This window comes from Enterococcus sp. AZ101, assembly GCF_050499005.1.
GTDB lineage: Bacteria > Bacillota > Bacilli > Lactobacillales > Enterococcaceae > Enterococcus_L > Enterococcus_L ureilyticus.
In genome coordinates this window covers 115,343-230,685 of the sequence record NZ_JBMHEZ010000003.1, presented here as the reverse complement: position 1 = coordinate 230,685, position 115,343 = coordinate 115,343, and the positions used below count along the sequence as shown (strand labels likewise).

105 protein-coding genes (1 of these 105 cut by a window edge) are annotated in these 115,343 nt (G+C 35.4%); 78 read left to right on the top strand and 27 right to left on the bottom strand.

Annotated elements, in window-relative coordinates; all coding sequences use genetic code 11:
- Positions 1-264, top strand: partial view of a GyrI-like domain-containing protein gene (locus tag IGJ50_RS14985; protein ID WP_429951170.1) — the 3' portion only. It extends 159 nt beyond the left edge of the window; only the last 264 of its 423 coding nucleotides appear in the window; its start codon lies beyond the left edge, outside the window; it ends in the stop codon at positions 262-264.
- A gap of 24 nt (positions 265-288) precedes the next feature.
- Positions 289-687 carry a DUF1801 domain-containing protein gene (locus IGJ50_RS14980; RefSeq protein ID WP_069639212.1) on the top strand — a complete coding sequence of 133 codons (399 nt, stop codon included), beginning with the start codon at positions 289-291 and terminating at the stop codon, positions 685-687.
- A 37-nt stretch (positions 688-724) separates the two neighbouring features.
- Here the strand turns inward: IGJ50_RS14980 and IGJ50_RS14975 are convergent, their stop codons facing one another.
- The 3 genes from IGJ50_RS14975 to IGJ50_RS14965 form a co-directional block, all read right to left on the bottom strand.
- Positions 725-1,672: a LacI family DNA-binding transcriptional regulator gene (locus IGJ50_RS14975; protein WP_429951168.1), complete on the bottom strand. Its 948-nt coding sequence runs from the start codon at positions 1,670-1,672 to the stop codon at positions 725-727.
- 18 nt (positions 1,673-1,690) lie between these two features.
- Positions 1,691-1,981, bottom strand: coding sequence for a hypothetical protein (locus IGJ50_RS14970; RefSeq protein ID WP_069639214.1), 291 nt, complete (start codon positions 1,979-1,981; stop codon positions 1,691-1,693).
- 81 nt (positions 1,982-2,062) lie between these two features.
- Positions 2,063-3,001 carry a 1-phosphofructokinase family hexose kinase gene (locus tag IGJ50_RS14965; protein ID WP_069639215.1) on the bottom strand — a complete coding sequence of 313 codons (939 nt, stop codon included), beginning with the start codon at positions 2,999-3,001 and terminating at the stop codon, positions 2,063-2,065.
- 191 nt (positions 3,002-3,192) lie between these two features.
- On the opposite strand from IGJ50_RS14965, the gene IGJ50_RS14960 reads away from it, so the two are divergent.
- The 25 genes from IGJ50_RS14960 (at position 3,193) to IGJ50_RS14840 (ending at position 31,873) form a co-directional block, all read left to right on the top strand.
- Positions 3,193-3,960 carry a DeoR/GlpR family DNA-binding transcription regulator gene (locus IGJ50_RS14960; protein WP_069639234.1) on the top strand — a complete coding sequence of 256 codons (768 nt, stop codon included), beginning with the start codon at positions 3,193-3,195 and terminating at the stop codon, positions 3,958-3,960.
- A gap of 16 nt (positions 3,961-3,976) precedes the next feature.
- Positions 3,977-4,420: a PTS sugar transporter subunit IIA gene (locus IGJ50_RS14955; protein WP_429951165.1), complete on the top strand. Its 444-nt coding sequence runs from the start codon at positions 3,977-3,979 to the stop codon at positions 4,418-4,420.
- A gap of 18 nt (positions 4,421-4,438) precedes the next feature.
- Positions 4,439-4,717, top strand: a complete 279-nt coding sequence (gene gatB / locus IGJ50_RS14950; RefSeq protein WP_069639217.1) for a PTS galactitol transporter subunit IIB — start codon at positions 4,439-4,441, stop codon at positions 4,715-4,717.
- A gap of 15 nt (positions 4,718-4,732) precedes the next feature.
- Positions 4,733-6,088 carry a PTS galactitol transporter subunit IIC gene (locus tag IGJ50_RS14945; protein ID WP_429951163.1) on the top strand — a complete coding sequence of 452 codons (1,356 nt, stop codon included), beginning with the start codon at positions 4,733-4,735 and terminating at the stop codon, positions 6,086-6,088.
- Position 6,089: 1 nt separating this feature from the next.
- Positions 6,090-7,130, top strand: a complete 1,041-nt coding sequence (locus IGJ50_RS14940) for a galactitol-1-phosphate 5-dehydrogenase (RefSeq protein ID WP_429951161.1) — start codon at positions 6,090-6,092, stop codon at positions 7,128-7,130.
- Positions 7,131-7,140: 10 nt separating this feature from the next.
- Entirely contained in the window at positions 7,141-8,136 is a 996-nt protein-coding gene (gene lacD / locus IGJ50_RS14935; protein ID WP_069639220.1) for a tagatose-bisphosphate aldolase, read from the top strand.
- Positions 8,137-8,646: 510 nt separating this feature from the next.
- On the top strand, positions 8,647-9,759 hold the full coding sequence (gene ald, locus IGJ50_RS14930; protein ID WP_069639221.1) for an alanine dehydrogenase: 1,113 nt from the start codon (positions 8,647-8,649) through the stop codon (positions 9,757-9,759).
- A 28-nt stretch (positions 9,760-9,787) separates the two neighbouring features.
- On the top strand, positions 9,788-10,864 hold the full coding sequence (locus tag IGJ50_RS14925; RefSeq protein ID WP_207120353.1) for a M42 family metallopeptidase: 1,077 nt from the start codon (positions 9,788-9,790) through the stop codon (positions 10,862-10,864).
- Between the two features lie 31 nt (positions 10,865-10,895).
- A complete protein-coding gene (locus tag IGJ50_RS14920) occupies positions 10,896-12,527 on the top strand; it encodes a peptide ABC transporter substrate-binding protein (RefSeq protein WP_429951159.1) in 1,632 nt (543 codons plus the stop codon).
- 200 nt (positions 12,528-12,727) lie between these two features.
- Positions 12,728-13,222 (top strand): DUF1456 family protein, encoded by a 495-nt coding sequence (locus IGJ50_RS14915; protein ID WP_069639223.1) that lies wholly within the window; start codon positions 12,728-12,730, stop codon positions 13,220-13,222.
- A 115-nt stretch (positions 13,223-13,337) separates the two neighbouring features.
- A complete protein-coding gene (locus IGJ50_RS14910) occupies positions 13,338-14,255 on the top strand; it encodes a helix-turn-helix transcriptional regulator (RefSeq protein WP_069639224.1) in 918 nt (305 codons plus the stop codon).
- A 528-nt stretch (positions 14,256-14,783) separates the two neighbouring features.
- Positions 14,784-15,884 carry a tyrosine-type recombinase/integrase gene (locus IGJ50_RS14905; RefSeq protein WP_429951156.1) on the top strand — a complete coding sequence of 367 codons (1,101 nt, stop codon included), beginning with the start codon at positions 14,784-14,786 and terminating at the stop codon, positions 15,882-15,884.
- A 359-nt stretch (positions 15,885-16,243) separates the two neighbouring features.
- On the top strand, positions 16,244-16,960 hold the full coding sequence (locus IGJ50_RS14900) for a winged helix-turn-helix transcriptional regulator (protein WP_069641077.1): 717 nt from the start codon (positions 16,244-16,246) through the stop codon (positions 16,958-16,960).
- Positions 16,961-17,114: 154 nt separating this feature from the next.
- Complete coding sequence (locus tag IGJ50_RS14895; protein WP_429951154.1) at positions 17,115-20,657, top strand: pectate lyase-like adhesive domain-containing protein; 3,543 nt, start codon at positions 17,115-17,117, stop codon at positions 20,655-20,657.
- A 15-nt stretch (positions 20,658-20,672) separates the two neighbouring features.
- Entirely contained in the window at positions 20,673-21,023 is a 351-nt protein-coding gene (locus IGJ50_RS14890) for an LPXTG cell wall anchor domain-containing protein (RefSeq protein WP_069641079.1), read from the top strand.
- Positions 21,020-21,826: a WxL domain-containing protein gene (locus tag IGJ50_RS14885; RefSeq protein ID WP_429951152.1), complete on the top strand. Its 807-nt coding sequence runs from the start codon at positions 21,020-21,022 to the stop codon at positions 21,824-21,826. Before IGJ50_RS14890 ends, IGJ50_RS14885 begins: the two co-directional genes overlap by 4 nt.
- A 30-nt stretch (positions 21,827-21,856) precedes the next feature.
- The gene (locus tag IGJ50_RS14880) at positions 21,857-22,621 is read left to right on the top strand and encodes a WxL domain-containing protein (protein ID WP_429951150.1); all 765 of its coding nucleotides are present in this window, start codon (positions 21,857-21,859) and stop codon (positions 22,619-22,621) included.
- A gap of 88 nt (positions 22,622-22,709) precedes the next feature.
- Positions 22,710-23,813, top strand: a complete 1,104-nt coding sequence (locus tag IGJ50_RS14875) for a DUF916 and DUF3324 domain-containing protein (RefSeq protein WP_429951147.1) — start codon at positions 22,710-22,712, stop codon at positions 23,811-23,813.
- Positions 23,814-23,951: 138 nt separating this feature from the next.
- Positions 23,952-24,506: a hypothetical protein gene (locus IGJ50_RS14870; protein WP_083244416.1), complete on the top strand. Its 555-nt coding sequence runs from the start codon at positions 23,952-23,954 to the stop codon at positions 24,504-24,506.
- Between the two features lie 24 nt (positions 24,507-24,530).
- On the top strand, positions 24,531-25,262 hold the full coding sequence (lepB, locus tag IGJ50_RS14865; RefSeq protein ID WP_429951145.1) for a signal peptidase I: 732 nt from the start codon (positions 24,531-24,533) through the stop codon (positions 25,260-25,262).
- Positions 25,263-25,282: 20 nt separating this feature from the next.
- Complete coding sequence (gene lepB / locus IGJ50_RS14860) at positions 25,283-25,990, top strand: signal peptidase I (protein WP_429951143.1); 708 nt, start codon at positions 25,283-25,285, stop codon at positions 25,988-25,990.
- A gap of 27 nt (positions 25,991-26,017) precedes the next feature.
- Positions 26,018-28,609 carry a YfhO family protein gene (locus tag IGJ50_RS14855; protein ID WP_429951141.1) on the top strand — a complete coding sequence of 864 codons (2,592 nt, stop codon included), beginning with the start codon at positions 26,018-26,020 and terminating at the stop codon, positions 28,607-28,609.
- Entirely contained in the window at positions 28,606-29,550 is a 945-nt protein-coding gene (locus IGJ50_RS14850) for a DUF5067 domain-containing protein (protein ID WP_207120362.1), read from the top strand. Before IGJ50_RS14855 ends, IGJ50_RS14850 begins: the two co-directional genes overlap by 4 nt.
- A 10-nt stretch (positions 29,551-29,560) precedes the next feature.
- Positions 29,561-30,301, top strand: coding sequence for a hypothetical protein (locus IGJ50_RS14845; protein ID WP_069641087.1), 741 nt, complete (start codon positions 29,561-29,563; stop codon positions 30,299-30,301).
- Between the two features lie 261 nt (positions 30,302-30,562).
- Positions 30,563-31,873 (top strand): carbohydrate-binding domain-containing protein, encoded by a 1,311-nt coding sequence (locus tag IGJ50_RS14840; RefSeq protein WP_207120363.1) that lies wholly within the window; start codon positions 30,563-30,565, stop codon positions 31,871-31,873.
- Between the two features lie 125 nt (positions 31,874-31,998).
- Here IGJ50_RS14840 and IGJ50_RS14835 read toward each other — a convergent pair whose 3' ends face one another.
- Positions 31,999-35,460, bottom strand: a complete 3,462-nt coding sequence (locus IGJ50_RS14835) for a M60 family metallopeptidase (RefSeq protein ID WP_429951138.1) — start codon at positions 35,458-35,460, stop codon at positions 31,999-32,001.
- A gap of 633 nt (positions 35,461-36,093) precedes the next feature.
- Here IGJ50_RS14835 and IGJ50_RS14830 point away from each other — a divergent pair.
- The gene (locus tag IGJ50_RS14830) at positions 36,094-37,614 is read left to right on the top strand and encodes a helix-turn-helix domain-containing protein (protein ID WP_429951136.1); all 1,521 of its coding nucleotides are present in this window, start codon (positions 36,094-36,096) and stop codon (positions 37,612-37,614) included.
- Between the two features lies 1 nt (position 37,615).
- On the opposite strand, the gene IGJ50_RS14825 is transcribed toward IGJ50_RS14830, so the two are convergent.
- On the bottom strand, positions 37,616-39,121 hold the full coding sequence (locus IGJ50_RS14825; protein ID WP_429951134.1) for a helix-turn-helix domain-containing protein: 1,506 nt from the start codon (positions 39,119-39,121) through the stop codon (positions 37,616-37,618).
- 237 nt (positions 39,122-39,358) lie between these two features.
- On the opposite strand from IGJ50_RS14825, the gene IGJ50_RS14820 reads away from it, so the two are divergent.
- The 15 genes from IGJ50_RS14820 to IGJ50_RS14750 all read left to right on the top strand — a co-directional run bounded on the left by IGJ50_RS14820 (position 39,359) and on the right by IGJ50_RS14750 (position 56,476).
- The gene (locus IGJ50_RS14820) at positions 39,359-40,048 is read left to right on the top strand and encodes a DNA-binding response regulator (RefSeq protein WP_069641091.1); all 690 of its coding nucleotides are present in this window, start codon (positions 39,359-39,361) and stop codon (positions 40,046-40,048) included.
- A 620-nt stretch (positions 40,049-40,668) separates the two neighbouring features.
- Positions 40,669-43,923, top strand: coding sequence for a hypothetical protein (locus IGJ50_RS14815; RefSeq protein ID WP_429951132.1), 3,255 nt, complete (start codon positions 40,669-40,671; stop codon positions 43,921-43,923).
- A 23-nt stretch (positions 43,924-43,946) separates the two neighbouring features.
- Entirely contained in the window at positions 43,947-44,294 is a 348-nt protein-coding gene (locus tag IGJ50_RS14810) for an LPXTG cell wall anchor domain-containing protein (protein WP_207120367.1), read from the top strand.
- Between the two features lie 4 nt (positions 44,295-44,298).
- Positions 44,299-45,111, top strand: a complete 813-nt coding sequence (locus tag IGJ50_RS14805) for a WxL domain-containing protein (RefSeq protein WP_340689682.1) — start codon at positions 44,299-44,301, stop codon at positions 45,109-45,111.
- Between the two features lie 29 nt (positions 45,112-45,140).
- Entirely contained in the window at positions 45,141-45,935 is a 795-nt protein-coding gene (locus IGJ50_RS14800) for a WxL domain-containing protein (protein WP_207120368.1), read from the top strand.
- A 102-nt stretch (positions 45,936-46,037) separates the two neighbouring features.
- Entirely contained in the window at positions 46,038-47,099 is a 1,062-nt protein-coding gene (locus IGJ50_RS14795; protein WP_429951130.1) for a DUF916 and DUF3324 domain-containing protein, read from the top strand.
- A 24-nt stretch (positions 47,100-47,123) separates the two neighbouring features.
- Positions 47,124-47,789 carry a hypothetical protein gene (locus IGJ50_RS14790; protein WP_207120370.1) on the top strand — a complete coding sequence of 222 codons (666 nt, stop codon included), beginning with the start codon at positions 47,124-47,126 and terminating at the stop codon, positions 47,787-47,789.
- Between the two features lie 21 nt (positions 47,790-47,810).
- A complete protein-coding gene (gene lepB / locus IGJ50_RS14785; RefSeq protein WP_429951129.1) occupies positions 47,811-48,533 on the top strand; it encodes a signal peptidase I in 723 nt (240 codons plus the stop codon).
- Between the two features lie 17 nt (positions 48,534-48,550).
- A complete protein-coding gene (lepB, locus tag IGJ50_RS14780; protein WP_429951127.1) occupies positions 48,551-49,090 on the top strand; it encodes a signal peptidase I in 540 nt (179 codons plus the stop codon).
- Between the two features lie 35 nt (positions 49,091-49,125).
- Positions 49,126-51,738 (top strand): YfhO family protein, encoded by a 2,613-nt coding sequence (locus IGJ50_RS14775; protein ID WP_429951125.1) that lies wholly within the window; start codon positions 49,126-49,128, stop codon positions 51,736-51,738.
- The gene (locus tag IGJ50_RS14770) at positions 51,735-52,703 is read left to right on the top strand and encodes a DUF5067 domain-containing protein (protein ID WP_429951124.1); all 969 of its coding nucleotides are present in this window, start codon (positions 51,735-51,737) and stop codon (positions 52,701-52,703) included. The genes IGJ50_RS14775 and IGJ50_RS14770 overlap by 4 nt, the downstream gene beginning before the upstream one ends.
- Positions 52,704-52,746: 43 nt before the next feature.
- Positions 52,747-53,475, top strand: coding sequence for a hypothetical protein (locus IGJ50_RS14765; protein WP_429951123.1), 729 nt, complete (start codon positions 52,747-52,749; stop codon positions 53,473-53,475).
- Positions 53,476-53,541: 66 nt separating this feature from the next.
- Entirely contained in the window at positions 53,542-55,248 is a 1,707-nt protein-coding gene (locus IGJ50_RS14760) for a YfhO family protein (RefSeq protein ID WP_429951121.1), read from the top strand.
- Positions 55,249-55,461: 213 nt separating this feature from the next.
- The gene (locus IGJ50_RS14755) at positions 55,462-56,043 is read left to right on the top strand and encodes a histidine phosphatase family protein (RefSeq protein WP_429951119.1); all 582 of its coding nucleotides are present in this window, start codon (positions 55,462-55,464) and stop codon (positions 56,041-56,043) included.
- A gap of 19 nt (positions 56,044-56,062) precedes the next feature.
- Complete coding sequence (locus IGJ50_RS14750; RefSeq protein WP_207120377.1) at positions 56,063-56,476, top strand: MerR family transcriptional regulator; 414 nt, start codon at positions 56,063-56,065, stop codon at positions 56,474-56,476.
- A gap of 223 nt (positions 56,477-56,699) precedes the next feature.
- On the opposite strand, the gene IGJ50_RS14745 is transcribed toward IGJ50_RS14750, so the two are convergent.
- Positions 56,700-57,698: a linear amide C-N hydrolase gene (locus tag IGJ50_RS14745; RefSeq protein WP_429951117.1), complete on the bottom strand. Its 999-nt coding sequence runs from the start codon at positions 57,696-57,698 to the stop codon at positions 56,700-56,702.
- Between the two features lie 468 nt (positions 57,699-58,166).
- Between IGJ50_RS14745 and IGJ50_RS14740 the strand changes: the two genes are divergently transcribed.
- Both IGJ50_RS14740 and IGJ50_RS14735 read left to right on the top strand, forming a co-directional pair.
- Entirely contained in the window at positions 58,167-59,819 is a 1,653-nt protein-coding gene (locus IGJ50_RS14740; protein WP_429951115.1) for a collagen binding domain-containing protein, read from the top strand.
- 312 nt (positions 59,820-60,131) lie between these two features.
- Positions 60,132-63,293 carry a hypothetical protein gene (locus IGJ50_RS14735; protein WP_429951113.1) on the top strand — a complete coding sequence of 1,054 codons (3,162 nt, stop codon included), beginning with the start codon at positions 60,132-60,134 and terminating at the stop codon, positions 63,291-63,293.
- Between the two features lie 146 nt (positions 63,294-63,439).
- Here IGJ50_RS14735 and IGJ50_RS14730 read toward each other — a convergent pair whose 3' ends face one another.
- From IGJ50_RS14730 to IGJ50_RS14710, 5 genes are all read right to left on the bottom strand, one after another.
- Complete coding sequence (locus IGJ50_RS14730; protein ID WP_429951111.1) at positions 63,440-64,864, bottom strand: glycoside hydrolase family 1 protein; 1,425 nt, start codon at positions 64,862-64,864, stop codon at positions 63,440-63,442.
- A gap of 44 nt (positions 64,865-64,908) precedes the next feature.
- Positions 64,909-66,807, bottom strand: coding sequence for a beta-glucoside-specific PTS transporter subunit IIABC (locus IGJ50_RS14725; protein ID WP_207120382.1), 1,899 nt, complete (start codon positions 66,805-66,807; stop codon positions 64,909-64,911).
- A 141-nt stretch (positions 66,808-66,948) separates the two neighbouring features.
- Positions 66,949-67,797 carry a BglG family transcription antiterminator LicT gene (gene licT / locus IGJ50_RS14720; RefSeq protein WP_069641110.1) on the bottom strand — a complete coding sequence of 283 codons (849 nt, stop codon included), beginning with the start codon at positions 67,795-67,797 and terminating at the stop codon, positions 66,949-66,951.
- 469 nt (positions 67,798-68,266) lie between these two features.
- Positions 68,267-68,875 carry a hypothetical protein gene (locus IGJ50_RS14715; protein ID WP_429951109.1) on the bottom strand — a complete coding sequence of 203 codons (609 nt, stop codon included), beginning with the start codon at positions 68,873-68,875 and terminating at the stop codon, positions 68,267-68,269.
- 90 nt (positions 68,876-68,965) lie between these two features.
- The gene (locus tag IGJ50_RS14710) at positions 68,966-69,292 is read right to left on the bottom strand and encodes a winged helix-turn-helix transcriptional regulator (protein ID WP_069641112.1); all 327 of its coding nucleotides are present in this window, start codon (positions 69,290-69,292) and stop codon (positions 68,966-68,968) included.
- Between the two features lie 392 nt (positions 69,293-69,684).
- On the opposite strand from IGJ50_RS14710, the gene IGJ50_RS14705 reads away from it, so the two are divergent.
- Together IGJ50_RS14705 and IGJ50_RS14700 are read left to right on the top strand one after the other, a co-directional pair.
- Positions 69,685-70,959 carry a RidA family protein gene (locus IGJ50_RS14705; protein ID WP_429951107.1) on the top strand — a complete coding sequence of 425 codons (1,275 nt, stop codon included), beginning with the start codon at positions 69,685-69,687 and terminating at the stop codon, positions 70,957-70,959.
- Between the two features lie 436 nt (positions 70,960-71,395).
- A complete protein-coding gene (locus tag IGJ50_RS14700) occupies positions 71,396-72,904 on the top strand; it encodes a DUF1846 domain-containing protein (RefSeq protein ID WP_429951105.1) in 1,509 nt (502 codons plus the stop codon).
- Between the two features lie 127 nt (positions 72,905-73,031).
- On the opposite strand, the gene IGJ50_RS14695 is transcribed toward IGJ50_RS14700, so the two are convergent.
- From IGJ50_RS14695 to IGJ50_RS14685, 3 genes are all read right to left on the bottom strand, one after another.
- Positions 73,032-73,613, bottom strand: coding sequence for a helix-turn-helix transcriptional regulator (locus IGJ50_RS14695; RefSeq protein WP_069641115.1), 582 nt, complete (start codon positions 73,611-73,613; stop codon positions 73,032-73,034).
- Positions 73,614-74,071: 458 nt separating this feature from the next.
- Positions 74,072-74,428: a VOC family protein gene (locus tag IGJ50_RS14690; RefSeq protein WP_429951104.1), complete on the bottom strand. Its 357-nt coding sequence runs from the start codon at positions 74,426-74,428 to the stop codon at positions 74,072-74,074.
- A gap of 65 nt (positions 74,429-74,493) precedes the next feature.
- Positions 74,494-75,267, bottom strand: a complete 774-nt coding sequence (locus IGJ50_RS14685; protein ID WP_429951103.1) for a helix-turn-helix domain-containing protein — start codon at positions 75,265-75,267, stop codon at positions 74,494-74,496.
- A gap of 295 nt (positions 75,268-75,562) precedes the next feature.
- Here IGJ50_RS14685 and IGJ50_RS14680 point away from each other — a divergent pair, with 295 nt between their 5' ends.
- The 6 genes from IGJ50_RS14680 to IGJ50_RS14655 all read left to right on the top strand — a co-directional run bounded on the left by IGJ50_RS14680 (position 75,563) and on the right by IGJ50_RS14655 (position 79,151).
- The gene (locus tag IGJ50_RS14680) at positions 75,563-75,829 is read left to right on the top strand and encodes a DUF3130 family protein (protein WP_069641118.1); all 267 of its coding nucleotides are present in this window, start codon (positions 75,563-75,565) and stop codon (positions 75,827-75,829) included.
- 7 nt (positions 75,830-75,836) lie between these two features.
- Positions 75,837-76,199, top strand: coding sequence for a hypothetical protein (locus IGJ50_RS14675; protein WP_069641119.1), 363 nt, complete (start codon positions 75,837-75,839; stop codon positions 76,197-76,199).
- Positions 76,192-77,727, top strand: a complete 1,536-nt coding sequence (locus IGJ50_RS14670) for an EndoU domain-containing protein (RefSeq protein ID WP_429951101.1) — start codon at positions 76,192-76,194, stop codon at positions 77,725-77,727. The genes IGJ50_RS14675 and IGJ50_RS14670 overlap by 8 nt, the downstream gene beginning before the upstream one ends.
- Positions 77,728-77,738: 11 nt before the next feature.
- Positions 77,739-78,125, top strand: a complete 387-nt coding sequence (locus IGJ50_RS14665) for a hypothetical protein (RefSeq protein WP_429951100.1) — start codon at positions 77,739-77,741, stop codon at positions 78,123-78,125.
- Positions 78,126-78,236: 111 nt separating this feature from the next.
- On the top strand, positions 78,237-78,482 hold the full coding sequence (locus tag IGJ50_RS14660) for a DUF1871 family protein (protein ID WP_429951099.1): 246 nt from the start codon (positions 78,237-78,239) through the stop codon (positions 78,480-78,482).
- 450 nt (positions 78,483-78,932) lie between these two features.
- Entirely contained in the window at positions 78,933-79,151 is a 219-nt protein-coding gene (locus IGJ50_RS14655; protein WP_429951098.1) for a hypothetical protein, read from the top strand.
- A gap of 536 nt (positions 79,152-79,687) precedes the next feature.
- Here IGJ50_RS14655 and IGJ50_RS14650 read toward each other — a convergent pair.
- Positions 79,688-79,915 carry a hypothetical protein gene (locus tag IGJ50_RS14650; protein ID WP_429951096.1) on the bottom strand — a complete coding sequence of 76 codons (228 nt, stop codon included), beginning with the start codon at positions 79,913-79,915 and terminating at the stop codon, positions 79,688-79,690.
- 125 nt (positions 79,916-80,040) lie between these two features.
- On the opposite strand from IGJ50_RS14650, the gene IGJ50_RS14645 reads away from it, so the two are divergent.
- The 8 genes from IGJ50_RS14645 to IGJ50_RS14610 all read left to right on the top strand — a co-directional run bounded on the left by IGJ50_RS14645 (position 80,041) and on the right by IGJ50_RS14610 (position 85,729).
- Positions 80,041-80,265, top strand: a complete 225-nt coding sequence (locus tag IGJ50_RS14645; protein ID WP_429951094.1) for a helix-turn-helix domain-containing protein — start codon at positions 80,041-80,043, stop codon at positions 80,263-80,265.
- A 104-nt stretch (positions 80,266-80,369) separates the two neighbouring features.
- Positions 80,370-80,603 carry a helix-turn-helix domain-containing protein gene (locus IGJ50_RS14640; protein WP_429951092.1) on the top strand — a complete coding sequence of 78 codons (234 nt, stop codon included), beginning with the start codon at positions 80,370-80,372 and terminating at the stop codon, positions 80,601-80,603.
- 477 nt (positions 80,604-81,080) lie between these two features.
- On the top strand, positions 81,081-81,650 hold the full coding sequence (locus tag IGJ50_RS14635; RefSeq protein WP_429951090.1) for an antirestriction protein ArdA: 570 nt from the start codon (positions 81,081-81,083) through the stop codon (positions 81,648-81,650).
- 185 nt (positions 81,651-81,835) lie between these two features.
- Positions 81,836-82,693: a DNA adenine methylase gene (locus tag IGJ50_RS14630; protein WP_429951089.1), complete on the top strand. Its 858-nt coding sequence runs from the start codon at positions 81,836-81,838 to the stop codon at positions 82,691-82,693.
- A gap of 1 nt (position 82,694) precedes the next feature.
- Positions 82,695-84,218, top strand: a complete 1,524-nt coding sequence (locus IGJ50_RS14625; RefSeq protein WP_429951087.1) for a hypothetical protein — start codon at positions 82,695-82,697, stop codon at positions 84,216-84,218.
- 251 nt (positions 84,219-84,469) lie between these two features.
- Positions 84,470-84,859, top strand: a complete 390-nt coding sequence (locus IGJ50_RS14620) for a hypothetical protein (RefSeq protein WP_429951085.1) — start codon at positions 84,470-84,472, stop codon at positions 84,857-84,859.
- 215 nt (positions 84,860-85,074) lie between these two features.
- Complete coding sequence (locus tag IGJ50_RS14615; RefSeq protein ID WP_429951084.1) at positions 85,075-85,563, top strand: helix-turn-helix domain-containing protein; 489 nt, start codon at positions 85,075-85,077, stop codon at positions 85,561-85,563.
- On the top strand, positions 85,553-85,729 hold the full coding sequence (locus IGJ50_RS14610; protein ID WP_429951082.1) for a hypothetical protein: 177 nt from the start codon (positions 85,553-85,555) through the stop codon (positions 85,727-85,729). The genes IGJ50_RS14615 and IGJ50_RS14610 overlap by 11 nt, the downstream gene beginning before the upstream one ends.
- Before the next feature lie 222 nt (positions 85,730-85,951).
- On the opposite strand, the gene IGJ50_RS14605 is transcribed toward IGJ50_RS14610, so the two are convergent.
- The 8 genes from IGJ50_RS14605 to IGJ50_RS14570 all read right to left on the bottom strand — a co-directional run bounded on the left by IGJ50_RS14605 (position 85,952) and on the right by IGJ50_RS14570 (position 91,268).
- The gene (locus tag IGJ50_RS14605; RefSeq protein WP_010716724.1) at positions 85,952-87,250 is read right to left on the bottom strand and encodes a tyrosine-type recombinase/integrase; all 1,299 of its coding nucleotides are present in this window, start codon (positions 87,248-87,250) and stop codon (positions 85,952-85,954) included.
- Entirely contained in the window at positions 87,243-87,455 is a 213-nt protein-coding gene (locus IGJ50_RS14600; RefSeq protein ID WP_010716725.1) for a DUF3173 domain-containing protein, read from the bottom strand. Before IGJ50_RS14600 ends, IGJ50_RS14605 begins: the two co-directional genes overlap by 8 nt.
- Positions 87,456-87,641: 186 nt before the next feature.
- Positions 87,642-88,238: a hypothetical protein gene (locus tag IGJ50_RS14595; RefSeq protein ID WP_010716726.1), complete on the bottom strand. Its 597-nt coding sequence runs from the start codon at positions 88,236-88,238 to the stop codon at positions 87,642-87,644.
- Between the two features lie 14 nt (positions 88,239-88,252).
- Complete coding sequence (locus IGJ50_RS14590) at positions 88,253-89,110, bottom strand: rolling circle replication-associated protein (RefSeq protein WP_429951078.1); 858 nt, start codon at positions 89,108-89,110, stop codon at positions 88,253-88,255.
- A gap of 283 nt (positions 89,111-89,393) precedes the next feature.
- On the bottom strand, positions 89,394-89,600 hold the full coding sequence (locus IGJ50_RS14585) for a hypothetical protein (protein ID WP_429951077.1): 207 nt from the start codon (positions 89,598-89,600) through the stop codon (positions 89,394-89,396).
- Complete coding sequence (locus IGJ50_RS14580; RefSeq protein ID WP_429951075.1) at positions 89,584-90,357, bottom strand: cell division protein FtsK; 774 nt, start codon at positions 90,355-90,357, stop codon at positions 89,584-89,586. Before IGJ50_RS14580 ends, IGJ50_RS14585 begins: the two co-directional genes overlap by 17 nt.
- Positions 90,344-90,877, bottom strand: coding sequence for a hypothetical protein (locus IGJ50_RS14575; protein ID WP_010716730.1), 534 nt, complete (start codon positions 90,875-90,877; stop codon positions 90,344-90,346). Before IGJ50_RS14575 ends, IGJ50_RS14580 begins: the two co-directional genes overlap by 14 nt.
- Position 90,878: 1 nt before the next feature.
- A complete protein-coding gene (locus IGJ50_RS14570; protein WP_010716731.1) occupies positions 90,879-91,268 on the bottom strand; it encodes a hypothetical protein in 390 nt (129 codons plus the stop codon).
- 224 nt (positions 91,269-91,492) lie between these two features.
- Here IGJ50_RS14570 and IGJ50_RS14565 point away from each other — a divergent pair, with 224 nt between their 5' ends.
- The 4 genes from IGJ50_RS14565 (at position 91,493) to IGJ50_RS14550 (ending at position 97,054) form a co-directional block, all read left to right on the top strand.
- Positions 91,493-92,113, top strand: coding sequence for a hypothetical protein (locus IGJ50_RS14565; protein WP_429951073.1), 621 nt, complete (start codon positions 91,493-91,495; stop codon positions 92,111-92,113).
- Between the two features lie 72 nt (positions 92,114-92,185).
- Positions 92,186-94,078 (top strand): DNA methyltransferase, encoded by a 1,893-nt coding sequence (locus IGJ50_RS14560; protein ID WP_429951072.1) that lies wholly within the window; start codon positions 92,186-92,188, stop codon positions 94,076-94,078.
- Between the two features lie 3 nt (positions 94,079-94,081).
- Positions 94,082-96,787, top strand: coding sequence for a DEAD/DEAH box helicase family protein (locus IGJ50_RS14555; protein ID WP_429951070.1), 2,706 nt, complete (start codon positions 94,082-94,084; stop codon positions 96,785-96,787).
- 24 nt (positions 96,788-96,811) lie between these two features.
- On the top strand, positions 96,812-97,054 hold the full coding sequence (locus IGJ50_RS14550; protein WP_010716735.1) for a hypothetical protein: 243 nt from the start codon (positions 96,812-96,814) through the stop codon (positions 97,052-97,054).
- 265 nt (positions 97,055-97,319) lie between these two features.
- Here the strand turns inward: IGJ50_RS14550 and IGJ50_RS14545 are convergent, their stop codons facing one another.
- Positions 97,320-97,673, bottom strand: coding sequence for a hypothetical protein (locus IGJ50_RS14545; protein ID WP_429951069.1), 354 nt, complete (start codon positions 97,671-97,673; stop codon positions 97,320-97,322).
- Positions 97,674-97,682: 9 nt separating this feature from the next.
- Entirely contained in the window at positions 97,683-98,129 is a 447-nt protein-coding gene (locus tag IGJ50_RS14540; protein ID WP_429951067.1) for a hypothetical protein, read from the bottom strand.
- 144 nt (positions 98,130-98,273) lie between these two features.
- On the opposite strand from IGJ50_RS14540, the gene IGJ50_RS14535 reads away from it, so the two are divergent.
- Positions 98,274-98,585: a helix-turn-helix domain-containing protein gene (locus tag IGJ50_RS14535; protein WP_010716738.1), complete on the top strand. Its 312-nt coding sequence runs from the start codon at positions 98,274-98,276 to the stop codon at positions 98,583-98,585.
- Between the two features lie 184 nt (positions 98,586-98,769).
- On the opposite strand, the gene guaA is transcribed toward IGJ50_RS14535, so the two are convergent.
- Positions 98,770-100,326 (bottom strand): glutamine-hydrolyzing GMP synthase, encoded by a 1,557-nt coding sequence (gene guaA / locus IGJ50_RS14530; RefSeq protein ID WP_348921641.1) that lies wholly within the window; start codon positions 100,324-100,326, stop codon positions 98,770-98,772.
- A gap of 95 nt (positions 100,327-100,421) precedes the next feature.
- Entirely contained in the window at positions 100,422-101,345 is a 924-nt protein-coding gene (gene coaA / locus IGJ50_RS14525; RefSeq protein ID WP_069641246.1) for a type I pantothenate kinase, read from the bottom strand.
- Positions 101,346-101,503: 158 nt separating this feature from the next.
- Here coaA and IGJ50_RS14520 point away from each other — a divergent pair, with 158 nt between their 5' ends.
- From IGJ50_RS14520 to IGJ50_RS14465, 12 genes are all read left to right on the top strand, one after another.
- A complete protein-coding gene (locus IGJ50_RS14520; protein ID WP_429951064.1) occupies positions 101,504-102,094 on the top strand; it encodes a GDSL-type esterase/lipase family protein in 591 nt (196 codons plus the stop codon).
- A 10-nt stretch (positions 102,095-102,104) separates the two neighbouring features.
- Positions 102,105-102,707 (top strand): class I SAM-dependent methyltransferase, encoded by a 603-nt coding sequence (locus IGJ50_RS14515; RefSeq protein WP_069641144.1) that lies wholly within the window; start codon positions 102,105-102,107, stop codon positions 102,705-102,707.
- A 275-nt stretch (positions 102,708-102,982) separates the two neighbouring features.
- On the top strand, positions 102,983-105,667 hold the full coding sequence (locus tag IGJ50_RS14510; RefSeq protein WP_429951063.1) for an Ig-like domain-containing protein: 2,685 nt from the start codon (positions 102,983-102,985) through the stop codon (positions 105,665-105,667).
- Positions 105,668-105,790: 123 nt separating this feature from the next.
- Positions 105,791-106,750 carry a LacI family DNA-binding transcriptional regulator gene (locus IGJ50_RS14505; protein ID WP_069641146.1) on the top strand — a complete coding sequence of 320 codons (960 nt, stop codon included), beginning with the start codon at positions 105,791-105,793 and terminating at the stop codon, positions 106,748-106,750.
- 79 nt (positions 106,751-106,829) lie between these two features.
- Positions 106,830-107,711 (top strand): ribokinase, encoded by an 882-nt coding sequence (gene rbsK, locus IGJ50_RS14500; RefSeq protein ID WP_429951061.1) that lies wholly within the window; start codon positions 106,830-106,832, stop codon positions 107,709-107,711.
- Positions 107,708-108,097, top strand: coding sequence for a D-ribose pyranase (gene rbsD, locus IGJ50_RS14495; RefSeq protein ID WP_069641148.1), 390 nt, complete (start codon positions 107,708-107,710; stop codon positions 108,095-108,097). The genes rbsK and rbsD overlap by 4 nt, the downstream gene beginning before the upstream one ends.
- Before the next feature lie 20 nt (positions 108,098-108,117).
- Positions 108,118-109,599, top strand: a complete 1,482-nt coding sequence (locus tag IGJ50_RS14490) for a sugar ABC transporter ATP-binding protein (protein ID WP_429951058.1) — start codon at positions 108,118-108,120, stop codon at positions 109,597-109,599.
- A gap of 2 nt (positions 109,600-109,601) precedes the next feature.
- Positions 109,602-110,546, top strand: a complete 945-nt coding sequence (locus IGJ50_RS14485; protein WP_069641150.1) for an ABC transporter permease — start codon at positions 109,602-109,604, stop codon at positions 110,544-110,546.
- Between the two features lie 22 nt (positions 110,547-110,568).
- Positions 110,569-111,504, top strand: a complete 936-nt coding sequence (locus IGJ50_RS14480) for a D-ribose ABC transporter substrate-binding protein (RefSeq protein WP_429951055.1) — start codon at positions 110,569-110,571, stop codon at positions 111,502-111,504.
- 319 nt (positions 111,505-111,823) lie between these two features.
- Positions 111,824-112,771, top strand: coding sequence for an ABC transporter permease (locus tag IGJ50_RS14475; RefSeq protein WP_069641152.1), 948 nt, complete (start codon positions 111,824-111,826; stop codon positions 112,769-112,771).
- Between the two features lie 14 nt (positions 112,772-112,785).
- A complete protein-coding gene (locus tag IGJ50_RS14470; protein WP_069641153.1) occupies positions 112,786-113,706 on the top strand; it encodes a carbohydrate ABC transporter permease in 921 nt (306 codons plus the stop codon).
- Positions 113,707-113,827: 121 nt separating this feature from the next.
- The gene (locus IGJ50_RS14465; protein WP_429951053.1) at positions 113,828-115,294 is read left to right on the top strand and encodes an ABC transporter substrate-binding protein; all 1,467 of its coding nucleotides are present in this window, start codon (positions 113,828-113,830) and stop codon (positions 115,292-115,294) included.
- Positions 115,295-115,343: the final 49 nt, after the last annotated feature.

Here is a 115,343-nt window from a genome sequence, read left to right as displayed (position 1 = left end):
CTTATCCAAATTCCTAAATCTGACTGGGCAATAGTTGAATGTGTTGGTGTAATTTCAGCGGGTGTTACTGCTCTGGATGACAAACAATCTGTTAAGCCTAATGCGTTGATGCAATTAAAAGTCAAAACAAGTGTGCCTTGGGAAATGGGTGGGAGCATTGAGAACACTCAGATGCCAAGAATAGAGTTTTATCCATTGGGGGATATGACGGCTGAGGAATACAAGTCTGAATTATGGATTCCTATCAAGACAGAGAAAAGATAAGTCATTCAAAAAAAGAGGGATGAAATGAAAACAATAATAGATAGCAATGTGGCAAATGTTTTTGAAGGATATCCTGAACGCTACCGTCAACCGTTATTACAAATCAGAGAATTGATTTTCAGCACAGCAGCAAGTCTGAACGCTGTCGGTGAGGTTGAAGAAAGCTTAAAATGGAATCAACCTTCATATGCAACAACAATAACGAAATCTGGGAGCCCAATTCGTATCGATCGTTTTGGTGCTGAAAAAATTGCTTTATTCTTTCATTGTCAAACAACCTTGGTGGAAGAATTCCGTGCTTTGTTTGGAGAAGGATTAGAATTCTCCAAAAATAGAGCGATTGTTCTTGATCCTGATAAAGAACTTCCAATCAATGAATTGGCTTTTTGTATTGAACAGGCGCTAATGTATCATAAAAGGTAAATGAAACGAAAAAAATAACCCGAAAGAAAACTGATTTTTAGTTTTGTCTCGGGCTTTTTTTATGTCGTTTAATAAATGTATAAGGAATAGAGACCGTTCTGATTTTTCCTTCTAGTAAAAGCTGAAAAGCTGCTTCTCCGCATTTATCAATATGGTGGTCAATCGTAGAAAAATTTAATAATTGGCTAGAGAGTAAGTTTTCTTCACCGATTACTATTACTTTTTCTTGAGAAAGCTGTTGTAAAATCCCAGCGGCTACATCATCCCCATTTGTAACGATCACTTCAAGATCTTTTAACTTTGCAAAATGAATCCCAGCTTGGATCCCATCTTCAAAGGAACGACAGTTTCTAACAAGCATAGTTTCTTCTAAGCTGCCGATAACCTCTTTATAAGAGCGTAAAATTAAACCTGTGCTGGCACTTTCCTTTTCTGTTCGTCCAACCGTTAAGCCAATAGTGCGGTAACCTTGTTTTTTCAAGTTGGTGAACAGATCAATATAAGACTCTTCACGTTTGATTGACACACAGGCAATTGGAAAATCAGCTGTATCTTCACAACAAACGATCGGTGCATGTTTAAGATAGCTTGCAATTTGTTCAAAGGAGCTTTTTTTTGATGTGATGATCATCCCATCCCACGCTTTTGCGGCTAAATCATCTAAATAACGCTTCTCCACCTCAAGATCATAATTTGTAGGTAAAAGTGTTACTTTATAGCCATCACGAAAAGCGGCGTTCAAAATGCCACTGACGATTTTCTCAGAATAAGGATGATTGGAATACGGAATCATGACAGCAATGTGTTTTGACTTTCCACTACTTAAATCTCGCGCTTTGCTATTCGGGATATAGTCAAGTTCATGCATAATCTTTAAAATTTTTGCTCGTTTTTCTTCAGAGACATACGGATGCTCATTTAAAACACGTGAAACTGTCGCAACAGAATAGCCAGATAGCTTGGCAATATCACGAATATTTGCCATAAACGACTCCTTTCCAAACTAGTAATTAGCACTTAAAGGTCGTAGGATGTACTTTAAAAAAGGCATCAGATGATTGCCATAATCAAGAAAGTGATAATGTTCTTTTTTATAATCAAAACAGACAAAATCAAGCTCGCCTTCTTTACCAAAGGTCAGTCCTTCTATTTCAGCCAATTTTACTGCTTTATCGATTGGTTTGCAATAGTTATTCAGACTTCGAATAACCAGTACGTCATCCCAACTTGTTAAAGAAACAAAGTAGTAATCAAGTCCTAAATGATCTGTCAACTCAAGCATACCATTCATCATAATGTGACTCCTCCTGTCTTTGTTTCAACTATAAAGTATGAAACGCGTATCAGGTCAAGAGGTATTGTCTAATTTAGTTTGTTACAAATTATTTATAACAATTTCTTGTTCAAACCGATCAATATCAATTTGCTTCATTTCTGGAAACCAATTTAACACATTTGCTGTTGAATAGCTAATGGCTTTTTTTAAGACATCAAGGTCATCTAGTTGCTCTAATGTGAGATATTTCACCAATCCACCTAGAAAAAAATCTCCGCAGGCAATTGGATTTTTAGCTTTTACAGGCGGTAGTGAAAGATGATAGATTTTTTGATTTAGCTTTGCAATAACACCTTTGGCGCCAAGTGTGATAATAAAATATGGAATAGCAGCTGCTGTTTTTGACTTCAGAAAATCAGCATAATCTTCTAATTCAGTAAAAGTATGATCCGGGACTAAATCAACTAATTCTTCATCATTGATTTTGATAACATCAGGATTTTTGTGAAATGCTTCAACTAAAGCGGATCCACTAGTATCAATAAAAAAACGAACGTCTTGACCCTTTAACTGTTCTTGAATTTGGGCAATATAATCATCAGGCATTCCTTTCATCAGAGAACCAGAAAAAACAACAGTATCTTTAGGCTGGATAGCCTTCAGTAGTTGTTGGGTAAATTTATTCAATAAAAGCGCATCTAACACGAAGCTATTTTCGTAAATAGGATAAATTTTATTGGCTGTTGTATCTACAATAATAGAGCAACATCGTGTATTGCGATCTACCTCGATTGTCTCTAACTGGATGTCTCTTGTTGAGGCGAGTTCTTTTAAATAATTCCCATTTCGCCCACCTAAAATTGTATGGATACAATAAGGAACCATTCCTTCTTCAAAGTCCAAAGCATAAGCAACGTTAAAACTCTTACCACCTGCAAATTCTTTGACTTTGTAGGGGCGGTTGGGCGTCTCAGCAGTGAAATTCTCTATCAATAATGTACGATCGATCGCTGGATTTGGGCAAATCAAATGAATCATTATCATCATCTCCTTTAATTTACTGAAATAATAGCATCAAAAGCAAAAATAATCAACAAAACTTTTGCTTTATGTTAGATAAAGCAAAGTTTGTGAAGTTAAAGCAAAATAAAAGCAAAAAAAGTGTTGCATTTTTATTTGCAGATGCTATTATTATGTTAACGATTACAAAGAGTTTAGGAGGCCAAAAGATGAATGCACAAGAAAGAAAAGACTACATCTTAGACATTTTAAAAAAGAATCATTCTGTTAAAATTTTGAAGTTAAGTAAAGAATTACGTGTGACAAGAGAAACCATTCGCAAAGATCTATATGAATTAGAAAAAGAAGGCTTAATCAAGAAAATCCATGGTGGGGCCGTTCTGGATAGCTCTAACCAAGAAACAGATTATGAACGCCGTAAAGGAGAGTATCAAGAAGAAAAAACAGCGATTGCAAAGCAAGCAGCGAAACATATCGAAGAGGGCGACACAATTTATTTAGACTATGGAACGACTACTTTAGCACTAGCTAAAGAAATCATGAATTTTAAAAATATTACAGTCATCACAAATACAATTCCGATTATCAACCTACTGTTACATAGTGAAGATATCAACCTTTTGATACCAGGAGGAATGTTACGTAAAAATGAGGACTCACTATATGGACCATTTGCTTCAAATAACTTGCAAAATATTTTTGTAGATATTGGGTTTTTTGGTTGTGGCGGTATTGATGATGAGGTGGGTATTACGAATCATCATATGGGAGAAACAATGATTTCTAAAGAAATGATCCACCACAGTCAAACTTCGATTATTTTAGCGGATCACAGCAAATTTGGCAGTATTGCGTTTAATCGCACTGCTATGTTTGATGAGATAGATATTATTATTACAGATGAAGACTTATCTTCAGAAACGTATGAAAAAATCAGTCAGAAAGGAGTCGAAATTTATTGTGCAGACGATGAATAGAAAGGAGGGAAGCAAAGTGCAGGAGCCATTGTTATATCATCAGTTGTCTGTTAGGACCCAGCAAGAGTTATTTGAAAAACTAAGTACAGAATTAGAAACACAAGGAATCGTTCAACACTCTTTTTTAGAAGCATTGATTGAAAGAGAGGCTGAATTTCCAACAGGATTGCCATTAAAAATCGGGGTGGCGATTCCACATACAGATGGTACTTACGTCAATGAAGATCGTTTAGTGTTTGCTACGTTGGAACGTCCGATTCCATTTAACGAAATGGGTGGAGATGAAGAAGATGTAATTGACGTATCAGTTGTTATCATGCTAGCGATCAAAGAAGGGAAAAAACACTTATCGATCCTGCAAAAACTGATTGAATCAATCCAAAAAGAAGGATTTGTTGAAAAATTAGCACAAGCAGAAGATACGAATAAAATGAAAACAATTATTTCTGCGTATTTATAAATGAAAGGTGGATTTATTATGAAAAAAGTCATTGTTGCTTGTGGTGGTGCAATCGCAACATCAACCGTTGCGGCAAACAAGATCAGAGAATTAGCTAAAAAAGAGAACATCCCAGTAGAAGTTGTTCAATGTCGTGTGAGTGAGTTGGATAGTAAAAAAGAAGGCGTGGATCTAATCGTAACGACAGCCAAGGTTAGAAAAGATTATGGTGTCCCAGTTGTACATGGTGTAGCGTTTGTTTCTGGTATAAATATTGAAGGCACAGAAAATAAAATACTAGACATATTAAAACAATAAGAAAGGAGTACTAATATGGCGATTATTCAATATATTGTCGATCTTGGCGCAAGTGTGATGCTTCCGATCGTGATTATGATATTGGGGTTGTTATTGGGTCAAGGAATCGGTAAATCACTGCGCTCAGGCATTACGATTGGCATTGGCTTTGTCGGAATCGGTTTAGTGATTTCATTGCTAACAGATAATCTGGGTGCCGCGGCTGAAGCGATGGCCAAAAATTTTAATTTGGGATTAAATGTTGTCGATTTAGGTTGGCCAGGCACATCACCCATGGCTTGGGGCTCTGATTTAGGTTTGATTGCGATCCCTATAGCAATTGTAGTCAACATAATTATGTTGGTTTTCAAAATGACAAAAGTTGTAAACGTTGACATTTGGAATATTTGGCATATGGCTTTTACAGGAGCAATCGTTCAAGTTGCGACAGGTAATTTTTATCTAGGCATTTTAGGTGTGGTCGTTCATGCGGTGATCGCTTACAAATTAGGAGATATGTTTGGTCAAGTAACGGATGATTATTTTGGATTAGAAGGAATCTCGATTCCTCATGGTTCATCCGCTTACATGGGCGTTTTTGCAGCACCGATCGATGATTTAATTGAAAAAATTCCTGGAGTCAACAAAATCAATATTACTTCTGAGAAAATCGAAGAAAAACTCGGTGTGCTTGGACAACCAACGATCGTCGGAGCCGTTCTTGGTTTTATCATTGGATTATTAGCAAAATATTCAGTGGCTGATTCATTACAATTAGCAATACAAATGGCAGCGGTCATGGTGTTGATGCCGATGGTCGTAAAACTAATTATGGAAGGTCTTATTCCTATTTCAGAAGCGGCTCGCAAATTATTAGATAAACATTTTAAAGGTAGTGAGTTAAAAATCGGTTTAGATCCAGCTTTATTGTTAGGTGATTCTCAAGTTATTGCCGCAAGCCTGCTTTTTGTACCATTAACGATCTTGATAGCTGTGATCGTACCAGGTAATCAAGTATTACCATTTGGAGACTTAGCAACAATGGGCTTTTTCATTGCAATAGCTGTTGGTGTGCATAAAGGAAATCTCTTTAGAACATTGATTTCTGGTTCGGTGATCATGTATGTCACAATTTGGATTTCAAATCAAATGATCAATCTGCAAACACAGCTTGGACAAAACGTTGGTTTGGTTGCTCAAGGAGAACGTGTTTCTTCTTTAGATCAGGCAGGTAGCCCGATTACTTATCTGTTAGCAAAAGGAATCACCTTAGAAACTGGGTTTGGATTCTTTATCATTTTCTTTGTTTATATCACTTGTTTTGTTTATACATTCATCAAATACAAAAGACAAACGCTCTATATTGAAATAGATGGAGAAGGAGTGGAGTAATTTGAGAGCATTAGCAGTTGTTGGACAGGCTCAGATGATTCTACGTGAATTAGAAAAGCCTCAACTTAAAACAGATAAAGTCTTGATAAAGGTTGCTTATTGCGGTATTTGTGGTTCGGATTTACCGAGGTATTTTGAAGGTGGTGTACATGCATTTCCACAAGTTTTAGGACATGAATTTTCAGGTGTTATTGAAGCAGTAGGGTCAGAGGTGACTGATTTTGTTAAAGGGGACCGAGTGGCTGTTGCACCGCTTATTCCTTGTGGTACATGTGAAGACTGTCAAAAAGGTGAGCCGGCAATGTGTACGCACTATAGCTTTATAGGGTCTAGAGAACAAGGAGCGATGGCTGATTATATTTCAGTGCCAGCAAGAAACTGTATAAAAGTACCCGCTAGTTTGTCTTTAAAAGAAGCCGCATTATTAGAACCATTAACAGTAGCAATTCATGGAATTGAGCGAGTAACACTTCATGCTGGAGTAAGTGTGATGGTTTTAGGAGCTGGAACGATAGGCTTATTAACACTGTTGGCCTTACGCGCAAAAGGTGTAGGCAATATAATAGTTGTTGATCTGAATGAAAAAAAATTAACAATAGCTAAAACAATCGGCGCAGATCATTTAGTTAATCCTAATGATTGTTCGCTAGAAGAATATTTTGAAACCCATGAATTACCGGAAGTGGTGATTGAAACAGCAGGTAGTGCAATTACTCAAGTTCAAGCAGTTCGCTTTGTTCAAAAAAAGGGGAAAGTTAGCTATGTTGGAACTAGTACAAAGGAAGTGGTCTTTACCCCAAATGATTTTGAGAAGATCTTACGTGGTGAATTAGAAATAACAGGTTCTTGGATGTCGTATTCAGCACCATTTCCAGGTTATGAGTGGACAGCAGGTCTACGTTACATGGAGAAAAAAGAAATCGACGTGAATCCTTTAATTACAGGTGTCTATTCTTTAGAGGATCAAGCAATACCATTTGAAGAAATGAGAAAAAAGGAATCGGAACAAGTAAAAGTATTATACGAAATCCATCCAGAATGAGAGGATATATATGAAGAAAATCAGTCAGAAAAAATATGAAGCATTACAACGAGTATCAAACGAATTTGGTATTATTAGTGCTTTGGCAATTGATCAACGAGGCGCATTAAAGAAAATGATCGAGAAATATCAGCAAGAGACTGCAAACGCAGAACAAATCAGTCAGTTCAAAACACTTGTTTCAAAAGAATTGACCCCATATGCTTCTTCTATTCTTTTAGATCCAGAATATGGCTTACCTGCTGCAAAAGAACGAGCGGAAACAGCAGGTCTATTATTAGCTTATGAAAAAACAGGTTACGATACTGCTAAGCCTGGTCGGTTACCAGATATTTTAAAGGAATGGTCAGTAAAACGCTTGAAAGAAGCGGGAGCAGATGCGTGTAAGTTTTTACTCTATTATGATGTTGATGAGGAGAAGGCAATCAACGAAGAAAAACACATTTTTATCGAAAGAATTGGTTCAGAATGTTTAGCAGAAGAGTTACCATTTTTCTTAGAAGTGATTTCTTATGACGCAGGTGGGCTTGATCCAAATTCAATAGAGTATGCAAAAATCAAACCGCATAAGGTCAATAAAATGATGAAGGAATTTTCAAAAGATCGTTATAATGTAGATGTTTTAAAAGTAGAAGTGCCAGTGAATATGAATTATGTTGAAGGCTATGGGCTAAAAACTTGTTATACACAAGAAGCAGCAATGGCTCACTTTAAAGAGCAAAGTCAAGCAACTGCATTACCCTTTATTTTTCTCAGCGCTGGAGTAAGCGCGAACTTATTCCAAGAAACGCTACAATTTGCGGCTAACGCAAAATCCACTTTTAACGGTGTTTTATGCGGAAGAGCAACTTGGGCAAATGGTGTAGAACCATTTATCAATAATGGTGAAGCTGTAGCAAAAGACTGGCTGAATGCTGATGGACGTCAGAATATCAGTCAACTAAATAAAGTGTTACAATCCACAGCCACTTCTTGGCATAACAAAATCGAAAAAAACGAGGTATAAGATAGACAGTAGTCCAAACTCTCACACCTGAACGATGTTTATCTCAACCTCAGCTTTGTCTTTACTATACAATAAAAAAAGATAATTATAAAGAAAATAAAAAGCAAGGTGGATTTTTTACCTCGCTTTTTATTTATCAGTCAATAAGTCCTAGCGAGTATATTCAAAAAACAAGAGAGACCTTCTTTCAAAAAAAAGAATAAGCGAAATAACCGATTTATCATTGCTTTCCTTAGTACTTAAGGCCCAATAAGTAGTTTAAAAAAACTATAGAGCTTATAACACAAGGAGCAAAGAAGAGGGCAAAGTTGAGGTTGGCTAATAAAAAATGTCTAAAATAAACCGAATCATGGTTTATTTTAGACATTTTTTATAAAGAAAAGATTAAAAAAGTAAGAGGAAATAAAATTTTTTTCTATGTATTGCAGATAAACTTTCATTAAACTATAATCTAGATAAGTAGCTTATAGAATAAAAAGATAAGCAATGAGTTAGAAAGGGTCCTGAACAATGAAAATTGGCATTCCAAAAGAAATAAAAAATGGCGAAAATCGTGTAGCATTACCAGCTTCAGGGGTTTTAGATTTGATTAGAAACGGACATGAAGTATTTGTTGAAACCAATGCTGGTTTAGGTGCATCTATCCGTGATGAAGAATATCAAGCAGTTGGTGCTAGAATTGTAAGCTCGGCCAAAGAGGCTTGGGCACAAGAATTAGTTTTAAAAGTAAAAGAACCATTAAAAGAAGAGTATGAATACTTAAGAGAAGATTTGACTTTATTCACTTACCTTCATTTAGCTGCGAATAAGCCACTAGCGGAAGAGCTGATGAAGCGTAAAACGAAAACGCTTGCTTATGAAAGTGTTCAATTATCTAACGGTGAATTACCATTATTGGCGCCAATGAGTGAAATAGCTGGCCGTTTAGCAGCGCAGATTGGTGCCCAATTTTTAGAAAAAGTTCCTACAGGAAAAGGGATCTTGCTCGGTGGTGTGCCAGGTGTAAAAAAAGGCAAAGTAACAATCATCGGTGGTGGGATTTCTGGTTGTAATGCAGCGAAAATCGCTTTAGGTCTTGGTGCTGACGTTACGATTTTAGATGTAAATATCAAGAAATTACAAGAAATCGATAATCAATTCAATGGCGCAATCAAGACACTAGTTTCGAATCATTTCAATATCCAAGAAGCAGTGAAAGAAGCGGACCTTGTAATCGGAGCAGTCCTGATTCCTGGTCGTAAGGCACCGGTTTTGGTCACAGAAGAAATGGTTGTCTCAATGCCGGAACATTCAGTGATTATTGATATTGCAATCGATCAAGGTGGTATTTTTGAAACGATCGACGAAGTAACAACGCATCAATATCCGACCTATGTTAAACATGATGTAATCCATTATGCTGTGGCGAACATGCCGGGCGCGGTTCCTCAAACAGCAACGTTTGCTTTAGCGAATGCGACCTTACAATATATAGTAGAGCTAGCCAATCACGGATTTGAACAAGCTGCGGAACAAAACCCCGCTTTACGTTCAGGTATAAATACACTAAACGGAGCACTGACAAATCAGGCAGTTGCGATAGATTTAGACTTACCATATTCATCTATTCAAACTGTTTTATAATGAACTATTCAAGGAGGATGTCCTACAAATGATAAAGAAAGAGTCACTACATTTAATTGAACGCTTATCAAATGCTTCTGGTGTTTCGGGATTTGAAGATGATGTTGTCGCTATAGCCAAAGAATTTTCAGACTCGTTTGCACAAGTGACAGAGGACCATATTCGCAATGTTTATATGAAAGTTGGTGAGCAAAAAGCAGATAAGCCAACGATTGTTTTCGATGCTCATAGTGATGAAGTTGGCTTCATCGTTCAAGCAATCAAACCAAATGGAACCTTGCGCTTTTTACCTTTAGGTGGTTGGGTACCTAATACTGTGCCTGCTCATCGCGTACGAATCAAGACCGCACAGGGCAAAGAAATCCCTGGAATTATTGCCAGCAAACCACCGCATTTTATGACAGATGCTGAACGAAAAGAAGTTCAAACAATTGATGACATGGTGATCGATGTGGGTTGTACAAGTGCTCAAGAAGTTGTCGATAAGTTGAATATTGCAATCGGAGATCCAGTTATTCCGGATGTAACGTTTGAATATTTGGAAGCGACAGATGTGATGTTAGGAAAAGCGTTTGACTGCCGAATTGGTTGTGCTTGTTTACTAGAAACCCTAAGCGAGCTCTCTAAAAAAGAATCCGCATTCAATTTGATTGGAACCATGACCGCTCAAGAAGAGGTCGGTGAGCGAGGCGCAACTGTTGCAATGAATAATGTGAAACCAGATCTGGCCATCGTTTTTGAAGGCTGTCCAGCAGATGACACATTTTCAGAAGAATACATGATTCAATCTGGGTTAAAACGTGGTCCAATGCTCAGAAATTTTGATGTCTCGATGATTACAAATCCACGCTTTCAGCGTTTTGCCAAAGAGGTAGCTGACAAGTACGATTTGCCAATGCAAAGCTCCGTTAGAAAAGGCGGCGGAACAAATGGTGCAATAATTAATTTAACCAATAAAGGAGTACCAGCTATCGTAATTGGTGTTCCTGTCCGTTATGCACATACCCATTATGGCTATGTGGCTTATGAAGATTATCAAACAGCACAGCAATTAGCAGTCGCTATCGTGAATGAATTAACAGCAGACATGATCGACAGCTTTTAATAATAGAAAAGAAATTAGGGGGAATCGTAAAATGAACATGAAAAAATGGGCATTCACAACGGTTGCTGTAGGTGCATTAGTTTTCGCACTTGCTGCATGTAATTCAGGGAGTAAGAAAGAAGAGTCGACTGGAGAGACAAAACAAGTATTAAAAGTAATTGAAAGTGCTGAATTGCCTACGATGGATATTTCACAAGCGACAGACGTTGTTAGTTTTTCTGCAATCAGTCAAGTGATGGAAGGGTTGTATGAATTTGCAGATGACAGTACTTCGGCACCCGCAATCGCTACAGAAGTTGTGTCTCCAACCAATGATGGAAAAACTTATACATTCAAATTACGTGAGGACGCAAAATGGAGTAATGGCGATCCAGTAACAGCGAATGACTTTGTTTATTCATGGAAACGGACGGTCGATCCAAAAACTGGTTCAGAATATGCCTATTTATTTGATGGCTTTGAAAACTATCAAGCAATCTCTAAAGGCGAAAAACCAGCTGCTGATCTAGGCGTTAAAGCAGTTGATGATTATACATTAGAAATCAATTTAGAATACCCGATTCCATATTTATCTTCTCTTTTAGCAAAACCAACATTTTATCCATTGAATGAAAAATTTGTCGAAGAAAAAGGCAAAGATTATGGGACAAATAGCGACAACATGATCTATAATGGTGCATTTACACTTGCTGATTGGGATGGCACAAGCATTACTTGGAATTATGTAAAAAATGACAAGTATAGAGATGCCGACAACGTTAAATTAGACGAAGTCAATGTTCAAGTAAGTAAAGAAATTGGTACAAATGTTAACTTGTTTAAAGCAGGTGAAACAGATGTTGCGCCAATTAAAGGGGAATATGTCGACCAAGAAAAAGAAAACCCAGAATTGGTTACGCGTATTTATCCATCAACATCCTACTTACAATACAATACTGAAAACAAAGTATTCGCGAATAAAAATGCGCGAAATGCCATCACTAAATTAATCAACTCAGATCAAATCGCTAAAAATATTCTAAAAGATGGTTCAATGGCTATTGAAGCATTTGTGCCTAAAGGAATTAACAACCAAGAAACCGGGAAAGATTTTGCTGAAGAAGCAGGCGCTTTAATGAAGACAGATATCGAAGGCGGCAAAAAACTTTGGGAAGAGGCTAAGAAAGAATTAGGCGTTGACTCAGCTGCGATTACACTATTGACATCAGATACAGATTCAGCGAAAAAATTATCTGAATACGTTCAAGGCTTATTGACAGAAAACCTAAGTGGTCTAAAAGTAACGATTTCAAGTGTACCATTTAAAAACCGTTTAGATCAAATGAGCAAAGGGGATTTCGATGTTGTTTTAGCCGGTTGGGCAGCAACATATGCTGATCCATATGACTTCTTACAATTGTTTAGAACAGGCGGAGAACAAAACTATGGTAAATTCAGCAACGAAGAGTTTGATAAATTATTAAAAGAATCAGCAACAACCTATGCCACTGAAAATGAAAAACGTTGGGATACATTATTAGATGCACAAAAAGTATTGATGGATAATTCACCAGTTACACCATTATACCAAGCATCAGAGGCATTCTTAGTGAATGATCGTGTAGAAGGATTAGTGTATCGTGCCATTGGCGCACCTTACTATAAAAATGTGTCCGTTAAGTAATTAGAGACAAAAGGAACAGCTTGAAAAGTCAATTTTCAAGCTGTTTTTTGTCTCTAATTAAATGAGGTGATCGATTATGGATCAATCTAAACTATCTATAACAAGTGAAAATGACCACTCAAATAAAAAATAAATAGATGCATTCTTTCAAAGAAAGCTTTATACTAAAGAAATGATGATATAGGTTCTGGAGGAGAAAAATGAATAATAACGATATACTCATTCGCTTGCGCTATGCATTGGATATTAAAGACACGGATATGATCAAGATTTTCAAACTAGGTGATCTTGACATCACTAGGGATGAACTGAGAACATTATTAACGAAACAAAATGAAGAAGAGGAACTTCCCCGAGATGCTGTGTGTAGTAATCGAACATTAGAGTCATTTCTAAATGGCTTGATTACCTTCAAAAGAGGCAAACCGCCTGTTAAAAATGGGGTAGCACCTAAACCAACTTTCCTAATCAATAGTCAAAGCAATGTTAACAATGTATTGTTGAAAAAAGTCAAAATTGCCTTAACTTTAACAAGTGACGACATGCTGGATGTATTAAGACTTGCGGGCGTCTATGCTTCTGATAGTGAATTAAGTGCCATTCTTAGAAAAGAAGGTCATCGGAATTATAAAGAATGTGGTGACCGTTACGCAAGAAACTTTCTAAAAGGGTTAGCGATCAGATATCGAGAATAAGCGATCCAACTAAAGCAAAATAATAATTATTGGGATAAATCTAGGGGAATTAACGCTAGCTTTGTCCCTTTTTTAATAGCTAAGCAGTAGATAAAAATTTACAGGAGAAAATCATATGAAAAAAATTGAACGAATACTCGCAATAATCGTCTTACTTTTAGATCACGACCTCATTTCGACTGCTCAATTAGCAGACCGCTTTAAGGTAACTAAAAGAACGATTTTTAGAGATATTGAAACCATTGAATTAGCAGGATTTCCGATTATTTCCCATCCAGGTCGTAATGGTGGTTTTGCTTTAATGAACTCATTTAAACTACGAACATATACTTATAGTACAACAGAAAAGCAGGATATTCTTAATGCGTTAGAAGTCAAAGAAGGCTTGTTTGGCACTTTTGATCAACAGAATATGATCAAAGAAAAAATTACGCTGTTACAAGCTGATTCGAATCAGGGCAATCACTGGAGGTCGCATTTTTCATTTGATTCACCAACGATGCATCGTCCGGAAATTGAGGTCCAAACGAAAGAAAAAATCAATACCATCAATCGTGCCTTGCAGCAAAATAAAAAGCTAGTGATTGATTATATAGATAATAAAGGTGAGTGGACAGAAAGGGTGATTCATCCTTATGAACTGATGTTGCTGAATGGAAGCTGGTATATCTACTCGTATTGTGAGGAGCGCGAAGCGTTTAGATATTTTAAAGTGACTAGAATCCGGTGCTTAAGGATACAAGAAGCCACGTTTACAAGCATCACGCCTCCGAATAAAAGACGCCTTGAAGTGAACGAAGAGCTGATTCATTTACGTTTTAGAAAAAAAGATTTAGGAAAGCTTTATGATTACTATACTGAAAATGAAATAGAAGTGACAGATAGTCACGTTGATGTGAGGATCTATGCTAACCAGCAAAAAACAATTCTGCCATTTTTACTGATGTTTGGTAATGGTGTTAAAGTGATTGCACCTGCTGAATTACAGGAAATACACCAGCAAGAAATAGTTAAATTGAGCAAAACGTATTAAAGATTGCTTAGATGAGTGAATTAAATAATAATCAAACCTTAGTATTGTTCGTTTTTATCTCAAATAATGCAAGGTTTTTTTTAGTTGTTAAAATTAAGGAAAAAATTGCGTTTAACATAGTCAGTCAGTTAAAATATTTTTTTGAAACGGAAAAAGATAATTATTATTTTTTTTTGAATCATTTCGTATAAAAAAGTTGATAAAAAAAGGAAAATGAAAAAGGTATAAATGTAGTATTATCACAAAAAAACACTTCTTGTTTTTCGATAAAACAAGAAGTGTTTTTTATAAATTCCAATTTTTTTCTCTATCTAAATCTATTCTATTGGTTTGTAAATGATAAATCAATAGTCAAATGGATAAAAAAACGATATAAACTTTCAATTTTTTGTAGAAAAAATGAAAAAAATGAGAATTCTAAAGAAATAGTTTACTTTTATGGGGCAGAATAAAGAATTGAGCGAATAATCGGTTATTTTTTACCGCCGTCAGATTCGCCGTCAATAATATAGGAAGGATTTGATTTTTTTGGCCAAAGGAGAGAATATTTATAAACGAAAAGATGGACGATGGGAGGGGAGATACCCTAAAGCAAGAAAAATAGATGGAACGATTCACTATGGCTATATTTATGCTCGTTCTTATCGTTCAGTAAAAGAACAGTTATTTGATAAAAAAGTACAGAAAACAAGCAGTTACACTGGGGCAAATAAAGAATTTTATGGAACATTTGGGGAGTGGGCCAATCTTTGGTTAACGGAGATCATGGCACCAACAATAAAAGAAAGTACGTATGCTAGTTACACTAATAAGCTTCAACTATATGTTTTACCTAGCTTAGAACACTACACCTTAAAAAAAATCACAGCAGCTGATATGGATAAGCTAGTTAAAAAGTTAACCGAATCATTAGCTGCAAGTTCGATTCATATTGTATTTCGTATTGTAAAAAGCTGTCTAGAAGCGGCGAAAGAGCGAGGATACATTTACTTAAATCCCTGTGAACGGATCATCTTGCCTAAAATTGATAAACCCAAAGTTCGTGCATTAAATCGTGTGCAACAAAAGGCGGTAGAAGTTGAGTCTATGAAGTCGATCAAAGGATTACCCATCCTATTAGCCTTAGAAACAGGAATGCGTATTGGCGAAATTTGTGCTTTGAAGTGGGAAGATATTGATTTTGAATCCTCAGTACTAAAAGTTCAGCGAACAAAACAACGAATTGCTCTCCCAACTATTTCGGGTCAAAAGACGAAAATTATTGAAACAAAACCTAAAACGACCAATGCAAATCGAATTATACCACTTTCTGAAAAGGTGAAAAAAGCCTTGAAACAATTGAAAAATCAAACAGTTTCGGATTATGTTGTGACGAATCAAGGTCAGCCGATTGAACCTAGGACGGTAAGTTATCGTTTTGAAAAGATCAAGAAAATAATTGGGTTAGATAATGTGTCTTTTCATGCGCTCCGCCATACTTTTGCTACTCGTTGTGTAGAATTAGGCGTCAATATCGCTGCAATTAGTTCATTATTAGGACATTCATCAATAAAGCTAACGCTAGATACCTATACAAACTCATTCTTAGAAGAACAAAGAGCAGCAATCGCGAAGTTAGGGTCTCTATGACCTTTTTCATTTTTTTAAAATCTACCTAGATATAAGATGCCCTTTTTTTATTTCATAACAGATGTTACATAATATTGTTTTTTTAAATGTTTTTCTCATATGCTGAATTTCATTTTTTTGAGATCGTTTCTTTTTTTTATTTTTATCCGCCGTCAAATTAGCCGTCAGAATAAAGATTTAAATAGTGATATTAAAGCATGAAAATCACTATTTCTTGTTTTATCGAAAAACAAGAAATATTTACGAGCATAAAATCTCCATTTTAAATAGTATAAAAACTATTTTATAATACTGCAAATATAATATTGGTTGTGATCAGGAAAAATGAATAAACATAGAATATGAAGGAGAGAAAGGACATGTACAATATTGGCGTTGTTTCGTCTAATCCCGAAATAGAGAACACTACATACATAAAGGCGTTGAAAGAGTCAGAATACAATGTTCACTACTTGAAAAAAAAACACAAATGGGAAAGGCAAACTTGCGAGTTAGATGCACTTATCATTGAAGAAGAGGAATCAGACAATCAAATGAGTCTAATTTGTGAATCTATAATAAAGATTCGTGAACAAACTTCTGCTTTAGTATGGGTTTTATCTCAAAATACAGATAAATCTACAAGAATCGTCTACCTGAAATTGGGAGCAGATGCAATTATCGATACTTCGATTGATTCAGAAGAGCTGGTTTTATTAATTCAAGGTCATTTGAAGCGTTACTCTGAAAAAAAACAAAGAGAACTTAAAGTTTATGAAGAGACTCCGCTTCAAGAATCCGATGTACCTAAGAAGATCGAACTTGTTCACTCTAATTTTAGCGTGTTATTAAACGGCAGCCAAGAAGTAAATTTGACGAAACTTGAATTTCGAACGATTGAACTATTAAGTAATCATGTTGGGCAGGCTCTGACCTATGAGGAGATTTATAAAAATGTTTGGGATGGTGGAGATGAAGACAAACAATACCGAGTGGCGAACATCATTTATCATCTACGTAGGAAAATCGAAAATGAAGATCATGCGAATGGATACATTAAAACAATTCGCTCAAAAGGGTATATGTTGATGAATTGATCGCAGCATAAACCGTAAAAATATTATGAACTTGTTTTCTCTTCTTTCAAAGCTGGTTCATTTATCAATTAGACAAATGAGATAAGCGTGGAAAGAATTGAAATAAACGTGTCGGAATTTAGGACACACTCATTTTTGAGGAAAGGAGGAGAAAATGTTGAAAGTGAATAAAAAAATTCTGTTAATCAGCCTCATGAGTATCTTGGTTGGGCTTGTTCTATTTGGTTCTATTCGGAGTACTTCTGTAATAAAAGCAAATGACACAGACTCTAGTAGTCAAACAAATGAAACGAGCGCTGCAAGTAATCAATTAGCAAATGCAGAAGAGCCTGTTGATTTAAACGCGCAAAATGCAAGTGTCAAAAATCATGTTGTTCCCTTTTCGGCATTACCAACACCTACAAAAGAGGCAGATGTGCCAACATGGGCAGCCTTAATTACAGCTTTAAGTGATACAACGATCGATCGCATAAATATTACTGCAGATTTCACCTCTGGAGCAGCATTGCCTGCAGTCAACAGAGAACTAGTCATTAATGGCAATAATCATGTGATTGGTTTTGGTGCCCGCTATTTTAATATCGGAGCGACTGGAAAAATAACAATTTCAGATCTTGAATATACTGGGACAAACTATTTAGCTTCTGGAAGCGGGACGCTTGTTCTAACAAATAAAATCAGCTCATCAGCAGGAAATGCCTCTGTGCTTGCTAATATGAATGGAGCAACCGTGATTTTTGACAATGTTGATCTATACTTTGATTCAACTTCTAGCACTGGTGCTGTAGCGGCCAAGAATTTTTCCATTACAAATCAATCGAAAGTTGACAGTAATTCTGAACGTTTCTATCAAATCACCGCGGCGTCTAATGCAGGAGCGACTTTTACCGTAGATAAACAATCCAAAGTATTGCTTTCTAGTATGAAAGGGACTGGTACTGGAAACCATGGTCAACCGATCCAATCAACTAGACAATTAGATATGACGGTTGAAGGTGCAGGGACTGAATTGAAAATCAGAGGAAATGGAAAACAAAATGTTGATTACACTGGTTTGATCAATATTGATGCAAATGCTTCAAACGTTAATGTAATCAATGAGGCACTTCTAGATATTTATACAGAAAATACCTCTGGCATAAATATGCAAAGCTTAGGTGGAACCTTTAATGTTAAGAACAAATCATTACTAAATATACATCAAACTGGAGACAACAATTATGCTCGAGCTGCAATGGTTCGTTTTAGAGCTGTAGGTAACACACAATTTAACATTGAAGGACAGTCAGAAATCAAAATGACGAAAGACAGCGGTTCTGCTCCAGGGATTCGTATGTATGGAGGCGGAAATTCTATCAATGTATCAGGAGGATCTGATTTTACTCTAGTAAATAAGGGCTCTGGTACGCCAATTGATCCTGGTGGAAACGGTGGAAATCAAGGTATTTTGTATACGAATAGTGGTGCAAACCCAGATTCATTTGTAGTAAAAGATGAAGATTCATCTGTTGATATTCAAGCAGCAAATGGTGCTGCAATCGATGCTAAAGGGCTCGATATGACAATGACAGCAAGTTCAGGAACGTATTTTGTTGCTCGTGGACAAACGAGAACGGCTACTTCTGGTATTTTTAATGCCGGTGTTTTAACTTCGAATTTTGAGTCATTGAAATATTTTGACTTTGTGAATACAAGACCAGGTGGAGGTTTAGTTTTTGACACAAGCGCAGGCTCGACTTTTAAAAGCTTGAATTCTGATCTTTCTGTTTGGGTAGCTGGTGTAAATGATGCGACTGGAAATCCAATGCGTTCATTTGTACTTGCTAATGTTGCATTAGCTGGAGCTAACTTTGGAACAATTGATACTGGAACAGATTCAGAAGTGATTGCAGGATTTAATCAAGACGGCGGGATGCCGAAATATACTCGTTTGAATGGGAATAATCAAAATGCAATTGTGGATGAATTGCGTGTGCCGACAGATGCAGATAAATATATTTGGGGACATGTGGGTATTCCAGAAGGAAAACATGATAATAACCGTAATGCATTTACTGGAGAGGTCTCCGTAATTGTCGGTGTGTATGATGTGAATGATACATTGCTGTACAAAACTACAGGAACAATCGTGGAAGATGCTGCTGGATCAAGTAAAGCTTCTGTTTATGGCGATGATGCTCGCGGCGGTTTATTTAAATTAGACACACAGCCTAAAGGCAATTTACTAGAAAAAGGACAAAAGTTAAAAGTTCTTGAAGCATGGCGAGGAGATAAAACATCGGGAAAGGCACATATCAGTGAAGCAAATGATTTGATTGCACCTGAACGAACTGTTCTAGATGTAACGCCACCGCTACCGACAAAATTAACAGATACCAAACTGGATAATGCAACAAAAGTTCTTTCAGGAACAGGAGCAGAAGCTGGTGCTTCCGTTCGAGTTTACTATGATTCTGGTGATAAGGAAACAGGCACATTACTTGGAAGTACAACCGTCGGTGCTGATGGGGCTTGGTCATTCAATTTGCCAAAATATGTAGAAAAAACAAAAGAATTAAGTGTTTATTTGGAAGATCATGCAGGACAACATACAGCTGCACAATTGATTCCAAGTGATCCAACAGATCCAAATAGCGAAAAAGTTTATGATCAAATAGGACTGATCAAGCCGCCAGTGACAAATGTTGCTGCTGGAAATATCAATCCATATAATGATTTAGCATATCACGATGCAATCTTTAAGGGTGTTGCAAAATATGTTGTTGCAGATGTGATCCCCACAGCAACATTGAAAAAAGAAGCCGCTACATACCGAAATGGTGTGATAGTGGATAATACTCAAGTTGGTGATACTGTCTTATATACACTGACAGCAATGAACTCAAAAGAAGCAACGTATACAACGAATTGGAAAAATATTATCATTTCAGATGTTTTACCTGCTGAATTAGTTTTTGATGCAACGAAAGCGGAAGTGACGATTGCTGGTGTTTTAGCTCAACCTTCTCAATATTCTTATGAAAATGGCGTGCTATCCTTCAATGCTGGTGATTTGAAAACACAAGAATCAGTAAAGGTTACCTTTAAAGTAACGGTAGGCGACTCAGCTGTCGATAAAGAAATATTCAATGAAGGAACGGTAACAGGTGATTCACCAAGAGAAGCACCTTTTGTTGCAGGGCCGAATGAGCCAAATGCAACGTTCGAACAAATAACAGCTAAATCCGAAAAAGTTGGATTAGCAGGCGGCAAAGTATTTGGTGTCTTATCACTATCTTCTGCGCCAACCACTATTGATTTTGGATTGAAAAAAACTGGTAGTTATGGTCAATTTTCAGCTGAGAAACCAGTCTATGATCAGGCCCTTGTCGTTAGTGATAGTCGAGCAAGCATAACGGACTGGGAACTGACTGCCAAAGTGACCAAAGTGATGGAATCGGCAGATGATCCTTCTTATAAACTACCCGAAGCAATTGTCTATAAAAAAGGTTCGACAGAATCTGTTTTACGATTAGATGAGCCAAATGTTATAGCAGATTCAGCAGATTTATCAGCTGGACGAGGTAGTTATGACGTAAGCGAAGAAGAATGGCAGAAAAAAGGGAATGGCTTTAAGATGGAACTTGCCCCAACCCAATACAGAAAACTTGGTGAATACACGGCAACAATTGAATTTACTTTAAGTGCTGTACGATAACAATGGAGGGATAGAATGAAAACAAAAAGAGTAACTTATTTGCTTGTATCTTCCATTGTTTGGTTTGGACTATTGCTAACCCCATTTCAAGCAGTTATAGCCCAAGAAGGAGCAGCAGGCGGTGGAGCCGTTCAGACGAATGGTGAAATTGGATTTTATGAAGGTGAGTCCACTACGGAGCCGCCAACATCAAGTTCAACGACAAACGTTAGTGAGTCAACTATTGCAACAACTAAGCCGAAAGGTCGTTTTCCTTCAACGGGAGAACTTGTAAAAAAAAGTCTGTCTATCAGCGGTGTCGCACTTGTAGTGATTGTTTGTTTACTACTGTTGTTTAAACGCAAAAAGAAGGAGGGGGAAGAATGAAACGTACGATCATAGCCTCTATGCTACTAGTTCTACTAGGTACAATAGCCATTCTTCCGAGTCCTCAACAAACATACGCTCAAAGCAACAGCAAAAGCAATGGTCATATTACTTTTACAGGTGATTACGATGAGGTAGGGATTCGTGATCCTGAAAAACCAGATCAACTTGTTGATCCTGGAGCTAGCCCCAGCACTTCTGGCAACCTTAGGATTGACTTTGTCCCGCAATTAAACTTTACAAGTGCCAACAAAATATCAGACAAAGACACTGTTTATCCAGTGAATGCACAACTGTTTCATGGTGATACAGCTGCTCGTGGAAACTTTGTACAAATTTCTGATTATCGTGGAGCTGCTTTAGGCTGGACCTTACAGTTGAGACAGGAAAACCAATTTCAAAATACTCAGACAGCGAATAGCCAATTAGATGGTGCCTATTTATCGCTAGACAAATCTTGGGTCAATTCTACAATGGAACAAACAATGGCACCAAACGTATCTAAAGAAGTTATACGTTTGGATAACATTGGTGCAACATATAATCTAGCAGAAGCCAAATCTGGGACGGGGGCTGGAACTTGGTCAATTTCTTTCGGAGCATCAAGTGACAATCCAGCAGGAATGTCAACTACATTATCCAAAAAGAAGGATCAAACTGATAAACCCATGCTAGATGCAGCGTATGAGAACAAACAAATGCATGAAAATAGTGCACTCACATTATCTGTACCGGGAGCAACAAAAAAAGATCCGGTCACTTACTCAACGGTGTTAACTTGGATATTAGCCGAGTTGCCATAAATATTACACAAAACTTAGGAGGAAATACAAATGAAATTAACACACAAATTATGCGGCGCTGCTTTAGTAGCGGCAGCAGGAGTAGCTTTAGCTTTACCGAATACAACAAAAGCGGTAGACAACACAAAAACAGGTACAGGTCATATCGAATTTACATTTGATACTGGTACATCAGGTGTTATCCCAACAGATCCAGGGGTTACGGATGGAACAACAATCACTAACTTACCAAGCGTAACAAACCCAGGTGTATTTGGGATCATCGCTGTAACACCACTTGAGTTTGAATCTCACGATGTTTTAACTGCAACAAACAAACGTGACTATAATGCCTCAATGTTCCACGCTAACACTGTAGATCCAGCGGAAGGAACAGAAAAATTCGACGTACAAAACTTTGTTAAATATCAAGATTTACGTACACAAGAAGCACATCCTTATAAATTATCAGCAACATTATCACAAAACTTCAAAACAGCTGGTGAAAAGGGTGTAGAACTTAAAGGTGCTAACATTACGTATAAAAACGTAGCAATTACTCAAACAGGTGCACCTGAATTAAATCCAAATGGCGTGAACACTGCTGGTGGAAATATTGATTCTGCTTCATCTAACACAGTTGACTTCATTAAAAACACTGGTGTTGATGGTGTTGGTTATGGCCAATTTGAATTGAACTTTGGTGACAAAACGACTGGAGCGGAATCAGTAACATTAAACATTCCAAAAACTTCTGCAGTCGGTGCTGGTGACTACAATGCTGTTGTTACTTGGACTTTATCAGAAACAATCTAAAACATAAATAAGAATCAATCAGGAGGGTTCGCCGGTTCACCGAGCCGGGAACCTTCTTTTATAATTAGAAAGAAGGGACAACAATAGGATGAAAAAAAGAATCGCACTCATTTTCACTATTATTTTATACATAGCAGGCATTAGTTATTTTACAGCAACACCAACATATGCAGAGGAAACCTCTGAAAAGCAAGGAGCAGGAGGAAGTCCGTTAGGCTTTACCTATAAAGTTGTTCAACCGGAAAATCAGATCAATAAAGAAGTCGGTTATTTTGATTTGAAGATGAACCCAGGACAAAAGCAAACAGTCCAAATCCAGCTTTCAAATGAATCAGAAGAACCTGTAGAGGTAGTTATTACATTAAATGGAGCAAAAACCAACGGAAATGGCGTCATCGAATATGGTCCAAGTAAAATCGATAATGATAAATCGCTAAAATATGACTTTGTTGACATTGTTAAAGCGCCTGAAACTGTAACCATACCAGGGAAAAGTACTATACCTGTAGAATTTGCGATAACGATGCCAGAAGCAAGTTTTGACGGTGTTATTTCTGGCGGTATCCAGTTGAAAAAAAAGGTGGACGAGAAAGCTAGAAAAGAACAAAAAGGTGTAATCAATGAATATGCATTTATGGTCGGAATGGTATTGGCTGAAACAGATAAAGTAGTAGAGCCTAATTTAGAACTAAATGATGTGTATGCTGGAATGAATAATTATCGTAACAGTATTTTCATTAATTTTTCAAATGTAGAAGCAGCTTACCTCGAAGAGTTGACTCTAGAAGCACAAATCATGAAAAAAGATGCAGATACTGTATTGTATGATACGAAAAAAGCGAATATGCGTGTCGCGCCTAATAGCCTAGTTGATTTTCCAATTTCAATGAATGGGGAAAAAATGGTTGCGGGTGACTATCGAGCGAAAATAGTAGCTACGGCAGGTGAGCGTAAATGGAACTGGGAACAAGCGTTTACGATCACAGATGAAGAGGCAGATAAATACAATAAGCAGGATGTAGAACTAGTCCAAGAAGAAGGAATCAATTGGAAGCTGGTAGCAATCGCTGTGGGAAGTGCATTTGTTCTTATTTTAGTGATCTTTTTCATGGTGCGTATGGTACGTAAAAAGCAAGAAGCAAAGAAAAGAGCGGAACGTAAAAAGAAAAAAAATAAGGCTCAAAGAAATTAACAGAGCAGAAAGGAAAAAAGAAGTATGAGTATATTAGACTGGTCATTTGTTGTTCTGCTTTCCAGCGCGCTTCTTTTGTTCCTGTTCGCATTTATTTTTGTGCTCAATTTCTTTCGAACGAGCCGGAAGTACAAAAAAATGAAAATGAAGCGTCCTCCAAAGAACAAAAAAAAGCGGCGAGTATTTTTACGACAACGGAAACAATTAGCAAAAAAACAGAAAAATCAGCGTACATGGAGCGTAATTCTGTTTCTTTTAGCAGGAGTGAGCTTAGGTGGCGGATTTTATTCGCGGAATTATCAACAAAATCATTTGCAAGGAGAAGATTCCGAAGCATTGGTGCAAAGCTATTATTTACTAGAGGATGCGAAAATTCAAATAAGCAATATACAAGCAGGTGAAAATCCACAAAAATCTATCAAAAATATTCAAGAAATCACGTCTCGTCTGGCAAGCTATGGCGCACGTAAATCTTCCCCTAATTTGAAAGAAGATGGGCAAACGCTATTGAATAGGCACTACACGCTTTTAAGAGAAGTGGGCGTCAATTTAAATAGTCAAACCGTAGAAAGTTTGCAAAAAGAAGAAACGGCTGCTTCTTATTTAAAAGATCTTGAGAAGGCGCATGACAGTCAAAATAAAGTTTTTAAACGTTTTGGTGTCAATGAAGGAGCGCTAAAAAAGAAAAAATAAGGATGACGATCAGAGGTGCTGAACGTGGGTGCAAAGAAACAAGGATTGTCTAATGAGAACAAGCGAAAAGTTGCTCTAAATAAGAAAAAAAAACCTCGAAAAGCCAACACAGAACAGACCCGAAATCAGAAAAAACAACAAATCGCGAGAAAAAATGATCGATCGAAGAAAAAGCCGAGGGGTCAAAAAAGTAAACGAAGAAAACAGCAACGAAGAAAACCTAAGCAAATGTTTTTTTTGAAAGAATTTTCTATAACGCTACTGATTTCTGTGTTGTTGATTAGTCTCGTACTTTGGTTCACCGTTCAATTACCAAAGGTTGAGGGCTATTCAATGACCCCGACGATCAATGATCAAGATCGATTGTTTGTTTCAAAGAAAAGTGACATTCGTCGATTTAGTCTAGTTTCATTTAAAAGCCCTAAAGAAGAGGACGGAATGATTCGGCGAGTAATCGGTCTCCCTGGTGAGAAACTATATTATCAACAAGGTAGCTTGTTTATTAATGGCGAAGAAATTCCAGAACGATTTTTGTCTACGACATTATCAGAATTTTCAGAAGAGCCCCAAACAGCTGATTTCACCTTAAAAGAAGTTTTAAAAGTGGATCGGGTACCAGAAGATAGTTACTTTGTGTTAGGTGATAATCGTTTATACGCAACAGATAGTCGCTATTTCGGGTTTGTTAAGAAAAAAAATATCACTGGAGTAGTCAAAGCAAGGATTTTCCCAATCCATGCGATGCGTCAGTTTTGATAAGAGTTGAGGAAACAGAAATGAATGAACAAAAACAACCCAAGAGGAAAAAACAAAGAGTTAAAAAGAAGCAGAACATGCAACCAACGTATGCTGAAAATAGACCTAGAAAGAAACGACCTGTATCTTCCAGCCGCAAAAAGAAATCATTAAAGAAGACTTTGAAAAAAATAGGCGGAAAAGTTTTACGATCTCTCAAACAAAAAGAAACAATTTGGCTACTGGTATTATTGACAGTTATTGTCCTTTTTTTCTTGAGATTTTCAACACATCGAGTAGATGGACAATCAATGGAACCAACCTTTCAAACGAATGATCGGATCTTGATTTCTCCTAGTAATACGCTTAGTCGCTATGCTGTTGTTACGTTTGAACCTAAAAATATCAAAAATGAGTCTTATGTAAAAAGAATTATTGGGATGCCTGGAGATCGGATTCAGCTGATGGGCAATGCATTATTTTTATTACCAAAAGAAAATGAAAAGAAAGAGAAGGTTGATTTAACTACTGAGGTACCAGATGGAACAATCAAGATCATGGTATCTGAAGCGGTGATGAACCAACTTCATCAATATGAACGGATTCCTAAAGATCGTTATTTTGTTCAAGGGGATAATCGTCTTCATTCAGATGATAGTCGTGTTTTTGGTTTGATCGACAAAGCGCAAATTGAAGGTGTTGTTCTTTATCGCTATTATCCATTTTCAAAAATGGGCATTGTGCACTAAGAAGATTGAAAGAAAGAGAGAAACCAAATGAAAACTATTCGAGCTTTTATGAGACAACACTATCCAGCGATGATTTTGAGTTTTAGCATACCTGTCGTACTGATGATCGTTGCTTATTATTCTATCGGCATCTATCCAGGGAGTGAACGAAGTATCCTAGCCACAGATTCATTTGCACAATATGCCAATTTTCATGCTAGTTTTAAAAATGTCCTTCAAGGCAAACAAAGCATTTTTTATACTTGGTCAGGCTCACTAGGACTAAATTATTGGGCCTTAGCAGCTTATTATCTGAATGGATTATTTACTCCTCTTGTGGGGTTGTTTGATAATGCAACGATGCCTGATACGATTTATTATCTAACATTATTGAAGTTTGGCGCTAGCGGACTTTCATTTTGGTTTTTTGCCCAACATACCTTCAAACTTGATCGCTGGTTAACTGTAGGATTAAGTATTTCTTATGCCTTGATGTCGTATGCAGTTGGTTATTCTGTCGTTATTATGTGGCTAGATACATTTGTTTACTTGCCTTTGATTGTTTGGGGGATTCATCGCCTGTTTGAACAGAAAAAACCAGTGCTTTTATTTAGCAGTTACCTTTTATTATTTATTTCAAATTTTTATATGGGATTTATGGTCGGCGTATTCACTTTTCTCTATGCGATAATCCGTACGTTATGCAATTGGTCAGAGTATAAAGGACAATTTTTATCCTATCTAGGTACGTCCTTATTGGCAGGTGGTGCGTCAATGATCACCGTATTGCCAGCCGTGATCGATTTGCGGACGAATGGTGAAAGCTTGAGTCCGATGTATACTTTTTTTACACCAGATACGGGACCGTGGGACTTTATTGCTAAGAATATGGTAGGTGTTTACGATACGTCTAAATATGAAAGTATGCCTTTTATTTATATTGGATTAATTCCGTTGGTTTTTTGTGTTTATTACTTTTTGAGTAAGGAAGTGGCTTGGAAAGAAAAAATAGGCTATGGTAGTTTGTTTTTATTATTGATTGCGAGTGTTTATGTATATCCTCTGAACCTATTTTGGCATGGATTACATGTACCGAATATGTTTTTATTCCGTTTTAGTTTCTTAGTTTCCTTTTTAGTGATTTTACTTGCAGGGTATGGACTTGAACGCTTTAAAAAAGAAGACAGTGATCGCTTGGTGAACGGTGTGCTGGGAATCATTGGGATTTTTCTGCTGTTTGTTTTTTTCTCTAATAAGAAACGCTACGATGTAATCACCATGGAGTCATTGATCTTAACAATAGGACTGTTGCTGATTTATTTAAGCATTTGGTTATTATGGGTGTCAAAATATAAAGTCAAAAAATGGATTCCAGTCGTTTTGCTGATCCTGATGATCGGTGAGGCTGGCTACAATGCTCGTTCGATGGTTGTCGGTATTTTATCCGATTGGGGCTATCCCTCGCGGATATTGTACACAAAAAATTATGAGGAAACAAAGCAATTAATTGAACAAACCAATCAAAAAGAAGAGTCATTTTTCCGATTAGAAAATTTAGATGTTGAGTCATTGAATACTAGCTTTAATTTTGGTTCCCATGGCGTGTCAATGTTTTCGTCGATTCGTAATCGCCACTCTTCGCAATATTTAAATGCACTGGGGTTCCGTTCTTTAGGGACCAATTTGACGATTGAATATGTAAATAATACCTTGTTGGCAGATACACTTGTTGGTATGAAATACAACTTGGCTAAAGATGACTTGATGAAATTTGGGTACAAAAAAGTCAGTAGTGCAGGGGAGTATACGCTGTATGAAAACGAGTATGCATTACCTTTAGGAATTTTAACAGATGACAAAATTTATGAGCCGACGGCCGTTCAAAACCAAACAGAATTATTTAATCATCTTTCCGGCATGGAAGGCGAACTTTTTAGCTTTGGTGAAGCAGCTTTGATTGAAACTGAAAATGCAATTGTAACAGAAGGCAAAACGCTCACGATTGCAGAGGAAGAACCCGCGTTGCCAAAACAAGTTACCTGGTTAGTCACCGTTCCAGCAAAATCACAAGGCTATTTAAGTTTGGTAGCAAAAGATATGGCCGAAGCAGTCAGTGTCAATGTCGATTTAAGAGTGGACGGAGTTAGTCGGAAAACGGGATTGATCAATACGGGTCAGTATTACAATCTGGGTTATTATGATGAACCGACAACAGTGGAAGTGACAGCCGCCTTTTCAGAAGGAAAACAGAAAGTAGAATTGTATCGACCAGATGCTGTTTTTCTTAATACGGAACGCTTTAAAACAGCTGCAGAAAAGATGCAAGAAAAAGGTATAGAGATTCAAACACAAGGGCGAACAGCAAAGGCATCGGTTTCTCTGAATAAAGAGCAGGTATTATTAACCACGATTCCTTATGACCGTGGTTGGAAAGTCTTGATTGATGGAGAACCTGCTGAAATTACTACATTTAAGGATGCTTTTTTATCTGTAAAACTCCCAGCTGGTAAACATGATATTGAATTTATCTTTTTACCTCAAGGATTTGTACTAGGAGCGAGTTTATTTGGTAGCTGTATCTTGATTTTTAGCGGATGTTTATGGTGGCGTAAAAAGCGACAAAGTGAGGCAGTAAAATGAAACAACGAATAATAGCGCTGATCTTTAGTGGCCTACTGTTCCTGACCTTAACAGGATGTCAAAAAGGCCAATTGGAAAAAGCAAATGAGACTTTCACAGCAGATGACAGTGAATACAGTTTTAAGCTTCCGAAAGGCTGGAAAGTCGAAAAAGAGTACAAAGAAACCTTTAATGAAGCTGCGGTATTTGGTGCGGAAGATAGCAACAGTCGTTCAGAGATGTTTGTTCGTGCTCAACCCAGTAAACCTCTTGATGAACAAGAATTAAAACAGGAGACGAAAGAAAGCTTGCTTGCGTTTTATAAATTAGAGGCAGGAGAAGTTGAAAGCTTTGACGTTGATGGTCTGCCTGCGATTCACTATTTAATGCCTAGTGTCTATAAAAAGAAAGCAGTTTGGTTGGATATGTATTTTGTTACTACGAAAACACATCTTGTGAATTTTCAATTTTATCGACCAAGAGATAATAGTGCTGAGAAACAAAAACAAGTGATTTATGAATCGGTGAAAACCTTAAAACAATTGCGCGGCAGTCAAACGCTTACGAGCAGCAGCCAGCAAAAAGGCGCAAAAAATAATCAGAAGTTAGAAAATCAGCGTGTTGCGATTCAACTGACAGGAAATAAGATTGTAGGAAATCAGTTGATTCTACGATATGTAATCACGAATAAGACCTCAGAAGACTTGATTCCAGTCGATGAATGGCAGCAAATGTTCTCTGTAACCGAGGCGGGAGAACATTTAGCTATTACAGAGCAGCCCAAGGCAGATGATACAGAGCTGGATTATTTATTAAAACAAAATAAACAACGATTACCAGCAAACGAATCAATAGAAAGTGCAGTTGTTTATACGCTTCAACCCGAAGGGACAATCACTATTCGGGTGAATGAGGGGCAAGTGAACAGCGATGAGCCAATGAGTTTAACCATTGAAAGATAGGAGGGCGTCTATGAAGCGATGGACAATTTGGTTGTTCCTAGTGACGATTGGATTTAGCTTAGCAGGATGTACACAAAAAACACAATCAACAGCAAACGAACAACTACCTAAAAATGAAGCTGCCTTTACATGGTGGTCAGATCGATCAAAACCATTTGGAGAGTATAACTACACGGTAATGGATGAGAAACAAGCACAAGACGATTTGGAAAATAAATTTCATGTAGTGCTGTTGCCCTCTTTTGATAAAGCCCGTGAATTGATTAAAACAGATTTTTTACTAGACGATGTTGTGGAAGAACCAGAAGAATTTACTATTAATGCAACGAAAAGAGAATTACGCTTCAGCAGTCAAATAAAATTCAAGAACCTGCAAGGTCAATATTCCTCTTATGGAACAGTGACAGCGAAATATGATTATTTAGAAGACCAAAAAAAGGTAAGACTGTCTAATCAACGAATCGAGTTGTATAACGCAACAGCTAATGAAAAATATAATGGTAAAAATTTAGATGATACGCTGAAAAAGCTAGGAACTCTTTTGGAACTAGACGATTTAGAGCAATTGTTGAAGAATTTTAAAAAGGAGACGGCAGATCAAGAGAAACGTAAAGGCAAAGATATTGTCATTTATGAAGATTTTCATGAAGGCCAAAAAAAGCATTTGTTTGGGAAAAGTTTTGGAGTAGAGTATAACGAGTTTGGCGTATTAGAGAAAATCTACGGGTTAACCATGGATTATCGAGTGTAACGATTCTTACAGAAAATTTGTAAAGGAGTACCAATAATCAAATAGCGAATTAACTTATTTTTAGTTATTTTATTTAATTTTATAAATAAAATAAAATAATGGTAGAAATGAGTTTATTTGCTATTTATAAGCGTTTTTAATCCATTGTTTTTTCAAAAAATTATCATTTTAACGAAAAACAAGATAAATAAATCGTTATTTTATGTGATAGAATAAAAGAACTGGAGACAGTAAATAAAAAAAGAAAGAGGTATGAAAAACATGGTTAAACTTAAAAATGTTGCTGGACTTTTATTCGTTGGTTTATCAGTAGGTTTACTAGCAGTAGCAGGAGGGCAAAAAGCATCTGCTGCGGAACTGTTAACAGCCAACACTGATTTGAAAGGTTACGATGCAACCGTAACTACAAAAGCGGATGGAACAAATGTATTGACAACAAAAAAAGGGGAATTTTTGCTAAACGAGAATTCTTCATTGTATAGTTCAAAAATCATTACGATTACGTTGAATAATACAAAACCTGTTAATATGGGCGCAATTCAAGCTAAAAGAACCTTGGAATTCCGTGGAAACGGTGAATTGAACGTCAATACAACAGAAGAGATTGGGATTAACGTTGGAGATCATTTGAAAGCCTTCAAATTTACAAAATATGGGAAAGGTCACGTAACCGCAACTGCTGCCGGAACGGGTGTCTTTGTTCATAATGAAATTCAAATGGATGGCGGAACAGTTGAAGGTTTCGGTACTAATTATGGTGTTTATAGTGAAAATGATATTAAACCTTACAATGATGCTGTATTAAAAGGAACAAGTAGTGAAGGTACAGGAATTTACGCTTACCGTGATATCTATGCATGGAAAGGTGCAACGGTTGTAGGGGAAGGAAAAGTTTCTGGTGCCCGTTCAATCATTGCACATATCCAAGCTGAAGATGCTGGCAGTTCAATAACTGGTATTTCTACTGATATCAACAGCTCCTTATCTGCCTTACATGCAGATAAACAAATGCTGCGTGCATACTCAGGTGCAGTTGTGCGTGAAGAATACAGAAAACCAACATTTGAAATTACAGATGATGTACCGATAGTTGTTACAGACTTTACGAGTGTTGCCCGCAATATGAGCAATATGAAGAACTATACATGGGTTTCAGAACCTGACAATGTATTTTTAAACGAACAAGGCGGATTACTAGGTGATGTAGCGAAAGGAACACCTAAAAATCTTAAAATTATTGGCTCACGTCAAGAAAGCAAACTAAATAAAAATGAAGTCAGTCAAATTAAAACAAACGGAAAACATGAAGTGATTTTTTCAGAAACGCCGACTAAATTTACCCTACCAGTAACAACAAAACATTGGGTATTAGATCAGGCTACAAATGAATATAAATTATATGAAGAAGTAGTTTACGATATCGAAGTTGGCGACACATTTAAAGTAAAAGACCATCTATATGATTTTAGCTTCACAGAATGGGATCTGATGAAAATAGATCGCGAAGATTTTGAAGTATTAAAAAATGGGAATGAATATGAAGTAAACTACTACTATGATGTAGATATGTAGAAAAAATCAGAATGATTAGATTCGCAAAAGCGTAAAAAAAATCTGATGTTTAAAAGAATAAGCAAAAAAAGCCGACACGTTTTTACGAATTGTAAAAGCGTGTCGGCTTTTTTGCTAAAAACAACTTATGGGACAGTTGATAAGGTCCAAAGCAACTGACTAGAATAAGAATCAATAGTTTTTGTTGTTGCTTCAGGAATCAACAAGTCTATACTAGGAACATTTGTTGTCGGCTCGTTAAAGTGAAACCGCCATCTTCCGCCGCCTTCACCAGCCTTGGCTGTAAGAACATTTTGAACAGAGCCGATGCCTTTTTCATCAAACGTCAAAGTGAAATTTGAATTTATAATAGAGGGAATTTTTGTTTGATCCGTTTTCTCTTCCGCATGAATAGCCGAAATAGACAATAGAGCACCGTCTAAAAGGATATTATTAGCTGTTTTGAACTGCTGGCTTTGCTGGACCTGTAAAACCCAATCACCAGGGATTGTTCTAGTATCCGTGATTTGAACATAGTGGGTAGCATCAAGCGGTTTTTCAGCAGTAACAAGCATGTCATCCTTTGAAATAGGGTGCGTGCCGAAGTGGATCGGCGAGACAAAATCTAGCGATAATTTGCCTTCTTTGGTGTATATATAAGTAACGGATTGTTCCTCAACAGTAAATCGTCCAGTGTTATTTTCAGGTGTCTCTTTTAATGTGTAGTCTTCAATTTGTTTCGGGGATGTTGTATAAGCAGTGCCGATTGTTCCGCTTAAAACATCTGGTGTATGGATAGGGTCATTTTGCTCATCGACGTAGTTGACGGTGACTGTACCAACTAATGCTTCAGGTGTTTCGTATAAGTTTAATCCTGTATCTGTTACTAAAAAGTATTGTGTGGGTCCGCTGAAAGCCTCATATTTTTTGCCTTCAACAAATGCAGTCAACGCCTTTGTAACATATTGTTGACTATCTAGATCTAAAGAAATCGCTTCTTTATTGATTCTGGCATGCGTTATTTCTATCATATCCCCTGTTTCCAAAGCGATGTTTTGATCATTGATCATCTTGGTAAAGGCACTGGCTCGAGTATTATTCTTTACTTCGATCATTGTAGGTGGTTTTTCTTGGTTCGCATAAGTTACTTTAATCGTGATCAAAGGCGTTGTTGAAGGATCTGATCCGTTCATGGTATAAGGATCAGCCCCTTGCGCGATGAGTTTTTTCTTGTCTTTATCAAAGGTCAACATTGTACCATAACCTCCGTGTCTTGGAAGAACGATGGTATCCTCAAAGTGATAGTTGAATGGAGCTAGATAGTTACCAACAGAACCAAATAAACTGTTTTGAGCAGTGAGTGATACGGTCTGATTAAGGTAACTGGATAACGATTGACCTTGTTTAATACTTTCTGTAGGAAGTGTTGTTCCAAAAGAAAAGGTCAGATCACCAGTGACTGGGTTGTCATAACTAGCAATAAAATCTTGTGGAATCAATGTTTTGGCGATGGGAAAGTCAGTCGGTTTCCACTGGATGACAGGCGCGAAATCAAGCTCTTTCCAGCCATTAGGCGTAATAATGTAATAGTACGTATCTTTATTTGTAGTAACTTTTTTGCCGTTGATGTAGCGAGACACACGTTTAGAGGATTCTCGATGATAGATTTCTACAATATCATTTTCAGCTACTTTAAAGGTATTGATTTTACTTGCAAAATGGACACCTGTATCACGACCATATCCTTCAGCGTAGAGCTTTTTTTCTTTCATTTTTGCGCTATAAACTGTTACTTTGGGGTAGATATTATTGGGTATATTTTGCAAAATTTGTTTTTGGTTTCCGATAGCCACAAGTTCTTTTGTACTAGGGTCATAATCTAAGGCAGCATAAGAGCCATTTTGACCAGCCATGACGTAAGTATTGTTTGGGATGATTTGTGTTGGAACACTAAATCTATTTTTGATCATCCGTTCATTTTCAAAATAGGCATATCCGTCTTGGATACTAAAATTTGTTGGATCAGCAATATCACTTTTTAGATAGCGAACAGGAGATGTGATTGGTTCTGAACGAAGATTAGAAAAGCATGATTCTAAAGAAAAACGATTCATCTCTTCAAAAGGGATCCTGATCGAAGCTGTTGTATCAGTTAAATCTGCATAAGGTAACGTATAAGTACTCTCCGAAATACGATAAGTGCCATCTTGTTCTTCTTGTTCTGTTGCCAAGATATCTTTCCAAATTTCTTTTTCTAGAGGTGGTAACTGAAGAGCTGACAATGTTTGTTTCGTCTCTTCAGTTACCGCAAAATGCCAAAAATCAAAATAGGGAGTCAAATCTCGATTAGCTATTTTTGAAGCCATAATAATGAAAAATTGCTTTTTCTCTTCGTTAGTACTTGGTAAATCAACTGCAGGCGTTGCGCGATAAAGCTTATTCAATTCAGGGTAAAAATCGTAGCCGAATGTTCTAGGTAAAGTAACGTACATCCCTAACGCAGCAAAATAAAAATCCGTTGGGTATTTGGCAATCTCTGCTTCCATAGTCCAGGAAGAATCATTTTGGATATTGGTAAAATAACGAGCAACTTTTGCTCTGTAATTATTATGTTTATTATTTGGACTCATGATTGCATCGTAAGGACTATTATTACCAGTAAGGTGAGATTGGACATAGTCCGAATAAATGTTAACCGTCACTTCACTCATATTATCCCAAGTATAAAATGGATTTTGATAAGAGTGCCCAATTTCATGAAACAACCCCCAGTTTGTCATATTTTCTCCAGAATTAAAGATCTCTCTATCTCCTGTTGTAGCACTATGCATCCCCAAATGGAAATCTGTACAATAAAATTTTCCGATACCATCTGAAGGATTAGCGATATGAATCCGCTGTGGTGCTTTTTTCGTAATGCCAAGACCATTGAAATCAAGACCTGCTGCATCATTTTCAAGACGAATCGCTTGGGACACATAGTTCATGAAGCGATTGACTTGCTCATCTTTTAGAAAAATATCTTTAGCCCGATCCATCCTGATGGTAGCAATCGTATCTTCGTTCACGAATTCCATGAAAGGGACATCACTAAACTGCTCTAATGAAGCTTTAAAATCTTCAACAGAAGTTTTGCCTTGGATAAAATAAGGAACATTGATATTTTTAGATAAGCTGATCTGGACTGTTTGCGTGGTGGAGGAATTAACGAGATAAACCATTCCACCGGTTAAAGAATTGGTAAAGCGATTCTGTCCTTGTTGCAGCTTGGCTTTTCCAGAATTGAACTGAAGCTTTCCGTCAGTAAGTCCGGTAACATTGGTATAATTTCCCCATTGCCCAACATGTAATTCTAAATTTTCGGGTATTTCTTCCACATAAATGATGATTTCTTCATCTTTTGGTAAAAAAATACCTGTGGATTCAAAAGAGGTGTGGGCATTTCGACGTTGCTCTTTGCCTTGCTCCGTTTTTGCATCTCCTCTAGGAATGATCGTCATTTTCAATAAATCTGCTGACTCAGCGTAAATGCTCCGTGGGGAAAACGCTATGTTGAGAAGGATGGTTAAAACGAATAGACAAAATAAGTGTGATATTTTAACTTTCAATTAAATAAGTCTCCTTATCGTTCGTTAGAAGCTGATTTTTACAGCGAACGCTAATATGTATTTTTTTGCAACAATACATTATATAGTTTTTGAAAAAAAAGTTCTTTCAATTAAAGTTCTACAGGAAGAAGAAAAAGAAAAAGAGAATAAAAGAGATATTTGGAGGACAAAATGATAGAGAGAAAGTTGATTTTTTCATGTAATATACTTTTAGAAATTATTTATTTAGTAAATTTAGAACAAGATTGACAAGCTAGAAAGTATATTTAAGTCTCTTTTTTATAAAGGGAATATAACTTTTTTTAAAAAAATAAGAATAAAATTTTTCTTAAAAATAGTGATCTTCTAAAGATGTGATAGCATTGAAGAAAACCGTTAATATTGAGTTTCAATGAGTTTATAACAGAAAAATATTGATTTTCAGAATGTGTGATTCTTTTTTTTTGTCGAAAAAAGAGACTTAACTACGTAAGCAAAAAAAGAAAAATATTATATTATTAGTAAATGTTATTTCAAAAACTTCTTAACGAGAGGAAGAAAAGGAAAAAAAGAAAAATGAGAAACAGTTATGATAATAACGATGTCGAAAAGTTGGAAAAAGAAATCAAATCGATAAAAAGAAGGTGAATAAATGTGCGTATTTTTTTGGATGATGTTTATGATAGACGCATAAATGTTTTAAGCTATGTAGATAATCAAAGAAAAGAAGTGAGTTTAGCAGAAATAGGGAAGGCGACAAAGCTTTCAAAAAAGACTGTTTCAATGATTATTAAACAGTTTGAACAGGAACTAGATGTTTCAAAAGAACAATTTGAAGTTTATTATACCAATCAGACGATACAAGGTGTGCATGCAAATAATTTAGATATAGTAAGTATTAGTAATAAACATTTAAAACAATCTATATTGTATAAAATGATCAAACATCTTTTTTTGATGGACAGAATCGATGCGATTACTTTTTGTGATATAGAATTTATAAGTCCTGCGACATTCTCTCGTCATCGAAGAAGACTGCAGAAAATATTGAGTCGATGTGAGCTGAGTTTAACTCGAACCAATGAGATAGAAGGCGATGAATTAAGGATTAGGAATTTCTTTTTTCTCTTTTTTTCAAATGCTTTAAATAGTTGGACATTTGATACAGATAGTTATGAGGAGATTGCTGATTATTTAAGTAGCAATATCAAAGAGTGGGATAAAATAGACAGTGTTAAAAAGAATAAATTCTGTTTATTAATTTACATTTGTAATGTCCGCTTTAGTCATAAAAAAAGTATAGAGAAAAGTATCCTATCTAAGCTGTCAGCACAATTTCAAGAGGGGCTTTATACAAACTTGTTTTTTGACTATTTTCATTTACATAAGAATAGAACAGCGCAACAATCTTGGGATGAAACGAGTGCCGTATTATTTTTGCTGTATAAAGAACGCTTATCACATGAAGAGTCATTTGAAATTGAGGAATACCCCAAATTTTTTAATGAAACGAATTTTAGCTTTATAAAATACAGTAATCTATTAACTGATAAAATAATCACTACTTTTTTTCGAGAGACAACGAGTTCATCGATTTATTGGGAAATAAGAAAAGAAATAGATATGATGCACTTACTATTTGAGACCAGCTTTATTGATCCTAGAATTTTTTATTATATTTACGATGAAAAAAGTTATTATCATGCGGATACAGCGGAACAAAAAATTCAACTGGGCGTTCAAAATCTTATGTGTGAGTTGATCGATCAGACGGAATATGGTCTGTTTTTTAAAGAAATCAAAAAATCTATCAATCGAGAAACATTGACAGATTACGTCTATTTAGTAGTCTATACCATTTTAACGAAATTCCTGCAAATGGACTTTCCGAAAGTTAAGATTTTGATACAAAATTCTAAGGTATTCGTAGAACCCATTTTACGCCAAAAAATTAATCTCATTTTTAGTGACAGAGTTGAATTTGTAGAAAATCAAAGTGCTTCTCCCGACGTTATTGTGACCGATGTTCAGCTACAGCAAATAGAGCCAAAAGCGAAAGTGATTTTTATCTCCTCTTTTTCAAACAGTTTCGATTTTTCTCTACTGTTAGAAGAAATAGAAGAAAAAATTTTGATGTTTTACTATGAAAGAACACTAGTGGTGAACAGCAAGTAAGCTACGATTGCTTCAATTGAGGATTATGAAGAGCATAAATTTTGCCGCTGACAAATAGAATCAAAGCCTTCCAAGTTTCGGGATCATGAGAATGCTCAAAATGAAAGCTACGTACATTTGTTTGCTCCAATTCATAAGAATCAGAAATAATGATATCCGCCTTATCAGCATCAAAAGTAAAACCTAATGTCGAATCGCCAAAAATAATCAATAAGTTATTCTTGATAAAATCATAAATAAAGTTATTAGGCGAATGTTGAATAAAAATCAATAGCTTAGCCTCTTTTTCAGCACTTTTCAAAATGGAATGAAAAAATTTTGCCATTAAAGAGATAAAACCAGGCTTCATATATTTTTTCAATAAAGGTTCGCTAACCATCGCTTCTTTTACGAATGATCGATAAGAATCTTCATTTGGAGCAAACCATTTTGCTTTAGATTCAACAGAGTCATTTACCAAAAATCGTCTAAAATCTATGCCGATATAGCGAATATATAACAAGTTTATGATCAATAAATAATAATTTTTAAGATAATTATCGCTTGTGAGCTTTACATTATAAGCCAATAATAGCTTATTTAAAATTTTTGTAGTTAACAAAGCGATGGGGAGTTCAGAGTTGATAAAATGTTGCGCAATTCTCTTTTTTTCTTCGTCAGAATCAATATTAGCGACAAGGAATCTCGATAAAAAACCAAAGAAATAAGCTTCGCTTTTCACATCGATGGAATCTAAATCGACATGATCTAACTCAGAAAATAAAAGAGTAGGCGATTCTTGCTCAAAAAAGCGAAGATAGTCCATAAATTCATCAGAAAGGATCAGGCTCTCTTTTCTATAGAGCATACGCCAAAATGTTGCGTTTTGAAAATATCGGATTCTATTTTTTTGTGAAAAAGATAGTCGTTCATCATCAACGACTATGGGCATTGTCTGATAAGCACTCGGTGTTTTTTCAAAGGGCCATTCCAATCCTTTAAATATAATCCAAAACAAAATAAAACCTAAGACACGAATATTTTTCTCTTCCCCAATTATGTTGGTTTGATAAAGTGTGGGTGCAAAAGAAATCTTCAAATGAAATGGAGACAAAAGGTTTTTTAGTTGTTTTAAATTTGAATAAACGTGAGACGGGCTTAAAGATAAATCTTGAGCTAAAGACTCAACGGAAACATAGTGTCTTTTTAACAGAGCAGCCAGAATCGAGAACCGTTGCGAATGCTTGATATAGTAGAGTCTCATGGAATCAATCACATAGCTAAACGTTAAAGAATCAGCTAAATTAATCATATAAAGAAGTTTTATTTTTCTTATTTTTACTTGTTGATATGGAAACATATGGTTTAGATCGTCATTGAGCTTTTGTTTATAACGATAAAAGGTCTTGCTAGAAATAGTAAACTTTTTCATCATATCCTTAGTGGACACACCATTCGGGGCATAGAGAAGTTCTTTTAATAATTCGAAGCGAAGTGTTTCATTTTTTTTCATAAAAAGAGATTCCATTCTAAACACTCCTTACTTGTATGTAGCATTGCTTAAATACATAGATATAATAGCATAAAGTCTTTAAGGAAGCTTGTAGAGATGATTAGAAAATTAAATAAATTTCAATTATTTCTTAACCCTCTGCCTGTATTGAAAACAATATAAAACGAAATGATTTATCATAACAAATAGATAAATAAAAAATAAAAAAAATAGAGAATAGTTAACTAAATTGAAAAGGAGCGAATATTTTAAATGCATAACATAGGGATACTTTATCTAAACGAATCAACAGATAATGTGATTAACCATGAATTTTTAAGCCAAAAATATAACATAATCGAACTAACAGAAGATAGTAAGCCAGTCGATGAATTACACGCAGTCATTATTCGAGAGGAAGAAACGTCAGATTTAAGTACTATTTGTGACCTAATATTGAAGATTAGAAAACAATCGCAGTGTTATATATGGGTTTCTACTGTAACAGAAAGTTCGGTAGGGAAATTAGTTTATTTACAATTAGGTGCCGATCAAGTATTTGAAGCGAACAGAGAAATAAAAGAGATCGGTTTGATTATCGACAATGCCTTATGCAGAATCGGACAGGAAAATCGACCGAATCAATCAATTGAAGAGATTTCAGAAAACAAAAGCATGTTCCAACTGAACTCTAGTAATATCAGTGTTGTGATAGACGGCGGAAACGAAGTTGTCTTGACTAAGCTTGAATATAAAATCGCGGAGCTACTATTAAAGACCCCAAATACAGCGGTCGACTACGAAACGATTTATCAACAAATCTGGAATGATGACTCATTAGAAAACAAACGCTACCGTGTGGCTAATGTTGTTTATCACTTAAGAAGAAAAGTTGAAACAAACATTAAAAAGCCGAAATTTATTAAGACTGTTCGCTCAAGAGGATATATGTTGAATATTTAACGAATAGCTCTTGCAGCACAATAGAAATAAAATAATAAGTATTTTTATTTGTTTCATACTATAACCGAGAAAATACCTGAACGGACACTTTATTAGGGTCAGTTCATACATAGAAGAATTTTTGCAATCAAAAAGAATGAATTTCAAATAATTCCACACCTTGTGATGATGTTGAAAGAACAGATTAGTGGAATAAGATATCATTATATTTATAGTTTTAACTATTTATTTATAAAAAACATCATTTTAATTAAATTAATTTCTTTTATTATCTATTAATATAAAATGTATTTTTCGGGAATTTAAGTTAAGAGCCGATTTACTATGATTTGAAATGAGCCTAATTTAAGTAGTGAAAGGTAAAATAATCGCGTTTTTTGATAGTGAATGCAAGAACTATCTTTCGCTTACTTCCTTAAGTGCTGAAAAAGATGAAAGAAACATAAAAAGAAATAATATATAATTACGCTTGTTGGTTTTAAAAAATGATGTAAATAAATATGGGGATAGTATTATATTGTTTTCTTCTTTATTAACTTATAAAGTTGAAATAAAAAAATGTAATTCATTTTTTTATTAAATTGAAAAAGATGAATTATGGAAAGAAAGGAGGAGAAACAATGAAAAAAAGAAATGTTGGAATAGCGGGTTCAATATTTTCCCTGTTATTGGTATCTGGGATTGTTTATTGGAGTGGGAGTAGTATAAAAGCCGAAAACGTTGATGCAAATGAATCAGAGCAAGTATCGAAAACAACAACCCCAAGAAGTATAACAAGAGAACATCTAACAGAAGAATTTCTTGCGAATCCAGAAAGTGAAGGATGGAAAGAAATTCGAACAATTGAACATGCATCAATACCACTTGATGGTGGAAAAACATTTAATTTTGGTGTAGGTGGGTATGATCCGAGTGCAGTAGTTGCTAATGTTCCTTCTAATTCAGTTATAGGAAAAGATGTCAATGCACGTGGAGATAAGCAATTTTTAGTTACACCAAATATCTATTTAAAATCAGGATCGACCTACGTAGCTGCTATAGCGAGTCCGGAGTCATACCCAAGGAGTGATCTTCTAAGCTGGAGTTATCAGACTGCTAAACAGACGGATAAGACATATAGCATGAATGTAGACAATATTAGGGTTCCTACCTATAATAAACCCCCCACTGCTGTAGATGGACATTATTATAAAAAAACATTGAGAAATGGTATGACAGCTTATATGTATCGTTATTATACAATAACTAAAAATATACCTGCAAGTAATAATGCCACCACGGGCAATCCTAATCCTTATGAGGTGGAAAATGATATTCAGATAGCGAATACGATGATTATGACAGGACAAAGAAATGGCTCAGTCAAGGTTGATTACTTTGTCCAAAATTTACCCTATTTGAGGACTGAAAATCCAGCTTATGATTATAAATTAGAAAAGGCGCCTAACAGAATTGATGCATACGTACCAAGTGAAACACCTAATACAAAAGTTCTAAATAGTTTTACACTTAATGGAGGAATAAAACCTAAATTAGGTACTAATAATCAACCTCCTGTGAGATTGATAGGAGATCAGATTGGAGCATATGTTGAGGGTGCCGATAGAGTTATGGGTAACACGAGAATCAATTATTATATGAATTTAGCGAACGGACCAGAGAATTGGACTGGTGGGAATGACCATAAGAACTTTTATGGAGAACCGTGGAATCCTTTGAGCTTTTCTGATAGGTTTGCGACTGGGTACGAAGCAATACCAGGAGCAGAGGGAGAAAAGGGAGCAGCAGGGACATACCTGTATAAAAATACTAGTACAATTATAAATGGGAGTAATGTTTATATTTATCCTCAAATAATGGTTAAAAATCAGCCAAGAGCTGAATTTAAACCTGGGGACCTTGAAGGGTACAGTTTCCAATATGGGATGAGTATTGTTTCGGATGCACCAACTCTTTATTTGGATGAAGATGAATACAATATAACCGATCAAAAACCGACAGCCAAAGTATCTGGTGTTTGGTATGATGGATCTAATTTGGCTACAACAATTTGTTACTCCATTGACGGTGGACCAGAACAAGAATATAAGCCAGATCCATATACATCGAATGCGCAATTAGGGAATGAAATGTCGTTTGAATTAGAGATTCCTAACCTATCTAAAGAAGAGCATACGATTACTATGTATGCCCAAAACAGCGAGGAATCGCCAAAAAAATCAACGACTCAAACTGCTAAAATTGTCTATGTAGCAGGAGAACCAAAGTTAACATTAGATAAAAAAAATGGCGGTGTAGGTCAGGACTTTACTGTATCAGGAAGCGTCATCAATAAGATTGCTGCAGAGCCTGATCGCGAACTTCATTATAATCCTACTGATATCTACATTAAGAAAACAGATGCACCAGATAGTAGCTACAAACTTGCGACAACGATTGATGCTAATTCAGCGGACAGTAGATTTTCTTATACGATTCCAGCTTCTGAAATACCATTAGTTGCAAATGCCGATTATCGCTTTTCAATTCGGGCAATCAATAAATACGATATGATTTCAAACGTTGAAGATATCCGTTTGGCAGTCAATCATGCAAAACCGACATTTGAGTTAGCAAGCGATATTATTCAGATTTTGGATAATACAAAACCATCTTATACATTAGAGTTGGCGAAATTAAAACACACAGGAGACTCTTACCCACTATTTATTCAATATAAAGTGGATGGTGAGGCGAACTGGACTAAATTAGATAAAGTGATCGGTGCAACTGATCCAAGTAAACCGATGATTGAAACCGCTAATGCGACTTTTGAAATCCCAGCAGAAAAACTTCCTTTTGAAACTGCACACACTGTAACGGTTACAATTGTTGATAATTTTGGTGTGGAAGCGGATGTTCAAAATGTCGAGTTTATTAAGCCAGGAAAACCAGCGTTAGTCTTAGATAACAAGAATGGTCCTTCACTCGGTGAAACGCAAACCGTAAAAGGAACGATCACAACAGAATACTTCCCAGCAAAACTTCAATATAAGATCGTAAAAAATGGAGAAGCTGGTGCAGTTTACAAGGAACTTTCAGAAAACGATGTGGTCATTGATCAAACGAGTGGAAAATTTAGCTTTACATTAGATAAAGGGTTGTTTCCAGTTGGTGCCAGTTACGAAATTTTCGTAAAAGGAATGGATAAATATAACCAAGAAACAGAAGAAGTAAGTTATCGTCTAACAGAAGTCGTTCATTTTAAAGTCAAGTTTGTCAATGCAATAGGAGCTACGATTCATCCAGATATTACAATTGACCGAGCACTAAATGACACGATTGATTTATCGGTGGAGCAAGCAGTGCAAGATACACTGATGAAGCTTAAAGAAGAATACACATTTGATGAGTCTTCGTTACCAAAGGGCGAGCTAGCTGTAGATAGTTCTAGCGCTTCTTGGGAATATAAGTTTACAGGACGTTTAGTCTACCTATCGTCTCCAGAATCATTTGATTTCAAGTTGAATATAGCCTCTTATAAAAAAATAAGAGTAGACGATCCAGAAGTTATTGGTCTACCACTAGTTGTCTCAGATACTAGAGAAAGTAAGCCTGGTTGGTCATTAAGCGTGAAGCTAACAGAAGAATTGTTAAATCAGGATGGTAAGACTATCCTTAAAAATGCTATTCGTTATAAGAACGGTAAAACAGAAACGATTTTAAATAATCAGGGATATCAGATCGTTTCTCACTTAGATTCTGGAAAGTACGATGTAAGCAAGGAATGGAGTGCTGATGGGAACGGACTTAAGCTAGAAATTGCACCTGGTGCAGTGAATGCTTTAGGGAAGTACCATGGAGAGATTCTATTTGAGTTGAGTGAGACGCCATGATGAGAAGGAAGGATGATAAAAAGATGAAACGAAATCGTTATAGTAAGGTTATCTTTTCCTTAATTGTCATGGGTGCTTTTTTCTGGAGCGGTTCTCTTACTGTATTGGCTGAAAGTGTTCAAACAAATGGAGAAATCGTTATTCGCGATGATCTAACCGAACCAACAACAGAGCCGACAACCGAACCGACAAAGCCAACAGCGTCTTCAGAACCACCTGTAGTGAAAAAGCCGGTAGGACGTTTACCTTCAACGGGTGAATTAGTGACGATAAGCTTATCAATCAGCGGTATTCTCTTGGTCGTAGGAATATTCTTATACCGAATATTCAATAAAAAGAAATCAACGAATACACAAGGGAAGGGGCTATAAAACAGTGAAAAAGAAGGTAAGAATGAATGTTGTTTTATCAATGCTCCTATTGAGTAGTACCCTTGGAATGCTGTCTGGAACTGCTGTCTACGCTGAAGGACTTTCTCCAGGTATGGAGGTTGGTTTTTCTGGCCGAGAGGATGAGGGGGATGGCATTAAGGATCCCGAAAATCCGGATCTAACGGTAGAACCTGGTGAGTCCAATACGGCTTCAAAAGAAAGATTACGGATTGACTTCGCACCGAAATTATCATTTAGCACTGGAGAGGTAACGGATAACGATAGTGACTACATCGTTAAAGCTCAGTTGTTTAAAGATGAACAAATTTCAGCAAGAGGAAACTTCATTCAAGTATCAGATTACCGTACTAATCCTACTGGGTGGTTGTTACAGCTACGTCAAGAAAAACAATTTACCCATACAGAAAAGGCTGGAAGTACTTTAGACGGAGCCGTCCTTTCTTTTGATAAGTCATGGACGAATTCAAAGAAAAGCGCTGAATATTCGCCACATGTTTCTAAAGAAATTATCCGTTTAACTAATGTTGGTGAAACATACAACATAGCAGAAGCTGATCTTGGTAATGGTGGCGGTACGTGGTCGATTGTATTCGGAGCATCTGACCAAAATAAAAATGAAAAAGATCCCACTCTTGTACCAATGGTGGATGATAATGGGAAGCCCGTTATGGATCCGTCACTTGGCAAGCAACTATATACAAACAGTGCAGTAAAATTGTCTATCCCGGGGGCAACTAAAAAAGAACCAGGAACTTACACTACGGTGCTAACTTGGATTATTTCCGAGCTACCATAAATAAAAAATATTTTTAGGAGGAAACACAAATGAAATTAACACACAAATTATGCGGAGCAGCTTTATTAGCAGCTTTAGGAGTATCAATTGCTTTACCAGCAGTAACGAAAGCGGATGAACCAGGGAACGCATTACCGCAAGCAGGAATGGATATTCAATTTACTAAAAATACTGGTGAAGGTACTACAAATACTACAACAAATTCAAGTGGTGATATTGTAACCATTACATCTGGTTTAGTAACAACTGATGCCGGAACTTTCGGTTTGAGAGCAGGAACACCATTGAACTTTGGTAAAGATAATTCATCAGCGTCTGGTACTAGCCGTTACTTCTTTGCGAAAAATGCTATTTTGGGACTTACGGGAGATGAAAAGAAAACAGTAGAAAACTATATTTCATTTATCGATGATCGTTCTACAGTTGACCACAGATATCAAATTACTGCTGAAATCACAGAACAATTGCATGCAGTATTTGAAGGTAAAGCTACAGAACTTACTGGAGCGGAATTAAGCTTCTTAAATGGAACTATTTACAATGAAGATACTAAAGGTGCAGAAAGTGAATTAACACCAACTGCTGGAATCTCTACAAATCCGGTTAAATTTGGTGAGGCAACAACAATTCTTGACAATACAAACAAAGATCAAGGTCGTGGGAATTACAAGATTATTTTTGGGAACGTGGCAGAACAAGGTAATGCTACAGATTCAGAGAAATCTATTAAATTAACTGTTCAAGATAAATCAGAATTATTTGCAGAGACAGCTTATACAGGCGGCATCACTTGGAAAATGAATAATATCCCAACAGGTAATTAATCGTAGCGAGACTGTATAAGAATTAATTTAAAAAAATTATTGAAATCAAAGATAAGAGTAGTGATGCTCTTATCTTTGTTCTTAGTGAAAGGTAGAGAAAGAATGAAAAAATGTAAACATATTATTTTTAGTACTCTTATCATATACATACTAGGTATAGCTTTTTATCCCCAAGTCACTCATGCAAATGATGAGACAGGGAATTTTAACTACAGGATAGTTCGTCCTGAAAATCAAAGTGGCTATGCGAACTATTTTGATTTGAAAATGACGCCAAGTCAAAAACAAACAGTACAAATTGAACTTCAAAACATTTCGGACAAATCTATCGATATTGAAATATTATTAAATAGCGCGAAAACAAACGCAAATGGGGTTTTAGAGTTTGGTTCATCGAAATTAGAGAAGGATGCTTCCCTAAAATATGATTTTAAGGATATTGTAAAAGGGCCAGAAAAAGTAACAATTCCGCCGAATGAAACAGCTCCATTGAATTTAGACATTGACATGCCAGCTGAAAGTTACGATGGTATCATCACAGGTGGGATTCAAATGCAAGTGATTCCTTCAGAGGAAACAAAGAAAAGAGAAGAAAAAGAACAACAAATTGTTAATCGTTATGCTTTTGTCGTAGGGATGGTTTTAAGAGAAACCGAAACGCCTGTTCAGCCAGATGTGAAGTTTAACAAATTCTACGCAGGTTTAACGAATTATCGTAATGCTGTTTACGTGAATTTTTCAAATGTAGAGGCGGAATTTTTAGAAAATATGAGTATTGATCTTCAAGTAACGAAAAAAGGTTCTGATGAGGTACTCTATGATACAACAAAAACCGAAATGCGTATGGCACCAAATTCAAAAATAGATTTTCCTGTAGAAATGAATGGGGAAAGAATGGAAGCGGGAGATTACACAGGTCATATTTTAGTTAAAAGTAAAGATAAAAAATGGGAATGGACGGACGATTTTACAATCACACAAAAAGAAGCGGATAAGTATAATGGACAAGATGTTACCTTAGTTCAAGAACGTGGAATTGATTGGAAAATAATTGCTTTGATCGTCGGAGGCATCTTCATTGTTTCAACTATTGTTTTTGTTGTTATTCGAGTGATGAAAAAGAAACAAAAAGTGAAGAAGAAGAAAAAGAAAAAGAAGAAATAACATAAATCAAGGAGGAGCGGTGCAGTGAGCATTTTAGATTGGGCATTTATTGCATTACTATCGTGTGCTATCCTCTTTTTCCTCTTCAGCATATTATCTTTAGTTTTCGCAATTCAAATGAGAACAAAATATACTACCTTAAAAACAAAAAAATTAAAAAATAAGCGTAAACGCAAAAAACTAAAAAAAGTAATCAATAAGACACATAAAGCGATGAAAAAACAGTTTAGAAGAGTGATACTTCTATTTTTATTGATGCTTATTATGGCTGGAGGAGCGGCCTATTCAAGGTATTATCAACAAACCACTTTGGAAAAAGAAGATGCCAATATCATTGTTCAAAGCTACTTCTTAATTGAAGAAGTCGATAAGCAATTGACAAGTGCGCAAGAGGGTGCGAGTGCGGAAGCGATCGAAGAAAGAGTTAGAGAAGTAAGCTCTCTTTTAGTAACCTATGGAAATAATAAAGCATTTGGTGGTTTATCGCTAGATCGTCAAAAAAGTTTGAATCGTTATTACACAAAGATTAGGGAATTGGGAGCTAATCTAAGTAATGTTAATCGAGAAAAAATAGCGACGACAGAATATATTGAGACTTATCAAAAGACCATTAAGCAATTACAAACAAATCAAAAAAATATTTTCAAATTGTTTGGGATAAATGAATCTGCCTTGAAGCAGAAAAAATAGTGATTTTCCAGAGGTGATGATGTGACCCGGGGAAAAAATAATCCTAAAAAAAAAAGGCGTACAGTTCCTTCAGTAAAGGAAAGACCGAAAAAAAAACAAGGCAATGAGTCAATCGTTGCCAGAAAAAAAAGAAAACAGCAGCACGTAAAGAAAAGACAATTATCACATAAGCAGGTGGTAAATAAAAAGAAGAAGCGTAAAAGAAAACTGGAAAAACTACTTAACGAGCTGGGCTTAACTATTCTGATTACATTTAGTTTGTTGATCATAGTGAAACAGCTAACTTTTTCTTTACCAAAAATTGAAGGATATTCTATGTTGAATACTTTAATGGATCAAGATCGTGTATTTGTAAATAAATTGAGCAAAGTGAAACGTTTTTCTTTAGTGTATTATCGTGATGCAAAAAGTAAAGAGTTGGCTGTTAGAAGGATTATCGGGCTGCCAGAAGAGCGATTTTATTATAAAGAAGATCAATTATTTGTGGAAGATAAAAGAATTCCAGAACGTTTTTTAGTGGAGGCATTGAATAAGAGAGGTAAAGGGAATACTGGATTCACTGAAGATTTCACATTACAAGAAATAACCAAGGATCAACAAATTCCAAAAGGAAAATACTTTGTATTAGGTGATAATCGACCATATGCTACCGATAGTCGAGACTTTGGTTATATAGATGAAAAAGATATTATCGGAGTAGTAAAAATGAGGGTCATGCCTTTTCATCAAATGCAAGCTTTTTAGATGTGGGGAAATAGATAATGAACAAAAAATGGGCTATAAAAAAACAACTATCCATAGTGAATTGGAAAAAAAATAGTATTATTTTAATCTTGATCTTGATATGTGTTCTATTTTTTGCTTTCTTGAGGACGCATCAAGTCAGTGGTAATTCCATGCTTCCTACACTAAATGATGGCGATAAGATTTTGGTATGGAAAGGTAGAGTGCCAAACCGATTCGCTATTATAACACTGGAACCGATGGATAATCCTCAAGAGTCTTATGTAAAACGAGTAATCGGGATGCCAGGTGATAAGCTTGACTTAAAAGGGAATTATTTGCGTATCAGTTATGTAACAAACAAAGGTAAAGAGTACGAAGAAATAAATGTAACGGATGGCGTTGCGATGATTTTGGAGAGACAAGACGAAATCCCTATGGATAAATATTTTGTCTTAGGTGATAACAGAAGTCACTCCAATGATAGTCGCAGTTTGGGGCTGATAAATCGAACACAGATTGAAGGGGTTGTTGGTTGGAGATATTACCCGTTCAATAGAATAGGTCATACAAAATAGTTTTTATATAAAGAGTAGAAGAAAGTTGAGGTTCTATGAAAAAAATAACGATGTTCTTGAAAGAAAATGTTTGGGCTATGACCTTAAGCATCGTTTTGCCGATTTTAATTATAGGTATTGCCTACTATCGGCAGGGAATTTATTTTGGCAGCGAGGCAACTTTGTTGGCTAGTGATGCATTTGCACAGTTCTCTAATTTCTACGCTAGTCTTAATAATGTGCTGCAAGGGAAGCAAAGTATTTTTTATACTTGGAGTGGCTCATTAGGTTTGAACTATTGGGCATTAGCGGCCTATTATTTAAATGGTTTATTTACACCAATTGTTGGTTTATTTCACAATAGTCAAATTCCTGATGCGATGTATTGTATTACATTACTCAAATTCGGGGCAATGGGTGGTACGTTTTGGATTTATAGTAATCAAACATTCAAACTCTCTAAGTGGATAACAGTGGGATTGAGTGTTTGTTTTGCGTTGATGTCCTATACAGTTTCTTATTCACCAATGATTATGTGGCTAGATGCGATGGTTTTCTTACCACTTATTATTTTAGGAATCGATCGCTTGATGGATCAAAGAAAGTCAGGCTTGTTATTTGTTAGTTATCTACTTCTATTTCTATCCAATTTTTATATGGCTTTCATGGTAGGGGTTTTCTCTTTTTTATATTTCCTTGCTCGTCTGCTCACTGATTGGCAGCGGTATAAAAAAAGTTTGGGATTATACTTAGTTGTATCGTTACTAGCAGGTGGGGCTTCTATGGTAACTATTTTACCTACTGTTTTTGATTTGAAAAGTAATGGAGAAAGTTTGACTGCCATTTCTCAACTACTAACCCCAGATACTGGAATCTGGGATATCATTGCTAAAAACATGGTAGGTGTATATGATACATCAAAATATGAAGCAGCTCCGTTTATTTATATAGGATTACTTCCATTACTGTTTTGTCTGTTTTATTTTTCAACTAAAAAAATTCCATTAAAAAATAAACTTTTTTATGGGAGCATGGGCGTGATTTTAATTGCCAGTGTCTACATTCAACCCTTGAATCTATTTTGGCACGGGTTACATTCTCCAAACATGTTTTTATTCCGGTTTAGTTTCTTATTATCATTTTTGGTGCTAATGCTTGCAGGCTTTGGGTTAGAAAAGTTTGAAAAAGAAGATCAGCATACACTTGTAAATATAGGAATCGCTGTAATCGCACTATTTATTTTAACTGTGATTGCCTCAAATAAGAAACGCTATAGCTATATTAGTGGAGAATCACTTATATACTCAATTGTATTTGTAATTATTTATGTAATTTTGTTTATAACCTTGAAAAAAATTAAAGGAAAACAGTCTATTTTTTATTTTGGGATCATGCTTGTACTTATTTGTGAGATATTTATTAATACGGGCAAAATGATGGAAGGAGTTCGCAGTGATTGGGGGTATCCTAAACGTGAGTTATATAGTCAATATTATAAGGATATATCCAGTCTAGTCGATCAAACAAAAAAAGAAAATAAGCAATTTTATCGAATGGCTAATTTAAACCCTATTTCTCAAAATGAGAGTTTTAACTATGGTTATAGTGGTGTTACCATGTTTTCTTCCATTCGTAATCGAAATTCATCTAGCTATTTAAATGATTTAGGCTTCCGTTCGACAGGTTCAAACTTGTATATTGATTATCAAAACAACACATTGTTGATGGATACTCTGTTAGGAATTAAATACAATATATCGAAAGATAAACCGATGAAATATGGTTTTGAAAAGGAACAAAGTCAAGGAGCATATACACTATATAAAAACAGCAATGCGTTACCACTTGCAATAAGAACGAGTAAAGAAGTTTACAAAGAAGGACAAAATAAAAGCCAAGAAGATTTATTGAATTATTTAGCAGGTACAAATGAAAAACTATTTTACTTTAAATTACCTAAAGAAGTAAGTACAGAAAATCTAATTACTGAATATGATGGAGACATTGTGTATTACTCTGAAGAAAGACCAGGAAGTAGTAAAAGTATTACTTGGAATTTAGATGTTCCAGCTCATTCTCAAGCGTACATCAATCTTTTGGCTGAAGATAGTAGCATGATGAGAGATGCCGTGGTGGATGTCGAAGTAAACGGTGTTCTTCGTACAGCAGATATGCCAAGATCAGGTCAATATTTCAACGTTGGTTATTATCAAGAAGCTACTACGGTGACAATAAAAGTAAGTTTTAGAGGTGTTCCTGTAGTGAAGTTGATGCAACCGGATGGGTTGATTTTAGATACGAAGGCTTTTGATAAAGTAATGAAGCCTTTAAAAGAAAGAGGCGTCGATTTTAAAGTTGAAGGTAGAAAAGCAGTCAAATCTCTTGAGGTTACCGGAAAAGAAGAAGTGCTACTAACAACGATTCCATACGACAAAGGATGGAAAGCCTATATCGATGGGAAAGAGACGAAGATTCAAGCGTTTAACAAGGCATTTTTAGCGGTAAATGTTCCGAATGGAAAGCATAAAATAGAATTTATTTTCCTTCCCCAAGGATTCAAGATTGGTGCTGTGTTATTTGTTTTCTGTACGACCCTATTTTTATTACTCTATTGGCGAGAACATCAAACGTTGAAAGCTACCATGAAGGATGAAAGGACTATAAAATGAAAAAAAGAATAAGTATTCTCTATTTATTTATAATCTGTTGTATTTTATTAATAGGATGCTCAGGTAAGTTATCAGAAAAAGAAGAAACCTTTGAAGGGCAAGGAATAACCTATCAATTTAAACTTCCTGCAAAATGGAATAAGATTGAGTCTTTTAAAGACACAATCAATAAAAACGCTGTTTTTGGAGCTGAGGATACAAACAGCAATTCAACAATGTTTATTATGACCTATCTTAAATCTACAGTTGATTTAAAAGATTTTGCATCAAAAACAAGAGTAGAATTACAAAAACGCTATAATTATAAAGAATTAGAAGGCGTTTATATGAAAGAATATGAAATAAACAAGCATAAGGCTATTAAATATACGCTGAATACTACTTATAATAAGCAAGATGTTTGGGCTCATTTTTATTATGTAGAAACGGAGCATGGGTTTGTAGAATTGATTTTTTATTCGGCTAACGATGGAGCGTATGAAAAGAGATCTTTGATTATTGATGAGAGTGTTGCCACCTTGGCTGAAACTAAAAGTACAAAAAACAGCGAGACTACTGATAGTACAGAGCATACTGATGAGAGTGACTTAGAAGTGAAAAATGACAGACTTGCGTTTAAGATGGATGGTGTCATGACGTTGATAGAGGATGACAAAAGTAAAAAACTAGTTTTACGCTATCAATTAACTAACTTAAGTGATGAACAGTTGATTCCCAAAGAAGTTCAGTCCTATATCACTGCTACTCAAAATGGTACAAAGCTTGAGCCAACAGAAATTTCTGATGCTAGCAAAGATCTTGACTTACAGGAATTAATACAAGCAGGGGAAAAAGCAGTAGCTAAAGATGAAAAAATTGAAAGTGTTTGGGTGTTCTCATTGCTAGATACAAGTAATGTTACGTTAACGTTTGATCAAGACCAGTTTAAAGATCAAAATCCGCAACTGGTTGATTTAACTAAGTAATGCAGGACGAATTTGGTTTAACGGATTGAAAAGGAGCAAGCAAATGAAAAAAAAAATACTACTACTAGCATTAACGTTACTTACTTTAAGTGGTTGTGCTGAGGCCAATGGACATGATACCTTGAATAAACTAGATAAAGACTTAGTTTGGCAAGAAGCTAGAGAGAAGCCGTTTGGAAAATACGATTATGGAAAGCTAAATGAAAAAAAATTCAATAGTTTGTTAAAAGAAAAATTCAAGGTAGAAATCCCAACGTATTATAAGGATGTAAAAATTAATTTTGAAAAAGAATTTGTGACAGAACAAGTGAAGCTCGATCATTCTGAATATTTCTTAGCTTCTGAAGGGGAAACATTACATTTGAGAGTTGTTAGTCAGTATAACAAAGGAGAAGAAGCAGTGTTATATACGACAACTAAGTTTGAATATCTGTTTGATCGAGAGAAAAAACGAGCAACACTGCGAAATCAATCAATCACTATACAAAACACAGCAGAAGATGGAAAGTTTCCTAAAGAGAATATTGATCAACTAATTTTAAATATGGGTCAAGCAATCAACGCTCAACGTCTTGATAGTAAATTAGAAGAGTTTAATAATTTGAAGGAAAAAGGAAAAATCAAAAATCAAGTACTTGTTATCTATGATAATTCAGATATGGCAAGAGAAAAAAACGAACTGCAGAAGGTTGTATCTGTCAAATACGGCTCAGAAGGGGTCTTAAGAGAAATCTATTTCTTTATCGTAGACGTTATTGATGAAGAAGTATAAAACAGAGGTGAAGACAAAACATCAACTAAGTTTTGCTTCACACTCTAGATTTATGAGGAGTTTACTATGAGCTTATTTACTAGTCAGTTAAACCAGCGTACTAAAAAATATTATTCAATCGCTATGTATGGTCTGTTTTTATTTCTGAGCATCTTTACCATTTATTTTATGTTAATTCAAAATCAAAAAATATTTATCGGAGATGATCTAAGCTTTCACTTAGGGAGGATTGAAGGATTGTACTTAGCCATTTCAAATGGTGATTATTTTCCCAAAATCAACTATTTTTTACTTGAGGGAATGGGCTATATCTCCAGTTTGTTTTATCCGGACTTTTTAATCTATCCAGCAGCCGTACTTAAAGTAATTGGCCTTTCCACAGCGCAAGCATATGTGGTGTATATTATTATGCTTAATTTTTTAACCTTTGTAATAGCCTATCACTCTTTTTACTCTATAAAAAGTTCAAGAAAAAAAGCTTTTTTATTTGCATTGCTCTATGGGTTATCTTCATATAGGTTAAGTGATTTGTTATATCGTGCTGCTTTAGGTGAAATCTTGGCTTTTATGGTTTTGCCAATTGCTTTTGTCGGAATCATTAAGATTGTATTTGGAGATTATAAACAATTCTATATCTTGACAATTGGAATGATGTTATTATTTTTTAGCCATATGATTACGGCGTTTATTTTTTGTATTTTTATTTTAGTTTTCTTGATATTAAACGTCAAAAAACTAATAAAAGAAAAACAAAGAATGCTCTATTTAATCGTAGCGGCAATTTGCACGATTCTGTTAGTAGCACTTTCACTGTTTCCAATGCTTGAACAGCTTCAATTTCAAAAACTTGTTCTTCAAGATAGTCCTATGTTTTATCTTGAAAAAACAGCTGAGCCTCTATTGAAGTATATTGACACTGCTTGGAAAAACCAAGGGTTTAATAATTTGGGCCTCTTTATTTTTATTTTGCTTATTGTACTTACAATAAGCGCTAAAAAGCTAGACTATCTCAATAAACAATTAGTCGGAATGAGTGTTTTCTTTTTCATTATGGCAACGACTTTATTTCCAAACCGATTACTAAACAAATCTATTTTAAACATGATTCAGTTTCCTTGGCGTTACTTTATTATTGTTACGTTTAGTGTTTGTTGGGTAGCTGCAGATACTTTAAAGGAATTAATACCTAAAAAAATTAAAAGCGATAAATGGCTTATACCAGTTAGTCTATGCTTGTTACTTATCAACACTTTTTATTATCAAAAAAATATGGAAACAGACCTTATCGGAAAGAACAGAATGAAAGAGTATTCCTTTTTTTCAGAATTAGATGCCTATCAACTTGGTTATGGGCAAGAATATTTACCTAGTGGCTTTAAATATATGATGAATGCTCATAGTTTAATTATACTGCCAGAAGAGACTAAAGTTGATAATATGAAACGAACCTATAATGTGATGACCTTAGATTTCAAAGCCAAGGAAAGAACCAAACTAATTTTCCCAATTGTGTACTACAAAGGATATAAAGTAAATGTAGAGGGAAGCGGCACAGTCAGCGAGATCCAAAAATGTCAAGAGCCCTATGGCTTTTCAGAAGTTTTCGTAGAAGGAAATGGTCGATTAACTTTTTGGTACGAAGGAACAACGATTCAAAGAGTATCCTTCTATATTTCCCTTACTACAGCTGTGCTTTTGATAGGTTATATTTGGGCACAGAGAAAAAAACGTAATGCTGAAGAAATTGTTAAGTTAGAAGACAATAATGATTGAATCGCAATCTCAAAAAAACATAGAAAAGTATCTATAATGTAACAATTTCGCAGTGAGCTTGAACAAAAAATTGTATGGTCTCAGACATGATGAAGGGCGATTACTCAAAACGAGAAAAAAAGCTAAACTTTAGTTGTTTGGCTTTTTTTCTTGCCTTAGAGTTCACTCCATGGTTTATGATAAATACAACAAATAGAAATGGAGAGGAAGCATATGACCAAAACATTATATTTGATGAGACATGGGGAAACAGTATTCAATCAACAGAAAAAAATCCAAGGTTGGTGTGATTCGCCACTTACAGAAAAAGGCATCAAACAAGCGCAAATAGCTGGAAACTATTTCAAGGAGCATGAGATCACGTTTGATCACGCATATGCTTCCACATCTGAACGAGCAAGCGATACGTTAGAACAAGTCACTGACATGCCTTATAAAAGAGTAAAAGGGTTAAAAGAATGGCATTTTGGGCGATTTGAGTCGGAAAGTGAATCGCTGAATCCGCCATTACCATATGGAGATTTCTTTGCTGGATATGGTGGAGAAGAGGAGTTTCAATTTAGAGAACGTGTATCAGAAGCTTTAATGACCATTATGAAAGAAGCAGGTGAAACTGTCCTAGCAGTCTCTCATGGTGCAGCGTGTCGGCAATTTATGCGAAACTGGGCGCATACTAGTGAAGTCGATCAAAAGGACAAATTAGGGAATTGTTGTATTTTGAAATTTGAGTTTGAGGACGATACCTTAAAATTAATAGAAATCATCAATCATGATTTTTCGAGTTTGACAGAATAAATCAAAGGAGAAAACCAAAATGAACAGTAAAGAAGCAGCTGAAATGTTTGGTTTAACGACAGATACTCTGCGCTATTATGAACGTGTCGGCGTTATTCCACCAGTGGAACGGGATAAAAATGGTTATCGAATCTATACGAACAGAGACCTTAATTGGATTTTCTTAGCAAAAAGTTTACGTCAAGCAGGAGTATCAATCGAATCTTTGATTGAATTTGCAACACTTTCTCAACTTGGAGGGGATGTTCAACAAGCTCAAAAACAAATCTTAAAAGATCAACTACAAGAAATTAATGTGAAATTAAAACAAATGACAGAGACGCGTGATCTACTTCAATATAAAATCGATACGTATGATGACCATATCGCTCAATTTAAATCAGGCGAAGTCACAGCTGATAATGTTGAGAAGCTTTGGAAGAGGAATCAATAAAATGAAGCATCAATCTTTAGCTATAAAAAATTTTTTCTAATCTATAGCACTATTAGAGAAGGTAAACGAAATAGAGGCAATCCAAATGCAAACAGTAATTGGCACAAACTATCAAAAATCAGTAGCCCAAGTTATTATACATTGGTTGCTTGAAAATGATAATCAACACGAAAAAGTAGCACTCTCAATAAAGAAGGGGGCTACTTTTTTTGTTTCTATCAAGCTATTTTTTTACATTTCGATACAAAATATCTTCTGTATCACCATTAGACCAAATTTTTCCTGTTGTGGCATCAAAATCTTCATTTCCTAATTGAATACAACGAATGCGTTGATTATTGTAAGTTTTATAGTAATAATTTAACGAGTTATTCACCATGACTGCAGTGTATTGCGTATAGTCATAGGCTTGGGTTGTTTTGACAACTCCTTTTGGAATATCAACATTCGCAAGCACATGAAACATTGAAGTAACGCCGTCTAATTCTGTTTGTACATCTTGTAGGCAAGCTTTCAAAAAGACCGCTCTGACAAATCGTGATGGCGGTGTAAAATCACCTGGTAAGCCAAATGCGCCAGCTCCTTGTCCAAAAGGTTTCATTACCATGTCTTTTAAGTGGACTTCGGTTTTTTGTTCAGGTTGTAGCCCAATGTAGTTTCTTAGATTTGTCGTATGCCACTTGTAATCTGGGCTATTTGTCATAACACCAATTGTATTTTCATGAATATGTAACGTTTGTTCCGTATATTCAATGACGATACTTTCGCCAGTTTTATCAGTGATGACCCAGTGAAGAGGTAAAACGATTCCTAAGAAATCTAACGCTGTGTTTTCCACTTGGGCATTTTCCATCGTCCGTACTACTTCTTCAATAGTAGAACACGTAGAGAGTAAGAAGGGAACAACGTCATGGGGCGCTAAAGTATACTTTTTAGCAGTGTCTTGACTATTATAATCAGCATAACCTGAAAAATAAAGGGCTGCGCAGGAAAGGCCTTTTTCGTTTAAGCCATCGGCGAAAACAAAGTGTTCTTTATCGACTTGTCGTGCCATTCCTACGAACGCATACTCGTTTTTATGATCATTGCTTTCATCATTAACAAATACAAATTTATTTCGCGGAATAAAAGTTGGCTCGCCCTCTAGAACAACTGCAAAATCCATTGTTCTTGCGAGTAAAACATGTTGATCTTTGGTAGACATCGTGATACTTGTGCACATAAACCATCGCTCCTTATTATTTATGAAATACAAACTTTATCTAAAAATGAATACTATAGAATCATTTATGCTAGAGTGAACTTTCTAAAAGTTTAACGTAGTTTAAAATTATAATCAAATAAATAGTATAGAGTTTTACATAAGTAAATTTAGAAAAATGTGTATCAGTAGGGATTGTTTATATAAAGATAGCGAAAAAAAGAAATTTTTATGTAGTATAAAAGAAACGATGAATGGAGGTGACTAGTAGCTATTTAACAGGTGACACAAAATCTCCTTTACGAGCTTGTTCAATTGAGTAACTGTCTACAAAATCTAATTCTATAAATAACAATCATTATAATTTAATCTAAAATGTATATGTTTTGACACTGTTTCATTTATTGTTTAATATCAAAAAGCAACTTTTTATAAGGTGATAAAAAAATTGGTCTATATCGATAGCGAGGAAGGAACGATGTATAAAAGATGTTAAAGAAATTGTCATGGTGTGTCTTACTGTTTGTAGGTTTTTTAGGAATAGTTGGTTTTAGCCAACAGTCACTGGCGGCAGAATTAAGTAGTGGAGGATTTGTTGATTCGATTCATTTTGATAAAACAGAATTATCAGATGGTGAACTGACCTCTATTCGAGTAAACTTTAGTGAAAAATCTAATACAAAGTTAAAAGCTGGAGATACATTAACTTTAACATTACCAAAAGAGCTTGAAGGTCTTGCAGACTCTGATAGTGAACCACGTGAAATTGATTTAAATGGATTAGGGACAGTCCGTGTTTATAAAGCGAAAGTGATTGCCACATTTAATGAGAAAGTAAATCAGCTCGATCATGTTCGTGGTGAGTTTACGTTCGGTGTACGTGTAAAAAATGTTCCAGAAAATACAGTAACAGAGATCCCAGCAAACATGGGTACGTCAATCACTGTACCAAATATTGTAATCAAAGGACATACCAGTGGTGGCGTGGAAGGGGAAAACCCATTCTTTTACAAAACAGGAGATTTACTAGGCAAATCCGGCCAAATCCGTTGGTTTTTAAATGCAAATTTGAATAAAAGTGAATTAGGCAATGATATTGTGCTGACCGATACATCAGGTGGCGGTCAAGTGTTAAATAAAGATAGTTTTATCTTTACTGTTGATAATTACTTAGGTCGGTCAACGTTAAGCTTGGAAGAATTTGAAAATCAACGATACGGTACAGTGGAATTTGGAGCAGATAATGCTTTTGTGATCCGTCTTTATCGTGAAAAAGCCCGTTTGGCTTCATTTTCAATCATGTATACAGCAACGATAACAGAGGCTGGGGAAAAGCAGCCTAACTTTATCAACGATTGCCAAATCGATTACCAACTGTATTATGAAAAAGCGACAAATGAAACAGCAACTCATAAAGTGAAAAATATCTTTTTAGATGGTAATGCCACGGGTGAAGAAGAGCAACGAGTAAAAGAGCCAATTGAACAGGAAGAAATTATCGAAGATGAATCAGGTCAGTTAGAAGAAATTACGCCTCTTGATCCAGAACAATCGAAGGAAACAAAAGAAGAAGAATTAAACAAAGGGAAAGAAGACCAACCAGAAATCAATGTAGGTGAACAAACAGAGATCATCGAGGACGAATCGAGTGAACTAAGCGAGCTTCAACCAATCGAGGAAGAAAAGGCGAACGAAAGCCAAGAAGAAGAATTAAATAGAGCAAAAGAAGATCAACCCGAAATTCATGTAGGTGAACAAACTGAAATCATCGAGGACGAATCAATTACGTTTGAAGAAATAAAGTCAATTGAACCAGAAATTGTCGAAGTAACAGAAGTACCACCGCTAGAACCTGCTCTCTCTAAAAAAGAGATAGAGGTTCGTCAGGATAAGTCTGTAACAGAGAAAATCAAACCAAGCGGTCATGCAAAAGGGGAGCCAATACCAGTGAAGGAAGAAAAGAAACAACCAAAAAATAATCATGTTCTTTTGACTCTTTCAAAACGGAATGCTACAAAAGCAAATGAACAGTTGCCTCAGGCCGGTAGTAATGACAGTAGGTTAGCTGTGCTTGCTGGTTTAGCAATGATGGTGTTTACGCTAGGAGCTTATGCATTAAATCGCAAAAAAATAACTAAATAAGAAATAGAAATAAAGATAGAGGATAGGGCAAATTTCATATGTGCCCTATCCTCTATTTATATTCACTCACCAAAAGTCTGATTACCAAGCGATAGGTATGTTTTGTCCAAATGAGAACGCTAACATTTTTCAATGTCTTCTTCCGCCATTCCGTTAATTGGAAACATAAAAGATAAAAATAATGTACCATAGTATATGAGTAATTTTATTTATTAAACATTATTTTATGATAATATTTGTTCTTTTATTTATTTAAGAAATAGAGAGAATAATATTCGAAATATTGTGAGTGATTACAAAAGGAGTGCACAAATGAAGACAAAAAAAACACTACTAATTGTTGGTTTCCTAGCAGTAACTATGTTAATTTATGCAAAGTTTGAATCAACAATAAAGGCTAAAACAGAAGAGCAAAAGACCGAAATGGTCGCAAAAAGTAAAACAACAAAAGAATTAAGTCCTGGACCTCCGAATCCTAATGAAGAGCCTGGATGGCAACAATATACTAAAAATGATCCAGCAGGAATATTTTTAGATGGGGAGAAAAAGCTAGAATTAAGGTATAAGTTTGGATCGTCAGAGGAAAGTAAAGTAGAGGAGCCATTTGTAGATGGAGTTCTACAGGGGGATTATCCCAATTTGTCTTCTTTAGTTCCAAATGTCTATTTACATGATTACTCGACATACGAATCTTTTGTAATAGGGGGAGGCACACCGGAAATACTTGAAGTGGGGGATGTGAATGCTTTAGATCGTGGAGACGATATACAAGGTCCAAATACTTCGGCACCTATCCTTTTGTCATGGGTAACGGATACAGGAGAACATAAGACCATTTATAAAAATGATCCAAGTTTAAGAATTAGCAATATTAAATTATACCGAAAAATAGAAGAGGATCAAACAATTACTTCTATGTTGAAATACAATTGGCGAATGGAAGACGGTTTTTTTAAAGGGTATCAGTTTGAGGCAACGAATGTTTTAAAACCTTATAAAGGAACTATCAGGGTAGAGACCTACATGAAGAATAGTACGCCAGATGCTGCTAATAAGCCTGTGTTAAAGAATATTACTCTAGATAGTCACTACCCCATTGGTCTTGGTTATACGGAAACTGCTGGATTAGAAAATCCGATTTTTTACATTGGAAGTAATCGTGGGTTGTATATGCAATATGAGAATCACCTAAGAAATGTCTATCGATTGAACTACTTTTTCAATGTACCAAATCCTGTAAACAATTGGCTTGGTGCAACGTCTCTCGTATCAACTTGGGATGCCAGTTCTTCCAAAGAACAACGAGCTGAAGCTGAAAGAAACAACTTTTTAAATGAGCAATATATATTTAATGGAATCACAGGAGCAGGAAATGAGCAGGACAATGGGAAAGCCGGAACAAATGTACCAGAGCCTCCTGCTTGGATTTCGTCAGGTATAAAATCTCCTGCCTTCTCAATGAAGTCTCCTGTTAACGAGAGCTTTGAAGCTGGAGATACGATTAGTTATGCGTTTAACGTTGGGCTACAAAAAATCGATGACACACCATCGATCGTGTTAGATGAAACGGAAGATTTTAGATTAAAAGGACAAAACACCTATTCGCTTAAAGGACAATGGTTTGATAATGATAGCACTGAAATCGATTTATTCTATTCTGTAGATGGTGGTGCTGTAAAAGGACCGTATCGTCAAAGGACAACAGCAGACATGTTAGGACAAGGGATTGAATTCTCTATTGATTTAACTGAGCCTGGTGACCTAAAACCACAAGACCACGAAATAGAAGTATACGCAAAAGATATTGCAGAAGAAGGTACTGGTCTTGAGCCTGCGGAATCAAACCATGAATTCTTAAAATTAGTTTATGTAGATGATGATCCAAAAATCGAATTAGAGGAAACAATGGGAAGTAATCTACCAGGAGGATACAAGGTTAAAGGTCGTTATACAGGCAAGGATGAAAAATACAAGCCTGCTACAATTTCGTATAAAAAGGCAACAGATCCTGATTCAAATTATAAAGAAATGACAGTAATCAATTCTCCAAATCAAACTTTTGAATTTACGATACCAGAAAAGGACATGCCAGATTTAAATGGAACCTATGTATTTTCAATTCGTGGAGAAAACAAATATGGGGTTCTATCAAATGTAGAAGATGTGCTGTTGGCTAATGAACAAACAAAGCCCAAATTTACGCTATCAAAGGACTCAAAAGAAAACCTGTTAGATCAAACAGCAGCAGATTATGAAATTGACTTTACTAGTTTCGCTCATACGGGACTATTTTATCCATTGACAATTCAGTATAAAGTCGATGATGAAACAGAGTGGCAACTAATGACAGACCAGTCAGTAGGGACGATGACTGCGGTCTTGACCGAGGTTACCGAAGGACCTAAAAAGATCAAACTTCCTGCTTCAAAATTACCATTTGGGGAGAATCATGTTGTTCATTTTGTTGTAGCTGATCGATTCGGTATCATATCAGATGAGCAATCCGTAGTATTTATGATGCCAGGAAAACCAGCACTAACACTAGAGAATAAAAATGGATCATCACTTGGGAAGACACAAGTCGTAAAAGGAACAATTAAGACCGACTATTTCCCAGCAAAACTTCAATATAAAATCGTGAAAAATGGGGAAGCTGGTGCTGTCTACCGAGAAGTTGCTGAAAAAGATGTAATAATCGATCAAACGACTGGTAAATTCACTTTTTCAATTGCTGATGCTTTGTTACCAGCCGGCGCTAGTTATGATATTTTTGTAAAAGGGTTGGATAAGTACAATCAAGAATCGGAAGAAGTTAGTTACCATCTGACAGAAGTCGTTCATTTTAAAGCGAAATTTACCAATTCACTTGGAGAGACGATCCATCCAGATATCACAATTGATCGAGAGCTAGGGACGAAAATTGATTTAGCTCTAGAAAAAGAAGTACAAGATACATTAACGAAGTTAAAACAGCGCTACACATTGGATGAATCTTCTGTACCGACAGATTCAGTAAAAGTGGATATTTCTACGGCTTCTTGGGAATATAAGTTTACAGGACGTTTAACCTATGTATCCTCTCCGGAAGCATTTGATTTTAGGCTACAGATCGCATCTTATAAGAAAATCCGAATTGATGATCCAAAAGTGGTTGGACTGCCATTAGTTGTGTCAGATACTAGAGAAAGTAAACCAGGCTGGTCATTAAGCGTGAAGCTGACAGAAGAATTACTAAATGCGGATGGAAAAACGACGCTTAAAAATGCAATCCGCTATAAGCATGGAGAGACAGAAAGTATTTTAAATAGTCAGTCACTACCAGTTTTTCGCAATCTAGACTCTGGTAAGTACGATATTAGTAAAGATTGGAGTCCTACAGGTGATGGCCTCAAGCTTGAAATCGCACCTGGTGCAGTCAATGCCTTAGGAAAGTACCATGGTGAAATTCTATTTGAACTTAGTGAAACACCATAATAATTAGAAATTTTTTTGAACTTAGTTTACAAGAGTGAAAATAAAAAACTGTGTAACGACTTGCATTTAAGCTGTTTTAGCTTAGTGCAGTACGTACACAGTTTTTTTATTTATGACTGATTGAATCAATCAGTTAAACAATTTAGTCAAGCTAAATTCTCACCATTCGACTCGACTACTTGTTTATACCAATGGAATGACTTCTTACGACTTCTTTCTAGAGAACCATTCCCTTCATCATCACGATCTACATAAATAAATCCATAACGCTTACTCATTTCACCCGTACCAGCGCTAATCAAGTCAATACAGCCCCAAGGGGTGTAGCCAATCAAGTCAACGCCATCATCAATCGCTTTGTCCATTTCAATAATGTGACGTTTGAAGTAGTCGATCCGGTAATCGTCATTGATCGAGCCATCTGTTTCTACTTCATCAAAGGCACCAAGCCCATTTTCTACAACCATCAATGGTATTTCATAGCGAGAATAGATTTGGTTTAACGTGTAACGGAGACCAACAGGATCAATTTGCCAGCCCCAATCGCTGGTTTCAAGGTACTCATTGGATACGCCACCGAATAGGTTTCCGCCAGTTTTATCGTCACGCGTCTCTAAATCATCTGTAATACAAGTGGTCATGTAATAACTAAAGGTATAATAATCCACAGTTCCTGCTTGTAATATTTTTTTATCTTCTTCGGTAATATCCAGCTGGATATCATTTTTTTCAAAGTACCGTTTCATAAAGTAAGGATAGTTTCCTTTGACCTGAACATCTCCACAGAAAAAGTTGAATTTTTCATTGATTTGTTGGGTTTTTAACACATCTTCAGGTCGACAGGTTTTTGGATACATAGTGATGTAAGCCAACATACATCCGATTTTAAATTCTGGATTGATTTTGTGACCAGCAGCAACTGCTTTAGCAGATGCTAAAAAGACATTGTGTAAGGCTTGATACTGTTCTGTTTCAGTATAGTCACGATTGAATAACCCGTTGATTCGTTTACCATGATCCATTGTGCCAAAATTGATTTCATTGAATGTTAGCCAGTACTTCACTTTGTCTTTATAGCGTTCAAATAGTGTTGTTGCATAATTTTCGTAAAAACCAATTGTCCGTTTATCTAAAAAGCCATCATAATTCTTTCCTAAGTGAAAAGGCAATTCAAAGTGTGAAATCGTCACGAGTGGTTCAATACCATATTTCGCTAATTCATCAAACACATCATCATAGAACTGTAAACCAGCTTCATTTGGGGTTTCTTCATCGCCTTTAGGAAAAATGCGTGACCAAGCAATCGACATCCGATAAACCTTAAAGCCCATTTCCGCAAATAAAGCGATATCTTCTTTATAACGATGGTAAGAATCGATTGCTGTATGACTTGGATAGTAATATTGATCTGTATCGATCTCTAAATCGAATGTACGATGTGTATTAGACGTACGGCTACCTGCTCGATTGTGATCGCAAATAGAGTCCCCTTTGCCATCTTGATCCCAGGCCCCTTCACATTGATTGGCAGCCGTTGCGCCGCCCCATAAAAAATTCTTTGGAAAACTCATTCACTTATACTCCTTTATAAATTAAATTGATATAGCTGTAAAAACTAATTTGAAATAATCGCAGTGATTAGGACATCCCCTTGTTTAACGGAAGAATCAGAGGTTGAAATGACATCGGCGTAATCAGGTGTATTTGTAATGATGATCGGTATCTGTGTACTATAACCTGCCGCTTCGATTGCTTCGATATCAAACGTAACTAGCTTATCGCCTTTTTTGACTTTGGTATTTTGCTCAACAAAGGCTTCAAATCCTTCACCTTCTAATTGGACGGTGTCGATGCCAATATGGATCAGTAGCTCTGTTCCGTTATCAGAGATCAAGCCAATGGCATGCTTGGTAGGAAAAAGCGTCATGACAGTCCCGTCAAATGGGGCTACGATTTCACCGATAGTCGGTTCAATTACAACACCTTTACCCATGATTCCTTCTGAAAATGCAGCATCTTTAGCTTCACTTAAAGGAAGAACTTTTCCGGTTACAGGAGCAAGAACGGTATCTTTTGTTAATTTCTTTTTTTGCCCAGTTGCGGCAAGTTTGGCTTCTTCTTTTGATAATTGAATCGTTGGTTCATCATCTTTAAATCCTAAAGCCCAAGCTACTGCAAAACCAGCTGCAAGAGCACACACATCCAAAATCATTGCGTAAATCGCAAACGTAACATCGCCATCTGGTGAGATAGAACTTGGATAGCGGAATATTCCTAAGCCGCCCATTTGATAGCCTTGCATCCCTAATGCCATAGCGATAGCACCAGTAACTCCCCCAACAATACAAGATGCCCAGAAAGGTTTTTTTCTAGGTAGAGTGATACCGTAAATAGCCGGTTCAGTTACACCGAAGATACCTGAAATAAAAGCAGGAATTGATAATTCTTTTAATTTCGCATTTTTAGTTTTCAACATGACCGCTAATACCGCACCAGTTTGAGCAAAACTCACACTACCTGATGGTGTTAATAATGATGTTGGGTCACCTTGAGATAACGCAATAATAGCAAATGGAATAAGCGCCCAATGTAGACCGAACATAACAAGAATTTGCCAAGAGAAACCAAGAATAGCACCGAATAAAATGGGACTGAAACTTTGAATAGAAAGCAAGCCATTTCCTAAAGCGTCAGAAACAGTATTCATGATTGGTCCGATAACTAAGAATGTTAATGGAATCGTTACAAGCGCTGTTAAAAATGGCACAATAAACAACTTAATAACGTCAGGAATCACTTTTCTTAATTGCTTTTCTAAAAAGGCAGCAAAAGCCACCGCCGCAATAATCGGCATAACCGTAGAACCATAACCAGCAGGCGGAATAGAGAATGGAATACCAAAGAAATTAAGCCCTCCTGCTTCAGCAAACTGAGCAGTAGCTGCACCTTCTAAAAATCCAGGATAGACTAAACTTGATGCGATCAGCATCCCAAGGAAGGGGGAGCCGCCAAATTTTTTCATTGCTGTGTATCCAATAAAGATTGGCAAGAATTTGAATAATCCATCACCCATCGCATTAAAAACAGCTGATGTTGATGACTCCGCAAAGCCAGATCCTAAAGCGAAAATTAAAATGGCATTAACCCCTTTTAACATACCGGCTGCAGACAGTGGCGCTAAAATCGGTTGGAAAATAGAGGAAATCATATCAACAAATTGATCAAATAGGTTTCCTTTTGGCCCAGACTCAGTTGGAGCTTCTAACACGCCTAAAACAGCATCAACGTCTTTTCTGACATCAGGAACGTGATTACCAATAACAACTTGATATTGTCCTCCAGCTTGCATGACGGTCACAACACCATCCATATTTTTTAAGACTTCGGTGTTTGCTTTGCTTTCATCTTTTAATTTAAAACGAAGGCGTGTGATACAGTTTGTTAAAGAATTGACGTTTTCCTTGCCGCCGACTTCTTTTACAATATTTTTTGCTAGTTCTTCATATTTACCCATTTTTGTTCCTCCAAATGTTTAGTTATTTTTTATTCAGAGGTCTCGCCAACTTAATGTCACGATCCAGGTCCTTTCCACAGGCGATAAGTTTCCTACGCTCCTTTTCGAGATAGTATTTAGATGAAGAGAATTACTCTCTAGCTAACACGTTTTATCGATGATTCGGGCTAAATGTATGGTGATATAGACCTGTTCATCTTTTGACATCGTATAATTACGTCGATTTATTAATAGTTCCGCAACTTTTTTTGTTGCTTCAAAAGCTTCGGGATATTGTTTGGTAACGAGTATAAATAGCTCATTTTCCACCTGTTCTTCAGAACGTGCAGCAGTATTTTCTTGCAATACTCGTTCAGTGAAAAATTTTAAATGTGTGATAAAACGTTGAAAGTAAAGATCATTTTCAACGAAATTGATTCGAAGGGTATATTTTATGACGGTCAACATTTCTTCAATCAACTGTGTCAGACTGATCGCATCTTCGTGATTGCTGTCGAGTTGGGCATTCGTGATATGCAAGGCTAGAAAACCAGCTTCGTCATCAGTCAAATCCACATCTAATTGCTGGTTGACCATTTGGATGGCAGCACGTGCTATTTCTAATTCAACTGGGAAAAAGCGTTTGATATCCCATAATAAAAAATTTTTGACTTGAATATTTTTCTTAGTCCGTTGGATAGAGGAATGCAAGTGATCGGCAATCGCTATAAAAGAGGATTCATTCAATTCTTTATTTAGAGCATCTTTAGCATGAGATATAATTCTATAAGAAATTTCAATGATTTCTTCAGGGATTTCTGCAAAAAGTTGTTCGATTTGCTCAGGCTCCGCTTGGTTTTCAAGTTTAAAAACTTTTTCTATTTTAGCCTCATCAACGTCTGATCCGGCCTTCATCTGAAACCCCAAGCCATTGCCCATAAGGATGACTTCTTCATGATCTTCATTATGAACGATGACCACATTGTTATTTAAAATTTTTAGAATTTCCAAAGAAACCGACCTCCCGTTTTCCTGAATAAAGAGATTGAAAATAGAAAAAAACCCAAACAAAAGCCTAAAAAGGCGTTGTTTAGGTTTAGCTTAACTTAATAATCACTATCCACTTAACAAGGCAAATATACACTACAAGGAAAGCGCTGTCAATGGGTTTTTAAGGAGTTGACTATAGAAGAATAGAAAAAGTATTGGAGATTGTTGTGTAATGAGTAGACTGGACGTACTACAATCAATCTTGTAAAGTAGGTATTTTATACGGAAAAAGCCAGTGTCGATAACACTGACTCGTTAGTTGAGTTTTGACCGATAGTTATGATAGTACGGCTAACTCACTTTATTCGAGAGGATAGTAATCTTTTTTATTTAAACCGTAAATCCTTTGTTAGGCCGAATGGATTTACGGTTTCTTTCTTTTTTATTCGCAAATTACGAAGGAACTTATGAGCATCTGAAACATGTTGATCTAATCGATTGCTGTAATCTTCCAGTCTTTGAAGAAGGCTTCGGTACCGATATCAACGAAGAAACCAACTGCGCCTTTAGCATCAGCACCATGTTTCATATTTTCTACTACTAATGAAGGTTCTTTACTATCGTTCAAATAAAATTCTCCTTTAGCTCCATTGATCACTGCTTTTAAGCTGATCCATTCATCTAGTCCAATATCAGCTGGCCCCTCAAAATCAGTGATGGCAAGATTTCGGAAATAGTCAAAGGTATATTTGGGGTAGGAAAAATATTGCACCCCACGATTTTTTCGGACGGGATCATCGACGCGACCGTTGGTTGGTCTTACATAAAAGGATTCAAATTTTGTATCCTCTTGATTGATTCGAAAGGCAATACCGATAAATCCTCGCGCGAAATCTGGTGCATCTGGCAATAAGCGACTTAACATTTTGACTTCGATTGTTCCATCATGAAAAGTTGAGTCGCTTAGTTTCGCATACGTATTTTCATCAAATTCCATAATTTTATCTTTCTTCACGACTCTTAAAACGGATTCACCATTTAGTGTAGTCTGTTCAACAGCGGTATGAACTGCTTCGATCGGTGTAGATTCAGTATTCATTTAAAACGCCTCCATAATCATTGTTGTGATCTTTCATAAAGTATAGACAATTTTTTTGATAATGTTAAGTAGGCACTAATTTGTAACTATCTATCTAAGCTGCTGCTTATAAAATTGTCCCCACTGTCTCATGGATTCAATAACAGGTAATAAGCTTTCTCCCAAGGAGGTTAATTGATATTCAACATGAGGGGGTACTTTTTGGAAATCGATTCGCTCCACAATACCATCTAGAATCATTGAATTGAGACTTTCTGTCAGGACTTTTTGGGAAATGCCAGTTAACGATCGTTTTAATTCGGCATTTCTTTTTGGACCTGTTATTAGATCGCGGATGATCAATGTTTTCCATTTACTTCCAATCAACTGAACGGTCGTTGCCACGTCGCAAAGCGGCATTTCTTCTTTTTTTATCATTTCAAAATTTCTCCTAACATTTGAAAATGAGTCAGCTTATAGCAGTGACTCTTATATAGAAGAATTGTTGCATGTTTAAGACCGAAAATCAACTTTTCATTGTAAAAGTCAAAATTGGGACGCTACAAATTTCAAAATAGGTTATTGAAATGTTAGCGCTATTATTGTAGACTGAAATGAGTGATATAATTTTTGTCAATTTGTCATGATTTTTATAATGAAAAGCAGAAGAGTAAAAAATGATGAACCTATCGATGAGAAACTATCATGCTTTCTGGGGCACTATTTGGGAGAAATGATTATTTTATGGCCACTAAATATGGAAGCGATATCATTTCCAGGGGGGAATATTTTTTATTGGAATGTATCTAAAAGAAAAGAGGAATAGGAATATGAGCAATGATAACGCAGTACTAGCAAGAAATACGAAAAATGCACCGCAGAATCCACTAGCATCACAAACAGTCGCTTTTTCTCACTACAATAACTTTTCAGCACAATTACCGATCGATCCAGTATCTGGCAAATTGGTAGCAGGAGGCATTAAGGAGCAAGCTGAACAGTGCTTTGAAAATATCAAGGCAATTGCAGAAAGTATTGATCATGCAGTGAGTGATATTGTTCGAATAACTATTTTTGTGAAACAGAGTAAAGATATCGAGGCAGTTGATGAAGTGTACGCTTCGATTTTCACAAGTTATCAGCCTTCAAGAACAGTAGTAGTGGTAGATGACTTACCAATGGACGCTCTAGTACAAATCGAAGCCTTAGTTTCAAATGGTGAAGGGACGATCCCAAATGCACCTCAAGCAGGTGATTTGATCAAACTGACCAACAATACATCAAATGCGCCAACCAGTTCAGTGTCGACGCAAACAGTTTCGTTTTCACATTACAATAATGTATCTGCACAACTACCAATCGACCCTAAAACAGGTAGAGTGGTAGCAGGTTGTATTAAAAAACAGACTGGTCAATGTCTGAAAAATATCAAGGCAATTTTAGAAAGTATCGATGTTCCATTTGATGATATCGTTAAAATTACGATCTTCCTGAAAGATTTGTCGAAGATGGACGCTGTAAACAAAATCTATACAACCTTTTTTCCAGATTCAGCGATTGCGCGAACAGTGGCCTATGTTCCAGCGCGGACAGTGGTTGCAGTAAAAGATCTGCCGATGGGGGCTGCAGTTCAAATTGAAGCAGTCGTTTCGCACGGAGATGGGACACCGCCCCAAGCGATTGAAGACAGACATGGTCTGATCATCGAAGCAAATAATACCGAACAAGCGCCAAAATGTCCATTCTCAACACAAACAGTTGCGTTTTCACATTATAATAATATTTCCGCACAATTACCGATTGATCCAAAGACAAATGAGAGGATTATCGGTGGGATAAAAGAGCAGACTTGTCAGTGCTTAGAGAATATCAAGGCCATCATCGAAAGTGTTGATCATGTGCTGGAGGATGTGGTCAAAGTGAACATCTATGTTAAGAATATCGGAGACATGGACGCAGTAGATGAGGTTTATGCAAGATTCTTCCCAGATGGTGTACCTGCACGAAGAGTGGTTGGTGTATCGGAGTTGCCTAAAGATGCGTTGATCCAAATCGATGCCATTGTTGGGAATGCTGAAGGAACACCTCCAATTGTTACTCAATAACTAAAAAATGCTTGAAGAGATCCTCTTAGAAGGGACTCTTCAAGCATTTTTTTTTATGCAGTAGCCATCGATTATTGACGGATTTTTTTTGTTCAAAACTGGTTTATCCTAATGCATTGCTGTGTATAGAATCAAGTTATTCAAAAAAACTGAGTACCTGATGACCTCGCTGATAGCATCTAACCTACCGTTGTAACGTGGTTTAATCATAAATACGTCATCTGGCAGATCAAATGGTACTGTTAGGTTATTTATATTCATCAATACTTCACGTATTAATGCATCGTTTTTTTTTTTTTTTGCTAGTCACTGTTGAAATTTTGGTAATCAATTATATAAAATATGTTTAAAGATAAAATAGTAACATTCTCTGTCGTAATCAGTAGCAAATAAGTTTATAATAGATGGCAGTATACAAATATCGGAGGGTTCTCACTTGAAAAAACTGGGTTTTGATCCACAAAAGTACATCGAAGAGCAATCAAAATATATTCTTGAAAGAGTCGACCACTATGATAAATTATATTTAGAATTTGGCGGTAAATTAATCGGTGATATGCATGCAAAACGTGTTTTACCGGGCTTTGACGCAGATGCCAAAATTAAACTTTTGCAAAAATTAAAAGAGCAAGCAGAGATCTTGATTTGTGTTTATGCTGGTGATATCGAACGTAACAAAATTCGTGGTGATTATGGAATCACCTATGATATGGATATTTTACGCCAAATCGATGAGTTGCGAGAATACGGCTTAGCAGTCAATAGTGTGGTCATTACACGCTACAGTGGACAGCCTTCTACAAAAATGTTTATCAACAAGTTGGAAAGAAGAAATATCAAAGTCTATAAACATGCAGCAATCGAAGATTATCCTTCAAATCTTGAAAAAATCGTCAGTGAAGAAGGGTTTGGTAAAAATGACTACATCCCGACAACAAAACCAATCGTGGTGGTTACAGCACCAGGACCTGGTAGCGGGAAATTAGCGACTTGTTTGAACCAACTATATCATGAAAGCCGTAATGGTAAGACTGCTGGCTATTCAAAATTTGAAACCTTCCCAGTATGGAATGTTCCATTAAAGCATCCTTTAAATATTGCCTATGAAGCAGCAACCGTTGATTTAAAAGATGTGAATATGATTGATTCATTCCACTTTGATAAATACCAAGAAGTTGTGGTTAATTATAATCGTGATGTTGAGACATTCCCTGTAATCAAACGGATCATCGAAAAAATTACGGGAGAAGAATCTGTCTATCAATCACCAACAGATATGGGCGTTAACCGTGTCGGCTTTGGGATCGTCGATGATGATGTGGTGAAAGAAGCCTCTAAGCAAGAAATCATTCGTCGCTGTTTTGCCACAGAATGTGACTTTAAAAAAGGCTTGATCGATGAGGAAATTGTTAATCGCATTAAATTGATCATGGAAGAAGTGGAACTGAAAAAAGAAGACCGCAAAGCAGTACTTCCTGCCAGACAATATTCAGAGCAATTAAGAGAACAAACCCAAAGTAATGATACCCCTGCCGTTATTGCCTTTGAGTTACAAGATGGTCGAATTGTAACAGGGAGAACCAGCAGCTTAATGGATTCGTGTTCATCAGCTATTTTGAACTCGATTAAGACGTTAGCCAATATTTCAGATGAAATTTTATTATTATCGCCAGTGATTCTTGAAACGATTCAAACCATGAAACAAAAAGAGCTGCACAGTAAGATAACGGCTTTGAAAGCCAATGAAATATTGATTGCTTTAGCAATCAGTGCGGTGACGAACCCGACAGCACAATTAGCATATGATAAATTATCTGAATTGAATGGTGTACAAGCACATTCTACTGTGATGTTGAGTAAGAATGATGAACAAACGTTAAGAGAACTAGGCTTAGATATTACCAGTGATGCAGTTTATCCGTCTGAGAATTTGTATTATATTTAATTTATGAGATGCTGATAATGGTCAATAAACATAAAAGTGGTTAATAAAAAACAGTTGAAAGCTGATGATCAACGTTCAACTGTTTTTTTGTTAGGCTAAGACCATAAGTATGAGTGTATTGAAAATTTTACGAAAGCCAAACCCACAAAAATGAGCTAATTGTAGCAAGTACTCCAGCTACTAATGAAAAGCCAACAACGATTTTTGCTTTATTCCAACGATCCCTTTTTTTATCACGTTTGGCTCTCGCCGTTTCAAGATCGTTCCCATCCATAAAAGCCACAATTTCACTATAGGTTTGCACATCTTTTTCCTTTTTGATTTTCTCGATTTTTAGAGCAGCCACCATAGAAATTGCCCAAAGAACGAGAGGAATACTTAAGCCATACCAATCCCAAAGTAATAGAGCCGGTCCAATGGATAAAACCGCTAGCACAATAAATAAAAGCATAACCCAAGAGAGTCGATTCATTCTTTCTGCTTCAATATCTTGAGTGTTTTTCATAATTTCTACATCTCCTTTGACTAATTCATCTAAGGTGACATCAAAAAGAGTGCTCAGTGCAATCAAATTATGAATATCAGGATAAGTATGATCGTTCTCCCATTTAGAAATTGTTTGCCGTGTAACATAGATTTTTTCTGCAAGTTCCTCTTGAGAATACCCATCTCTTTCACGATAAATTTTTAATTGCTTATTAAAGTTCATTTTGCTGTCTCCTTTGATTATAAGATAATACACAAGGGCTTATTTTGTCTGTCAATAGGCGTGTACGTTAGCAGAAATCTGGGTGTATACAGGTGTTTACATTGGGAGAAACGTTGATATAACTGTTTTTTTAGAATAGGGTTCAATGAAGCGAACGAGTGTCTAGAATAACAATTCCGATACTTATTTTTTATGTATAGTAGAGAATTAAGTAGTCAAGGTTTTGCAAATTTGAGCTTTATGAAGTTACCCTATAAAAATAATTATGACACAAGTGCACACTTGATTACAGTTAAAAAAGAATTTGAAGGGAGGGCTATTATTTAGTCTGTTCCACTTAATTGGCAAGTTCAGTGTTATATTTTACTCCACTTAAGCATTATTTCTAAAATTTAAAAACGACGAATCATCTATCCGTCGTTTTAGCGTGATATTCATTATATAGACACTGTTTAAATCTATTCTTGAGCGTATAACCAATAAAACGATAACTTATTGCCATCTGGATCAGAGAAATCAACGTATCGAATGATACCTGGTACATCCTCTATCGCCTCGTCAACGATTACGCCAAGTGTTTTTAAACGTTCAAATTCTGTGTCTAAATCTTCCACTTCTAAACGTAAAACGTTCTCTGAAACATTGATTTTTTCTTCAAAAAGTTGAATCCAAACCGAACCAATTGGATACTCAATAACGCCTTCAACAGGTATAAGTTTTTCCTCACTCATAAGAAGTTTTTCATACCAACTTGCAGCGTCCTCTAAATTACTTACTGGTAGACCTACAGTGATACTCTTTACATTTAAGCCCATAACTAATTTCCTCCATTCCATCAACTTACGACTAGTTTATCATTTCACGATCAAATAATATTATTCTAGATTGTGTTTTTTAAACGGGAGATCAAAAGTTTCCCCACATTCACTAATATTGGCGGGTCTTCTGGTATCGGTTCTCTCAGCTTGATCGTGTAATGATTGCCAGAACAGTTTGGAAAAGATAACTTTTCATCTTCTTTCCCCCTCAAACTATTTCCTAAGTTAAAGTAAGATAGAACATTAGTGGAACGGCTTATCCCACAAGCTAATAAATAAAAGTCTCCACTTGGAATATTTTTCAATTTATTTTCGATTAAATTTTTAGTCGCTAATCCAGATATAGGCAGATGATTCGGTATAAGTGTACGGAAAAGTCCAATAAATAAGATCCCCATCTCAAATCCATCAGGTACTTCAATCGTTACGGTGCAAAAAGACTGACTCTTTTCTTCAAAATGCGCGATTGACTGATCCTTATCGTTCGTTTCAAAACGTTTCATATCATCAAAAAGCTCACTCATTTTTTTTTTATACGCTCTAGGAGAACTTCCTGTATATTTTTCAAACGTATTCGTGAAACTACCGCTGCTTTCAAAACCTGAACGTTCTTGTAGATCGAGTATACGCTTTTCTTCATCGAGTTCAAAGATCGCCTGTTCAACTTTTAAACTAGAGAGAAATTCAGCAACACTGAATCCATTTATTTCTTTAAATTTCCGACTGAAGTGATGTTTATCATAACCAAAGTGAACGGCAATTTCCTCACTGGTCATTTTTCTACTAACAGCTTCTTCTGAAATGAAAGAAAGAATTTCAGGCATTTTTGATTTCATTTTTGTTCCTCCTTCTCAGAGCGCTAGTTTCTAAAAGACTTGTCAATAAATAAGCTATATCAATTACTTATTTTGCACGAAAAGAAAGAGTTTTTCAATAAAATTTAAACGATTCAATGGTTTATCAAAAAGTTACAAGTACACTGAATAAGTTGATAAAGTCTATAGTTACCAATATGGTATTCTTATCTTACATAATATATTTAAAACTAATGATATGGTTGGGCAAGTTAGCTAAAAAGATAAATATTATGTCGAGGGTAAAATCAACTAATCAATCAAAGGAGACATTCAGATGGCAGATAAAATCAGTACTGATGCAGCAACCGTAAATTCCTTAACAAGTAAATTTACAAGCAGCCTCTCATCCCTATCATTCAAACCAAAACAAGCAAGTAGCATGAGTTTTTCTGAAAGTAGCGCCGCTAGTGCAATGAAAAGCAGTGTTTCTTCGCTTAGTACCATTGTTTCAACGTTTAAAAGCAATGCGTCTAAAGACATTGGAAACTTACAAAAAATACATCAAGCCATCAAACAGGCTGAAAAAAATGCAGTAAAGTAGGTGCTTTATGGAAGAAAAACAACTACAAATGAAAATCGAAGAATATGAAGGTCGAAAAATAGAGTTAAAAAAAAAAGATACCGAAAGTGATTTTCTACTCAATGATCTACAGCGTGTTTACCAACAACAAGCAGCGATATTAGAAGAATTTCTCTATTACAGCAAAGGAACAGAAGCAGAACGTTCAGCCAGGATAGATTTAGAAATGCTAGAAGATGAACGAACAGAAGCGTTCAGAACCTTTGATGCTGGCAAAGAAGAGTTAACAGAATTAGTAAGTGAAACAGAACGTAAAAAAATCCAAGCAGAAGACGACCTCCTATGGCTGCAAAAAAAGAAACAAGCACAAAAGGAGGAAGAAGATGCCTAAATTTAGATATACGGAATGGCAAAACGTTGCCAGTGAAGTCCAAACGCTACGTTTAACAGTATTAGATCAACTAAATTCCTTTAAAGAGGCGCAACAAGCGTTTCAAAGTGCAGGGAAATTATCGGGTACAGGGTGGGATTCGACCAAAAGTTATTTTGATGCCTACTCAGAAGTATCAACGACAGTGGGCAATGCCTTAAATACCCTTGACGATGCGATCACCTCTTATTTTAGCGCCTTTACCTCAGAAGTTGGACCAGCAGAAAATGATTTAGATACCGCAAAAATGGAAGGGCTAAAAGCTGAGTTACGTCGTTTACAAGCAGAAAATGATGTGATCATGGAAGCTTTGGCAAAAGCCTTTGAAGATGTGCCATTTGTGAACCAATTTTTTAATAAACAAAGTATGCTAGGAACCGCAAAGAAAATTGAGATTCTCGAAAAATATAGCGCCTTTGAAGCATCACATGGCAGTGATTTCTCAGACGTGCAGACAGTTATTACTTCGATTGCCGAAGGGTTAGCTTTTCTAGGTAGTGCCGGGAATTTTTCAGGCGGGAAAGATGGTTATAAAACCATTGATTTTAAAAATCAAAAATGGTATAAAGCACTAAAGGACTTTAACAAAGAACAACCCAAAGACCGAATTGATGTGGTCATCAAAGAATTATCGAATGGCGTCGAATACCAGATTTATCGTAATGGGAAATTGGATGTTCAAAGAACCAAAGAATTACATGAACTGTTTCGTGTTCATAATGTTGAATTATTTAAAGAGTATGGACCAGAGATTTTTAAAATCCTTACGAATATTGATGATATTGAGATTCTATTTGGGAAAGATTCTACGACGATGCAGCGGTCATCTTCAGGTGTTTTCTTGTTGTTAGCTATATTGCCAATCGATCGAGTGAAAGATATTTTGAAGTCGGCTAAGTTGCTTAGAAATGGCGATTATACGCTGGATGCAGTTAAGTTGACTGTTAAAGAGTGGGAAGCGTTGAAAGAGTTTGAGAAGTCGGCGGATGTTGTGAAGACTGTTGATAGAGGGAAAGATGTTGGGAAAGCTAGTGGAGTGAATGATTTTAAATTTGGTGAAAATGTAAAGAATCATTTAAAAAATGTGGAAAATATCAACACTAAAAAAGGTATTGTTGGTGGACATAATTTAGATGAGTTTAATAGTGCTTTAAGAAGTCAAGGGGTATCTTTAGACGATTTGATTATATCTAAAAAACCACATCCATCCATTGCGGGCATCTACGAAATTGAATATCGGATACCAAAAAAGGATATAACAGGCGGAATTGCAAAACCAATTTCTTACAAGAATATTGACACACCAAAAACAGTTTATGACCCATCTGTTTTTTCAGAAGCAGAAATCTATAACTTAGGTGTAGAAGCGATGCAAAACGGAAAAATTATAGGTGGAAGAGTTGAAGGTACTGCTTCTAACGGACTGGGCTTTATTGGTTATTTAGATGAAGCAGGAAATGTAAAAAACTTTTTCCCAATTTTAGACTAAGGAGACGGAAAATGAACTATGTGATTTTAGAAGACCAAGCTGATAAAAAAATGATTTTAGATGATATATTTTTTGAAATAGCTCACAGAAAGTTAGGAATTGAAAAAGCTCTTAAAAAATTCTCTCAGCAGGAAGGGTATATTGTCGAAGGTAAGGCAATTTGCTTTAGAGGAGATTTAGATGAGTATGAGTTATCACAATTAGAAATACCTTTAGATGATAAACATATTTTGATTGATGTAGAGGCTGACTATTCAAGCGTAACTCAAAACAGCCAAGCTTATGTTACGTTCAAAGAATTTTACAGCTACTTAGAAACATACCTAAAAAACTATGTACCTTTAGATGATAGAATATGTAACTTGCTTTTAGATGCAAAAAAAGGGTTGGAAATCTAAAAAAATCCCTTGTAGCAGTTCAAAACAATATTTATATATTGGGATAATAAAAAAATAAACATGAAGGTAAGTAAATCTATAAAGGAAATTGTTTGGAAAATACGTAAAATTATGTATGATAAAGTTGAAAAAATAATTAATGAATGGGATCCGATTGATTTATTTCCAATGGCTCCCGAAGATGAATATAGTCAAGAAATAAGAAAAATTATGAATGTTTTAAAGAGAAAAGAACGATTATCGGTAGAAAACTTAGCTAATACATTAAAGACGATTTTTATAGAATCATTTGGCGATGACATATTTTTTAGAAATAACGAACTGGATATTGCTAATAAATTATTAAATCTAGAATAAATAAAAAAATTACTCTATAGAAGGAGAAATAAAATAGAACAGTACAGGCATACTATATCAGGTGAATATAAAGATTGGTGTGAAATTTATAAAAATGATATTCTCATTCACAGTGGCTCATTATTGGGAATTGTAAAAAAGGTAAATAATGAAATTCTCTTGAAAGTGAATTATGGTACTAAACAATATTTTTACTCAGTTTTGAAAAGGTGTAATGATCTTGTAGTAGCAGTACCTCAAGACTCTGATGTCGTTCAAAGTGAATATAACTATCAACCTATATTATTTGATCCCCAAGAGTTTTAAACATTTGTTGACAATATTTATTTTGATGAAAAACTATTAGAAAATCTGTCAAAAGTATCTAAAGAGGATATAATAAATATGTGGTTGTTATCTAATCCCAAGCGCAAAAATTATTCTAATATATCTGAAATGAGGAAAGATGCATTGGATAATATATTATTTTTTTCTGATGATAATTATGATATGACTCATTTAAAAGAAATTATCAATGCTTCAAAATTTTCAATTAATCCAATTTCTAGTGAACATGAATCAATAATAATTTACATGGATAGTGAAGAAGGAGTCTATGAATGGAATTGCTTAATAAAAATAGATAATAAGATATATTTAAAAATAGATAATAAATACTATATAAAGTAACTTTACTATTGAATAAATTCAATTTTCTAGAGCATATACACGTCAAAAAAGTCTAGTGGAAATTCTTCTAGACTTTTTTTAATTAGAAATGGATGCTACTAGATACAAAGAAATTGCTACAGAAAACTAAAGGACTTTAACAAAGAACAACCCAAAGACCGAATTGATATTTATTAAAATAGTAGTTTCTTCACTTTCCTAAAGTATTATCCAATGAATTTCTTTATTTTTCCAGAATATGAAATAAATGATCAGCGTGAAATTCCGTTTGTGGAATATTCATACAAAGATGAACTAATTACAAGAATAAATGAATATGCACGAGAAAAAAATTTAATTGTAGTGGATGTTCAAGACGTGAATGCAATAATGAGGTCTAGAGGAATTTTCTCTAGGCTTTTTTGTTGAAAATGAATTGTGCTAAAACACAAGAAACAAGTAGTTAGATAGCCAACTACTTGTTTAAATCTATCGTTCATTAGTATCAGTTCGGCTAATACTGATGAACTTTAAAATCCTATTTTGCTGCTAGGATTTTAAATTAAAATATTTTTCAGTTTCTCTTTGGTTTTAAGTTTATGTGTTTCTTGAGCTAATGTTTTTAGTATTCGCTCATGTTCATAAAAGAGGTTATCGGGAATAGAATGATTTTGGGTGTTGTTTTTTAGTGAACTGAATGTTTCGTGCCAGTTCTTTAATTGTTGGATTGAATGATTTAGTTTGTGTAGATCTTGATAGGTGATCATTTTTACTGGGTGAGCCATGTTGAACCTCCTGATGATTTCTATTTTTTCATTCATTGTTCTTAAGTCTATTTTAGAGTTTATTGCTCTAAAAGTCAATAGAGTTTATAACTCTATCGTAAAATAATTAAAAAAGGAGACAAGTCATGCAGTATATAAAGCGGATAAGAGAATTACGTGAAGATAATGATTATACACAGAGAGAAGTTGCAGCGCTGTTGAGTGTTGGCCAAAGAACTTATGCTGATTATGAATATGGAAAAACGAGAATACCTCTAGATTCCATAATTGTATTAGCAAAATTTTATGACGTTGACATGAATTATATTTGTGGGATTAGTCATGTGAAGAACTCATTTCCTAAAACGTAGTTAGTTTAAGGAAAAATGATGGATAATTAATTTTAGAGTTTATAACTCTAAATAGTGATTGAGTTTATAACTCTAGGATAGAATAATCAAAAAGAGGGATGGCTATGGATTATATTAAGCGAATAAGGGCATTACGTGAGGATAACGATTATACACAGAGAGAAATTGCCGCGTTGTTAAACGTGGGTCAGAGAACTTATGCTGATTATGAATATGGTAAGACGAGGATCCCTTTAGAATCTATGATTAAACTTGCTAAGTTTTACAATGTTGATATGAATTATATTTGTGGGGTTAGTCATATGAAAGTGCATTTTCCTAATAAGAAGGGGAAATGAAATTGCAAATAAACATGAATAAATTATCTTTATCTTCACAATAAGACAAGATTTTAGACGTCAATGATAGCATTTTAGATATTGAGAAAAACAAAAACAAATAAAGACGATGAGTTGGTAGAAGTTTGCATACGCAAGCTTCTTTTTTTACGTGTTTTACTTTTCTAACCGTATGTCTTTCTATCATATTCCATTCTGCCCGTTCGAGTTCGGACGATGCAATTTAGCAATTTTGTTTGATTGCCTACAAGGAATCAAGGCAAGCCTTCGAATACTTCGTCCTTTCCGTCAATCAAAAAAATTGCTGTGTCAATTGCACCGAAAGCGAAAGAGCAAAATGAACCATTCATTGAAAGTTGATACATAAACTTTGAAAACTAAAAGAGAAGAGAAAATCGTCAGGATTGCATCCTAACAACCTGCGCCTCAGCTCGAAACAAAATGGATGGTCAAAAAGACAAAGAGAGGAAGAACAAGATGGAATTAGTAAAAGTAACGGAAGAAATGATGATGGAGCAAGACGGAAAAAGAGTGGGCGGAGATAGCGATCATTGGATATATCTCACTAATTTGAAAGCTTATAATGAAGGATTTTTGTTAGGTGTGTATTTACACTTTCCATTTGATGAGGAAGACTTGGCACAAGCGTATCAAACGATTTGTGTGGGAAATGAGTTTGTGGATGAATTTGGTTATTCGTATGAAGAGTATTTTATTACTGATTATGATGTGCCATTTTCTGTAGGAGAGTATGATTTTCCTCAATCTTTAGCAGAAAGGTATGATAGTTTGGAAGAGTATATGGGTTATCCAGATGAAGTAGTTCGAGTGATTGCAGAAAATAGAGATGCTGAGGTAACTATTATTGAATTAGATGATACAGGAGTGAGCGATCATGAGAAGTTGGGATATGCTTTGGTAGATTTGGGATATTATGATATTCCTGAGCATTTGGCGAATTATATTGATTATGAAGCTATTGGGAGAGATTATGATTTTGGGACTAGTGGAGAGTTTGTGAATGTTTATTATATAGAGTTCAATTAGTATTGAAGATAGCTTTTGCAGAGCTATCTTTTTTTATACCTAGTAGCATTGGTGTATAAACTCTCAATTAGATGGATTATCAGTATTTGTTTAATAGTAGTTGAAGATTATGTTATAATTAAATTACCAGTTACTTTTTCCTAGGAAAATGCTACGAAGAAATATTTTGTTTGGAGGAACTAGAAATGAACCCATCTCCACTAAGGTATCCCGGTGGTAAGCATAAAATGTATAAATATATAAAAGAGTTGGTATCTGTTAATAATGTCGATACTTATATCGAGCCTTTTTGTGGTGGATCGGGACTTGCTCTAGAGCTTCTATTGAGTAAAGATGTTAAAAAAATCATTATTAATGACTACGACTATAGTATATATTGTTTTTGGAAAAGTGTACTTGATCATACGGAAGATTTAATTGAGAAAATTAATTCAACAGATATTACTATAGATGAATGGTATAGACAAAAAGATATTAGAAAGGACATCTATGATCATTCAATTATTGAAGTTGGTTTTTCAACGTTGTTTCTCAATCGAACTAACAGGTCAGGGATAATTGATAAAGCTGGTCCAATTGGCGGGTATCAACAAACAGGGAATTATCTTATTGATTGTCGATTTAATAAGATTAAATTGAATGAAAAAATACGAAAAATCGCAAAAATGAAAGATAAAATTGAGATTTATAATTTAGAAGCGTTAGATTTTATTGATGATGTAATTAAAAATGAAAAAAAAGGATTCACTTTTTTTGATCCTCCGTATTATCAAAAAGGACAGGGATTGTATACTAATTTTTATAGTACCGGAGATCATCAGACTTTATCTCAAAAGATAGTCAATGATTTAAAAAATAAAAAATGGATTGTCACTTACGATTTAGCACCTGAGATTGGCCAAATGTATAGTACGGTTGATAGTATTAGTTTTACTCTATCTTATACACTGCAAGAAAAAAAGAGAGGTGCTGAATTTTTATTCTTCTCAAAAAAGATTAAACGAATAGAAGATAGTGAATATTTACATTTTCTGGAGGTATAAAATGGGAGTAGAAAGAATTGAAGTTGAAAAAATTGAGAATTATTTTGAAAATCCAAGACATGATATTGGACTAAATGAATTAGATACTTTAAAGAAGTTATTTAATGTTGCTGGTCATCAAAATATGATTAATTTGGCTCAAGACATTTATATTAATGGATTGGTTAATGCAAGCCTTGTTACAGTTGTGAAGCAGAACGATACTGATAAATATACAGTTTACGAGGGCAATAGACGTGTAGCGTGCATTAAGTTAATTTTATATCCAGATCAATTTAGTTTTTTATCTAAAAATCAAATTGATCGTATTAATAAAATGAAAAAAGATTCGCCTTCAAAAATTGATTTGTCTCAAATTGAGTGTTTGGTAACAGATGAGGAAGATGCTTTTTTTATAATGCGACGGTTACATTCTGGGGAAGATAAAGGCAAGGGACCAAAAGCGTGGAATCCTAGAGAACAGGAAACTTTTTTAATTAGGACTAGTCCAAAAGTTAATATCTCTATTGCAAACGTTATTAGTGACAAATATGAAGAGTTTTTTAATGAGGATATTCAAAAGAAAATGGCATACACCAATATCCAAAGATTATTTAATAATTTGGAAGTTAAAGAAGCGCTTGGCATAGAAAAAGGCAACATGGAATCTATTACTATAGAAAAAATGAACTTAATTCGCGGTGTAATTGATGAAGTGAACTACATGGCAGAAACAGAGAATTTTTCAATTTCTCGTAAGTTTAATAAAAGAAAAGTAATTGAGCAGATATTACTACCTATTATAGAAAACTTGAAGAAGAAATCAATTGAAGATAAAGAACGAGATATTGACAATGATATACAAGAAACACAAGCAAGTGATTTACCAAAAACTAACAGTCCGCAAAAAGAAAATTATAATGCAGTACTTCCACTAAATACAGGTGTAGAAGAAGATTCTAACTTGAATCTTGAAACTAAAAGTACAGATGAAGAGGTTTTTGCAACTACTTCAACACCAGAATTACCCTCTAAAATAGGAAGTGGAAATCTCCTTATTGATACAGTCCCATTTACGAATATCTATCGAAACAACTTACGCATTAATACTTTAATAATTGAAGTGAATAAGATTAAATATAAAGATTTCCGCTTAGCAACACAATACTTATTGAGGTCTCTTATGGAAGTTTATGGACATGAATATGTTGATTATTTTGCGAATATAGACCATAAAGATTCTAGAAAGATGAAGTCTATAGCAAAAGAACGTATCAAAAGAACGCAAACAGTAAACCGACTTTATGCAGATTTTATTAGCAACCATATAAAAGAAAATTATCCTATATATGCAGAACAGGCGGAATTAATTGATGTATCATTATCGGAAAATAATAATAGCTCTCTAATGCGAATTTTAAATTTTATGGTTCATTCTCAAAATCATATACCTGATAGTATTGAATTGGTGGAAGCTTGGTGTAAAATTAAATCGATTATTGAGGCTATTGACTCCATATTGTATCAAGTTAAACAGGGAAAATAGTTTACAAATGAAATGATTAGTTTGGTAAAGGTATACTGGTGTTCTAAACACCTGAATCAACTTGTTATAAAGAATTGCAAAGTTTATAACTTAATATATCTTAATATGCCCAATTTTCTAGGCACTTTCAATTTATTTGGAAAGTGCCTATTCATATTACAATATAATGGACAAACTGAAAGTATTACGAATAAATTGTAAAAGAAATAAGCTGTTTTATATTTACTTGAATGAGAAAAGGAGATAGGTAAATGTTTGATTATAATACTTACTTACAAAAAAATGATTCAATGTCTTTCGAAGAAGCATTAGGTATTTACAACTCTATTTTTAATGTACTGGAATGCAAAGATGAATATTTGCATGAGCTATGGAAAGAAGTCATAGATTCAGCTTTAGTCTATTCTAATATGAGAACTAACTGGAATTATTTTTCTAGGGAAGATAAACAGGAAAAGGATAAATTAAGAACTAGCTATCATAATACTTTTATGATCAATTTAAAGGCGTTTCATAAGTTAGCTGAACAATTAGAATTAGATACTGGTTGGAGAGAAAAGCTTGGTTCGTCAGATGATAGAAAACGTTTGGGGGATTTTGCAGGGTATATTCTGTGTTTTGAAAATATTAGAGCTAGATAAATAAAATAATTTGAGGATGCGATAAAAAATACAATTTGCACCTAATCAACAAATTTGTTGATGTTATTCTTGATTACTCCAATATTCAATATGGAATGAAATATCTTCAAAAACAACCTCTATCTGGAATGTAACTAAAGATAACAAAAAATGTTATCTTTACTTGGTTTTAATTACTAAGTAATGGAGGTATACTAACGTTAGGAGTGAGCTATATGAATAAACAAAAGCTTAATATTGCAAATAACATTTTGTACTTGCGAAGAATTAATAACATGTCAGTTGAAAAACTTTCAAATGAACTTAACATTTCAAGGCAAGCGGTTGCCAAATGGGAGCACAATGAAAGTATTCCGGATGTACTTAATTGCATTGCTTTGGCAGAATTATTTGATGTTACAATTGATGAGCTTCTTCACTTTGATGGTTCAAATAGTAATATAAGCATGGCTCCTAAAGGAAAGCATTTTTTTGGAACTACTATTATTGAAAAAGATAGAAAAATCACAATTCCCGAAGAAGCAATCAAAATGCTAAATCTTGAAATAGGCAATGAATTAGTTGTTCTTGGTGATGAAAATCCAGATACTGCAGGAATTGCTTTAGTTTCAAAAAAAGAATTTATGAAAACTACAGAAGAACTTCTAAACAGGCTTTATCCAAAAAATAAAATGGAAAAAGGAGAAATGGAAAATGGAAAGTAAAGAAGAATCAAAATTAATGAAAGAATTTCACAAAGGAATGCCAATTATTACTTATATAAAAAAGAAATACGGATTCCAAAGTGTTGAGGAATTTGAAAAGTATGTTGCAACTTTAAAAGAAAAAGCTCAAAAATATGACGAGTTAAATTTAAAAGATAAACAATAAAAGATTTACAGAAGTTGCTCAAAAATAAACCCCTGTCAAGCGTTATCCTGACAGGGGTTTTTGGTAGGGAAAATGGTAGGGAACCATATCATTTTCAATGAAAATCAAGCATTTTAAAAGTTGAAAAACGTTGATTTATCGGCATTCCCCATCCTTATTATGTTGGCTCTTTATTCCCACTCTATCCACATAGGGGGTATATAAACATTGATATATCAATGTTTATATGGAAGAAACTAATTTTGGTGGGGTAGATGGTGGGGCTCCATCTTTTAATACTTTTGTTATTGACTGATTTCCAATAAATGAAATATTAGATTTATCTGCTGTCTGAATTTTAATATTTCCTGCCATGACTTCTGCAATTGCTTCATCTGCGTTACTCCACATATGAGCATAGTGCTTCAATGTGATATCAGGAGAGCTGTGTCCTAATCGCTTTGAAATAATAAGGACGGAAGCACTAAATTCATTAATAAGATATGAAGTATGGCTATGACGTAGCCCTTTACCTTGTATCTTTTTGACACCTGCTAACTTGGAATATCTTTCAATAATACGGGCAAGGGTGGATTTTATCATAGGTGCGCCATCATAACTAAATATGAAGTCATTTTCTTGACCTAGTCCGATAGACTTTTGTCTTTCTTTCCACTTTTTTAAGATAGAGATAGTATCATTATCGAGTGCAATTGTTCGCTTCCCACTTGCAGTTTTTGTGTATGATTTTCGGGTGTAATTTGTTTTTGATTCAATATCTAACATATGATGAATACTCATGCGTTTCTTATCGAAATCTACATCTTCCCACCACAAAGCCATACCCTCATTTACTCTAACTCCAGTCATATAATAAACCCATAACATAACAAAATTGAGATGTTCATAAAAATCATCAATATAGATTTGTGCAATTACTTGCTCAAATTCTGTTTTTTTCCAATAAGGAACACTGTTTTTCCCTTTTGGAATAGCTTTGATACGTTTAGAAATATTATATTCTAAATATTGCATTTCAACAGCTTTATCTAAACTTTTACGAAACATACCAAAGACTAAACTAGCATAGGATTGTGAATAGCCAGCTCCATTTTCATCTGTTGATGATAATAAATATGTCCTATAATATTGAACATCTTCTGCTGTGATTTGCCGAAGTTCTTTTGTTTCAAAGCGGTCTCGAATTAATTCAAGAGTTTTTTTTCGAACCTTAAATGTGCTTTCTTCAACATCTGTCTTGTAAAATGGAATGTAGACATTATCCATGAATTCTTTGTACGTCATCTTATAGTTAGCATAACTATTAACTTTGTGATACTCTCTTTTAATTCTAGTGAGTTCTTTGTTGGCTTCTGAGGCTGTTAAAAATGGCTTTCCGTTGCTATCTTTCCGAGCTTTTTTCCTAACTCGTTTACCAGTTACTCGGTCAATTCCAAGTTCAGTCTGATAGAAGTAATGACCACTTTTTAAATCTTTGAATACACCTGCATATTTTGTTGTTTGTTGTGTCTTGTTACTCATACTCAACCACGTCACTTTCTTTTGTATAAAGATTGACGCCGATGATTGATTCAACAGTTTTAACAGGGACACGTCCAAGTCGTTTATTATTGTAAAATGGATAACCTTGTTGTACCATAATTGTTTTAGCTTGGCAAATTAAATTTCTAGCTGTATGCTCTTTGTAGCCTAAATTCATTAAATCTTGTTTGCATATTGTTTGCATAATTTTTCTGCTCCGTTCTTTTCTTTTAAGAAAAAGCATGAGATACTAAGGTGTAGGTTTCATATCTATATTGGAATGGAGAATGCTATCAAAAGCTGTTGGAGGCTTGATAACATTCTCTTTTTTGCTTTTACCTAAAGTTTTTAACATCTATTTTTATTTATTGAAGTGTAGCCGGTATTTCGTTTAATATTCTTTTATCAATGGATCTTTGTCATACCAATAGTAAAGAAATATTGTTGTAAAGGTGTCATAACATGTACCAACAACAAATAAGAAATCACTTATAGAAACTCCATAATTCTCGCAATTTGTTATAGAATTTTCAGAAGAATCTACTTTGGAAATCCCATGGTGAACGAATTCTCTTAAATCTTTTTTACCAAATTCATCTACTAAGTCTGTAATATCTTCGAGAGTAAACTCATTTACGAAATGAGCTTCATTTGGTGTTTCATCATATACTATAACTTCATGGTAAACATCCTCATAGAATAGTGTTTGTACGTATAAGTAATATTTACCTATACAACGAATAAATGCTTTTAAAGATAACCCATAATTCTCACATGTCGCAAACGGTACCTTTTCATCTTCATATAATTGTTGTGTACCAAAAATTAGCAACTCTTCTATACTATGAATGGAATAACTACTAATCAAACCCCGTATAATATCCATCACTTCGTACTCTTCTAAACTGTTGAAACAATTCTCATTTTTGATTTTTTCTAAAAAATCACTTCGTGAACCTGTATCACCATATACTTTTTGTCTCATCATAAATATTACCTCTTTCATTTTTTTGTTTTCAATAAATAGTCATTAGTTGTTTGTATTAGTTGACCATTAGAATTCCGTTTAAGTTTATAAATTGCTTTGTCAAGAACATTGTTACCTTCATCATCTGTTCCAACTATTCCAAAATTAGGTGTGAAGTTTTTTAAATCATCAGTTTCTGATGTGAAATATTCGATTTTGGGCTTCTTTAAGCCTTTGCTATTGAAGTAACGTTTCTTTCTAAACATTTCCTTATTTGTCATGAGTTCTTTTGTAATATATTTTGTTAAGTAACTAGCTGTTTTTTCTGAATCGATAATTTTTTCACAGTCAGTAAAACCATATTTCCAGTCATCAAGGTTATATATCTGACGCTCATTTCGTAAAAGTAACTGTCCGTTGCTTGGATGTGTTGCTTCTACAAAATTTGCAGAAATATTTCCTAATAATCCGTGAAAATGAATAGCTCCACTTTTATGAAATTCGGGTATGATTAAATAATCGAATTTTTTGTAAGTATCACGCATAAATCGACACCATTTTAATAGCAATTTTTTTGAATGATTATAATCATAGCTATCATTTTTTTTAGGGTCAATAGTTAATGTTACAAACCATTTAAAATCATTTGCCAACGCATATCCTCGTATTCTTCTTTTAATGGTATAGCTCTGTTTTAGTGTTCTTTCTTGTTGTGCCTCATCACTTATGATGGATTTTTTATTGGCTCCACCTTTGTGATTAAGGCTCCCTAGTAACCTGATTTGTGATTCATTGTAAGCAATGATTTCAATTTTACCATTTCCATAATCAGTTACTTTTCTGTTATAATTATCTACTACTTTTTCGTTATAATTGTTCTTATCAAAGTTCATCAAATACCTCATTCTACATTAATATCTATTAGTTAAAAGTTATCTCGTCGTAACGTCGCCTTTTGTCAAGTAAGGCGACGGAAACTTACTCGAAGCCATGCTCCCAGCGATGCTACCTGCGAGGGGCACCCCTAGACAGCGCTCTGGTATGCGTGCCAGCAGAGCGTGTTCGAGTGGTCTGCCAAGTCCGACCACTCGAACAAAAAACACTGCACGCATGATCAGAGCGCTTTAAGGTGTGCTGTTCGCAGGTTCACATACTGGGAAACAGTATCGAGCATGGCTACTTCGTCCGTTTCCGAAAGCCTGCACTAAAATAATAGTCTTGCGATAATAGAGCCACATAAAGTCCTTGTTGAGCTAATTGTGGCTTATCAACAAAGTAATCTAAGGCAAACCATCGAGCCATTTGACGCTTGTCTGAGTTGATTACACGAATACTACCATCATCAAATTCGGTTACTTGGAAACTTTTAATCACTTTTGTCATCGCTCATACCACTCCTTTGAAAGAGATAAATCAACTGTCGAAAATCATTCGATTTGTATTTCATATAAGGTGCTTCAAAATAGCTGAGACCTAATTTAGGTGTAACAGCGTAACCTTTTCCGACATCACCCAAATAAGAGCTTGCTAAATCTTTTTTATAGGCACCTGTTCCAATATGAAATAATTCTTCGGATACATTCGCACCCATCACATATCGTGTCTGGCATTGTTCCGTAACTGCTTTGGGCAGGTCGGTAGCTAACAGACGTTGAGAAGTCAATACAATGACATAGCCTGCTAAACGTCCTTTTAGAGCCAGCAATTTAAGCAAACGTTCCATTTCAGCTTTTTGCTTCTTATCGCCACTTTCAAGTGCTGAAAGAACTTCATCAAAAATGAGAACGTGAGCAGGCAGGTTCAAATCTGAAAAATTCGTATCTAATCCTACTTGGTCGGTGGAATAGATGGTTTCATAGTCATGCTCCATTTGTTCGACAAGTGACGTCAGTAAACAAAGGATTTCTTCGGCACTTGAAGCAGTATAAATTCCTGTACTACGGAACGTTGCACCGAAAGAACTATTTTTTGCATCAATAATATATAATTCATGCCCACGCTTCAAAAGCATTGCTGATAAATAGCTTAGGAAAATGGTTTTTCCTGCTCCACTTGGAGCAAGTAGCAGTGTGTGACAGGCTTCTGTTGTTAAATCCCAGTCAAGTGAATCATAGATTGGGATAGGTTTATAATTGGTCATTTTCTAGTACCTCTTTTCCATTCAAACGAGCAGGGAACTTTCCAAAGATAAATGTGACGTATTGTGAAGCTTCTTTGTAACTCAATAAGTTTTCAGCAATAAACTCTGACAGCTGACCACCTAATTTTCGTTTGTCATTCACAAGTCCGTTTGAATATAATTGAATGGTTGTTTTTTTGTCTTTTACCTCGTAATGCCATGTGACAGAATGTTTTAACTTGCCATCTTCGGTTTGCTTTGTGAGCTGTTCTGTGAACAAGATTAGCTTCTTCCGAATTTGCAACGATTGAATCGGACTGAACCTTGAAGAAAGGTAAATGATACTAACAGTTGTTAGGAAGAAGGCTAAACCAATGATTGAAATAGTCATAAACAAATCCACTTCTAAATGGAAGATTTCTTTGCCGTTGCTATAAATAAGCATAGGTAGAATTGCTAAAGCTAGTGAGAACATCATTGAAAAAATCTTCAATGACGTCATCACATTGCTAGCAACACGAACGGTTACTGTATGCTTCATATTACTTACCCTCGTTTGTGGCTGGAAGCAGTTTGGTTACGAGCAGTTTTAAACCAGTAGGTGAGTAGCCACCAAAATTACCACCACGCATATTTGCTTCTAATGCAAAGCCATACTCAACGATTTGAAATTCTTTATTAATCGCTTCTGTACCGTCAATGGATTGATTAACCAAAGTGAAATCAACTGCCACCATATCAATGAGTGACGTACCAGCTACTGCCTGCACTTTTTGTGTCGTCTCATTCGTTTCATCATTTTTAAATGGATTGCGAACAGACTTAATAATTACTTTTGTTGGAACTTCTACTGCTTTTTTGATGGCTGTTTGAATCTCTGGATTTGCTACTAATTCTTTAATTTTTACTGCGTTGTATTTTTCTTTTGTCATTACAATGACTCCTTTCGGTATGAACTGACTATCAGCAAATAATCAGTGAGTGAACCAATAAGTGATATCCCATATTGATTAGCAACTATAAAAGAGAGTTTGCTGTTCTCTTTATGTATAAATAATATCAGTTTAAATACGGACAATAAAAGGACTAAAACACTTTACGATACCTATATATAAGGATATAATTAACTTAAATAAGGACACAGGGGGGTATTTTCATGACTGAGGAACAATACACTGTTTTGGAAATAGCAAAAGAGGCTTTAAAAAAGTACAAAGTGGATGAAACTGAAGGAGTGTTACCGGCTTTAAAAAAACAAATTGAAAGAATCATAAAAAAAAATAATTATGAACCTGTATCAGAACAAAAAAAATCTATTTACTCTAAAAGAACAGCAAAAGCATACTCTTTGGAAGTGAAGAATAGGCTTGTAGATGATTTACTGTTTGATTATATGATTATCATGTCGAAAGATGAACTATTGAAAGAAATTGAAAATTCTAACCATTATAAAAGTGCAGTAAATTCTAATGATCGAATTGAACATGAATTTTCAAAATTTTTTAATAAGACTCCAGAAGAGCAAAATGTTATGATTGAAAATCAAAAAAGTGTTACATGTTTTAATGAGAATCATTCATTTATTCGAGAAAAGAAGATGGAAGTCATGTTGGAAGCGTTATTCTCGAAGTACTATACGTTAAAAATTGATGAATTAATTGATGACTCAAATAAGATAAATTCATTAATGAATGACAATCAAGCTTTTTTTGATGGAGCGGAATTACGAGAAATTGCTCGTTTTAATAACTGGGAAAACTATGTCGAAGAGAAGTGATGAGAAGATGATGTTTATTTATTTTCCTGTATCAATCTAGATAAGGATTAAGGTAAAATAGAATGTATAAAAATGAAATGTGATAGAGGAGAATGTACAGTGAAAATTGAGCCAAAGATTTTTGATGAATTAAAAACAGTGTTATCTTCTTTTGGAGATAAGTATTTTGTAGGTGAAGAATTAAATCGTTCCAAATTAAGTGAAGATTTAAGAAATTATGAGGAAGCCTTGCTCGAGAAATTATTTCAAATAGATTTTATTAAACAACATTTTATCAAAGAGGTTGCAGGGCAGAATTTATTTCAAATTGAACAACTGGAAGAAGCTATTCTCTATAATGATTATTGGGATACTAGCTATACAAAATATGAAAATCGTATTGGATTAGCTTCTAATGGGAAATTCTTGGAGGATAGTCAAGATGTAGTACTAGATTTTCCATTCAAAGATGGTGTTCTAACAGCTTCTATGACAAAAGAAGACAATGAAGATGGTTATGATGATGCTTTCTTGAATGAAGTGATTGAAAAAGATGAGATTGATCGATTATTTGATAAGAAAATATTCGTGAACAGCAAGCGATATGATGGAAACGGTGAGTCAGCGGTAACAGATTTCAACGAGGATAAAGATAACTTGATTATTAAAGGAAATAATTTACTTTCTTTACATGCAATTAAGGAGAAATATGCAGGTAAAGTGAAAGTAATCTATATTGACCCACCATATAATACAGGTTCAGATTCGTTTGCTTATAATGATAAGTTTAATCAGTCGACCTGGTTGACGTTTATGAAAAATCGTTTAGAAATTGCACGAGAAATGCTTACAGAGGATGGTTCTATATTTGTTCAGATTGATTCATTTCAAGAATCATACTTGAAAGTTTTAATGGATTCTATATTTGGCAGAGAGAATTTTCGAAATAAAATTACTTGGAAAAGAAGAGGTGGTAGTGCAAATCCATCTAATCAACTAAATAATGTCGCTGAATGGATTTTATGGTATGTGAAGGATAACACTCAGATGGATTACTCTCCCGTATATTCGTTAAATGATGACAATACTCAAAAATATATTAAAGAAAGGTTTGTTAACATTGATGAAAATGGAAGAAAATATATGAAGTCACCAATTCAAAGTCCAAATTATCGTGAAAATTTAATTTATGATTATAAAGGGTACAAAACTCCAAAAAAAGGATACTCAGTATCTAGGAATGTGATGGAAAAATGGGATAAGGAGGGGAGATTGGCTTTCCCAGATTCAAAAGAAAAAAATATAAATAGAAAAATATTTCTAGATGAATATAAAGGGCAACCAATAAACTCACTTTGGACTGATATTTATGTTATTAATCCGATGTCAAATGAACGTGTGGACTTCTCTTCGGGTCAAAAACCTGAGGCTTTAATAAAAAGAATAATTAATATGGTTTCCCAAGAAGATGAATTAGTATTAGATTTCTTTATGGGTTCGGCAACCACTCAAGCAGTCGCAATGAAAATGAATCGTAGATTTATTGGTATTGAACAAATGGATTATATTAATGAGGTATCTGTTCCAAGATTACAAAAAGTGATTGCTGGTGAACAAGGGGGTATTTCTAAAGAGGTTAACTGGCAAGGTGGGAGTTCATTTGTATACACAGAATTAATGTCTAAGAATATGGGATATTTACAAGATATCATTCATTCAAAGACTTTAGATGAATTGAAAGTTGTATACCATCGAATGCTAGAAGGAACAGACAGTATGGAACCAGCTGATATTTCTTTCCGTGCTGACCTAAATAAAATTGATTGGATGGAAGGATTTGTTGAAAATAAACGATTGCTGATTAAATTGTTAGATAAGAATGGACTATACTATAACTATTCAGAAATTGATGATGCAAATGTGCGAGAGCTGATTTCTGATAAGGACTATCTCTTTAATAAGCAGTTCTATGAAGGTGGTGAGTAGGGAATGGTAAAAGTAAAAAAAAATACGGCAAATATCCGTCACTTTCCTCTAGTAGAACAAGCAGAAACAGCAGAGAAAGATTTGTTTGATGCTCATCAAGGGTATACCATTCCTGATTATATTAATTCCAATTTAATTCATACGCTACGGTACTATCAAGATGAAGCATTACGAAACTATCATTATACACAGACACAAATAAAACCAAGTCCACAACACGTCTTATTTAATATGGCAACAGGTTCTGGTAAAACAGACTTGATGGCGGGATTAATTTTGTATCTCTATCAAGAATATAATTATAATAACTTTTTATTTACAGTAAATACGAACTCTGTTTTGATGAAAACAAAAGATAACTTGGTGAACCAGAATAGTGATAAGTATCTTTTTCAAGACAAGATAGAAATTGATGGCAGACAGATTTCTATTTTAGAAGTGGAACGATTCCCTAGAATCCAACAAGAAAATACCATTTACATCAAACTTGCTTCTGTCCAAAAGGTTTCAGATGATTTGTTTGTTTTAAAAGAAAATACAATGGGGTTGTCTGATTATGAACGTCAACCAGTTGTAATTTTAGCGGATGAAGCTCATCATTATTCCGCAAGCACTAAGACTGAAAAAGAGGCAGAAAACACATGGGAATCAGCAATTAACAAAATCCTGAACGCAAGAAACCAACAAGAACAAAAAAATCTACTTTTAGAATTTACGGCAACGATCGATTTTGATAAAGAAGTGATTTATGATAAATATCGTGACAAGGTTGTTTACCGTTATCCACTAAGTAAATTTATGTTTGATGGCTATTCAAAGCAAGTCAAACGAATTGAAACGTCTGCAAGTGATGAAGATAAAATGTTGAATGTTGTCTTACTATCACAGTTTAGGAAATATCGAGCCTATTTAGAAGGAGTCACAACTACATTTAAACCAGTGATTCTATTTAAATCGCCAAAAGTGGCTGTTTCACTAGAAGCAAATAAAATATTCAATCAACTCATTGAAAATTTGAATGTAAGAGAGTTAATTACATTTATTAAGCGCCAACAACTAATGGATAGTAATGCGAGTTCAGCATTAAGTTTAGCCTATGATTTTTATCTCAAAAATGAGGATCAACTTGGAAAAATTATTCGAGAGATAAAACATGATTTTGATACTAGAAATGTATTAAATGCAAACGATACGAGTGGAAATATGCTTGAAAAAGGACAGTACCAAGCATTGAATACGTTGGAAAATCCCAATAATTTGTATCGTGTTGTCTTTGCAGTAGCCAAGCTAACGGAAGGGTGGGATGTTCTTAATCTGTATGATATTGTTCGTATAGAAAAAGAAGCAGGAACGAATAAAAGTGCAACTATGGCTGAAGCTCAACTAATTGGTCGTGGTGCTAGATATTATCCATTTGAAATAGAAGGACAGAAAAGTTATCAAAGAAGATTTGATAACGATTCGTCCAACAAGCAACTCTTTCTTGAAACGTTGCACTATCATACGATGAATGAACCACAATATCTAAAACAATTGGTAGGTTCTTTAAAACAAATGGATTTACCTACAGGAGAAGATAAAAAAAATCCCCCTATTGAAATTAAAGTAAAGCCATCCTTTAAGAAAACAGAAGCCTATAAAAAAGGAAAGATTTATTACAATGAAGTGGTAGATGTAGAAGACGAATGGTTTGATTCTATTGATAAGTATGGTATCAATCACCAAACAGATATATCAAGGAATCTGAATTATGGTAGTCGGGAGGTTTCATATCAAGCAAATGCAGGTGTGAATGAAACAAAAGCAATTAGTATAGGAAAATTTGATGCGAGGTATATAAAAAAAGCGATACAATGTTTAGAGTTTTATCAATTTGACAATTTAAAGAAATACATTCCATTACTGCCATCAATGAAAGAATTTATTTATGGTAAGAATTGGTTAAACGCTAATGAATTAAACTTATTTTTAACTGTACCAAAAGAGTACAAAGCAATTGATGTTACGCCAGATGATATATTGAACGTTGTAATTGAACTCTTAAAAGAATATGAAGTGAAATTTAAATCAGGATATGTCAAACAAAGAGGAACCAATAAATTTATCGGTTATCCAATCAATGAATATTTAACAAATTATAATAAGCGTGTTCCAGAATATGATACAGCTAATCTATTTAATGAAGTGATGCAAAAAATTGCTGTTTATGAAATAGATGATGATTTTTATGTTTATGAGAAAGCTATCGTGAATAAACTAGAATATGAGTTGATAGAACGAGTGAAAGCACATGTCAATGAATTAAAAGAGAAGTATCATAAAGCGGTCTATTTACTTCGAATGGATGAGAATATGCACCGTGAATCTGCGAAAAGTGAGAAATTAAAACTTCACCAATTTGGTTCACGTATGAATCGAGCAGGTGAAATCACGGAAACGCATTTACAAGGCTTTCAGCCTGACTTTATTTTGTTCTTTGAGAATAGTGATTTTTATTTTCAAATTTTTATCGAACCAAAAGGTATGAGTGGGGATCGATTTATTAGTGAATTATGGAAGCAAGATTTACTCTTATATATGACAGATAACCAAGCGGAGATGGAATTTGAAGCTAATGAAGAAAATGTCCGAATTAGCGGATTGAAGTTCTATACTCGAGGTGACGGACAAAAGACAATGGAGCAATTAATGTCAATAATAAAAGATTAAAAAAATGAGAAGGGTGAATACAATATGACGGCAGAAATTACAGAAAATAATGATGGCTCAATAACAATGAAACATTTAACTAGAGAGCAATTACAAGTATTTAATAATCTTTTTGGGGAACCAACCAAATTAGTTAATGAACATAATAAGCAGTATAGGGTTCGACCTATTACAATTAATGGTAAGGACTATAATTACAATGTATTTGATGCACCGAATAATGGTGAGGATGCCTATACAATAGGCATTCAAAAGTTAAGTGATTAATAAAACATTTAGAGTGAAAATAAAAACCCGTTACTTTTGACGGTTTTTTATTATGTATAAACTATACGCAGATGGCTAACTTCCTGTGTGATTTAGTTCATTACACAAGAAAAGTAACATATACTGCATTTAATAGTAGAAAATCTCAACATATTAAACTCATACTAATGTTATATTGATAAGAAAAAAATCACGGAGAGAATTAATCCGTGATTTTTTGCGATATTCTGAAATAGAACTCCAATATGACGTAATCTGTATTTTCTTACTTATTGTTATCCTCCTTTGTATATTTTAATCCTTTACCTACACCACCGAGAACATCAGATGATTCAATCGTAAATGACTTTTTATCTTCTGAGAGTTTAGCTGTCATGTGATAATCGCCTAATTTAATTTCGAGTTGATCATCGGAAATTGAATATGTTCCTTCGTTAGTAACTTCTCCGTCTTGCTTTTCAGTCACTTTATCGCCATTGAACGTTAAAGTATTTGTTGTTTCAGCGAAAATTAAATTGATAGTTGTGGTATATTCTCCTGATAATTTTTTTGAACCACACGCAGACAACATCATGAAACTTATTAAAGCAAATACAAGCAATGTACATTTCTTTTTCATCTTTATCCCTCAATTCCATTCATCATTTTTATTATTTTCAACAAATAAAATCTTGTTGTGCTTTACGGCTTTTCGCCAAGCCTTAATTCCACTGATTGGAGCAATAAGTGCTATCCAAAGTTGAATGACAATATTTTGAAAAATAATTTTCCATACTAGGCTCCAAATAGAACCGAAGTAAATAATGTTTCTAGAAAATGTATCAATTACTCCTCCTTGAAAACGCCAATATGAATAATGCCAAAATAAAAAGGAAATAACAGCCCAAATCAGTGGAAATATGCTTGCTGTATCAATAATACTTGGGCTATCTGTAGACTGCATGTATCTAAGAAATAAAAACACCAATACGCAAGCAATAAATCGTCTGATATTGTATTGTTTGCGATAATTAGGATTCAAATGTTCTTTGATAGATGAATAGATGGTTTTAATTCTTTGTTTATTTTCTTCCATGTGAGTTCTCCAATCTTTTATATAAGTAAAATGTAATTCATACATCTAATACTAGCAAAAAAGAGTAAAAATATCAATATAGAATGTACAAGGTACACTCAAAACTGATACTTTATTTTGTTATCCTTTTAGAGGGTGATAATTTTGGCAATTGATTATTTTGGTGAGAAACTTAAAACTATTCGTAAATCAAGAAATTTGACGCAGTTGGAATTGTCACAAAGATTAGGTGTAAGTAAGGGAACTGTATCTGCATATGAACAAGGTTTATCTTATCCATCTATTGAAACGTTAGTTAAAATCACTAGTATATTAAATATATCTTCCGATTATTTACTTGGAATATCAGACGAATTATCTTTCAAATTAGGCGGATTGAATAAAGAACAAATGCAAACGATACTTCAATTTGTATCTCTTATTGAAAATGCTAATGAAATTATTGAGAACAAGTAAAGAACCACGAAGTCAAATTAATATAATTTGACTTCGTGGTTCTTTATGATTAGACAATTATTTGATTGTATATTTTGGTGGTGGTTTTGGTGGGGAACGTAATAAATATAGCCGTTTTTATACCATTTTACCAATTAATAAACGCTGTTAAATCAACATATCGGCTTTAATTTCACTTGTTAGGCTATTCCCACTCAACAGTAGCAGGTGGCTTACTCGTAATATCATAAACAATCCGATTCACATGATCCACTTCATTCACGATCCTCACAGAAATCTTCTGCAACACATCCCAAGGAATTCTCGCAAAATCAGCCGTCATCCCATCAATCGAAGTCACGGCACGAATCCCAACCGTATAATCATACGTACGGCCATCACCCATCACACCCACACTACGGATGCCAGGTAACACAGTAAAGTACTGCCAAATATCACGATCTAAACCAGCATTGGCAATCTCTTCACGTAAAATCGCATCAGAATCACGCACGATTTCTAATTTTTCTTCAGTAATTTCACCAAGCACACGAATCCCTAAACCAGGACCAGGGAATGGTTGGCGCCAAACTAGCGCTTCTGGCATGCCTAATTCGATTCCTAAAGCACGAACTTCATCTTTAAACAACGTATTCAACGGTTCAATCAATTCAAATTGCATATCTTCTGGCAATCCGCCCACGTTATGGTGAGATTTGATTGTTTGCGCCGTTTCAGTTCCGCTTTCTACGATATCTGTATAAAGGGTACCTTGTGCTAGGAAGTCGATGCCATCAAGTTTTGTCGCTTCATCATCGAAAAGATAAACAAATTCATTTCCAATGATTTTACGTTTTTTCTCTGGATCAGAAACGCCAGCTAATTTATCTAAGAAACGTTCTTTTGCATCTACTTTAATAATGTTTAAGCCAAATTTTCCACCTAAACTATCCATTACTTGTTCTGCTTCACCTTTGCGCAATAAACCATGATCTACAAAGATACACGTCAATTGATCGCCGATGGCTTTTTGTAACAGCACACCAACAACGCTTGAATCCACGCCGCCTGAAAGGCCAAGAAGGACTTTTTTATCGCCGACTTGTTCGCGGATTTTGTTGATTTCCATTTCGATGAAGTTACCCATTGTCCAGTCGCCTTCGCAATGACAAATATCAAAAGTAAAGTGACGTAATAAGTCGTTGCCATATTCAGAATGACGTACTTCTGGATGGAATTGCACACCGTACAGGTTGCGGTCTGTATTTTGAACTGCTGCAAACGGACAATCTGCGCTAGTTGCCACCGTTTCAAAGCTATCAGGGATAGCAGCGACTAGGTCACCATGACTCATCCAAGCGATTTGTTTTTCAGGTGTTCCTTTAAAAATAGGTGAATCAGGAATCAAAAGTGATAGCTCTGACTTACCATATTCACGGTTACCAGCAGGCTCAACTTTTCCGCCTAAATTATGCATCATCAGTTGCATACCGTAACAAATCCCTAGAATTGGAATGCCTAATTCATAAATTTCAGGATCGATACTAAACGCATTTTCATCATAAACACTATTTGGGCCACCAGAGAAAATAATTCCCTTTGGTGCCATTTCGCGAATTTCATCCGCTGTGATTCGGTGGCTCAATAATTCTGAGAACACGCCAAATTCACGAATACGTCGAGTAATCAATTGGTTATATTGACTACCAAAGTCTAAAACAATAATTTTTTCGACAGTTGTCAAATCGGCAACATTGGTCACATTTATTACCCCTATCCATTTAGATTTATCTAATAAAAGGTCAAAAAGAATTTTTTGACCTTTTTAGAATCAAGTTAAGTGATACATATCTATCTTTAGTATTTACGCATGAAAATCTCATCAATAATATGATTTTCAGTCTTATGAAGTATAATATCCGCTCTGCCTCGAGTTGGCAAGATATATTCCTCTAAGTTTTTCAAATTCACCGTTTTCCAAACTTCCTTAGCCATCGCAAAGGCATCGTCACGGTTTCCGATCGCATATTGATAATAGTAATTATCTGGATCAAGAAAAGCTGTATCGAGTAAGGCACCAAAACGTTCAAGGTACCATTTTTCAATCAACTTCGGTTCAGCATCCACAAAGACGGAGAAGTCAAAGAAGTCGCTGACGTAAATTTGTTGATTGGCTGGCAATTGTAGGGTGTTGATTCCTTCAACGATCAGAATATCTGGTTGTTGGATCACTTCATATTCGCCTTCGATAATATCATAGACACTATGAGAATAAAGTGGTGCTTTGATTTCTTCTTGGCTATTTTTGACTTGGTTTAAAAAGTCGATCAACTTTTCCATGTCATAGCTCTCTGGAAATCCTTTCCGATCCATAATGCCCTTTTCTTCCAATACTTTATTCGGATACAAAAAGCCGTCCGTCGTAATCAGTTGGACATTGCGGCGTTTAAAGGTTCTGGATAAAATCAGCTGCAGTAATCGAGCGGTGGTACTTTTCCCAACAGCCACACTACCAGCGATTCCGATGATAAAAGGTGGAACAGGCACATATTCATGCAAAAATAGCCCTTTGCTAACAGTTAAAGACTCAAATTCTTTCATATATAAATGAATCAGATGAGTCAGTGGCACATAAATGTCCTGCACATCCTGCAATGAAATTTGATCATTGAAGCCTTTGATATCTTCTAATTCTTCTTCTGTCAGCGGCGCTTTGCCGTTATGATAGAAGCCCTGCCATTCCTTCCGTGAAATGGGGTAATAATTCATTTTATCGTCCATCGGTTCCTCCACCAAAGCCAACATTTATTTCTGCTCCTATTTTAACACAATTTAGCTAGACCTAACACCAATTCCTGAAATAATTCTTTGCCTCGGCAAAACAGCCTTTTCAATGGTATGATAAATAAAGAAAACGAGTTGAGAAAGGAAAATACGTAATGAAAAAAATTGTTTTATTTGGAGATAGTATCACAGCAGGATACGGCGAAGAAGCCATCACGCCTATTTTACAAAACTTGATTACAGAAGATCTAGCAGCTCAAAATTATGAAGAGGTGATAATCGTAAATGCTGGCATGCCGGGAGATACCACGCAAGCTGCAATGAACCGTTTGGACAAAGAAGTTGTAGCTGAACAAGCGGATATCGTAACGATCTTTTTCGGCGCGAATGATACGAATAGCGACAATCTAGTGCCGTTAGAAAAATACGCAGAAAACATCGAAACAATGATTACTAAAATCGGCAAAGAAAAAGTGATTTTACTCACACCGCCTTATGTAGATTGCGCTAGAAAACCAACACGTGCTGATGATCGGATCCGTGAATATGTCGAACGAGTAAAAGTGATTGGTGCTAAATATGAGATTCCTGTCATCGATTTATACAAAGCAATGGTGGTTTACCTTGGCACAGATGAATTTTTACAAGCAGACGGACTCCATTTTTCTAAAACGGGTTATGACTTACTCGCTGCCTTGATTGTTCGGGAAATAAAAGGTAGACTGATGACAAAAGAAAATAGTTAGGAAGAAGAAAATGAATAATCATTATTATACAGAAAATCCAGATCTAGCGCATGATTTAGAGCAATGGTCGTTTGAATTAAGAGGGAAGACGTTTCAGTTTTTAACTGATAGTGGAGTTTTTTCTAGGAACACCGTCGACTTTGGTTCTCGTGTGTTGATCGATGCCTTCGAATGGGAAGTATTACCGGAAGGAAAGTTACTTGATGTCGGTTGCGGTTACGGTCCAATTGGTTTAACGTTGGCTTCATTCAGTGGTAGAACGGTAGAAATGATCGATGTCAATCAGCGAGCAGTCGCTTTAGCGCAAGAAAACGCGAAGAAAAATCATGTTGAAAATGTCGATATCCATACCTCAAATATTTACGCGGATATTCATGAAAAACAATATGCAGCAATCATCAGTAATCCGCCAATCCGAGCGGGAAAAAAAGTAGTGCATGAAATTCTGAGTGAAGCTCACCCGCTGCTTGTTATAGGTGGTACGTTAACTGTGGTGATTCAGAAGAAGCAGGGCGCTCCCAGTGCAGAGAAAAAAATGAAAGACATTTTTGGGAATGTAGAAATCGTAACGAAAGATAAAGGGTATTATATCTTGAAAAGTATGAAAGAATGACTAATTAACTAAGCCACAGAAGTGGAGGTAGAAGTGTTTAACTCTGAGTAATAAGAAGGAGATGATTCTGCCTGCTAGCCTCATCTATTCGGATTTTAAGTGTCTGAGATGTAACTCGAAGAGTTATGCCTTTGATACTTTTTTTATATCTAAAATAATATTTATTTTATATTAAAATAAAAACAAGTTACTGTTATTTCTTTTTTTTGGTATGATAAAGATAGCTAAAAATTCAGTTGAACTGTATTTTTAGAAAAAAACATTAGGAGGAAAAAATGAAAAAAAGATTTTGGGTAGGAATAGTAGCGATTGGCTTACTTGTAGGAGTAGGTTCGCATGTGTATGCGGAAGAATTGAAGGAGCCGACGATAGCTGATGTTGTAGGTGAAGGTTTGCAGCCTGGTATTCCAGAGAAAAGAAAAAAAGCGCGTACAACGAAGGCAGCCACCGAAGTAGTTTATGTTCCAGCGGAGGAAGTTGAGAAGATCAAAGCTGTTCAACAGAGTTATCAAGATGTGGTTGCTGATGTTAAGCAGACGGATAAGTTTTCAACACTGCCGGTACTGGCAAATGGCACATATACTTTAGGGGAATTTAAAACAGAAGTTGTTGAAAAGGCGGCCGAGCAAGTCAACTTTTACCGTACACTTGCGGGCGTATCACCAATTCCGTTTGCAGCAGAATCGACCGAATACACACAACATGCAGCAATCGGCATGGCTGCTATCCAGAAACAAACGCACTATTTGGATACGTATGAAAAACCAGCGGATATGCCTGAAGAATTTTGGTTGACGGCGAATAAAGCATCAAGGCAGTCTAATATCCATTCAAACCAAAAAGAAGCGTCTTTAAATAGTCATCAGGATGCGTTTGTTGTAGATTGGGGTAAAGGGAATAAAACAGTAGGACATCGTACAGGTATGTTGAGTTTATCAGGTGTAGATATGGGATTTGGTTATGCCAAAGCAAATCAGTCTGCTACTGAAGCGAGCGAAATGAATTATTTTACCTCTACGTATATTAGAGATGATTATAAAGGAATCAGTACACGGTATGAAAATGATACTATCGTTCAGTGGCCAAGTTCTGGGATTTTCCCTTATGAATTATACAATGTGGATAATCCTTATATGGCTAATTCGTATAAAGAAAACATGCCAGACCTCTATGAAAAAAATATGCGCTGGTCAGTACATTTTAATGAAAAAGGCTATAAGCTGACAGATAAAGTAGCTGTGACATTAACAAATCAAGCAACAGGAAAAAGTACTGTTATTAGCAATGATGCGGATGGTGGTGAATTAACACTTGAAAATCCAAAACCTGGCTACTATGCAAGAGGTGGCTATGTAACAGTCGTTTTTAGACCCAATAATAATTATACGATTGAAAAAAATGATGTTTACAAAGTTGAAATTACAGGGATCGAAAAAGCTGGGACAGCCTATACCCATGTTTATGAAACGCGTTTTGCTGGAATGAATGATACCTTTAAAGCTGAAGTAATTCCAGTGAAGGAAATTGTATTCGACTCAAGCGTTGATGAACTAGAAGTTGGAGAAAAAGCGAAAATTGAAGCTAGCGTGCGTCCGGAAAATGCGACGAATAAGACTCTTGTTTGGAAAAGCTCAGATGAAAATATAGCAACAGTAGATCAAGCGGGAGAAGTAAAAGCATTAAAAGCTGGTAAAGTTGTGATCAAGGTCGAAACAGAAGATGGCACTGTTAGGAAAGAACAAATGTTAACCGTCTACAATGAACGAGTGAATATTAATTATGCTGATTATGACGAGTTGCAAAAAATTATTGGATTTGATGAAGATAATGTAAATGACTTTATCTGGGAACGATATAAAGGATTCTTCCATTCGATTGATGACTTATCACGAGTAGAATGGATTGATGCAGCTCTGATAAAAAAAATCAAAGATCAGGGAATTGCTTATGTACCAGCGAAGTTTAATGGCGTTTTTCCAGCAAAAATAGCCAATATTTTCGAAGATCCGTCAATGGGAAATGGAGTGGCTAATTCACTTGGCCTCTCGGTTTATGATACGGTGAATAGAGAAGACTTATTGAGTTTAAACTATTTTGGTGCGAGCTATTTAGAAGTTGTTCATTCGTTTAGCGGGATAGAATATTTAGGGAACCTAAATCGTCTGTTTGTTTATACAGATGTAACTGAATTTTCTTGGACCAAGTTTATACCAGAGTTAGAAGAGCTAAATTTATTTGGTGATGTTGTAGGAGGAAATCCTGTTGATATGGAAAATACTCTTCAAGTTGATGCTACAGGATTGGCGAATTTAAAGAAGTTGAAAAGATTAGAACTTTCTGAATCGTATATTCATGATCTTCGTTTTATAAATGAATTACCGATGTTGGAAAGGCTAGAGGTTTTTCGAATGGTGATTGAACAAATGCCACAGATTGAAACGATGGAATACCTAGAATCAATCTCTATTGGCGATAGCCGTTTCAAAGATATCTCTTGGATGAAAGATTTGAAAGATTTATCGGATTTGACTTTTTGGTTAAGTCATAACGAGCTAACAGATATTTCAGGGTTAGCGAATTTGGAAAAAATTGGGTCCTTGAATCTTTCGAATAACAATATTTCAGATATTAGTTCTTTAGCCAACTTGAAAGAGTTTTACTCCTTAAATTTGAGAAACAATCAGATAGAAAATGTTGATGTTTTCTCACAGTTAGCGATAGTAAATGAAATTGATTTATCAAGGAATAAACTTACAAATATTACTGGTTTTTCTAAGTTAGAACAAGCGAGCACGTTAAACCTATCACATAATCAATTAACAGATATCTCGCCATTACAGAATTTAAAGAAAGCGTCTGTTTTAGATTTATCTAATAACCAGATTACTGATCGCTCACCACTTAATGGTAGTGGAAAATCTTTTTATTATCTGTACTTAAATAATAATCCATTAAAATAGTTGAATGAAGCAATGTTTGCTCTCTCATGAGAAGCAGACATTGTTTTTTTATGGTCCAACTATCTTTTTACAAGCGTTTCCTCTAAAATAAAGATACGAGAAAACAGGACAGGGGTGCCTTAAATGGTAACAATCAAAGATGTAGCAAAAAAAGCTGGTGTATCTGTTGCCAGTGTTTCCAGATATATCAATAAAAATGGCTATGTAAGAAATGAAACTGGGGAAAAAATTGCAGAAGCAATAGATGAGTTAAACTATGTGCCAAACGAAGTAGCACGTTCTTTATTTCAAAAAAAATCAAAAATCATAGGAGTTTTGTTACCCGATATTGCCAATCCCTATTTTCCTTTATTGGCAAAAGGCATTGAAGAAACGTTAATTAAAAATGGCTATATGATGTTGCTAGCAAACACATCGGATTCAAAAGAACAGCTACAACAATACATCACGACCTTCATCCAAAATAATGTAAGTGGAATCATCACAGCGTTACCAATTGAACCTTTAACGGATATTTCAGTTGTTGGCATCGACAGAGTGTACGCTGGTGATTTTAATAAGGTATTACCAGATGATTATTTAGGTGGCAAGATAATCGGGGAAGAAATTCTAAAGACGAACTTTGAAAATATTTTGATCATCACTGGGGATTTAGCCTTTCAGAGTGCGAAGAAGCGATTGAAAGGACTAAAAGATGCTTTAAAAGGACAAACAGATCATTACCAAGTATTTGAAACAAGCTCATTCAACGTCAATGAAGTGGATAAAATTTCAGATACCTTTTTTAAAGAGTACGAAAATGTAGATACGGTGATTGCCTCGAATGACTATCTAGCATTAAAAATTATGCAAAAAGCGCAACAAAAAGGGTTATCGATCCCTAAAGACCTACAAATAATGGGTTATGATGGGATTCCTTTTTCAGAGATGACGTATCCTAAATTGACAACCATTAAGCAACCAGTTTATGAAATAGGGGAAACGGCTGCATCACTCATGATACAGCTTTTAGCAGGAGCAGCAGGGGAAAAACAAGAAAAAATCTTACCGGTCATCTTGCAAAAAGGAGAAAGTTTACGCTGAAAAGGTTTACATTTTCGCCGAATGGTGTTAATGTGTGCTTATAGGTAACCGGTTACACATTGTGAATGGAGATGAAATAATGAAAAAAGTAGCAGTAATTGGCAGCATATCAACAGATTTTGTTGTAACAACTAAAATTATTCCAAATCAAGGAGAAACGTTGGTAGGAGAGAGTTTTCAGACCTTTTTTGGTGGTAAAGGAGCAAATCAAGCAATCGCTTTAAGCCGTTCAGGTTTAGACGTTTCAATGATCGGAGCAGTAGGGAAGGATGTTTTTGGTCAAGCACTGATCGATAATTTAAAAGAAAATGGCATCAACACAGATATGATTCAAACCGTTGATACTGCAGAGAGCGGCTCTGCACATATCCAAGTAATGGATGGTGACAATCGGATCATTATTATTCCAGGAGCCAATGATCGACTATCCATTGATGTTGTGAAACAGTACCAACAACAACTTCAACAAATGGAAATGGTCATTTTACAAAATGAAATTCCGGTAGAAACGATTGAGTATATTATTGATTTTTGTGCAACTCAGCGTATTCAGGTATTATACAATCCTGCGCCAGCCAAAGAAATCTCAGAAGAATATATCGAAAAAGTGACGTATCTAACCCCGAATGAGCATGAAGCAGTATTGCTATTTGGAAATAAAGAACGAGCAGAAGTATTGCGAAACTATCCGAATAAATTGATCATCACCTTGGGCGATCAAGGTGCAACGTTCTTTGATGGTGAAGCAGAAGTGATCGTACCTGCACAAAAAGTAGCAACTGTTATCGATACAACAGGCGCGGGGGATACCTTCAATGGTTATTTTGCAAAGGGAATTTTAGAAGGACTAACAATTGCAGAAAGTCTGAAACTTGGGAATGCGGCATCAGCCATTGCAATTCAAACAAAAGGTGCCCAAAACGGTATTCCGATGTATGAAAAGGTGGTCGCTAGTTTATGAAAAAAAGAGGGATTTTAAATTCTGAGATCGCTAAAATTGTGGATGATCTTAGACATACGGATCGGATTATTATCGGTGATTGTGGCTTGCCTGTTCCAGAAAATGTCAAGCAAATCGATATTTCTTTAAAGCAGGGAACGCCATCATTTTATTCTGTTTTGGAATTGATTTTAGAAGAGGTAGCGGTAGAAAAAGCTGTATTAGCAACCGAAATCAAGGAGAACAATGTTGAATTACATGGACAACTAAAAGAGTTGCTCCCAGAGATTGAGTATGTTTCTCATGATGAGTTTAAACAACTTAGCAAAGAAGTAAAAGCTGTGATTCGAACTGGAGAAGATACACCCTATGCAAATGTGATTTTACAGTCAGCGGTAATTTTTTAGAAAATGAGAGGGGTAATCTCATGGAAGTTAAAATGATAGGAATCAGTAAAAGTTTTGGAACGAATAAAGTGTTAGAAGGTGTTGATTTCGAATTAAGATCAGGAGAAATACATGCGTTGATGGGGGAAAATGGTGCCGGCAAATCAACATTAATGAATATTTTGACAGGCTTGCATAAACGCGATGCTGGAAAAATCTATATTGATGGAACAGAACACTATTTTAAAAATGCCAAAGAAGCAGAAGAATTCGGCGTAACTTTTATTCACCAAGAAATGAATACGTTTTCTAATATGACGGTATTGGAAAATATGTATCTTAATCGAGAATTAAAAACAAAGTTAGGATTATTGGATAACAAGAAAATGGCAGCAGAAGCCAAGAAGATATTCAATGAACTGCATATCTCATTAAACTTGGAAGCGCAAGTTGATACGTTATCTGTAGGGCAACAACAAATGTTGGAAATTGCTAAATCACTGATGACAAATGGAAAAGTGTTGATTATGGATGAACCGACAGCAGCATTGTCAGAAACGGAAATTGATAATTTATTTACAATCATTCGTGGATTAAAGAACAACGGGGTAGCAATTGTTTATATTTCTCATCGGATGGAAGAGATTTTTGCCTTGTGTGATCGGATTACAGTGATGCGTGATGGGATATCAGTCAGCACCCATCAAATTTCTGAAGTCAATGTGAATCAAATAGTACGAGATATGGTAGGGCGTGACATTGGAGACTTTTATCCAGAAAAAACAACCCCGATCGGTGCTATAAAATTTGAAGTAAAAAATCTAACGTCTACCGGTCTATTTGAAAACGTTTCATTTTCAGTTAGAGAAGGAGAAATACTTGGTTTCTCAGGATTAATGGGGTCGGGAAGAACTGAAATTATGAGAGGAATCTTTGGGATTGATCGCTATGACTCTGGCGAAATTCGATTAAATGGAGAGCAAATCACTATTCGTAAGCCCTCTGATGCAATCAAAAAAGGCATTGGTTTTCTAACAGAAAATCGCAAAGATGAGGGATTGATCCTTGATTTTAGTTTGGAAGATAATATTGTGCTTCCTTCAGTGGATGAATTTAGTAAGCGAGGGTTGCTGGGGCAAAAAACAATAGATGAATTTGTGGCGTTATTACTCAAACGTCTCGTAGTGAAGGCAGAAAATAAGGATGTCCCTGCCAGTAGTTTATCAGGTGGTAATCAGCAAAAAGTGGTATTAGCCAAATGGATCGGGATAGGTCCCCAAGTGCTGATTTTAGATGAGCCGACTAGGGGTGTAGATGTTGGTGCAAAGCGCGAAATTTATTTATTGATGAATGAATTAGCACAACGTGGTGTGGCGATCCTCATGATTTCCAGTGATTTACCAGAAGTAATGAGTGTCAGTGATCGTATCATCGTGGTGAGAGAAGGACAACTCGCTGGAGAAGTTTTAAAAAGCGAAGCAACACAAGAAAAAATTATGAACTTAGCTACGGGAGGGAATTGAGCATGGAAAATATAAAAAAGAAAAAGATTGCCTTAGGATCATTAGGCCCATTACTTGCATTGGTCGCTTTAGTGATCGTTGTAACGGTGTTAAACCCTAGCTTTATTACACCCAATAATTTATTAAACCTATTGCGCCAAGTGTCAATTAATGCCTTGATTGCATTTGGGATGAGTTTTGTTATTTTGACGGGCGGTATTGATTTGTCAGTGGGCTCGACATTAGCTTTGTCGGGAGCGTTGACGGCAGGACTGATTGCTAACGGTATTTCTCCGATTTTAGCGATGCTGTTTGGTATGATTTTGGGCGCTTTTTTAGGAATGGTCAATGGACTTTTGATCACGAAAGGGAAAATGGCACCATTTATCGCGACTTTAGCAACAATGACGATTTATCGTGGTGCGACACTGGTTTACACCGATGGTAATCCAATCACAGGAATTGGTAAAAGTTTTATTTTTCAATTTATGGGCAAAGGCTATTTGTTTGGCGTACCGTTTCCGATCATTGTTATGTTGGTATTTTTCTTCTTATTATATATGTTGCTTCATAAAACTGCGTTTGGAAAAAAGACCTACGCGGTCGGTGGAAATTTAAAGGCCGCAGAAATAGCTGGAGTGAAAACAGACCGAATTCAAATTATCATTTATACGATTTCAGGATTGATGGCGTCAATTTCAGGGATCATCCTCACTTCTCGTTTGAATTCGGCGCAACCTACGGCAGGTCAATCTTATGAAATGGATGCAATTGCTGCAGTTGTGTTAGGAGGGACTAGTTTATCAGGTGGAAAAGGGCGTTTATTTGGAACCTTGATAGGTGTGTTGATTATCGGGACAATCAATAATGGCTTGAATTTATTAGGGGTATCCAGTTTCTATCAACAAATCGTCAAAGGATTAGTGATCATTGTCGCAGTATTGCTAGACCGAAAACAAAATAAATAACTAAATAAAGGAGAAGATGACTATGAAAAAATTGTTCATTTCAATGATGGCAGCAAGCTTACTTTTATCAGGGTGCGGTGCAGCAACTTTAGGGAATAATGAGTCTAAAGAAGATAACAAAGTGGAAGAGAAAAAAGCTGGAGAGCTAAAAGTGGGCGTAAGTATTTCTACATTAAATAATCCATTTTTCGTTTCAGTTAAAGACGGGATCACTACGCTAGCAAATGAAAATAAGACAAAGACGATTGTTTCCGATGCGCAAAATGACGCTTCAAAACAAAGTAATGATATTGATGATTTAATTCAACAAAACGTCGATGTCCTGTTGGTTAATCCCGTTGATTCTTCAGCGATCCAGCCAGCAGTGGAAGTTGCTAATGAAGCAAATATTCCAGTGATTACGCTAGACAGAAGCTCGGATGGAGGGGATATTTTAACGTTAGTTGCATCTGATAATGTCAAAGGTGGAGAAATGGCCGCAAGCTTTATCGTGGAAAAAGTTGGCCAAGGCGCAAAAGTGGTTCAACTTGAAGGGACTCCTGGCGCTTCAGCTACTCGTGAGCGTGGAAAAGGCTTTGAAACTATTGCCGAAAAAGAGCTGAACGTGGTACAAAGTCAGTCCGCTGATTTTGATCGCGCTAAAGGATTGAGCGTTATGGAAAATATGTTACAGTCTAATTCTGATATCACGGCTGTGTTTGCTCAAAATGATGAAATGGCACTTGGTGCGGTGGAAGCATTGAAAGCAGCGGGCAAAAAGGATGTACTTGTTATTGGATTTGATGGTAATGAGGATGGCGTAAAAGCAGTAAAAGATGGAACAATGGCCGCAACCGTTGCTCAACAACCTGTTGAGATGGGGAAATTAGCATTACAAGCAGCATATGATCATTTTGAAGGGAAAAAAGTAGAAAGTAAAATAGATTCACCATTGGAATTAATGAAAGCAAATAAATAGTCAATTCTGAGAAAAAAACGCACGCTCTGATTCTGCTAGATAATCTAGTGGGAGAAAGACGTGCGTTTCTTTTTTAGAAAGGTTTGTTCTAACTCTTTGTAATTAAGGTATGTTAAAAATATAGAAAACGTGCGATTAGTTTAATAAGCGTGACTATTTTTCTCTTGATTATTGTGCCGTAAGAAAATGGCGATTGAGTTTGTTTTATTTAGATGAAATCTATATTTTTTATAACAATACCTATATTTTGTTTATTCTTATCCTTTTTTGAAAGCGCTACAATATTAATGTAGACAATTTAATGAAAGGAGTTGGGGAAATGAAGAAAAAGTCAAAGAGCTCGCTTTTTTTTACGAATGTATGGCGATATAAAGCGTTGATCTTAATGGCGATTCCAGCGATGGTTTGGATGATTTTTTTCTTTTACATTCCAGTTTTGACCAATGTGGTAGCTTTTAAGGATTTCCATATTTCACCAGATGGATTTATTGCTAGTTTAAAAGCGAGCCCTTGGGTTGGCTTAGAGAATTTCAAGTTTTTATTTTCTTCTAATGATGCCTTTTTGATTACGAAAAATACAGTGTTGTACAACGTGACTTTTATTATTTTGAACCTTGTCATTTCTGTATTTTTTGCAATCGTGATGAGTGAACTGCGGAATAAGCGTTTGGTAAAAGTCTATCAAACAATGTCTCTTTTGCCGTACTTCTTATCATGGGTTATTATTGGGTATTTTGTGTATGCCTTTTTAAGTCCAGATAAAGGGATTTTCAATCAATGGATTGTAGGTCAGGGCGGTACGCCAATCAATTGGTATAGTGAACCGAAATTTTGGCCGTTTATCTTGATTTTTATCGGAACATGGAAAGGAATTGGGTATAATAGTATCATTTATTTTGCCTCGGTTATGGGAATCGATCCTACTTATTATGAGGCCGCAATGGTCGATGGTGCCAGCAAATGGCAGCAAATCAAGAATGTCACGATTCCTCAATTATTGCCGTTGATGACGATTATGACGATTTTGGCTGTGGGCAATATTTTTAGAGCTGATTTTGGTTTGTTCTATAATGTTCCAAGAAATTCCGGTTCCTTGTATCAGGTCACCTCTGTTTTGGATACGTATATCTTTAACGGATTGACTGCTACAGGAGATATTGGAATGACAGCAGCGGCTGGGTTGTATCAATCAACAGTCGGTTTTGTCTTATTGATGATTACAAACGGAATCGTTCGTCGCTTTGACAATGATTCGGCATTATTCTAAGGAGGGTGAAAACATTGAGGAAAAAGCCAGTTTCAAAAGTAGCAATTCGGTCGTTTAATCGACCTGTCAATTTATTTTTTAATGTGTTGATCGCAGTTTTCGCTCTATCTTGTATTTTGCCGTTTCTATTTGTTGTGGCAATTTCACTTAGTAATGAAACAGCATTAGCCGCTCATGGGTATAGTTTTTGGCCTAAGGAATTTAGTATTTTCGGCTATACTTATTTATTTGATCAGATGCAAGAAAAAATCTTTCAAGCATTATTTGTAACGGTTTTGGTAACAGTCGTTGGAACCTTGATCAATAGTACTGCAACGTCATTGTATGCTTATGTGATTTCAAGATCTAATTTTCCGTTTCGTCGTTTTTTTACGATATTTTGTTTGATTACGATGTTATTTTCTCCAGGGATGGTGGCGAATTACTTAGTGATGACGAATTTACTTCAATTGAAAGATACGATTTGGGCGTTGATTTTGCCAATGGCGGTCAGTCCGTTTAATATTATAGTGATGCGGACCTTTTTCAAACGTTCAGTGTCTGATTCGATCATTGAATCAGCTCGAATCGATGGTGCTTCTGAGATGCGGATTTTTATTCAAATCGTGTTGCCACTAGCCGTTCCAGGGATTGCAACAATCAGTCTATTTGCCGCTTTAGGGTATTGGAATGACTGGTTTAACGCACTTTTATACATTCAAAAGGATAGCTTGGTTCCACTGCAATATTTATTGATGAAGATCCAAAATAATATTCAATATCTGACCCAAAATGCTGGAGCCAGTAGTCAATTATCTGGTGGGATGGCGGCGATACCAGGAGAATCAGCGCGAATGGCGATTGTCGTTATTTCAACATTGCCGATTGCGATCAGTTATCCATTTTTCCAAAAGTATTTTGTCAAAGGGTTAACGATTGGCGGAGTTAAGGAATAAAAAGTTCGCTCATTTAGCTTTTGCTTTAAAACAGAGTGAATAAAATGAGCGGACGTTGAAATTTACAAGCTGAAGAGACGTGGAATGTTGTTACTATTTTAAATTACGAGGAGGAACAGTAATGAAGACGTGGAAAAAAGTAGTCGGTTTAAGTACAGCAGTTGTTCTTTTAGGGGCGTTAACAGCCTGTGGCGGAAGCGGTAAAGAAAAAACGGATGGAAGTAGTAAAAAGACGGATGAGAATACGTTATTGATGTATCAAATTGGAGATAAACCGGACAATTATGATGCATTGATGGAAGTGGCGAATAAGAGAATCGAAGAAAAAACAGGCGTTAAACTAAATATCCAATACATTGGTTGGGGTGATTACGAGAAGAAAATGAGTGTGATTGTCTCTTCGGGTGAAAATTATGATATTGCGTTTGCTGATAATTATGTACCGAATGCGCAAAAAGGTGCCTATGCCGATTTAACAGAATTAGCGCCTAAGTTTGCCAAAGATGCATACGATCAGTTAGATGAAGCGTATATCAAAGGAAATTTAGTAGATGGTAAGTTATATGCATTCCCTGTAAATGGGAATGTTTACTCGCAACAAGTATTGACATTCAATAAACAATATTTGGATAAATACAATTTATCGATCGACAATATCAACTCTTACAAAGATGCTGAAAGTGTCCTAAAAACGTTCCATGAAAAAGAACCGAATATCGCAGCATTTGCGATCGGTCAAGGGTTTAAAGCACAAGGAGACTTTGATTTTCCAATCGGAAATGGCTATCCATTTGCTGTCGACTTGAATGGTGATACTAAAAAAATCGTCAACCAATACGAAAACAAAGACTTTATGGACGTGCTGAAAACAATGCATAAGTGGTATCAAGCGGGGTATATTCCATCAGATGCAGCGACAAGTAATACAGAGTTTCCATTAGAAGGAAATACATGGTTCATTCGTCAAGAAACACAAGGGCCTTACGATTACGGTGATACGATTTTGAGCAATGCTGCGGGACAAGCGTTAGTTTCTAAAGCCTTTACGGTACCATTGAAATCAAGTGACCAAGCTCGAATGGCCAATTTTGTTGTTTCAAATACCTCTAAAAATAAAGAAAAAGCAGTAGAAGTACTAGGACAAATCAATAGTGATCCAGAACTGCTAAATGGTTTGGTCTGGGGCATTGAAGGCGAAGCTTGGGAAAAGATAGACGGTAAAGAAGATAAAATCAAATTGCTAGAGGGGTACAAACCCAATACGCATTTACCAGCTTGGAATACTGGAAACAATAGAATCTTATATACACAAGATACGATTACAGATGAAATGATCAAAGAACGCGATGAATCGATTGCGAACGCTGAAACTTCCCCAATTTTAGGCTTTAACTTTGTGACATCAAATGTGAAAACTGAAATGAGTAATATCGCTAACGTTATGAGCCAATATTTAGATGGCCTAAATACAGGGACTGTTGATCCAGAAGAAACAATTCCTAAACTGAAAGAAGCACTTGCTAATGCCGGTTATGACAAAGTCTTGACTGAAATGCAAACCCAATACGATGACTTTTTGAAAAAATAAAACTCGGATAATAGCTGGAACCAAGTGATTCGATGATTCATCGTCTTTA

What these genes read in the sequence shown, in the direction of transcription:
- IGJ50_RS14630 (WP_429951089.1), top strand. Translation starts at nt 81,836, where the DNA reads ATGAACCCATCTCCACTAAGGTATCCCGGTGGTAAGCATAAAATGTAT.
- IGJ50_RS14715 (WP_429951109.1), bottom strand. Translation starts at nt 68,875, where the DNA reads ATGAATACTGAATCTACACCGATCGAAGCAGTTCATACCGCTGTTGAA.
- IGJ50_RS14945 (WP_429951163.1), top strand. Translation starts at nt 4,733, where the DNA reads ATGGCGATTATTCAATATATTGTCGATCTTGGCGCAAGTGTGATGCTT.
- IGJ50_RS14900 (WP_069641077.1), top strand. Translation starts at nt 16,244, where the DNA reads ATGTACAATATTGGCGTTGTTTCGTCTAATCCCGAAATAGAGAACACT.
- IGJ50_RS14980 (WP_069639212.1), top strand. Translation starts at nt 289, where the DNA reads ATGAAAACAATAATAGATAGCAATGTGGCAAATGTTTTTGAAGGATAT.
- IGJ50_RS14595 (WP_010716726.1), bottom strand. Translation starts at nt 88,238, where the DNA reads ATGATGAGACAAAAAGTATATGGTGATACAGGTTCACGAAGTGATTTT.
- IGJ50_RS14825 (WP_429951134.1), bottom strand. Translation starts at nt 39,121, where the DNA reads ATGGAATCTCTTTTTATGAAAAAAAATGAAACACTTCGCTTCGAATTA.
- IGJ50_RS14960 (WP_069639234.1), top strand. Translation starts at nt 3,193, where the DNA reads ATGAATGCACAAGAAAGAAAAGACTACATCTTAGACATTTTAAAAAAG.
- IGJ50_RS14730 (WP_429951111.1), bottom strand. Translation starts at nt 64,864, where the DNA reads ATGAGTTTTCCAAAGAATTTTTTATGGGGCGGCGCAACGGCTGCCAAT.
- IGJ50_RS14665 (WP_429951100.1), top strand. Translation starts at nt 77,739, where the DNA reads ATGAACTATGTGATTTTAGAAGACCAAGCTGATAAAAAAATGATTTTA.
- IGJ50_RS14670 (WP_429951101.1), top strand. Translation starts at nt 76,192, where the DNA reads ATGCCTAAATTTAGATATACGGAATGGCAAAACGTTGCCAGTGAAGTC.
- IGJ50_RS14475 (WP_069641152.1), top strand. Translation starts at nt 111,824, where the DNA reads ATGAAGAAAAAGTCAAAGAGCTCGCTTTTTTTTACGAATGTATGGCGA.
- IGJ50_RS14770 (WP_429951124.1), top strand. Translation starts at nt 51,735, where the DNA reads ATGAAAAAAAGAATAAGTATTCTCTATTTATTTATAATCTGTTGTATT.
- IGJ50_RS14545 (WP_429951069.1), bottom strand. Translation starts at nt 97,673, where the DNA reads ATGAAAAAGAAATGTACATTGCTTGTATTTGCTTTAATAAGTTTCATG.
- IGJ50_RS14820 (WP_069641091.1), top strand. Translation starts at nt 39,359, where the DNA reads ATGCATAACATAGGGATACTTTATCTAAACGAATCAACAGATAATGTG.
- IGJ50_RS14605 (WP_010716724.1), bottom strand. Translation starts at nt 87,250, where the DNA reads ATGAGTAACAAGACACAACAAACAACAAAATATGCAGGTGTATTCAAA.
- IGJ50_RS14870 (WP_083244416.1), top strand. Translation starts at nt 23,952, where the DNA reads ATGAAAATGAAGCGTCCTCCAAAGAACAAAAAAAAGCGGCGAGTATTT.
- IGJ50_RS14480 (WP_429951055.1), top strand. Translation starts at nt 110,569, where the DNA reads ATGAAAAAATTGTTCATTTCAATGATGGCAGCAAGCTTACTTTTATCA.
- lacD (WP_069639220.1), top strand. Translation starts at nt 7,141, where the DNA reads ATGAAGAAAATCAGTCAGAAAAAATATGAAGCATTACAACGAGTATCA.
- IGJ50_RS14660 (WP_429951099.1), top strand. Translation starts at nt 78,237, where the DNA reads ATGTATGATAAAGTTGAAAAAATAATTAATGAATGGGATCCGATTGAT.
- IGJ50_RS14590 (WP_429951078.1), bottom strand. Translation starts at nt 89,110, where the DNA reads ATGAACTTTGATAAGAACAATTATAACGAAAAAGTAGTAGATAATTAT.
- IGJ50_RS14510 (WP_429951063.1), top strand. Translation starts at nt 102,983, where the DNA reads ATGAAAAAAAGATTTTGGGTAGGAATAGTAGCGATTGGCTTACTTGTA.
- IGJ50_RS14740 (WP_429951115.1), top strand. Translation starts at nt 58,167, where the DNA reads ATGTTAAAGAAATTGTCATGGTGTGTCTTACTGTTTGTAGGTTTTTTA.
- gatB (WP_069639217.1), top strand. Translation starts at nt 4,439, where the DNA reads ATGAAAAAAGTCATTGTTGCTTGTGGTGGTGCAATCGCAACATCAACC.
- IGJ50_RS14575 (WP_010716730.1), bottom strand. Translation starts at nt 90,877, where the DNA reads ATGAAGCATACAGTAACCGTTCGTGTTGCTAGCAATGTGATGACGTCA.
- IGJ50_RS14975 (WP_429951168.1), bottom strand. Translation starts at nt 1,672, where the DNA reads ATGGCAAATATTCGTGATATTGCCAAGCTATCTGGCTATTCTGTTGCG.
- IGJ50_RS14640 (WP_429951092.1), top strand. Translation starts at nt 80,370, where the DNA reads ATGGATTATATTAAGCGAATAAGGGCATTACGTGAGGATAACGATTAT.
- IGJ50_RS14685 (WP_429951103.1), bottom strand. Translation starts at nt 75,267, where the DNA reads ATGAAATCAAAAATGCCTGAAATTCTTTCTTTCATTTCAGAAGAAGCT.
- IGJ50_RS14485 (WP_069641150.1), top strand. Translation starts at nt 109,602, where the DNA reads ATGGAAAATATAAAAAAGAAAAAGATTGCCTTAGGATCATTAGGCCCA.
- IGJ50_RS14560 (WP_429951072.1), top strand. Translation starts at nt 92,186, where the DNA reads ATGAAATGTGATAGAGGAGAATGTACAGTGAAAATTGAGCCAAAGATT.
- IGJ50_RS14800 (WP_207120368.1), top strand. Translation starts at nt 45,141, where the DNA reads ATGAAATTAACACACAAATTATGCGGAGCAGCTTTATTAGCAGCTTTA.
- IGJ50_RS14840 (WP_207120363.1), top strand. Translation starts at nt 30,563, where the DNA reads ATGGTTAAACTTAAAAATGTTGCTGGACTTTTATTCGTTGGTTTATCA.
- IGJ50_RS14795 (WP_429951130.1), top strand. Translation starts at nt 46,038, where the DNA reads ATGAAAAAATGTAAACATATTATTTTTAGTACTCTTATCATATACATA.
- IGJ50_RS14585 (WP_429951077.1), bottom strand. Translation starts at nt 89,600, where the DNA reads ATGACAAAAGTGATTAAAAGTTTCCAAGTAACCGAATTTGATGATGGT.
- IGJ50_RS14570 (WP_010716731.1), bottom strand. Translation starts at nt 91,268, where the DNA reads ATGACAAAAGAAAAATACAACGCAGTAAAAATTAAAGAATTAGTAGCA.
- IGJ50_RS14850 (WP_207120362.1), top strand. Translation starts at nt 28,606, where the DNA reads ATGAAACAACGAATAATAGCGCTGATCTTTAGTGGCCTACTGTTCCTG.
- IGJ50_RS14925 (WP_207120353.1), top strand. Translation starts at nt 9,788, where the DNA reads ATGATAAAGAAAGAGTCACTACATTTAATTGAACGCTTATCAAATGCT.
- IGJ50_RS14620 (WP_429951085.1), top strand. Translation starts at nt 84,470, where the DNA reads ATGTTTGATTATAATACTTACTTACAAAAAAATGATTCAATGTCTTTC.
- IGJ50_RS14645 (WP_429951094.1), top strand. Translation starts at nt 80,041, where the DNA reads ATGCAGTATATAAAGCGGATAAGAGAATTACGTGAAGATAATGATTAT.
- IGJ50_RS14970 (WP_069639214.1), bottom strand. Translation starts at nt 1,981, where the DNA reads ATGATGAATGGTATGCTTGAGTTGACAGATCATTTAGGACTTGATTAC.
- IGJ50_RS14490 (WP_429951058.1), top strand. Translation starts at nt 108,118, where the DNA reads ATGGAAGTTAAAATGATAGGAATCAGTAAAAGTTTTGGAACGAATAAA.
- IGJ50_RS14875 (WP_429951147.1), top strand. Translation starts at nt 22,710, where the DNA reads ATGAAAAAAAGAATCGCACTCATTTTCACTATTATTTTATACATAGCA.
- IGJ50_RS14635 (WP_429951090.1), top strand. Translation starts at nt 81,081, where the DNA reads ATGGAATTAGTAAAAGTAACGGAAGAAATGATGATGGAGCAAGACGGA.
- IGJ50_RS14505 (WP_069641146.1), top strand. Translation starts at nt 105,791, where the DNA reads ATGGTAACAATCAAAGATGTAGCAAAAAAAGCTGGTGTATCTGTTGCC.
- IGJ50_RS14675 (WP_069641119.1), top strand. Translation starts at nt 75,837, where the DNA reads ATGGAAGAAAAACAACTACAAATGAAAATCGAAGAATATGAAGGTCGA.
- IGJ50_RS14680 (WP_069641118.1), top strand. Translation starts at nt 75,563, where the DNA reads ATGGCAGATAAAATCAGTACTGATGCAGCAACCGTAAATTCCTTAACA.
- IGJ50_RS14650 (WP_429951096.1), bottom strand. Translation starts at nt 79,915, where the DNA reads ATGGCTCACCCAGTAAAAATGATCACCTATCAAGATCTACACAAACTA.
- IGJ50_RS14725 (WP_207120382.1), bottom strand. Translation starts at nt 66,807, where the DNA reads ATGGGTAAATATGAAGAACTAGCAAAAAATATTGTAAAAGAAGTCGGC.
- IGJ50_RS14565 (WP_429951073.1), top strand. Translation starts at nt 91,493, where the DNA reads ATGACTGAGGAACAATACACTGTTTTGGAAATAGCAAAAGAGGCTTTA.
- IGJ50_RS14885 (WP_429951152.1), top strand. Translation starts at nt 21,020, where the DNA reads ATGAAACGTACGATCATAGCCTCTATGCTACTAGTTCTACTAGGTACA.
- IGJ50_RS14695 (WP_069641115.1), bottom strand. Translation starts at nt 73,613, where the DNA reads ATGAACTTTAATAAGCAATTAAAAATTTATCGTGAAAGAGATGGGTAT.
- IGJ50_RS14690 (WP_429951104.1), bottom strand. Translation starts at nt 74,428, where the DNA reads ATGGGCTTAAATGTAAAGAGTATCACTGTAGGTCTACCAGTAAGTAAT.
- lepB (WP_429951127.1), top strand. Translation starts at nt 48,551, where the DNA reads ATGAACAAAAAATGGGCTATAAAAAAACAACTATCCATAGTGAATTGG.
- coaA (WP_069641246.1), bottom strand. Translation starts at nt 101,345, where the DNA reads ATGGACGATAAAATGAATTATTACCCCATTTCACGGAAGGAATGGCAG.
- ald (WP_069639221.1), top strand. Translation starts at nt 8,647, where the DNA reads ATGAAAATTGGCATTCCAAAAGAAATAAAAAATGGCGAAAATCGTGTA.
- IGJ50_RS14760 (WP_429951121.1), top strand. Translation starts at nt 53,542, where the DNA reads ATGAGCTTATTTACTAGTCAGTTAAACCAGCGTACTAAAAAATATTAT.
- IGJ50_RS14880 (WP_429951150.1), top strand. Translation starts at nt 21,857, where the DNA reads ATGAAATTAACACACAAATTATGCGGCGCTGCTTTAGTAGCGGCAGCA.
- IGJ50_RS14855 (WP_429951141.1), top strand. Translation starts at nt 26,018, where the DNA reads ATGAAAACTATTCGAGCTTTTATGAGACAACACTATCCAGCGATGATT.
- IGJ50_RS14810 (WP_207120367.1), top strand. Translation starts at nt 43,947, where the DNA reads ATGAAACGAAATCGTTATAGTAAGGTTATCTTTTCCTTAATTGTCATG.
- IGJ50_RS14705 (WP_429951107.1), top strand. Translation starts at nt 69,685, where the DNA reads ATGAGCAATGATAACGCAGTACTAGCAAGAAATACGAAAAATGCACCG.
- rbsK (WP_429951061.1), top strand. Translation starts at nt 106,830, where the DNA reads ATGAAAAAAGTAGCAGTAATTGGCAGCATATCAACAGATTTTGTTGTA.
- IGJ50_RS14915 (WP_069639223.1), top strand. Translation starts at nt 12,728, where the DNA reads ATGAATAATAACGATATACTCATTCGCTTGCGCTATGCATTGGATATT.
- IGJ50_RS14600 (WP_010716725.1), bottom strand. Translation starts at nt 87,455, where the DNA reads ATGCAAACAATATGCAAACAAGATTTAATGAATTTAGGCTACAAAGAG.
- IGJ50_RS14845 (WP_069641087.1), top strand. Translation starts at nt 29,561, where the DNA reads ATGAAGCGATGGACAATTTGGTTGTTCCTAGTGACGATTGGATTTAGC.
- IGJ50_RS14520 (WP_429951064.1), top strand. Translation starts at nt 101,504, where the DNA reads ATGAAAAAAATTGTTTTATTTGGAGATAGTATCACAGCAGGATACGGC.
- IGJ50_RS14890 (WP_069641079.1), top strand. Translation starts at nt 20,673, where the DNA reads ATGAAAACAAAAAGAGTAACTTATTTGCTTGTATCTTCCATTGTTTGG.
- IGJ50_RS14920 (WP_429951159.1), top strand. Translation starts at nt 10,896, where the DNA reads ATGAACATGAAAAAATGGGCATTCACAACGGTTGCTGTAGGTGCATTA.
- IGJ50_RS14465 (WP_429951053.1), top strand. Translation starts at nt 113,828, where the DNA reads ATGAAGACGTGGAAAAAAGTAGTCGGTTTAAGTACAGCAGTTGTTCTT.
- IGJ50_RS14625 (WP_429951087.1), top strand. Translation starts at nt 82,695, where the DNA reads ATGGGAGTAGAAAGAATTGAAGTTGAAAAAATTGAGAATTATTTTGAA.
- IGJ50_RS14755 (WP_429951119.1), top strand. Translation starts at nt 55,462, where the DNA reads ATGACCAAAACATTATATTTGATGAGACATGGGGAAACAGTATTCAAT.
- IGJ50_RS14540 (WP_429951067.1), bottom strand. Translation starts at nt 98,129, where the DNA reads ATGGAAGAAAATAAACAAAGAATTAAAACCATCTATTCATCTATCAAA.
- rbsD (WP_069641148.1), top strand. Translation starts at nt 107,708, where the DNA reads ATGAAAAAAAGAGGGATTTTAAATTCTGAGATCGCTAAAATTGTGGAT.
- IGJ50_RS14550 (WP_010716735.1), top strand. Translation starts at nt 96,812, where the DNA reads ATGACGGCAGAAATTACAGAAAATAATGATGGCTCAATAACAATGAAA.
- IGJ50_RS14615 (WP_429951084.1), top strand. Translation starts at nt 85,075, where the DNA reads ATGAATAAACAAAAGCTTAATATTGCAAATAACATTTTGTACTTGCGA.
- lepB (WP_429951143.1), top strand. Translation starts at nt 25,283, where the DNA reads ATGAATGAACAAAAACAACCCAAGAGGAAAAAACAAAGAGTTAAAAAG.
- IGJ50_RS14710 (WP_069641112.1), bottom strand. Translation starts at nt 69,292, where the DNA reads ATGATAAAAAAAGAAGAAATGCCGCTTTGCGACGTGGCAACGACCGTT.
- IGJ50_RS14745 (WP_429951117.1), bottom strand. Translation starts at nt 57,698, where the DNA reads ATGTGCACAAGTATCACGATGTCTACCAAAGATCAACATGTTTTACTC.
- IGJ50_RS14895 (WP_429951154.1), top strand. Translation starts at nt 17,115, where the DNA reads ATGTTGAAAGTGAATAAAAAAATTCTGTTAATCAGCCTCATGAGTATC.
- IGJ50_RS14775 (WP_429951125.1), top strand. Translation starts at nt 49,126, where the DNA reads ATGAAAAAAATAACGATGTTCTTGAAAGAAAATGTTTGGGCTATGACC.
- IGJ50_RS14735 (WP_429951113.1), top strand. Translation starts at nt 60,132, where the DNA reads ATGAAGACAAAAAAAACACTACTAATTGTTGGTTTCCTAGCAGTAACT.
- IGJ50_RS14765 (WP_429951123.1), top strand. Translation starts at nt 52,747, where the DNA reads ATGAAAAAAAAAATACTACTACTAGCATTAACGTTACTTACTTTAAGT.
- IGJ50_RS14555 (WP_429951070.1), top strand. Translation starts at nt 94,082, where the DNA reads ATGGTAAAAGTAAAAAAAAATACGGCAAATATCCGTCACTTTCCTCTA.
- IGJ50_RS14610 (WP_429951082.1), top strand. Translation starts at nt 85,553, where the DNA reads ATGGAAAGTAAAGAAGAATCAAAATTAATGAAAGAATTTCACAAAGGA.
- IGJ50_RS14750 (WP_207120377.1), top strand. Translation starts at nt 56,063, where the DNA reads ATGAACAGTAAAGAAGCAGCTGAAATGTTTGGTTTAACGACAGATACT.
- IGJ50_RS14910 (WP_069639224.1), top strand. Translation starts at nt 13,338, where the DNA reads ATGAAAAAAATTGAACGAATACTCGCAATAATCGTCTTACTTTTAGAT.
- IGJ50_RS14965 (WP_069639215.1), bottom strand. Translation starts at nt 3,001, where the DNA reads ATGATTCATTTGATTTGCCCAAATCCAGCGATCGATCGTACATTATTG.
- IGJ50_RS14515 (WP_069641144.1), top strand. Translation starts at nt 102,105, where the DNA reads ATGAATAATCATTATTATACAGAAAATCCAGATCTAGCGCATGATTTA.
- IGJ50_RS14580 (WP_429951075.1), bottom strand. Translation starts at nt 90,357, where the DNA reads ATGACCAATTATAAACCTATCCCAATCTATGATTCACTTGACTGGGAT.
- IGJ50_RS14815 (WP_429951132.1), top strand. Translation starts at nt 40,669, where the DNA reads ATGAAAAAAAGAAATGTTGGAATAGCGGGTTCAATATTTTCCCTGTTA.